This is a genomic window from Tardiphaga sp. 42S5 (assembly GCF_034044155.1).
Lineage (GTDB): Bacteria > Pseudomonadota > Alphaproteobacteria > Rhizobiales > Xanthobacteraceae > Tardiphaga > Tardiphaga robiniae.
The window spans coordinates 402,376-517,718 of the sequence record NZ_CP139027.1 but is presented as its reverse complement, the minus strand read 5'-3'; the positions used below and the strand labels follow the sequence as shown (position 1 = coordinate 517,718).

At 60.3% G+C, this 115,343-nt stretch carries 95 protein-coding genes, 1 tRNA gene and 1 pseudogene (1 of these 97 running past the window's edge); 53 read left to right on the top strand and 44 right to left on the bottom strand.

What is annotated here, in order from left to right:
• The 3 genes in view from SFY93_RS02350 to SFY93_RS02340 are tightly spaced (at most 12 nt apart) and all read right to left on the bottom strand, a layout consistent with a single transcriptional unit that may run on beyond the window.
• Nucleotides 1–2,579 carry the 5' portion of a DEAD/DEAH box helicase family protein gene (locus SFY93_RS02350; protein WP_320445933.1) on the bottom strand. Its footprint begins 841 nt before the window's first position, so only the first 2,579 of its 3,420 coding nucleotides appear in the window; its start codon is at nt 2,577–2,579; its stop codon lies off the left edge, out of view.
• 12 nt (nt 2,580–2,591) lie between these two features.
• Entirely contained in the window at nt 2,592–3,785 is a 1,194-nt protein-coding gene (locus tag SFY93_RS02345) for a restriction endonuclease subunit S (protein ID WP_320445932.1), read from the bottom strand.
• Nucleotides 3,782–5,323, bottom strand: coding sequence for a type I restriction-modification system subunit M (locus tag SFY93_RS02340; protein ID WP_320445931.1), 1,542 nt, complete (start codon nt 5,321–5,323; stop codon nt 3,782–3,784). The genes SFY93_RS02345 and SFY93_RS02340 overlap by 4 nt, the downstream gene beginning before the upstream one ends.
• Before the next feature lie 1,392 nt (nt 5,324–6,715).
• Here SFY93_RS02340 and SFY93_RS02335 point away from each other — a divergent pair.
• Nucleotides 6,716–7,057, top strand: coding sequence for a hypothetical protein (locus tag SFY93_RS02335; RefSeq protein ID WP_320445930.1), 342 nt, complete (start codon nt 6,716–6,718; stop codon nt 7,055–7,057).
• 277 nt (nt 7,058–7,334) lie between these two features.
• Here the strand turns inward: SFY93_RS02335 and SFY93_RS02330 are convergent, their stop codons facing one another.
• Together SFY93_RS02330 and SFY93_RS02325 are read right to left on the bottom strand one after the other, a co-directional pair.
• Nucleotides 7,335–7,718, bottom strand: a complete 384-nt coding sequence (locus SFY93_RS02330; RefSeq protein WP_320445929.1) for a hypothetical protein — start codon at nt 7,716–7,718, stop codon at nt 7,335–7,337.
• Between the two features lie 45 nt (nt 7,719–7,763).
• On the bottom strand, nt 7,764–8,384 hold the full coding sequence (locus SFY93_RS02325; RefSeq protein ID WP_320445928.1) for a site-specific integrase: 621 nt from the start codon (nt 8,382–8,384) through the stop codon (nt 7,764–7,766).
• A 708-nt stretch (nt 8,385–9,092) separates the two neighbouring features.
• On the opposite strand from SFY93_RS02325, the gene SFY93_RS02320 reads away from it, so the two are divergent.
• Nucleotides 9,093–11,699, top strand: a complete 2,607-nt coding sequence (locus tag SFY93_RS02320; RefSeq protein WP_320445927.1) for an NB-ARC domain-containing protein — start codon at nt 9,093–9,095, stop codon at nt 11,697–11,699.
• Nucleotides 11,700–12,107: 408 nt separating this feature from the next.
• Nucleotides 12,108–13,373 carry a hypothetical protein gene (locus SFY93_RS02315; protein WP_320445926.1) on the top strand — a complete coding sequence of 422 codons (1,266 nt, stop codon included), beginning with the start codon at nt 12,108–12,110 and terminating at the stop codon, nt 13,371–13,373.
• Nucleotides 13,374–13,652: 279 nt separating this feature from the next.
• On the opposite strand, the gene SFY93_RS02310 is transcribed toward SFY93_RS02315, so the two are convergent.
• Entirely contained in the window at nt 13,653–15,284 is a 1,632-nt protein-coding gene (locus tag SFY93_RS02310; RefSeq protein ID WP_320445925.1) for a GH25 family lysozyme, read from the bottom strand.
• Nucleotides 15,285–15,296: 12 nt separating this feature from the next.
• Between SFY93_RS02310 and SFY93_RS02305 the strand changes: the two genes are divergently transcribed.
• Nucleotides 15,297–15,497 (top strand): hypothetical protein, encoded by a 201-nt coding sequence (locus tag SFY93_RS02305; protein ID WP_320445924.1) that lies wholly within the window; start codon nt 15,297–15,299, stop codon nt 15,495–15,497.
• A 54-nt stretch (nt 15,498–15,551) separates the two neighbouring features.
• On the opposite strand, the gene SFY93_RS02300 is transcribed toward SFY93_RS02305, so the two are convergent.
• Nucleotides 15,552–16,520, bottom strand: a complete 969-nt coding sequence (locus SFY93_RS02300) for a GH25 family lysozyme (RefSeq protein ID WP_320445923.1) — start codon at nt 16,518–16,520, stop codon at nt 15,552–15,554.
• Between the two features lie 1,015 nt (nt 16,521–17,535).
• Between SFY93_RS02300 and SFY93_RS02295 the strand changes: the two genes are divergently transcribed.
• The 3 genes from SFY93_RS02295 to SFY93_RS02285 all read left to right on the top strand — a co-directional run bounded on the left by SFY93_RS02295 (nt 17,536) and on the right by SFY93_RS02285 (nt 20,700).
• Nucleotides 17,536–18,348, top strand: a complete 813-nt coding sequence (locus SFY93_RS02295; protein ID WP_320445922.1) for a class I SAM-dependent methyltransferase — start codon at nt 17,536–17,538, stop codon at nt 18,346–18,348.
• Nucleotides 18,349–18,533: 185 nt separating this feature from the next.
• Nucleotides 18,534–19,499, top strand: coding sequence for an amidohydrolase family protein (locus tag SFY93_RS02290; RefSeq protein ID WP_320445921.1), 966 nt, complete (start codon nt 18,534–18,536; stop codon nt 19,497–19,499).
• A 112-nt stretch (nt 19,500–19,611) separates the two neighbouring features.
• On the top strand, nt 19,612–20,700 hold the full coding sequence (locus tag SFY93_RS02285) for an acyltransferase family protein (protein WP_320445920.1): 1,089 nt from the start codon (nt 19,612–19,614) through the stop codon (nt 20,698–20,700).
• Nucleotides 20,701–20,708: 8 nt separating this feature from the next.
• Here the strand turns inward: SFY93_RS02285 and SFY93_RS02280 are convergent, their stop codons facing one another.
• From SFY93_RS02280 to SFY93_RS02260, 5 genes are all read right to left on the bottom strand, one after another.
• Nucleotides 20,709–21,209 carry a hypothetical protein gene (locus SFY93_RS02280; protein WP_120287524.1) on the bottom strand — a complete coding sequence of 167 codons (501 nt, stop codon included), beginning with the start codon at nt 21,207–21,209 and terminating at the stop codon, nt 20,709–20,711.
• 46 nt (nt 21,210–21,255) lie between these two features.
• Nucleotides 21,256–21,432 carry a hypothetical protein gene (locus SFY93_RS02275; RefSeq protein ID WP_320445919.1) on the bottom strand — a complete coding sequence of 59 codons (177 nt, stop codon included), beginning with the start codon at nt 21,430–21,432 and terminating at the stop codon, nt 21,256–21,258.
• 208 nt (nt 21,433–21,640) lie between these two features.
• A complete protein-coding gene (locus SFY93_RS02270; RefSeq protein WP_320445918.1) occupies nt 21,641–22,702 on the bottom strand; it encodes a polysaccharide deacetylase family protein in 1,062 nt (353 codons plus the stop codon).
• A gap of 115 nt (nt 22,703–22,817) precedes the next feature.
• On the bottom strand, nt 22,818–23,222 hold the full coding sequence (locus SFY93_RS02265; RefSeq protein ID WP_320445917.1) for a YccF domain-containing protein: 405 nt from the start codon (nt 23,220–23,222) through the stop codon (nt 22,818–22,820).
• 94 nt (nt 23,223–23,316) lie between these two features.
• Nucleotides 23,317–25,038 (bottom strand): putative bifunctional diguanylate cyclase/phosphodiesterase, encoded by a 1,722-nt coding sequence (locus SFY93_RS02260; RefSeq protein WP_320447672.1) that lies wholly within the window; start codon nt 25,036–25,038, stop codon nt 23,317–23,319.
• Nucleotides 25,039–25,650: 612 nt separating this feature from the next.
• On the opposite strand from SFY93_RS02260, the gene ssuD reads away from it, so the two are divergent.
• The 4 genes and pseudogenes from ssuD (at nt 25,651) to SFY93_RS02240 (ending at nt 29,146) form a co-directional block, all read left to right on the top strand.
• The gene (gene ssuD / locus SFY93_RS02255) at nt 25,651–26,808 is read left to right on the top strand and encodes an FMNH2-dependent alkanesulfonate monooxygenase (protein ID WP_068730429.1); all 1,158 of its coding nucleotides are present in this window, start codon (nt 25,651–25,653) and stop codon (nt 26,806–26,808) included.
• Nucleotides 26,809–26,827: 19 nt separating this feature from the next.
• Entirely contained in the window at nt 26,828–27,634 is an 807-nt protein-coding gene (locus SFY93_RS02250) for an ABC transporter permease subunit (protein ID WP_320445915.1), read from the top strand.
• A 239-nt stretch (nt 27,635–27,873) separates the two neighbouring features.
• Nucleotides 27,874–28,518: pseudogene (locus SFY93_RS02245) on the top strand (ABC transporter ATP-binding protein); the annotation flags it as partial.
• Between the two features lie 25 nt (nt 28,519–28,543).
• Nucleotides 28,544–29,146, top strand: a complete 603-nt coding sequence (locus SFY93_RS02240) for a flavin reductase family protein (RefSeq protein WP_092141501.1) — start codon at nt 28,544–28,546, stop codon at nt 29,144–29,146.
• 970 nt (nt 29,147–30,116) lie between these two features.
• Here the strand turns inward: SFY93_RS02240 and SFY93_RS02235 are convergent.
• The 4 genes from SFY93_RS02235 to SFY93_RS02220 form a co-directional block, all read right to left on the bottom strand.
• On the bottom strand, nt 30,117–32,342 hold the full coding sequence (locus SFY93_RS02235; protein ID WP_320445914.1) for a CHASE2 domain-containing protein: 2,226 nt from the start codon (nt 32,340–32,342) through the stop codon (nt 30,117–30,119).
• Nucleotides 32,343–32,352: 10 nt separating this feature from the next.
• Entirely contained in the window at nt 32,353–33,660 is a 1,308-nt protein-coding gene (locus tag SFY93_RS02230) for an HlyD family type I secretion periplasmic adaptor subunit (protein ID WP_320445913.1), read from the bottom strand.
• Nucleotides 33,657–35,414, bottom strand: coding sequence for a type I secretion system permease/ATPase (locus SFY93_RS02225; RefSeq protein WP_320447670.1), 1,758 nt, complete (start codon nt 35,412–35,414; stop codon nt 33,657–33,659). Before SFY93_RS02225 ends, SFY93_RS02230 begins: the two co-directional genes overlap by 4 nt.
• A 166-nt stretch (nt 35,415–35,580) precedes the next feature.
• Nucleotides 35,581–40,554 carry a cadherin-like domain-containing protein gene (locus SFY93_RS02220; RefSeq protein ID WP_320445912.1) on the bottom strand — a complete coding sequence of 1,658 codons (4,974 nt, stop codon included), beginning with the start codon at nt 40,552–40,554 and terminating at the stop codon, nt 35,581–35,583.
• 444 nt (nt 40,555–40,998) lie between these two features.
• Here SFY93_RS02220 and SFY93_RS02215 point away from each other — a divergent pair, with 444 nt between their 5' ends.
• Entirely contained in the window at nt 40,999–41,802 is an 804-nt protein-coding gene (locus SFY93_RS02215; protein WP_320445911.1) for a transglutaminase-like cysteine peptidase, read from the top strand.
• A gap of 45 nt (nt 41,803–41,847) precedes the next feature.
• Here the strand turns inward: SFY93_RS02215 and SFY93_RS02210 are convergent, their stop codons facing one another.
• On the bottom strand, nt 41,848–43,536 hold the full coding sequence (locus SFY93_RS02210) for a methyl-accepting chemotaxis protein (RefSeq protein WP_320445910.1): 1,689 nt from the start codon (nt 43,534–43,536) through the stop codon (nt 41,848–41,850).
• Nucleotides 43,537–43,781: 245 nt separating this feature from the next.
• Here SFY93_RS02210 and SFY93_RS02205 point away from each other — a divergent pair, with 245 nt between their 5' ends.
• Nucleotides 43,782–44,624: an SDR family NAD(P)-dependent oxidoreductase gene (locus tag SFY93_RS02205; protein ID WP_320445909.1), complete on the top strand. Its 843-nt coding sequence runs from the start codon at nt 43,782–43,784 to the stop codon at nt 44,622–44,624.
• An 18-nt stretch (nt 44,625–44,642) separates the two neighbouring features.
• On the top strand, nt 44,643–45,152 hold the full coding sequence (locus SFY93_RS02200; RefSeq protein ID WP_320445908.1) for a cupin domain-containing protein: 510 nt from the start codon (nt 44,643–44,645) through the stop codon (nt 45,150–45,152).
• On the opposite strand, the gene SFY93_RS02195 is transcribed toward SFY93_RS02200, so the two are convergent.
• Entirely contained in the window at nt 45,136–45,444 is a 309-nt protein-coding gene (locus SFY93_RS02195; RefSeq protein WP_320445907.1) for a hypothetical protein, read from the bottom strand. The two genes, SFY93_RS02200 and SFY93_RS02195, sit on opposite strands and share 17 nt — an antisense overlap.
• 111 nt (nt 45,445–45,555) lie before the next feature.
• Here SFY93_RS02195 and SFY93_RS02190 point away from each other — a divergent pair, with 111 nt between their 5' ends.
• On the top strand, nt 45,556–46,359 hold the full coding sequence (locus SFY93_RS02190; protein ID WP_320447669.1) for a DUF4886 domain-containing protein: 804 nt from the start codon (nt 45,556–45,558) through the stop codon (nt 46,357–46,359).
• A 130-nt stretch (nt 46,360–46,489) separates the two neighbouring features.
• Here the strand turns inward: SFY93_RS02190 and SFY93_RS02185 are convergent, their stop codons facing one another.
• The gene (locus SFY93_RS02185; protein ID WP_320445906.1) at nt 46,490–47,716 is read right to left on the bottom strand and encodes an LLM class flavin-dependent oxidoreductase; all 1,227 of its coding nucleotides are present in this window, start codon (nt 47,714–47,716) and stop codon (nt 46,490–46,492) included.
• Nucleotides 47,717–47,907: 191 nt separating this feature from the next.
• On the opposite strand from SFY93_RS02185, the gene htpX reads away from it, so the two are divergent.
• The 4 genes from htpX (at nt 47,908) to SFY93_RS02165 (ending at nt 51,490) form a co-directional block, all read left to right on the top strand.
• A complete protein-coding gene (htpX, locus tag SFY93_RS02180) occupies nt 47,908–48,840 on the top strand; it encodes a zinc metalloprotease HtpX (protein WP_320445905.1) in 933 nt (310 codons plus the stop codon).
• A 157-nt stretch (nt 48,841–48,997) separates the two neighbouring features.
• The gene (locus SFY93_RS02175) at nt 48,998–50,077 is read left to right on the top strand and encodes a DUF4892 domain-containing protein (protein WP_320445904.1); all 1,080 of its coding nucleotides are present in this window, start codon (nt 48,998–49,000) and stop codon (nt 50,075–50,077) included.
• A 187-nt stretch (nt 50,078–50,264) separates the two neighbouring features.
• Nucleotides 50,265–50,687 (top strand): hypothetical protein, encoded by a 423-nt coding sequence (locus tag SFY93_RS02170; RefSeq protein ID WP_089263479.1) that lies wholly within the window; start codon nt 50,265–50,267, stop codon nt 50,685–50,687.
• A 53-nt stretch (nt 50,688–50,740) separates the two neighbouring features.
• The gene (locus tag SFY93_RS02165; RefSeq protein ID WP_320445903.1) at nt 50,741–51,490 is read left to right on the top strand and encodes a cupin domain-containing protein; all 750 of its coding nucleotides are present in this window, start codon (nt 50,741–50,743) and stop codon (nt 51,488–51,490) included.
• 76 nt (nt 51,491–51,566) lie between these two features.
• On the opposite strand, the gene sthA is transcribed toward SFY93_RS02165, so the two are convergent.
• Nucleotides 51,567–52,961, bottom strand: coding sequence for a Si-specific NAD(P)(+) transhydrogenase (gene sthA / locus SFY93_RS02160; protein WP_320447668.1), 1,395 nt, complete (start codon nt 52,959–52,961; stop codon nt 51,567–51,569).
• A 276-nt stretch (nt 52,962–53,237) separates the two neighbouring features.
• On the opposite strand from sthA, the gene SFY93_RS02155 reads away from it, so the two are divergent.
• From SFY93_RS02155 to SFY93_RS02115, 9 genes are all read left to right on the top strand, one after another.
• On the top strand, nt 53,238–54,647 hold the full coding sequence (locus SFY93_RS02155) for an MFS transporter (RefSeq protein WP_320445902.1): 1,410 nt from the start codon (nt 53,238–53,240) through the stop codon (nt 54,645–54,647).
• A 144-nt stretch (nt 54,648–54,791) separates the two neighbouring features.
• The gene (locus tag SFY93_RS02150) at nt 54,792–55,610 is read left to right on the top strand and encodes a chromate resistance protein ChrB domain-containing protein (protein ID WP_320445901.1); all 819 of its coding nucleotides are present in this window, start codon (nt 54,792–54,794) and stop codon (nt 55,608–55,610) included.
• Between the two features lies 1 nt (nt 55,611).
• Nucleotides 55,612–57,009, top strand: a complete 1,398-nt coding sequence (gene chrA / locus SFY93_RS02145) for a chromate efflux transporter (RefSeq protein WP_309942014.1) — start codon at nt 55,612–55,614, stop codon at nt 57,007–57,009.
• Nucleotides 57,010–57,114: 105 nt separating this feature from the next.
• Nucleotides 57,115–57,363, top strand: coding sequence for a hypothetical protein (locus tag SFY93_RS02140; protein WP_093757628.1), 249 nt, complete (start codon nt 57,115–57,117; stop codon nt 57,361–57,363).
• Between the two features lie 212 nt (nt 57,364–57,575).
• Complete coding sequence (locus SFY93_RS02135) at nt 57,576–58,763, top strand: extracellular catalytic domain type 1 short-chain-length polyhydroxyalkanoate depolymerase (RefSeq protein ID WP_320445900.1); 1,188 nt, start codon at nt 57,576–57,578, stop codon at nt 58,761–58,763.
• A gap of 100 nt (nt 58,764–58,863) precedes the next feature.
• Nucleotides 58,864–61,353, top strand: a complete 2,490-nt coding sequence (locus SFY93_RS02130) for a PAS domain-containing hybrid sensor histidine kinase/response regulator family protein (RefSeq protein ID WP_320445899.1) — start codon at nt 58,864–58,866, stop codon at nt 61,351–61,353.
• A gap of 195 nt (nt 61,354–61,548) precedes the next feature.
• Entirely contained in the window at nt 61,549–61,968 is a 420-nt protein-coding gene (locus SFY93_RS02125; protein ID WP_068730422.1) for a DUF1236 domain-containing protein, read from the top strand.
• Between the two features lie 166 nt (nt 61,969–62,134).
• Complete coding sequence (locus tag SFY93_RS02120; RefSeq protein ID WP_320445898.1) at nt 62,135–63,106, top strand: acyl-CoA desaturase; 972 nt, start codon at nt 62,135–62,137, stop codon at nt 63,104–63,106.
• A gap of 65 nt (nt 63,107–63,171) precedes the next feature.
• The gene (locus SFY93_RS02115) at nt 63,172–63,432 is read left to right on the top strand and encodes a hypothetical protein (protein ID WP_320445897.1); all 261 of its coding nucleotides are present in this window, start codon (nt 63,172–63,174) and stop codon (nt 63,430–63,432) included.
• Here the strand turns inward: SFY93_RS02115 and SFY93_RS02110 are convergent.
• From SFY93_RS02110 to SFY93_RS02100, 3 genes are all read right to left on the bottom strand, one after another.
• Complete coding sequence (locus SFY93_RS02110; RefSeq protein ID WP_320445896.1) at nt 63,429–63,644, bottom strand: hypothetical protein; 216 nt, start codon at nt 63,642–63,644, stop codon at nt 63,429–63,431. The genes SFY93_RS02115 and SFY93_RS02110 overlap by 4 nt on opposite strands.
• A gap of 123 nt (nt 63,645–63,767) precedes the next feature.
• A complete protein-coding gene (locus tag SFY93_RS02105; RefSeq protein ID WP_320445895.1) occupies nt 63,768–64,436 on the bottom strand; it encodes an MBL fold metallo-hydrolase in 669 nt (222 codons plus the stop codon).
• A gap of 249 nt (nt 64,437–64,685) precedes the next feature.
• Nucleotides 64,686–65,810 carry a vWA domain-containing protein gene (locus SFY93_RS02100; protein ID WP_320445894.1) on the bottom strand — a complete coding sequence of 375 codons (1,125 nt, stop codon included), beginning with the start codon at nt 65,808–65,810 and terminating at the stop codon, nt 64,686–64,688.
• Between the two features lie 148 nt (nt 65,811–65,958).
• Here SFY93_RS02100 and SFY93_RS02095 point away from each other — a divergent pair, with 148 nt between their 5' ends.
• Nucleotides 65,959–66,453 carry an MmcB family DNA repair protein gene (locus tag SFY93_RS02095; protein ID WP_320445893.1) on the top strand — a complete coding sequence of 165 codons (495 nt, stop codon included), beginning with the start codon at nt 65,959–65,961 and terminating at the stop codon, nt 66,451–66,453.
• A gap of 14 nt (nt 66,454–66,467) precedes the next feature.
• Here SFY93_RS02095 and SFY93_RS02090 read toward each other — a convergent pair whose 3' ends face one another.
• Nucleotides 66,468–67,022 (bottom strand): ActR/PrrA/RegA family redox response regulator transcription factor, encoded by a 555-nt coding sequence (locus SFY93_RS02090; protein ID WP_089263491.1) that lies wholly within the window; start codon nt 67,020–67,022, stop codon nt 66,468–66,470.
• A gap of 214 nt (nt 67,023–67,236) precedes the next feature.
• Between SFY93_RS02090 and SFY93_RS02085 the strand changes: the two genes are divergently transcribed.
• Nucleotides 67,237–68,502 (top strand): MFS transporter, encoded by a 1,266-nt coding sequence (locus SFY93_RS02085; RefSeq protein WP_320445892.1) that lies wholly within the window; start codon nt 67,237–67,239, stop codon nt 68,500–68,502.
• Nucleotides 68,503–68,596: 94 nt separating this feature from the next.
• On the opposite strand, the gene SFY93_RS02080 is transcribed toward SFY93_RS02085, so the two are convergent.
• Together SFY93_RS02080 and SFY93_RS02075 are read right to left on the bottom strand one after the other, a co-directional pair.
• Complete coding sequence (locus SFY93_RS02080; protein WP_320445891.1) at nt 68,597–69,094, bottom strand: VOC family protein; 498 nt, start codon at nt 69,092–69,094, stop codon at nt 68,597–68,599.
• A 138-nt stretch (nt 69,095–69,232) separates the two neighbouring features.
• Complete coding sequence (locus SFY93_RS02075; protein ID WP_068729735.1) at nt 69,233–69,778, bottom strand: carboxymuconolactone decarboxylase family protein; 546 nt, start codon at nt 69,776–69,778, stop codon at nt 69,233–69,235.
• A gap of 172 nt (nt 69,779–69,950) precedes the next feature.
• Here SFY93_RS02075 and SFY93_RS02070 point away from each other — a divergent pair, with 172 nt between their 5' ends.
• Both SFY93_RS02070 and SFY93_RS02065 read left to right on the top strand, forming a co-directional pair.
• Complete coding sequence (locus SFY93_RS02070) at nt 69,951–71,135, top strand: acyl-CoA dehydrogenase family protein (protein ID WP_320445890.1); 1,185 nt, start codon at nt 69,951–69,953, stop codon at nt 71,133–71,135.
• 137 nt (nt 71,136–71,272) lie between these two features.
• A complete protein-coding gene (locus SFY93_RS02065) occupies nt 71,273–72,409 on the top strand; it encodes an acyl-CoA dehydrogenase family protein (RefSeq protein WP_320445889.1) in 1,137 nt (378 codons plus the stop codon).
• A gap of 155 nt (nt 72,410–72,564) precedes the next feature.
• On the opposite strand, the gene SFY93_RS02060 is transcribed toward SFY93_RS02065, so the two are convergent.
• The 9 genes from SFY93_RS02060 to SFY93_RS02020 form a co-directional block, all read right to left on the bottom strand.
• The gene (locus SFY93_RS02060) at nt 72,565–73,605 is read right to left on the bottom strand and encodes an amino acid ABC transporter substrate-binding protein (protein WP_320447667.1); all 1,041 of its coding nucleotides are present in this window, start codon (nt 73,603–73,605) and stop codon (nt 72,565–72,567) included.
• An 82-nt stretch (nt 73,606–73,687) separates the two neighbouring features.
• On the bottom strand, nt 73,688–74,290 hold the full coding sequence (locus tag SFY93_RS02055; RefSeq protein WP_068730420.1) for a L,D-transpeptidase: 603 nt from the start codon (nt 74,288–74,290) through the stop codon (nt 73,688–73,690).
• A gap of 158 nt (nt 74,291–74,448) precedes the next feature.
• Complete coding sequence (locus tag SFY93_RS02050; RefSeq protein ID WP_320445888.1) at nt 74,449–74,598, bottom strand: DUF2474 domain-containing protein; 150 nt, start codon at nt 74,596–74,598, stop codon at nt 74,449–74,451.
• The gene (gene cydB, locus SFY93_RS02045; RefSeq protein WP_320445887.1) at nt 74,598–75,599 is read right to left on the bottom strand and encodes a cytochrome d ubiquinol oxidase subunit II; all 1,002 of its coding nucleotides are present in this window, start codon (nt 75,597–75,599) and stop codon (nt 74,598–74,600) included. Before cydB ends, SFY93_RS02050 begins: the two co-directional genes overlap by 1 nt.
• Entirely contained in the window at nt 75,596–77,005 is a 1,410-nt protein-coding gene (locus SFY93_RS02040) for a cytochrome ubiquinol oxidase subunit I (RefSeq protein WP_320445886.1), read from the bottom strand. Before SFY93_RS02040 ends, cydB begins: the two co-directional genes overlap by 4 nt.
• Nucleotides 77,006–77,349: 344 nt before the next feature.
• Nucleotides 77,350–77,961: a sigma-70 family RNA polymerase sigma factor gene (locus tag SFY93_RS02035; protein ID WP_093757615.1), complete on the bottom strand. Its 612-nt coding sequence runs from the start codon at nt 77,959–77,961 to the stop codon at nt 77,350–77,352.
• Between the two features lie 194 nt (nt 77,962–78,155).
• Nucleotides 78,156–78,893: a response regulator gene (locus SFY93_RS02030; protein WP_320445885.1), complete on the bottom strand. Its 738-nt coding sequence runs from the start codon at nt 78,891–78,893 to the stop codon at nt 78,156–78,158.
• Nucleotides 78,890–80,644 carry an ATP-binding response regulator gene (locus SFY93_RS02025; protein WP_320445884.1) on the bottom strand — a complete coding sequence of 585 codons (1,755 nt, stop codon included), beginning with the start codon at nt 80,642–80,644 and terminating at the stop codon, nt 78,890–78,892. Before SFY93_RS02025 ends, SFY93_RS02030 begins: the two co-directional genes overlap by 4 nt.
• Entirely contained in the window at nt 80,614–82,641 is a 2,028-nt protein-coding gene (locus SFY93_RS02020; protein WP_231081267.1) for a sensor histidine kinase, read from the bottom strand. The genes SFY93_RS02025 and SFY93_RS02020 overlap by 31 nt, the downstream gene beginning before the upstream one ends.
• A 418-nt stretch (nt 82,642–83,059) precedes the next feature.
• Between SFY93_RS02020 and ugpB the strand changes: the two genes are divergently transcribed.
• Nucleotides 83,060–84,382, top strand: coding sequence for a sn-glycerol-3-phosphate ABC transporter substrate-binding protein UgpB (ugpB, locus tag SFY93_RS02015; protein ID WP_320445883.1), 1,323 nt, complete (start codon nt 83,060–83,062; stop codon nt 84,380–84,382).
• A gap of 40 nt (nt 84,383–84,422) precedes the next feature.
• Here ugpB and SFY93_RS02010 read toward each other — a convergent pair whose 3' ends face one another.
• From SFY93_RS02010 to SFY93_RS01995, 4 genes are all read right to left on the bottom strand, one after another.
• On the bottom strand, nt 84,423–85,274 hold the full coding sequence (locus tag SFY93_RS02010) for an energy transducer TonB family protein (RefSeq protein ID WP_320445882.1): 852 nt from the start codon (nt 85,272–85,274) through the stop codon (nt 84,423–84,425).
• Complete coding sequence (gene exbD / locus SFY93_RS02005) at nt 85,271–85,708, bottom strand: TonB system transport protein ExbD (protein WP_089263503.1); 438 nt, start codon at nt 85,706–85,708, stop codon at nt 85,271–85,273. Before exbD ends, SFY93_RS02010 begins: the two co-directional genes overlap by 4 nt.
• 3 nt (nt 85,709–85,711) lie before the next feature.
• The gene (exbB, locus tag SFY93_RS02000; protein WP_320445881.1) at nt 85,712–86,497 is read right to left on the bottom strand and encodes a tonB-system energizer ExbB; all 786 of its coding nucleotides are present in this window, start codon (nt 86,495–86,497) and stop codon (nt 85,712–85,714) included.
• A 130-nt stretch (nt 86,498–86,627) separates the two neighbouring features.
• The gene (locus tag SFY93_RS01995; RefSeq protein WP_320445880.1) at nt 86,628–88,697 is read right to left on the bottom strand and encodes a TonB-dependent receptor; all 2,070 of its coding nucleotides are present in this window, start codon (nt 88,695–88,697) and stop codon (nt 86,628–86,630) included.
• Between the two features lie 319 nt (nt 88,698–89,016).
• Between SFY93_RS01995 and SFY93_RS01990 the strand changes: the two genes are divergently transcribed.
• The 13 genes from SFY93_RS01990 (at nt 89,017) to SFY93_RS01930 (ending at nt 102,792) form a co-directional block, all read left to right on the top strand.
• The gene (locus SFY93_RS01990; protein ID WP_320445879.1) at nt 89,017–90,636 is read left to right on the top strand and encodes an ABC transporter substrate-binding protein; all 1,620 of its coding nucleotides are present in this window, start codon (nt 89,017–89,019) and stop codon (nt 90,634–90,636) included.
• A gap of 6 nt (nt 90,637–90,642) precedes the next feature.
• Entirely contained in the window at nt 90,643–91,656 is a 1,014-nt protein-coding gene (locus SFY93_RS01985) for an ABC transporter permease (protein WP_309942071.1), read from the top strand.
• Nucleotides 91,657–91,666: 10 nt separating this feature from the next.
• On the top strand, nt 91,667–92,587 hold the full coding sequence (locus SFY93_RS01980) for an ABC transporter permease (protein WP_320445878.1): 921 nt from the start codon (nt 91,667–91,669) through the stop codon (nt 92,585–92,587).
• Between the two features lie 10 nt (nt 92,588–92,597).
• The gene (locus tag SFY93_RS01975; RefSeq protein WP_320445877.1) at nt 92,598–94,400 is read left to right on the top strand and encodes a dipeptide ABC transporter ATP-binding protein; all 1,803 of its coding nucleotides are present in this window, start codon (nt 92,598–92,600) and stop codon (nt 94,398–94,400) included.
• Between the two features lie 23 nt (nt 94,401–94,423).
• The gene (locus tag SFY93_RS01970) at nt 94,424–94,603 is read left to right on the top strand and encodes a DUF4089 domain-containing protein (RefSeq protein ID WP_320445876.1); all 180 of its coding nucleotides are present in this window, start codon (nt 94,424–94,426) and stop codon (nt 94,601–94,603) included.
• Nucleotides 94,593–96,008, top strand: coding sequence for an AtzE family amidohydrolase (locus SFY93_RS01965; RefSeq protein ID WP_320445875.1), 1,416 nt, complete (start codon nt 94,593–94,595; stop codon nt 96,006–96,008). The genes SFY93_RS01970 and SFY93_RS01965 overlap by 11 nt, the downstream gene beginning before the upstream one ends.
• 1 nt (nt 96,009) lies before the next feature.
• The gene (gene hpxZ, locus SFY93_RS01960; RefSeq protein WP_089263511.1) at nt 96,010–96,408 is read left to right on the top strand and encodes an oxalurate catabolism protein HpxZ; all 399 of its coding nucleotides are present in this window, start codon (nt 96,010–96,012) and stop codon (nt 96,406–96,408) included.
• An 11-nt stretch (nt 96,409–96,419) separates the two neighbouring features.
• On the top strand, nt 96,420–97,145 hold the full coding sequence (locus SFY93_RS01955; RefSeq protein ID WP_374725624.1) for a GntR family transcriptional regulator: 726 nt from the start codon (nt 96,420–96,422) through the stop codon (nt 97,143–97,145).
• A gap of 213 nt (nt 97,146–97,358) precedes the next feature.
• Complete coding sequence (locus SFY93_RS01950) at nt 97,359–98,813, top strand: MFS transporter (protein WP_320447666.1); 1,455 nt, start codon at nt 97,359–97,361, stop codon at nt 98,811–98,813.
• 10 nt (nt 98,814–98,823) lie between these two features.
• Nucleotides 98,824–99,639, top strand: a complete 816-nt coding sequence (gene otsB / locus SFY93_RS01945) for a trehalose-phosphatase (protein ID WP_093758174.1) — start codon at nt 98,824–98,826, stop codon at nt 99,637–99,639.
• Nucleotides 99,640–99,795: 156 nt separating this feature from the next.
• Nucleotides 99,796–101,268 carry a trehalose-6-phosphate synthase gene (locus SFY93_RS01940; RefSeq protein WP_320445874.1) on the top strand — a complete coding sequence of 491 codons (1,473 nt, stop codon included), beginning with the start codon at nt 99,796–99,798 and terminating at the stop codon, nt 101,266–101,268.
• 214 nt (nt 101,269–101,482) lie between these two features.
• Nucleotides 101,483–101,572 (top strand) — tRNA-Ser (locus tag SFY93_RS01935).
• A gap of 278 nt (nt 101,573–101,850) precedes the next feature.
• Nucleotides 101,851–102,792 carry a DUF2778 domain-containing protein gene (locus tag SFY93_RS01930; protein ID WP_320445873.1) on the top strand — a complete coding sequence of 314 codons (942 nt, stop codon included), beginning with the start codon at nt 101,851–101,853 and terminating at the stop codon, nt 102,790–102,792.
• 290 nt (nt 102,793–103,082) lie between these two features.
• Here SFY93_RS01930 and SFY93_RS01925 read toward each other — a convergent pair whose 3' ends face one another.
• The 3 genes from SFY93_RS01925 to SFY93_RS01915 all read right to left on the bottom strand — a co-directional run bounded on the left by SFY93_RS01925 (nt 103,083) and on the right by SFY93_RS01915 (nt 105,957).
• Complete coding sequence (locus SFY93_RS01925) at nt 103,083–104,321, bottom strand: alpha/beta fold hydrolase (RefSeq protein ID WP_320445872.1); 1,239 nt, start codon at nt 104,319–104,321, stop codon at nt 103,083–103,085.
• Nucleotides 104,322–105,212 (bottom strand): NAD(P)-dependent oxidoreductase, encoded by an 891-nt coding sequence (locus tag SFY93_RS01920; RefSeq protein WP_320445871.1) that lies wholly within the window; start codon nt 105,210–105,212, stop codon nt 104,322–104,324.
• Nucleotides 105,213–105,273: 61 nt separating this feature from the next.
• A complete protein-coding gene (locus tag SFY93_RS01915; RefSeq protein ID WP_068729690.1) occupies nt 105,274–105,957 on the bottom strand; it encodes a GntR family transcriptional regulator in 684 nt (227 codons plus the stop codon).
• A 114-nt stretch (nt 105,958–106,071) separates the two neighbouring features.
• Between SFY93_RS01915 and SFY93_RS01910 the strand changes: the two genes are divergently transcribed.
• Genes SFY93_RS01910 through SFY93_RS01885 form a run of 6 tightly spaced genes read left to right on the top strand, consistent with a single transcriptional unit; the run spans nt 106,072 to nt 111,049 of the window.
• Entirely contained in the window at nt 106,072–107,295 is a 1,224-nt protein-coding gene (locus tag SFY93_RS01910) for an ABC transporter substrate-binding protein (RefSeq protein ID WP_320445870.1), read from the top strand.
• A gap of 20 nt (nt 107,296–107,315) precedes the next feature.
• Complete coding sequence (locus SFY93_RS01905) at nt 107,316–108,176, top strand: branched-chain amino acid ABC transporter permease (RefSeq protein WP_089263519.1); 861 nt, start codon at nt 107,316–107,318, stop codon at nt 108,174–108,176.
• Nucleotides 108,173–109,144 carry a branched-chain amino acid ABC transporter permease gene (locus SFY93_RS01900; RefSeq protein WP_320445869.1) on the top strand — a complete coding sequence of 324 codons (972 nt, stop codon included), beginning with the start codon at nt 108,173–108,175 and terminating at the stop codon, nt 109,142–109,144. Before SFY93_RS01905 ends, SFY93_RS01900 begins: the two co-directional genes overlap by 4 nt.
• Nucleotides 109,141–109,866, top strand: a complete 726-nt coding sequence (locus SFY93_RS01895; protein ID WP_320445868.1) for an ABC transporter ATP-binding protein — start codon at nt 109,141–109,143, stop codon at nt 109,864–109,866. The genes SFY93_RS01900 and SFY93_RS01895 overlap by 4 nt, the downstream gene beginning before the upstream one ends.
• Nucleotides 109,863–110,585, top strand: a complete 723-nt coding sequence (locus SFY93_RS01890) for an ABC transporter ATP-binding protein (protein WP_320445867.1) — start codon at nt 109,863–109,865, stop codon at nt 110,583–110,585. The genes SFY93_RS01895 and SFY93_RS01890 overlap by 4 nt, the downstream gene beginning before the upstream one ends.
• 59 nt (nt 110,586–110,644) lie before the next feature.
• The gene (locus tag SFY93_RS01885) at nt 110,645–111,049 is read left to right on the top strand and encodes a carboxymuconolactone decarboxylase family protein (RefSeq protein WP_068729678.1); all 405 of its coding nucleotides are present in this window, start codon (nt 110,645–110,647) and stop codon (nt 111,047–111,049) included.
• A gap of 163 nt (nt 111,050–111,212) precedes the next feature.
• Here the strand turns inward: SFY93_RS01885 and SFY93_RS01880 are convergent, their stop codons facing one another.
• Together SFY93_RS01880 and SFY93_RS01875 are read right to left on the bottom strand one after the other, a co-directional pair.
• Nucleotides 111,213–111,761 carry a DUF1269 domain-containing protein gene (locus tag SFY93_RS01880; protein WP_320445866.1) on the bottom strand — a complete coding sequence of 183 codons (549 nt, stop codon included), beginning with the start codon at nt 111,759–111,761 and terminating at the stop codon, nt 111,213–111,215.
• A gap of 70 nt (nt 111,762–111,831) precedes the next feature.
• Nucleotides 111,832–112,452, bottom strand: a complete 621-nt coding sequence (locus tag SFY93_RS01875) for an HdeD family acid-resistance protein (RefSeq protein ID WP_320445865.1) — start codon at nt 112,450–112,452, stop codon at nt 111,832–111,834.
• Between the two features lie 969 nt (nt 112,453–113,421).
• On the opposite strand from SFY93_RS01875, the gene SFY93_RS01870 reads away from it, so the two are divergent.
• Nucleotides 113,422–115,248, top strand: coding sequence for a metallophosphoesterase (locus SFY93_RS01870; protein ID WP_320445864.1), 1,827 nt, complete (start codon nt 113,422–113,424; stop codon nt 115,246–115,248).
• The last annotated feature ends 95 nt before the right edge of the window (nt 115,249–115,343 follow it).

Genomic DNA, 115,343 nt, shown 5'->3' with positions numbered 1-115,343 from the left:
AGGGGAGCGACCTCGTCGAGCAGCTCCTGCCGCGTCTCGTCGTCGATGGACTGCCAAGCTTCGGATTCGCGATATTTCTCGACGGCGCGGCGATGCTGGCGGACGACGAAATTGTCCGGATTGAGACCGGCAATTATCTCCTGCAGGGTCGTCAGCGCGTCGGCGCGAATGTCATCTTCGCTTGGGGGCTTGTCGCCCGCTTCGCTAGCCTCATAGGCTTCTTGATCGCCGGCGGAAAAGCCGTCCGCCTTCTGCTTTTTCTTGTCGAGTGCAACCACGAGATCCAGCCTCGCCGCGAACAGTCGCTCGGATAGCGATTTCGCCGTGCTGGCTTCCTTGAACTCCGGATTCGCGCCGAAAAATTCCAGGTTCTGGCAATAGTCGAAAACGCGGAAGAATTCCTTGTCCTGGCCGGGGCCGAATAGGTCGGGGCACAGCCGCGTGCCGCGGCCGATCATCTGCCAGAATTTCGTCTTCGAGCGGACCTGCTTGAAAAAGACGAGATTGACCACCTCGGGCACGTCGATGCCGGTGTCCAGCATATCGACCGAAATGGCGATGTGCGGTGCTTTGGCTTTTTTGGAGAAATCGTCAATCAGCGACTGCGCATAATTGGTCTGATGGGTGATGATCCGCGCAAAATGTCCGGCCAGCGCCGGATAGGCGGCATTGAAGCGCTTCTCGATGAATTCGGCATGGGCTTGATTCTTGGCGAAGATGATCGTCTTGCCGAGCCGGTCGCCGCCTTCGACCTTGATGCCGTTCGTCATCAGATGCGCGATGACGTGATCGACCGTATCCTCGTTGAACAGCCGCTTGTTGACCTCGGCGGCGTCGACGCTGTCAGGGACTTCGTCCTCGCCCCATTCCAGCATGTCCCACTGGTCCTTTTCCTCAGCAGTTAGGTCGTCGTAGCGCAGGCCCGAGCGCACGATCCTGAGCGGCACCGAGATCGCGCTGGGCGGCACGAGATATCCATCCGCCACTGCTTCATCGAGCGAATAGGCGTCGGTCGGCACGCCGTCCTCGAGGTCGAACAGCGAATAGGTGTTCTTGTCGATTTCGTCCTTTGGCGTCGCGGTCAGGCCGACCAGGAAGGAATCGAAATAGTCGAAAATGGCGCGGAAGCGCTGATAGACCGAGCGATGCGCCTCGTCGATCACGATCAGGTCGAAATGCCCGGGGCCGAATTTGATTTTGCCCTCCTGCTTGCCGTCGATCAGGTTCATCATCGTCGGATAGGTGGAGAGAAACACCCGGCCCTGACCGGTGCGGTCGGTAACGAGATTCACCGGCGCGGCATCGGGCAGATGTTCCTTGAAGGCCTTCCCGCCCTGGTTCACCAGCGCCACGCGGTCGGCAAGAAACAGCACGCGCTTGGCCCATCCGGCGCGCATCAATAGGTCGATCAGCGCGATCACCGTGCGGGTCTTGCCGGAGCCGGTCGCCATCACCAGCAGCGCCTTGCGTAAGCCGTCCGCCTCGAAGCTCCGCGCCACATTGCGGATCGCCCGGTGCTGATAGGGACGCTCGACGATCTTGCGGTTGATCGACTCCGCGCCGAGCGGCTTGCGGCTGGTGCGGCGCTGGATCAGCAGCTCCAGCTCGTCGCGCTTGTAGAAGCCGCCGATCTGGCGCGGCGGATAGCGGGTGTCGTCCCAGACCCAGTGCTCATAGCCGTTGGAATAGAAGATCACGGGCCGCTGGCCGAAGCGCGCTTCCAGGCAATCGGCATAAAGCTTGGCCTGCTGCTGGCCCTGCCGGGCATCCTTGCGGGTGCGCTTGGCTTCAACAAGGCCGAGCGGCTTGGCGTTCGCGCCCCACAACACGTAATCGACAAAGCCGATGCCCTCATTGTTGGGCATGCCCTCGACTCGGAATTCGATGTCTTCTGGCCGATCGAGCGCCCAGCCGGCCTCGCGCAGCAGCAGGTCGATATAGCGGTCGCGGGTCTCGGCTTCGTTGTAGTCGTGATGGTCGGGCTGTGTCTCGGCCGCCTTGCGCGCGCTCGCGACCTGGGCCCGTAGGGCTTTCAGCTCGTCGTCGAGGTTCTGCCTGTCGGCGAGCAGCCTAGCCAGCTCGCCGTTCTTCGCGTCCAGCTCGGCCTGCTGCGCCTTCACATAGGCAAAGGTCTTTTTCAGCACATCGTCGCGGCGCGAGAGCTGGGATGGATCGAAAACAAGACCGTCCGCCGGCTTGCTCTGGCGGGCATAGGTGCGGGCCAGCCAGAAGCAAACGTGAAACAGCTCCTTCACCGCGCCGGCGGCGTCGCCGGGACTGGTCTTCTTCTCCTCGTGCACCGCGCGATTGCGCAGCGAATTGATATATTTCGCCTTGGTGAACACCGCCTCGCCGGCCGCCTTGCGGAACGTCGGCTCGTGCAACAGGGCGGCGATATTGTCCTGATAAGGAAGTTTCAGATTGGGGTCAGAGCGAAACGCCCATTTCACCGCGACCTCCACCGCCTTGCCGGCGAAGAACGTCGCCGCCGTCGGCGAGACCCCGGCCTGACGCTCCGCCTCGGTGGCGGCTTCATGCACGGCAGGAAACTCGGCAGCGAGGAAGGCGAAGTTGGACATGAGGCTGCCCGGTTAGAGTTGGCCGGAGAAGGCGCGGGATTGGAGGGACGTGAATGTTTGAGACAAAGCACGTTCGGATCTATTCAAACCATCTCTTATGCGAGATGCTTTTCGGACTGCTGCAACAAAACTCGCCTGCTCATCGAGAGGCGCGATCGGGACAGCCAGCTCACGCAAACGCCCCATACTTATTCGCGACCGAGTTTGACCAAGTATCAGCCCATGAGCAAGTTTCTCCACCGAAGGCTGATTGATCAAAGATACTATATATTCGGGAAGCGCTATTTTTTCGTCGACGCGAATCTGGACGCAATCCGCTTTGTTTAGCGCTTCGTGTAGCCATGCGGGCTGGATACAGGCACGCAAATTGGGGTCGCCTAGAGTTCCGACGAGAATGTCTCCAGGCAAGCACTTGTGTTTAGACAGGCTCTTGAAGTGCTCCTTGGTAACGAACGCTTTGTCGTTATCAACAAACTTGCCAACACCGATGTTCTGAAGCCGAATAACTCTCACGCCGTGTTCGACATAGTGGTCTGACTTTAGATTGGAGCCGAATGGGCCGTCAGACATTTTTGTCGAAATGCTGCCAAATGTCCTAGAAGTATACTTCTTTGGATTAGTTGCTGGATCTCCAAACATCTCCAAAAAAATAGAGCGAGTAAAGCTGTCAAGTAGAGCAACGGCACGTTTGCGCTTGCGGCGTAGCGCATCCGCCTTGTCCAGGATCGCTGCGATCCGGCGCTGCTCGTCGAGAGTTGGCAGTGGGATTTCGATCTGACTCAAGCTAGTTGCATTAACGCCGCCCTGTGCTGCTCCCTGCGTTCTCTTCTTTATTTGCTTCCAGTAGCCCGATGACTGGAAAAAGTGCGCTAGGTAACCTGAGTCGACTGCTGAAGAGGGCTTTACCCGAATAAGGTATGAAGCAAAGACTGCTCCGTCAGGCGGGGATCTAATCAGAAAGCTCTTTCCTGTGGTTGCGCCGGTGCGAGCGAAGACAATATCACCGTCATCTAGACTCGCTGACTGCAACTTGCTCTTAGGTGCGTCGCAAAAGGGAACCTTCTCCCATTCGACAGAGCCGTCCTGAATGTCAGTGATTCTAAGAAATTTTGTGCCTGTATCGAGGTCTGACGCGGATGCCGTGACTCCGTAATCGATCTCAGTTGTAAGTTGGCTTAACTGCTTAGTTGGGAAAACAAAGCTCACAGCATCGCTTCCAATTCGTCTAAACCGTCGGCGATCTCCTGCTCCAGGGCCTTCAGCTCCCCAATGATGTCCTTCGGCGGGCGGTGTTCGGTCGATTCGTGCACCACTTCCTTGTAGCGATTGATCGACAGGTCATAACCGGCTGCGGCGATCTCGGCTTTCGGCACGCAAAAACTCTGCGCGGTGCGCGGGCGCTCGCGCTCCGAAGCACTGCGCTGTTTCCAGCGCGCCGCGATATCGGGCAAGTTGTTCTTTTCCTGCTCTTCACCATCGAGCTTCGCTCTCGGTCCGATCTTTTCGGCCGGCAGCAGCGCATTACGCTTGTCGTCGAGCGAAAAGCCGTCGGCCTGCAAATCGTAAAACCAGACCTGATCCGTTCCGCCATCATCGGTCTTGGTGAACAATACGATCGCGGTCGATACCCCCGCATAAGGCCGGAATACGCCCGACGGCAGTTTGACGATGCCATCAAGCTTGTGGTCCTCCACCAGCATGCGGCGAATTTCCTTATGCGCGGTGGAAGAGCCGAACAGCACGCCGTCCGGCACGATCACCGCCGCTCGGCCACCGGGCTTCAGCAGCTTGATGAACAGGGCCATGAACAGCAGTTCGGTCTTCTTGGTCTTGACGACTGCGAGCAGGTCCTTCGCCGTAGTCTCGTAATCCAGCGAGCCGGCAAACGGTGGATTGGCGAGGATCAGGCTATATCGACCTTCGTCGCCGGCATGCTCCTGCGCCAGCGAATCCTTGTAGCGGATGTCGGGATTGTCGACGCCGTGCAGCGTCATGTTCATCGAGCCGATCCGCAGCATGGTGCCGTCGAAATCGAAGCCGTGGAACATCTCCTCATTGAAATGGTCGCGGCTGGCGACGTCGTGAAACAGCTTCGGATGAATGTCGCGCAGATATTCACCAGCAGCGACCAGGAAGCCGCAGGTGCCGCAGGCGGGGTCGACGATGACGTCCTTCGGCCCCGGCGCCATCATCTCGACCATCAGCGCGATGATATGGCGCGGGGTGCGGAACTGGCCGTTCTGGCCGGCGCTGGCGATCTTCGACAGCATGTATTCGTAGAGATCGCCCTTGGTGTCGCGATCGTCCATGGGGATTTCGGCCAGGAGATCGACCACCTTGGCCAGCAGTGCCGGCGTCGGAATGGTGAAGCGCGCGCCCTTCATGTGGGTGGCATGGGCGGAGTTGGCGTCAGCCATATCGCGCAGGAACGGGAAGACGTGTTCGGAGACGAGTTCGAACATCGTCGCGGGGTCTTGGTTCTTCAGGCGGGACCAGCGCAGCTCCTCATAGGCAACGCCCTTGCCCTTGCCGAGACCGTCCTTGCCTTCCGGGAAGATACGGCGCGCCATCGGCTTCTTGAGCCGGTTCGCCTTGTTCTCCTCGCGGGTATGCGCCTCATCCAGGCCCCGCATGAACAGCAGATAGGTAATTTGCTCGATCACCTCGAGCGGATTGGCGATGCCGCCCGCCCAGAACGCATTCCATACCCCATCGATCTTCGATCGAAGCTCACCCGTCAGCATACCGTCGCCGTCTCCCCAAATCAGATGGCGAATTTAGAGGGCCGGGGGAGGATAGGGAAGGCGGTTGTGGGTGGCAGGTTGCCGCTATTCGGGCGTGTTGTGGCAAGGCGACCGAAAGGGCGTTCCACGCTCGCCCGAACGTCGAATAGGAGGAGAGGCCAAGGGTTGCGATGCAGATTCTATCGACCGCAGTGCAATCTAGCGATGCCCAGGATCGTCCTGAGTGGCTCGCCAAGATTCGCGGGGCCTCGTGCATGAGCGTTCCGGAGCAGCTCAAGAGCTCATATCAGCGATGACGACCCTCGTGTCCGAAGCTTCGAAAAGCACGAAACCGGGGAGCTCGGAAATATACATTCGACCTTTTAGAATGCTGCTTTCTCTCAATCACGAGCCTAAGCGGCGGGATCTATCCCTGAGCTATTCTCTTTGGCAGGATTTCCGGCAGCACGACACCGCTACCGGTCAAAATTTGCTGCTTGAGCCGGGTGCGAGTGCATTCTGCCGAACGAAGAAGTTCGGTGATTTCTGATTTTGACCAACACAAAACCAACAGCAAATGAACAGATAATCCCTGAATTTACTGTCATTAGACGGGGCATTTAAGGGCAAAAGGCACACACAACTGTTCGTTTCGAACAGTTGTGACGGGGAGAACTGTTCGAAATGAACAGTAGGCTGGCGCTTCGGTGTCTTGATGGCGTTGCACAACCGCCGCTTCTCTTCGAGAGCATCTCGCTGTCGACACTGCCCTGTGTCGCCATTAAAGCCATGGCGATTGATGCATAACGCCTTCTACTTCTAATACATGCGGAGGATGGAAGAGGACATAGCTTCGCCCTTTGCAGGGCGAAGCTATCCATGCGTCTGGACGTTTAGAGTATACCGATCTAACCCAACCTACTGTCTTCAGCAGGGTCGGCGGGGGTTATCCTGTCCGCCTTTACGGGCCGCTTCTGCTCTTTCGAGCAACAACGCCAGAAACGGCAACGAGATCGGTCGTTGGTCCATTTCTGCGCAGGTTCGCGCGAGCGAGAGCCTGCTCCTACCAACAACGCCTTGCGGTGTAGTCGGCTTTTGTCGCTTGCCATGCGACGTTTTCGTTCTCGCCTTGTCCCGCAACGACCCTGGTTAGGCCCGCGGAAGGTGAAGCTGGCTATTTGAATTGAGAGTTCGATCCACGAGTGGGTTGCCCCACGACTGAACCATTCATGAGCCTAACAAGTCAGGCGCATTGATACATTATAGTAAGCGACGGTAGGTTTGCGCGCACTTTCTTCAAAAAAATCGTCCAAATACTTTAATCGACTCTCGTCGTGCTCACTATATTCGCTGACAAGGGAGCCCGCTGACTCCAGGGCTCGATCAGTCTTTCGCGATCAGATGGAGAATTCGATGAAAAGTGAGCTCAATCCAAGTTCGGTTAGCGCGTCGGCGTTATCAGCCGGCGGGTCCTGCGATAAATCTTTCTGCGGCGTTGCGAAGGCTGAGCCAATCGAGCGGGCCGCTATCAAAACTGAAAGTTTCGACGAGATTTGCGATGGCTTCGATCACCTAGGCGTCGGCTCGGATGACGGTGAGTGCACGACCGAGGAAGTGCTTCAAGCTCTCGGGAATATTGAGCAAGCTGAAGAAAAAGCTCAGGCGGCCCGCACGAGAATGGTCAATCGAATGACGAGGCAGTATCCAAACTTATTCCGAGACTGGAATTCGCGATTGTCTGACAGAACTTCATGACAACGGCGCGCAGTTCAATCGTGCAGTAATTTCAAAAAAGACAAAATTGGGGCAAATAGTGTTGGAATTCGGGCTAAAGATGTCCTTCGTGGCCTAATTGTGTTGTTGAGGCGGCGCTCTATGATCCGATGAAGGAATTAGCAAACAAGGTGGGCAACGAACGGAAAGGCCAAGGCTTGCTGAAAAAATTGCTCACGACCCAATGCTCAAAGGAGTAAAGCTGCGCGAAATTCCCTAGGACTTCGATGTCCCAGGGAATGCGCAGCGATCTTGCGAGCTAGAACGTGTAACCAAAAGCCCGACAGATCTCATTCGTTGCGTCAGCGATGATTGCATCATCGCGGCTACCGGCGACGTAGCCATAACCGACGACCACTCCGTTACGACGCGTCACTTTGCCTGCGATGGTGCGGAAACCTGTATAACCGCCGAAGGAATTTCGCCCGTTAATCTGAAAGCAGTAAGCGAGTTCGTTGCCTTTGACAGGTTGGTCGGTAACGAGTGGTGCCCACCGATACTGAGCTGAGGCTGGATCCTTGAGGGATGCGCCGTAGGTGCTCATGATAATCCGCTTTTCAATGTCGGTCAGGGGCCGAGCCTCGGATTGACCGCTGACGGTAACGATGGCGGTGATTGCGACGGCGGCGGTGGTTTTTAACAAGCGCAATTCTCCAGGTGTTAGGGTGGTGGGTAGATGGCATCGGCGCTAGTCGAGACGGGCAACCAAGTCGGCGGCCCGCAAGTGGGTGTATCGCTGCAGCATCTTGAGCTCGCGATGGCCCGAAATGGCGCTGACCTCGGCGATGTTGAGCCCCTTCTCGAAGAGCCGGGAGATCGCCTCGTGGCGCAGATCGTGGAAATGGAAGTCAGGCATCCCAGCGCGCACGCGTAGGTGCTCGAAGGCGAGGCGGACGCTGTTTCCGGTGACCGGAAAGACCCGTTCGCTCCTTTGTCCTTCGCTCTGAAGCGACTGCAATATCTGGACCGCCCGGCGCGACAACGGAACGTCGCGGCTATCGCCATTCTTGGTCAGTGGCAGATGAGCGACTCGAAGCTTTAGGTCGACGTGCTCCCAGCGCAAGTCCAGGAGCTCACCGCGGCGCATCCCAGTCTCAATGGCGAGCACGATAAGAGGCTTAAGCAGCGGTGTGCGGCCCCGGTCGCAAGCAGAGAGCAAGAGCTCTTCCTCGCCCTCTTTGAAGCGCCGAGTCCGGCCGCGTGGGACTGGCGGTCGGCGCACGAGCTTGACTGGATTGCGGGGAAGCCAGAAACCCCATTCGCGGCTACCGATCTCGATCGCGTGTGAAATCGTGTTCAGCTCGCGCACGATTGTCGCCGGAGCGATAGATTTGAGAGGCTCGTCACGATACGTCGCGATGTCGGAGCTAGTCAGTTTGGCGAGTGTTCGGTGAACGATGGGGCAACGCACAATCGAGTTGATCCGTGACTTCTCGGACACGGCCCCACGCTTGGTAGGTGTCACCTCATTGGCGTATCTGAGCAGGAGCTCCTTGAGCGTCGTTTTCTCTGCAGCGCGTGTGTCAGCGACCCAGCCTGAGCGATTGGCTTCTGATTCAAGATCGTGAGCCCAGCGTAGGGCCTCTTGCTTTGTGTCGAATGACTTGGCCCGAGGGGCAACACCTCTACGTCGGACTTGCGCCTGCCATCGGCCCCGTAACTTCCTGATTGTCGCCATCGCAGCCGCTCGGATCACCTTGTTTCCTCGATAAAAGGATGCCGGTGACTCGGTGCCAAGGACTATCCCGAATCGGTTCAGGAAATCTGGGTGTGCCGCTTATGTGCCGCTTCTAAGCCCCGGCCTGAGCGTCGATGCGGAAAAGCCTATCGGATCAATAGGGAGCGAGAGCGCTCAAGTGTGATGACGTGCGGCACGCGCTGCTGTGCAGAGGCAAGGCTCTATGAAGTCAAGGCGGTCTTGGCTGTCTCTGTGCTTAGTTCAGCCGGGTTTGACATTCGTTTCCAAATATCTACCCTTAGATGTAAATTGGATAGCCTACCCCGAGGGGGCGGAAGCTTGATCATAAGCCAGCAGCGTCTAACGCTTTTTGCAATAATTTCCGCCATTGAAGCCGATGCGCGTCAACTCATTGCCGGCGCGATTTTGCCGAATATGGAATTTTCTGCCGCGTTTCCCGTCGATCTGCTCGAAGAGTGCAGACAACGAATGAAGAAGGTCGCGCATCTGGTTGCCGATGCGGACAGTGATGTCGAGCTTTTAGAGTTCATGAATCTCGGCGACCACTTCCAGGCGATGAATCGCTGGAAAGCCTTTTTGTCTGCCCCGCTTGTAAGGGTCTTGGCTAAGTCGAAGACTGTAGAAACAGTAGTGGCTATCCGAAATCGAGTAATGCATGGGCGGCCGCTAGATTTTGATGACCTTCCCTTCATCAAGGGCGTTAGTGAAGAATTGGTGCGCGCAGATCACTTGGGATTTGCCGGGACGGCAGCCTTAATCAAGACTCTACGAAGGAATCCAGGTCATGTCTTCGAGTTTGAAGGTGAGTTCGAGCTCGAAGCAAAAGACACCGTATTACACAACTTACCGTCACCTGATTTCGACGACACAGGTTTTGTGGGGCGCAGTGACCAGCTTGCTCGATTGAAGAGTGCAATCAAAGGCAGCTTTCCAATCATAACAATTCTGGGCGATGGCGGTCTCGGAAAGACATCTCTTGCGCTAAAGGCGCTCTACGACTTACTCGACGAACCCGAGAATCAGTTTGATGCAATAATCTGGACGACCGCTAAAACTACGGTGCTAACGGCAGACGCTATTGTGGAGATTGAAGATTCGATCAAGGATTCTATTGGAATTTTTGCTGCTGCCAGCGCGGTGCTTGAACCAGTTAGCAATCAAGATCCTATGGGCAATCTTCGTCGATGGCTCGCCGCCTTTAAAATACTTCTCGTCATTGACAATCTTGAGACCATTCTCGACGAGCGTATAAGACGGTTTGCGGCCGAGATCCCTCCTGGGAGCAAGATTCTATTTACGACCCGCGTTGGTCTTGGAGCTTACGATTTCCCAATAGAAATCCATCAGCTCAGTGAAAGAGAGGGTGTCGATTACTATCGCCGCATCTGCGACGTCTACGGACTTCCGGAGCTCCAAGAGAAGAAGCGTGAATTCGTGCTGGACACCTGCACGCGTCTTAACTTTAGCCCACTAGCCATAAAATGGTTCGCGCAAGCGATTCGTGCTGGAGGATCACCATCGGCACTGTTGGCGGATCCGAAACTGGTGTTGCGATTCTGTGTCGCCAATGTTGTAGATGGGTTGTCCGCGGGCTCTCGGGGAGTCTTAGATGCGCTAATAATAACAGGACGGCCCCAAACGCTCTCGTCGTTGCACTATATTCTCTCAGAAGAGCTGATCGTTCTGTCCAATTCGCTAAGAGAGCTGCGCGCGGCCAACCTCATCACGATTACTCCCAGTCAATTGTTGGGCGGCGATGACTTCTATCTTGTGAAGCCGCTGGCGAACTTTTACATGCGGAATTATTTCTCGCCCTCGCTCGAGCGGCAGAAATTGCTACGACAGAAGCAGAGTCAGCTTTCGCTAGCAAAAGACAAACTTATTGCTATGCGTAAAGGAAAGCCAAATCAGTTCGATCCAAACTACATTCACATCAGGGAAGAGCATGCAGGGAGTGACTTTGTAGTTGCTGATTATCTCAGCTCTGCTTTAACGGAATTGCGGAAAGATAATGCGGACCGGGCAGAGGAGCACCTTGCGAAGGCGCACAATATGTCGCCGAATTACTTCGAAGTTCATCGCGTAGAAGCCTTCATGGCCTTCGTCGGTGAGAATACACTTCGCGCCGAAGGCGCTTATGAGCGTGCCATCTCATTATGCGGAGATTATGCGCCTCTCCGATACTTATATGCTGGTTTTCTTCTCCGTATCGACGAAGCCGAGCGTGCGGTTGCTCAACTAGAGGCGGCAGTTCTGATCGATGATAATGACCCCAGTATAAAAGTTCATCTCGCAAGGGCATACATTCGATGTCGTAATTTTGAAGCGGGTGAAAAGCAGCTCCGGAAGCTGAAGCTTGAAGAGCTATCGTTTAAAACAAGAAAGATTCTTATAGAAAATTGGTTTCAGTTCTACTTGCGGAGACTGGAGTCGACGGTCGGTCAGCACGATTTTGACGGTGCATACGAAACGGTGAAGGAACTTAAGGCGTATATCACTCATCTGGATGCGTCACTGCTGGATGGAAAGCATCGGAATGCGATCTCGCGTATTCCGCCTCTGATTAATAGATTCATAGTTGAGGACAGAGGTAGTGCGAGATCCTTGGTAGGAAACGAAGCTTTGGCGCTGGTTGCCGGCTTGCTCGGCGTTGGCTCTGAGGTAAGGCCGTTGCCTAAGGAGCGGCCGATTGTTGAGCCGACTTTAGCTGCGAGGCAGAGAGTGGGAACTGTGAAGAATACGTTTCCTGAGAAGCGATTTGGCTTTATCCGCGAGGACAACGGCTCAGAATGGTTCTTTCATAAAAATCATCTTCGTGAGCCCAGCCAATTTGAGGACTATGAGTCAGGCCTGAGAGTGCTCTTTGATGTTGGTAAGAACGAGCAGGGTCCATGTGCCGTATCGATTCAAGCTGTTTCGCAATAGCGTCTGATCGCCACATTCGATTGTGCCGATATTGTGCCTCTCTTCAAATTCGGAGAGATTGGAGATAGGGAGAGCATTATAAATGCAGGGCATTTCCGCTTGTAGAGCGCTGCTCTGCCAGAGCCGCGGTCCGTTTAAGTTAATTGCTCTGGTGGAGATGATCTCTTCTATAACTTGATATCGACCAAACAGACGTCGTGTGGCCGCTCATCTCGTCATATGGCTAGATCGGCTACAACAAAAAGTTTCATCTAGCCGTCCGCGAGCGAGAACGTCCACGCTAGGATAGTGAGCCCCAACTGAAGCAGGCATCGTGTGATAAGCGTTGATCTAAAATAGCAACCTGAGATTGACAGGGGCGGGGATACAAGTAGGCTGTGGCTTTGGTCAATAAATTTGAGGTTGGCTATGAAGCGAGCATATTACGCCGCGTTGATCGCTGTGCTTTGCGCCAATAATGCGCTTGCGCAGAGCCCGATCCAAACGATGGAGAGCAGAAATCCAACTGGCACATACGATGAAAACTGGCACTACGGAAATGTCAATTTTAGACTTCTGAGCTTTAGTAGCAATCAGAAGGCTGCTCAAGTCGAATGGTATGAAACTCTATTTCGCAAGTTTCTTTTTGATAAGAAGAAGTATGGGACGTTTTCGCTCGTGCTTGATCTTTGCGGCAAGGACGGCTGCACGCCAAAACCACTCGTAAGAAAGCCGATCGCTGTCTTTACAAAAAATCCAAAACAAGAAGTAAAGCAGGACATCTTTAAAGATGCTGCCGATTTCATTTTTGGAGCCTCAGTGGATACAACCGAAAAGGCTACGGCGGTTGCCGAGTCGACCTATATAAATACGGGCGCGCCGCTTCTATCCTATAAACGAATAGCCAGTTTTGACACTGACAACGTTTTCACCGTCAGACTTGCGCTAATATCGCTAGACAAAACACTAATCGAAAAAGGAGTCTTTTCCGATCTTTTGACGATATACAATTCTGCGGCGGCTAACCCTTTGATAAAGGCCGGCATTGGAGCTATACCCGGCGCCGCATCGGCTGGCGAGATCGCGAATATTGCATACAGCATGGCAGAAAAATTGGTGATGGATCCAAATCTGCTTACTGCCGTAACCCAAGACAACGCGATGCAATTTATATTTACAAGCAGTCCAATCACATACCCGCGCTATCAGCGATTTGCGATGTCCATCGACGGCGGCCCACCGGATTGCAAGAAAGAACTTCGAGCGCGCAGGAATTGCGTAATAATCGAGGTGGACTTTAGCACTGTAAGATCCGTCACGAAACTTTATGACATTTCCAAAAAAACCTTCGTAAAGCCTGTCGACCCTCAAGCAATTTGGACAAATGCAGCATCCGCGATGAAGGTGTCGACGATGGATGAATATCTGAGTGCATCAGATCCGCTAAAAACCTTCTTTGTTGATGTTAAGGCGGGGCCTTATAGCAAACAAAATCTGGCAGAGATGTGCGTTGCCCTTAAGAATAAGCTAAACGCCACTTTCACATATTGGGATTCCAAAGCCATATGGTGGTCGTTCGCGAAGCAGCACTGGTTTAATCTCGTTACAAATGCGAATTTTCATCAGTGTATTGGGGACGACGCCGACAGAAAGGAAATGGCCGATATGGGACTGGAGTTTGCTCGAATTCCTTGAATGAAGGAGGACTGCGAAGGCTTGGCGGTCGGGCGATTAAGGGAGTGCGGCCTGAATTGTCCTTTTTTGGAGCTCGGGCAGTTTTTGCCGTCGTCTAACGTTTTGAACGCGAAAGCGCTTTAGTGAAAAGCGCTATTAAGACGACTAGGACTGTCTACTGTTTTCGCGGTGCCTCATCTTCCGAGCTTCCTAGAACCTGCCGATAAATGGCCGGCCGCGAGCAACGGTGAATGCCGTGCAGAAAGCCAAAATATCAAGGTCGTAGGATCGCAAAACGGATTATCGAACCGGACGAGGTGCAGCCACATTCTTTCCAGACGCTGAAAACACGCTAAACTGCCGTTTCGTCCCGTAGAAAGCATTCAACCCGACCTTACTCTTTATGCCAGGCACTACGGCCTCTGACGAAAACTGCCAGATGCTCCAGGCGTTCTTCCCCTGCAGAGAAGGGCCGTCTGCTCCCGTCTTTTTATAGTCTTGAAGCCAAACAGAATTGGAAAGAAAGCTATCATCGATAATATCTTTAAAGGTCTGCGAGAACCCGTGAAGGAGAGGTTTCTTACCATATTCTAGTGATATCAATTTTTCTAAGTCGGCTACGGCATCTTTGATCGCTTTTACGTCATTGCATCTAGCTTGACCAACCAACTTTGGAGCCCCAACCCATTGCACGTCGATCGCAATCGGCAGGGCGTCTCGGTCCTTAGGTATTACGGCTTTGATGTTCTCGAACTGCTCCTTCGCCGATTTGCAAAAATTAAAGACGTGATATCCACCGCGCACAATCCCGCTTTGCTTACTTTCCTTCCAATTGCGGTCAAACGTCTCGTCCACGAAATTCGCGCCTTCGGTCGCTTTCATGTAGGCGAAGGCTATTCTGCTTTTTGAAACTCTCTTCCAGTCGATTGAGCCGTTGTAATGACTGACGTCTACGCCTTGGATCGAATAAGTGTCCGGCGCCCGGAAGATCTTTATCTCTGGGTGATTCTTTAGAGATGGCGTCGCCGCTGTAGTGCTTATCGAAAGAGAAACGAGTTTTGGTGCCCCAGTCGAAGTCCTCTCGCTTACAGTTATAGTGTTGCGCTTATCCGGCCCTAAGAAGAAGAATGCGCCTCCGAAATCAGCGTCATTGCGTAGACGCCCAGACAATAACTGCGGGAAGGGCGTTGGCGTGCCGTCCATGAGACCAAGTTTCTCGATCTCCCCAGATACATAGGCATTCAACGCACCAAGCCTTACGATCCCGCCCCCAACCAGATGGAGACTGCCCGTTGCGTCCTGAGCCCAGTTGGAATAATCGCGGTCGGCATTTCCTGTGACCACACCTTTAACAAGGCGAGTAAAGAAAATACTGCCGGCTTCGTTCTTAAAGGCATACGCCAATTGATCCGGCCGAGTCGCCGACACGGCGTGAGCGCCGGGTGCGCGAGGATAGAAAATATTGTCTCCCCCGCTACCTACGGCAGAAAAGATCCCACCCGAGAAACAAGAGCCTAGAAGGGCGATGAAATGATAGCTTTTATTGCCCACGGTTCTCAGAAGGGGGGCGAGCTCGTCGAGTTTATAGACATGTTCGAAGTCGTTTGCTCCACTCGCAGGGCCTAGCACGAGTTTCCCAGCTGCTGCCTGGGAGGTGTCATCTGCCGCACCATGTCCCGAAAAGGCGAACAGCACGCGTGAGCGCATCTTGTAAAGATCGAGCTGCTTGTTGAGGTAGACTTCCAGGAAATATCGAAGATTGTCTTTCGTCGCATCACTGTTTTGCAAAACTATTATTTCGTCGAATTTCTGATCGTCGATGAAGGTTCTTAGGAGCGCTATATCTTCTGCTGCTGGCGGAAGTTCGCGGTCCTTCGGGTCCGGAAAATTAGGGTAAGAACTGACCCCGACGAGAAGTGCAAAGCTGCGCACTGGAGGATCCAGATGCGTCTTCGCTGGGATCCGGCTGCTGATGCGCTCATCTACAACCGTGCTTCCCGGATCAGTTCGCTTGTAAAAAAATCTGCATTTACCGACGTCTCTGACTTCAGCGCCATTTGGACAAGTCACGTCCGCAATCGCAAAACTCGGCGAGATTCCGATAAGCAGGCCGCCGAATGCAATGGCTCGGACTATCTTAAATAGCTCACATCGCACGGTAATAGCTGTTAGAGCTATACTTAAAAGCATCTATAAGCCTCAGTTCGCTAAATCAAACGCTGCCTTAAACTGCTCGAAGGTGCCGTAGAATATATTAGCGTCCACCGTTCCAGACGGGTAACCGGTGCTCAGCTTTGCGTTGTCGGCGAACTGCCAAATGTCTTGAGTTCTCGTGCCAATCAAAGCTGGCTTTTCAGACGCCTTATGAGATTTAGAGTAGTCTGCCAGCCAAATCGTATAATCTTTAAAGAGCTCTATTTTCTCGACGGGGATTCCTCGATCGCGCCACCAGCTCAATGCAGTATAAATCATGGGCTTCCGGCCCGTTCTGCGCTTTACTTCCTTCAACCATTCTAGTGCATTTTGGACTATTTCTTCAGGTGCGTGACCGATCCACCGATCGGGATTGGACGAGGTCTTGTCCCATTCAAGGTCTACGCAAGGAGGCATGTCATTCGGCTTCAGGCCGCCATGCAATTCAAGATAGTCTAAGAAACTTTTAGCTTGAGCGTTGCCTGGGGAATCAGCTGTGAGAAAATGATAGGCGCCGCGATATACCTTTTGATTTTCGGGCAATGATGCAAGCTGGTTCCAATATGTCCCAAACATCCTATCCTTAAAGCCTGTGCCTTGCGTTGCCTTGGCATAGACATACAGGACTCGTTGGAGACGTAGATTTGTGAATTTTATATTGGGGCCAGTGTGATGGCTAATATCAATTCCAAAAATAGAATTTTCTCGTTCCTTTAAGAGAACCCTATCGTATCGCGCGTCGTCCGGAAAAACGAAGTCTTTGGGAATAGCCAGGCTAGTTGTGTTGTCGGCCGGTTGATTAGCATCCTCCCGTAGTTTCGCAGGAATAATATTTTCATCGAAGAGTTCCTGTCTCGAATAGTCGTCGTTGATTACTTCCCATGTTGTCTCTGTAAGAGTTTGCCCGGAGCAAGTTGCAATACCGGCTATCGTAAGCATCACGGCAGCTATAGTCAGAAGTGGAGAGAGCTTCATTTCGACCTCCAGGAAGGGATAAGCAATCATAGATTGCATTAAACGAACATGTAAACTCCAAAAAATTGGCCAGTCAGGCTGTAGTTGCAGGCCGATTTCGAAAAGAAGTTTGATCGGGAGGCGGTTTTGGTCCGAACTTGTCCTGGAGATCCGGCCGATGCATCCGGTCCGACATCCAACACACAGCGCGTCTATCGCTTCGAAGAGTTTTGGGTAACGACCGTCAAGGGCTACCAAAGAGTGGACGGTGCCCCCGATACGGTTTGCGAGCTATTGATACCTTCTTCAAAAAAAGTGACGGGTCACGCGCCCCGCTCGGAAGGAGAGACGGGGATGGCTGCGCCAAAGTATGGCCACCTCGTCAAAGGCGCAGACTACCTCTCCGGCATTTGCTCGAATAACGCGACGCGGAAATCCGCCGCTTGATATCTCCCGTTAACCGCGCAATGGCGGCTGCCTGTAGTCGAGCATGGTCTGTTGACGATTTAAAATATGCTCAAGCCCCGTGAAACGTGGCCCGGCTGTGCCGTAACCGCGCAACGGTCGCTCAAAATGCTTAGTTTTAAAGAGAATGCGAAGGCACCGGTCCAGCTTCGGAGGGCAACGCTCTATCCAGCTGAGCTACGGGTGCTTCGAGGGTCCATTTAGCCGATTGGCCGGGCGGCGGCAACGGCTGGCCGGGGCGGTTTTGGGCGAAAACGGCCCGGTTGGAGGGGCGCTGCCTTCTTTCAGGCGACGGTGACAGGTTCGAAGCGTGCCGGGATGCGCAGAAGCGCTCGCGCCGCGGGAGCAGGGGTATTTCGCGCAGGCGAGGGGACCGGGTTGCGCCCCCGTGATTGTCCTGGAACCTCGCCCATTTGCTCAATCACGCGGTGTTTGGCAACGGGGCGCGGTCAGATCGTGAATGCTGAACCTAGAACAGGGGCCGAGTGACATAACTGCGGCTACCCCGGCGCCGTTCTGCGAACCGACCCAGGCGCCGGCCGTTCCCATGTCGAACATTGGAGGATGCCCTATGAATCCCAACCAGGCTCTTTGGGAGAAAGGCGATTTCACCCGTATCGCGGAGACGATGCGTGCCAGCGGCGAAGCGCTTGTCGGGTCGATAGGGATCACGCGCGGAAGTGATGTGCTCGATCTTGGATGCGGAGATGGCACGACAGCGCTTCCAGCAGCAAAAGCCGGGGCAAATGTCACGGGCGTCGATATTGCACGCAATCTGGTGGAGGCTGGCAACAGGCGCGCGATGGCGGAAGGGCTTACGTGTCGTTTTCAGGAAGGCGATGCGTCGAATCTGAAAGATATCAAGGACGACAGTTTCGATCTCGTTGTCAGCATCTTCGGCGCGATGTTCGCGCCCAGGCCATCGGATGTTGCCAGGGAAATGGTTCGCGTCACGCGGCCAGGTGGCCGGATTGTGATGGGAAACTGGATCCCGAACGATCCCACTCTGGTGGCGCAGATCCTCAAGATCAGCTCGTCCTATTCGCCTCCTCCGCCGGAAGGCTTCGTAAGTCCCATGACCTGGGGTCTCGAAGACAATGTCGTCGAGCGCTTCACGTCGGCCGGTATTCCGAAGCCAAATATCTCGTTCGCTCGTGACTCCTACGAATTTAATTTTGCAGGAACGCCGGCAAAGTTCGTCGACCAGTTCAAAGCCTATTACGGTCCGACCATGAATGCCTTCGATGCGGCTGAAAAAGACGGTCGCGCCGACGCCCTGAAGGGAGAGCTTGTAAAGCTGTTCGAGAGTCAGAACAGCAGCTCCGATCCTGCGACGACATCGGTGAAGGCGACGTTCCTGCGCGTGACCGTCCGCAAACCGTGACATGACTGCGAGCGAGCTGCTGCACGGCCCATTTGACATGGGGCCGTGCAGCAGGGGGGCGATCCCGCCGGATTCGCTTTGCAGCATGTGGAAGCACGCTTGACATGGATCGCGAAGCGATCACGTTGGCCTCAATCAAGTGAACGCCGGCCCAAAAATGGCGTCACGACATCAGGGAGGAACCAATGGTCACAAGACGCGGTGTTCTGCTCTCTTCAATCGCGGGGGCTGTCGTGCTCAGCAACAGATTTGCGGTTGGCAAGGCCGCGCAGCCGGCGACGCCGGTGAATTTCCAGATGCCTGCGGACGCCTGCGACTGTCACACCCATATTCATGGCGATCCCGAAAAATTCCCGTTCTTTGCGGGCCGCGTCTACACGCCGGAACTGGCGTCGCCGGAGGAAATGGCGGCGCTGCACAAGGCACTCGGCGTCAAGCGTGTGGTGATTGTCACGCCCAGCATCTACGGCACCGATAATTCGGCAACCCTGTTCGGCATGAAGGCGCGCGGCAACGATGCGCGCGGCGTTGCGGTCATCGACGACAAGACACCGGAGAGCGAGCTCGACGCCATGAAGGCCGCCGGCATTCGCGGCATGCGGATCAATCTTGCGACCAGCGGCGTGAGCGATCCCGCCATCGGCAAGCAGCGTCTCCAGGGCGCGATCGAGCGCATGAAGACGCGAGGCTGGCACATCCAGATGTTCACCAATCTGCCATTGGTATCCGCGATCAAGGAGGTCGTTGCCAGTGCGCCGATGTCGCTGGTGTTCGATCATTTCGGCGGCGCGGAAGCCAGGCTCGGGCTGGATCAGCCGGGCTTTGCGGACCTGCTCGACCTCGTCAAAACCGGCAAGGCCTATGTGAAGATTTCCGGCGCCTATCGCGCTTCGACACAAGGGCCAGATTATCCCGACGTCGCACCGCTGGCGAAGGCGCTGATCGCCGCCAATCCGGAGCGGATCATCTGGGGCACCGACTGGCCGCATCCGGATTCGGTGACGCCGGCCGGCAGGAAGCCGACCGAGGTCACGCCGCTCTTTCAGATTGACGACGGCCGCCTGCTGAACCAGCTCGCGGTGTGGGCGCCCGACGCGGCACTTCGCAAGACAATCCTGGTGGACAACCCGGCGCGGCTTTACGGCTTCTGACCGCCGGCGTCACCTCGCCGCCTTCTTTGTCCCACAAGAGTTCCAGATCGGCGGAACTCTCGTCTCTGCCAGAGGTTTGCCCCCGACCGCGACGGGCGGTCGGGGGAGCCCCATGCTGTCAAATCTGCAGGTGTTGCGCGGCATAGCTGCCCTTGGCGTGGTGTTCTTCCACACCGGCTACAAGTTCGCGAGTGACTGGCACACCGAATTCTTCGGGGTCTCCACCTTCTTCGTCATCTCCGGCTTCATCATGTGTTTCATCACCCGGAAGGGTGATGACGATTTTCTGGCCAAGCGCCTGGAGCGGATCGCACCGCTCTATTGGCTGTGCACAGCCGTGCTTCTTGTCGTGATGTTCGGATCTGCGCTGCTTGAGGCAGCGACATGGGCAAAGCCGCTGGATGGCCGTTCGTCCGAGCCGCTCTGGGCCTATGTCGGCCGCAGCCTGATGTTCGCGCCGATCGGTGACAAATATCCGATCCTGAATGTCGGTTGGTCGCTGAACTACGAGGTGTATTTTTATCTGATCTTCGCAGCCGCGCTTGTGATCAGCCCCCGTCTGGCGCCGCTGATCGTTGTCGGATGCCTGGTGGCGTTGAACTATGCCGCGGCCGCCGTCTGCACGGCGGCTGCCTGCCACTATCTGTCCTTCGACTATACGAAGTTCTTCATCGCCGGGATCGCGATCTTCTATGCGTTGCAGGTTTTTGCTCCCGCTGCACCACAACGCTCCATTGTCTGGATCGGCGCCGCACTCGTCACACTCTGCTATGGGTCGCAATTCGTGGGACCGCTATGGGCAAACAGCGTCACGCCGTCGGTCTATATGGCGCTCGCCGCAGCCGCGCCGGTCGTGATTGTCGCCAGTGCGCTGTTTGTCGAATATGCCGGCGGTGCCATAACCTGGCAGCCGCTTATTCTGATCGGCAATGCGTCCTACGCGATCTATCTCACGCATCCGATCGTTTTCGACGTCATGAAAACAGGTAATGAGCGATGGCTTCAGCTGCCGACGCCCGAAGCATCGACAATGATGATGCTGTGTTATGTCGCCATAGCCGGCGGCGCGGGCATCATCGTGCGTCTCACAATTGAAAACCCACTGCTTCGCGTGATCAGGCGCAGGCGGCAACCGGGCATCAAAACACTCGTATCAGGCAGTGGGCTTGATGCTGTGGGTCGAGGGCATCAAGCCGCATAGGTTATGCGTCAGCTCCGAATCATATTGATCGAGACGTCGCGGATCTGACCCTTGGAGCTGATCGAAACCAGCTGCTTGTTGCCCTTGGTGGTCAGCGTCAGGTTGGCGGCGAAGCCGGCAGCCTCGACGAAGACATCGATCTGGCCACCGCCGGCGCTGCCCTGCAGATTGCCGAAGATATTACGGCTGGCTTCACCCCAGGTGCCGGTCACCTGATTGCCCTGGCTCTTTACGTCGCTGCTGAGCTCGAACTTGTAGCTGTCGCTGGCGCAGCGCAGGGACTGCTTCAGCGCGGTCCCGCCAACGACATTGTAAGTGGCGCGGCAACGGATCTGCTCCGAGGAGCCATCCGACAGCGACACGGTGCCGCTGCCGCTCCACGATCCGTCAAAGCCGGCAAAAGGGCTCGCCGACTGGGCCTGGCTCGCCGTCGCCGACAGCATCAGGATTGCGCCGACAGTGGCGGCCTTGAGGGTGTGTCCGATCAGATTTGCGCTGAATGAGGTCATGGTGATGGCTTTCTGTATCTGGGGATGTCGGAGGGGAGGGGTGCGATCAGGCGCGACGCGTGAGCGTCAGATAAACGAATTTCGCTGTCGCCGTATCAGAGGCGATCTGCGCGCCGTTATAGGAAAAGGTGCCGATGCCCGGCAGGTCGTTCATCGCGGTGCCGGAGAATGACGGGCCGGCAAAGGCGAACGAGAAGGCAAAAATGAAACCGATGATGCGCATCTGACTGTCCCTGTTGGGCGGCGCTGTGTGCCGCTTCGTTGAACAGATGGATAACCATGCCCGGTTTCAGGCGGTCTGCGTCGAGGTGGATAATGGTTTCGTCGGGGGATCGTTTTGTTTCGCCGCGCGCCTTGCCACGAAACACAAAAAGGCCGGGGCAGCGGTGCCGCCCCGGCCTCGATTGGGTTCAACCCGAGTGGATCAGGTGTTAGTCGACCGTCTGGATCACGTTGGAGATCGGGCGCGCATTGCTGGTTTTCACCGGCTGCAGTTCGGCGGCGATGGCGGCGTCGTAGCTTGCGATTGTCGGCAGCGTATCCTTGGCGCGAATGTGCACGACCTTGTAGCCGCCGGCCTTGAGCTGGGCGAGCAGGTCCGGGACGGCAGCCGCAGACCACTTGTGCAGGTCGTGCATCAGGATGATGCCCTTGCCCTTCTTCTTCAGCTTTTCCATCACCGAGGCAACCAGCTTGCCGGCATTGTGGATGCGGAAGTCCTCGGAATCGATGTCGATGGAGAAGGCGGCGATGTTGCGCTCGGCGAGATAGGCCTTCAGCTCCGCATTCTGGCGCAATTGCGGGAAACGGAAGAACGGCGACAGCGGCTGGCCGGCCATCAGGGTGATGGCGCTGATACCGCGTTCGATCTCGTCCTTGGCTTCCTGCGGGGTCTTGCTCGCCAGGTTCTGGTGCGACCAGGTATGGGTGCCGACCGAATGGCCGGCCGCGATCACCTGCTTCAACACCGCGGGATGCCAGGTGGCATGCTTGCCGATCGGGAAGAACACGGCCTGCACGCATTGCGCGCTGAGCGCAGCCAGCACGGCGGGCGTCGTCACCGGCCACGGGCCGTCGTCGAAGGTCAGCACGACTTCGCCGGGCTGCAGGAAGTCATAGTCGCGATATTGCGACATGCCGAGGCCGGGGCCACCGGTGGTGTCGATCTGTACGGTGCGTGACACGCCGAGCGCGTTCGGATTGTTGCAGACGGGCTTGGCGATGGCCGGGCGTTTTTCAACGGCTGGAGCGGCGGGCATCGGCGCGGCAGCCGGTGCAGCTGCGACGGCCTGCACACGCGGCGGCGGTTCGATTGGTGCGGTCGAGTTCGACTTCGGCGCGCGCGTGTCGATCGAGGCGGTGGTGAGCTCGCCTTTATCGGCTTTGGCGCTGGTCTGAGCGCCGGTGGGCCCGAAGAAATGCCAGGCGCCAGTGCCCGCGGCGACAACCGCCGTGAAAGAACCTGCAACGATCAAAAAAGGAAGCTTACGCATAATCACTCCGGCGCCCGAGGCCCACCTCGTTTCACCATTGAGCGAAATAGTTAATCACGCGTATGCGCGGCGCACTCTCAACGAGAAAATTTGAAGTTGTTCAACGCAATGCGCGTCAGGCCGGTACGATGACCTTGCCGATCGGCCATAGCGCGATGCCGGCGAGCTTCAGATGTGCCCACGCAAAGGGAATGCCGACGATGGTGATGGCGAGGGCGAGCGCCGCGAGAAGATGGCCGATCGCCAGCCACCAGCCGGCCAGCACCAGCCAGATGATGTTGCCGATCAGGCCGAATACGCCGGTGCCGATATCACTGCGCCCGGTCACGGTTTCACGGTCGACGGCGCGCTGGCCGAAAGGCAGCAGCGTATAGGCGGCGATATTGAAGGCGGCGCGGGCCCAGGGCAGGCCGATGATGGTGATGGCCATCACAACGGCCGCGATTAGCCAGCCGACTGCCATTCCCAATCCGCCGAACACGATCCAGAGGATATTCAGAAACAGCGGGACGACGGGCATGGGGGCTCTCTGGTGATGCGTAGCGCGTGGTTTTCAGTCCCTTAACAGATGGGATGTGGTTACGGGATGACAATGACGGGGAGAGGGCGGTGCCTCAATAACCCCGGCCGCCGGAGCGGGAATAGGCGGGGCGGGCATCTGCTGCCGGGCGAGCCGATGGTGCGCTGCGCAGGTCGCTACTGATGCGCGCCTGGGGCTGCAGTTCTTCCAGAAAGATCGGCTTGGAGAAATAATAGCCCTGCGCATAGCGGATCTTGGTCGCGGCCTGAAGATAGGCCAGTTCCTCGAAGGTCTCGACGCCTTCGGCGATCACAGTCATGCCCAGCGCCTCGCTGAGCGACTCGATGGCGCGGAGGATGCCTTGGCTGCGTGGGCGCTTGTGGATGTCCGTAATGAAGGATCGGTCGATCTTGATCTCGTCGGCGGTGATATCCGCCAGCGCCGACAACGACGAATAGCCGACGCCGAAATCGTCGATGGAGATGCCGACGCCGAGCGCTCGGAACATCGGCAGGATGTCGTCCTGGAAATGTGTCTTGGCGACGAATGCGTCTTCGGTCACTTCGACCATGAAGCGCATCGGGCAGCCGGTCTCCTCGATGGCCCTGGCAAAGGCGCGCATGAATTCCGGGTTGCCGGCCTGTTTGGCGGCGACGTTGATGCTGATACTGGCGGTGGCGCCGAAGGTCTCGTCGATCAGGTCGATCGACTTCATGATCTCGGCGAGCACCAGATGGGTGAGCTCGTCAATCAGGCCGAGTTCGACTGCCAGATTGATGAAGGTGCTGGGAGCCTGGATCACGCCATCGTCGTTACGCAAGCGCACAAGGGCCTCGATACCCTTGATCTCCAGGCTGCGGATATCGACCTTCGGCTGAAACGCGCAGCAGAACCGCTTGTCGAGAATCGCCAGCCGCAATGACTGTTCGGTGGCCATGCGGGTCAGCGCCTCGCTCTCCATGCTGGAGTCGAAGAACACCGCAGCGCCCTTGGTCTCATTCTTCACGCGATACATCGCGATATCGGCGTTCTGATGCAGCGCGTCGTAGTTGCGGCCGTGTTCGGGATAGAGGCTGACACCGATCGATGCGGAGGCGAATACTTCGGAGCCGTCGATGAAAAACGGAGCGCGCAGCCGCTGCACCAGCAGCTCCAGATATTCGGCGACCTCCTGCTGGCTCTGGATCGGGTTCAGCAGCAGCAGGAATTCGTCACCGGAAATCCGCGACAGCATGTCGGTGCCGCGCAGGTCGAGCGCCAGTCGCTTGGCGAACTGCACCAGCAGCGCATCACCGACGCTGTGACCGTAATAGTCGTTGATGTGCTTGAAATTGTCGATGTCGAGGAAGGCCAGCGCGAAATGTGATGTCTCGCCGGAATGGCCAATGATGTCGCCGACATGTTTCTCGATCACACGCCGCGTCGGCAGATCGGTCAGCTCGTCGTAATAGGCGCGACGAAACAGCTCTTCTTCCATCTCTTTCTGCCGGCTCACATCGGTGGCGCTGGACAGCAGCACGCTACGATCACCGATACGCGCCGGACGATGCGTGGTCAGGAACACGCGCCTGTCGCGTTCAGAATTGACGCGTTCCTCGAACACCGCGGAGCGGCCGGACTGCAGCAGGTCGAGTGCAGTCGTGCGTCGATGCGTCAGTGCCTGCACCAGAAAATGCGATTGCGGATCGGGTCTGTTGAATTGGTCTGCCGATGCATTGAACTGGATTGCCGCGGCGTCATTTACCAGCAGAAAGTCGCCCTGATCGTCTTGCACAGTGACGGAGGCCGGCAGCATGCGCACGATCTCGCGCAGCATCTCCAATTCGCGTGCGGCATCGCTATCCACGAATCCGGTAGCAGCCTCGGTGGAAGAGGTTGCGGTCGGGCGGTCGCTGTCCCTTGGAGAGGCCGACGAGCCTGGGGTGGATGCGTTCTGCATGATGGCCGAGCCTCGCAAAACGCCTTGTCGATTTGGTTAAATCGGTTCGCAAAACGCGGGTAGTTGTGTAAACGCCGCGCGATTTGGAGCGGTAGCGGTGCTGACGTCATTAACAAAGCGTCAATGCCGCCGGCGAAAGCGCCAGATTGCTCAATGACGGCCTGCACGATCATTCTCATGACGAGCCTTTGAGCAAAACAATCTGAGTGTCACACGCCGCGATCTCAGCATGAAATTCCCCACTCAGTCGCGCTGATCGCCGGGCGAGCCCTTGCATTCCGACCCACGCGGTTGTGATCGCCGCGGGATGCAAGATTGGCGGAGAAAAATGCGCTGCATATGCCCGGAAGTTTGAAAGGAACGCCTCGTCATCGACCTAAGTCACAGTGCGCACGTCGCTATTTTTCCGGGCCACTCGACAGACTTATGTCATGACACCATCCTCTCGCGATGCCGCAATGGTCGCCCGATGCGAGAGAGATGTCGCCGATGAGCAATCCATCCAAAGCCAATGTTCTCTGGTTCCTGCCGACCCACGGCGATGGACGGTATTTGGCATCGACCCATGGGGCGCGAGACATCGACTTCAAATATCTCCGTCAGATCGCGCAGGCTGCCGATCAGCTGGGCTATTTCGGCGTGCTGCTGCCGACCGGGCGCAGCTGTGAGGATTCATGGGTGGTTGCATCTGCCGTGGCCCCATGGACCGAACAGCTTCGTTATCTCGTGGCCGTTCGGCCGGGCCTGCAATCGCCGAGCGTCGCCGCGCGCATGACCGCAACGCTGGACCGGGTCACCAACGGTCGCCTCCTGATCAATGTCGTGACTGGCGGCGATCCCGTCGAGAACAAGGGAGACGGTATTTTCCTGCCGCATGACGAGCGCTATGCCGTCACACGTGAATTCCTCAACGTCTATAACGACCTGCTGGCCGGCAAGACCGTCAATGTGCAGGGCAAGCATATCCAGATTGAAGACGGTCGTCTGATCTTCCCGCCGGTGCAGTCGCCGCGCCCGCCGCTGTATTTCGGCGGCTCGTCGGATGCCGGCATTGATGTCGCGGTGGACACCGTCGACAAGTATCTCACCTGGGGCGAGCCGCCGGCGCTGGTCGCCGAGAAGGTTGCGCGCGTCAAGGCTGCTGCCGAAAAACGCGGCCGCAAGCTGTCCTTTGGCATCCGTCTTCATGTGGTCGTGCGCGAGACCAACGAGGCGGCATGGAAGGCCGCCGACGAACTCATTCAATATGTCACCGACGATGTCATCGCCAATGCACAGAAGACATTGGCCCGGCAGGACTCGGTCGGCCAGCAGCGCATGATGCAGCTGCATGGCGGACGTCGCGACAAGCTTGAGATCAGCCCGAACCTCTGGGCGGGTGTCGGCCTCGTGCGTGGTGGTGCCGGTACGGCGCTGGTCGGCGATGCGCAGACGGTGGCGGCGCGCATCAAGGAATATCAGGACGTCGGCGTCGATACCTTCATCATGTCCGGCTATCCGCATCTCGAGGAAGCCTATCGCTTCGCCGAGCTCGTCTTCCCGCTGCTGTCGCTGCAACAGCACGACAACGTCACATCGCTACGGACGCGCACCGGCCCGGTCGGTGAAATCGTTGCCAATGAGCACCGCGCGCAGAGCGCCTCGTAATTCCAACAGGCACCCCATCATGAGCATTGTTGAAATCCTTCCCCGCGTTCGCAGCTTTCGCTTGCCGCGCATCGATGGCCTGACCCAATGGATCGTGCCACTGGTCATCCTCCTCGTCTGGCAGGCCGCTTGCGTGACCGGTTACGTGCCGGCGCGGGTAATGCCGGCGCCGACCGATGTTGCCTTGGCTGGCTGGAAGCTGCTGCTCTCGGGCGAACTCGCCCAGAATATCTGGGTGTCGTTCTGGCGTGCGTCCGTCGGCTTCCTGATCGGTGGCAGCATCGGCTTTGCCTTCGGTCTGGCCAACGGTCTGTCGCAGCTCAGTAGCAAGCTCACCGACACGACGCTGCAGATGGTGCGCAACGTGCCCCATCTGGCGCTGATCCCGCTGGTCATCCTGTGGTTCGGCATCGATGAATCGGCCAAGCTATTCCTGGTCGCGCTTGGCGTATTCTTCCCGATCTATCTCAACACGCTGCACGGCATTCGCACCGTCGATCCGCAGCTGATCGAGATGGGCCGCATCTATGGCATGCGCAATAGCGAGCTGTTCCGCCGCGTGATCTTCCCGGGCGCGCTGCCGTCGATCTTCGTCGGCGTGCGCTTTGCGCTCGGCATCATGTGGCTGACGCTGATCGTGGCGGAAACGATCGCGGCCTCGTCGGGCCTTGGCTACATGGCGATGCAGGCGCGTGAATTCATGCAGATCGACGTCGTGGTGCTCAGCATCCTGATCTATGCGCTGCTGGGCAAGGTCGCCGACAGCGCCTCGCGCGCGTTGGAACGGCTGACATTGTCCTGGCACCCGGCTTTTCAGAAACATTGAGCGAAATTCGGAAGCGAGAATTTGAAATGACCGTGCAACAGTCTCTTCGCCTCAGCCATGCCGATGCTCAGGTCATCGATGCGCCCGTCGATTTCGAACAGGCCCTCGCCACGCAGGCGCGGCGTCCGTCCGAGCAGAAGTCCCGTGGACTGTCGCTGACCATTCGTGGTCTCCGCAAATCCTTCGGCAGCAATGAAGTGCTGCGCGGCGTCGATCTGCATATTCCTGCCGGCCAGTTCGTCGCCATTGTCGGCCAGAGTGGCTGCGGCAAGAGCACGCTGCTCCGCTTGATCGCAGGCCTCGACGAGCCGACTGCTGGCACGATCAGCTTTGGCGAGGAAACCCGCGCGGAGGACATCCGTGTGATGTTCCAGGAACCGCGCCTGTTGCCATGGGCCAGCGTGCTCTCGAATGTGGAAGTTGGCCTGGGGACCGACCGGACATCGGCCGATGCCAAGGCGCGCGCTGAAAGCGCATTGACGGAAGTCGGCCTCGCCGAGAAGCGCGATCAATGGCCGTCCGTGTTATCTGGCGGCCAGAAGCAGCGTGTGGCGCTGGCGCGGGCACTGGTCAGCCATCCGCGCGTGCTGGCGCTTGACGAGCCGCTCGGTGCGCTCGACGCGCTGACACGTATTTCGATGCAACAGCTGCTCGGCCGCGTGTGGCACGACCAGACCTTCACCTCGATTCTGGTAACGCATGACGTGTCCGAGGCCGTGGCGCTGGCAGATCGCGTGCTGGTGATTGAAGATGGCCGTATCGCACACGATATCAATGTCGATATCGCCCGGCCGCGCCAGCGCGGCTCGGCAGATCTTGCGGCGCTGGAAGGTTCGATCCTGCGCAATCTGCTCGGCCCGGGAGCCGACGCCACTGGCTTGTGAGACTATTGTGACCTGCGAGGCTGCCATGAATTCCGTCGTTCGTAACATCGTTGTCGATCGCGAGGTTTCCTCTGGTCGCGAGGTCTCTTCGCAGGAATTCCGTGGCGCCATGCGAGTGCTGGCCGGCGGTGTCAGCGTGATCACCGTCGGGCGCGGCAAGGACATCACCGGCATGACAGTGACATCGGTCTCGTCGCTGTCGGTCGATCCACCGACGCTGATCGTCAGCGTCAACAGGGAGTCGTCGTCCTGGCCGCTGCTACAACGCTACGGCGCCTTCGGCGTCAACATTCTGTCGGCTGATCAGCTCGACGTGGCTGAGCGGTTCTCGGGCAAGGGTGGATTGAAGGGCGCAGAGCGTTTCGCCGGAGCGCAGTGGGTGACCCGGGCAACCGGCGTGCCGCTGCTGGCGGGCAGCCTTGCGGCGATCGATTGCGACGTCGAGGAAGTCATCGAACGCCACTCCCACGCCATCGTCATCGGCCGCGTCCGTGATGTCATCACCTCCGTCCCGCACACCGCGCTGACCTACTGGGACGGGCAATATGTGGCGATCGACCAGAACGAGGACAATCTGAAACTCGCCGAAGTCAGCGTGCCCAGTATGCGGGCGCTCAGGGAGATTTGAGGCTCGGGCCTCTCTCTTCTTTCGGTCCAGCCACGTCACCATTGTCATTCCCCGGCAAACCAATTGGTCTGCCTGAGGGCGTGCGTCACCGGCGAAGCCGCCGCAATGCGAACCTCAGGCATTTCACCTGGAGTGGCTGTGAATCTCGATCCTGGCTCGTCATTCCGGGGTGCACCCCCGAGCTCGTCATTCCGGGGCGCGCGTCGCCGGTGAAGCCGGCAGAGCGCGAACCCGGAATCCCGGAGTGTTTTGCGCTGAACATGTCGAGATTCCGGGTTCGCGTGCGCAAAGGTGCGCACGCGCCCCGGAATGACAGTTTGGGGTGGCAGGACATAACCAAACATTTTTTTCCTATCCTCCGTTGACAACATCCCTACCTTGATTATATTCCCCTCCGTCCTGCCCCACCGAGAGGGGCGATCGCGATCGTCACGTTCGCGGGGTGGGATGCGGTGGACGCCGGAGATGCGGCGTTACGCGGTTCATGGGGGACGTCTGTCTTCGGGCAGGACGGATCTGCGCCAGCACTGCCACTGGCAAGGAGACGGCCGGCCTTGGGATGGAAAGATCCCTGGACAGTGTGACGGACGACCAAATCAAACGCGTCCGGCTTTCTCGCTTGAGGCTCCCTGTCCCTCCGCCGTGGGACCATAGTTTTGGTGATCGGATCGTTCGCTGAGGCAAAGCGCAAGCAGGCTGAAAAAACACCGTAGGCGGAACGCTGGGCAATCGCTCGGCGCCTCCGAAAGTCCTGATGCACTCTAAATTGCGGAAGACCGCATCGCATCAGGCCCAAGGGTGCAAAGGGCACCTGGCGTTCCGCACGCCCTCTCACAAGAGGGTGGGAATGCAAAGGACGACGGCGCCCCCGCGCCGCAAATAATGGGGGCGATGACGCATGTCTGGAGAGCAGTGGCTGTTTGCAATTCAAGCCATCACTGAGCCAGCAGTCGCGTCCCGAAATGACGGCTCACTTCGTCAGCAATGCAAACGAGCCGTTCCAGTCCGCTGGCGGCGGGTTGTCCTGATAGGCGCGGATGCGCTTCTCGTAGAGGTCGTAGAGCTTCTCGAGCGCATTTGCGACATCGGAATTGCGGCCGCGCTCGACGGCGTACAATGCGCCGTCCCAGTCGCGACTACGATAGCAAGCCAGCATTTCGATGGTCAGGTTGCGCAGCGTCTGGAAGCGCTCCGAATGCGTCACGTCCTCACGTCCGGCGATGGCGTAGATCACTTCCGGTTCTTTCTTGCCCTTCACCATGATGAAGTCGAGTTCGAGAATGGCGAACTTGTCCTTGACGGCGAGCGCGGTCTTCGAGCCGACGATGATCGGAAAGCCGTATTCCTTTGACTGGCCTTCGAGACGCGAGGCCAGATTGACGCTGTCGCCGAGCACCGAATAGTCGAAGCGCAGATCCGATCCCATATTGCCGACGACGCAGATGCCGGTATTGAGGCCGATGCCGACATTGATCGGGATATAGACGTGGCCGCCGTTCTCGGCCTCGGTCTGGCGCAGTCTGTTCAGTGCGTCGATGCGATCCAGCATGTCGAGCGCGGCGTGGCAGGCATTGATCTGGTGCTGGTCGTCGTCGAGCGGTGCATTCCAGAACGCCATGATGGCGTCGCCCATATATTTGTCGATGGTGCCCTTGCGATCGAGGATTGCATTGGTCAGCGGCGTCAGAAAGCGGTTCATCAGCGTGGTCAGGCCATGCGGATCGTGCTTGTAGGATTCCGAGATCGTGGTGAAGCCGCGCACATCGGAGAACATGATGGTCATCTCGCGCTCCTCGCCGCCGAGCACCAGTTTCTCCGGCGACTGCGCGAGCTGAGCCACCAGCGCCGGCGACAGATACTGGCTGAAGGCCGAGCGGATGCGGCGGCGCTGCGCCTGCTCACGCACGAAGTTGCTGAAGATCAGCGTGAGATAGATCAGCGTGGTCGAAAGGAGCGGATAGGTGAAGTCAATCAGCAGGCGATGCTGCGTGTAGAAGTACCAGGATGTACCGGCGAGCAGCGCCGCAAACACGGCGCCCATGACAATGAGGGTGACGGGACCGAACATCGGGGCGAGCCAGATCACGATGATGCCGAGAATGATCGCAATGCACAGTTCCGCGCCACGCGTATAGGCGGGCTGCGATAGAACGGTTTTCGTCAGCGCACTCTCCAACACCTGCGCATGGACCTCGACGCCGGGAATCACCGCATCGAGCGGTGTCGTCTTGGTATCCAGGAGGCCGACCGCCGAAGTGCCGATCAGCACCAGATGCCGCGCGATCATGCCGGGCTGCACCGTGCCATCGAGCACGTCGGATGCCGAGACATAGATGCTCGGATCGCGCTTGGCGAAATGCACCCAGATCCGTCCTTCGCTGTCGGTTGGAATCTCCAGACCCTTGACCGCAATGCTCTTGATGCCGGCGCGGTCGGATTTGATCAGGATGGTGTCGGTACCGGTGATGGCGCGCAGCATCTCGAAGCTCAGCGACGGCATGACTATGCCCTGTGCCTGCATCATCACGGGCACACGGCGCACGAGACCGTCGCGCTCCTGACTGATGGTGAACAGGCCGCGTCCCATGGCGGCCTTTTCCAGCAGGTCGATATTCCGGATCAGTCCGGGAAATGCCAGCATGAACGGCTGCGGATCGCCACCGAGCATGGCCAATCCCGTCAGCGGTAGAGACTTGTCGAGTTCCGAAACGACATAGGGCAGACCGGATTCGCCGAGAACCACGCGCGAGCGCCGGATGGCGTCGGCAAGAACCTGATCGTTGCTGGGCAATGCCTTCAGTCGGGCGCGCGTCTCGTCGTCGATTCCAAAAAAGCTTTCGGCTGCGAGAGCGGGATTCAGCCGGTCCGGTTCGGGAAACACGATGTCGAAAGCAGTGACGACCGCACCAAGCTGGTTCAGTTTGGTGACCAGATCAGCGATGCGCGTGCGCGGCCACGGCCACTGGCCGTATTTCGCAAGGCTCTTCTCGTCGATATCGACGATCGTGACGGGCTTCGCCGTTTTCACCCGCGGCTGGATTACTTGATAGGTATCAAAGACCCGCAGCCGCAATTCCTCGATTGGAGGCGGATCAGCGATGCGCAGCAATGCGAGGCCCAGCAGCAAGACAAGACAGAACGCGCGTGCCCAACCGAACCGCTGCGCCAGCCGTCTCACTCGCCGCATGCGCTTCATGGGTGCAGGGTCATTTCTCGCGGAAGGCGCGCATCAACTGATCGCTTAGCGGCTTGGCGAGATAGGACAGCATGGTGCGGTCGCCGGTCTGCACGAAGGCTTCGACGGGCATGCCGGGGATCAGGCGCACATCGCCGAGCTTGGCGACTTCCGATGCGGGCATCGAAATCCGGATCGTGTAATAGCTCTGCCCGGTGCGCTGATCCGTCGTCGTATCCGGGGAGACGCGGCTGACGGCGCCGTTGAGCTCGGGCGTGGTGCGCTGGTTGAAGGCGGAGAGTCGCAGCAGCGTCTTCTGGCCGATCTGCAGCTTGTCGATGTCCTGCGGATTGACCCGGGCTTCCACCGACAGATTGTCGGTCTGCGGCACAATCAGCATGATGGCATCGCCGGCGGTGATGACCCCGCCGATCGTGTGTACGGTGGACTGCAGCACCATGCCGTCCTGCGGCGCGCGGATGTCGATGCGGCGCAGCTGGTCCTCGGCGGTGACCTTGCGTTCGACGAATTCGCCGATCTTGTCATTGGTCTCGCGCAGGTCCTTGGAGACCTCGCTGACGAGATCCTTGTCGATCTGGAAAATCTGCAGCTCGATCTCGGTGATTTTGCCCTTGGCCTGGGCGCGGGCGGCGATGAACTGTGCGCGTTCGCCGGCGAGGCGCGCGGCGTCGCGTTCCAGCACGGTCAGGCGCGAGATCTGCACCAGCTGTTGATCGAACAATCCGCGGACGCCGACCAATTCCTTTTCCACGAGCGCGATTTCGCGGGTCTTGGCAGTCTCCTGCGCGGTGAGGCCGGCGATCTCCTCGTTGAGCTGCGCGATGCGTTCGCGGAGCTGCTGCTTCTGGCCGACGCGGCCGGTCGAGCGCACATTGAACAGTTTAGTTTCGCTGGCGATGACATTCTTCACGTCGTCATCTGCGATCTGCTCGATAAGCTGCGGTGGAAACGTAATACGATCGACGCCGCGCTGCTCGGCTTCCAGCCGCGCCGCGCGTGCCCACAATCCGTTGAGGTTCTTGGTGACGATAGCAAGGCCGGCTTTGGTGACGGTATCGTCCAGGCGCACGACGACATCGCCGGCCTTTACCAGGTCGCCGTCGCGGGCGCGCACTTCGCCGACGACGCCGCCGGTCGGGTGCTGGACTTTCTTGACGTTGGAATCGACGACCACCGAGCCGGGCGCGATCAGGGCGCCGGAGATCTGCGCGGTCGATGCCCAGCCGCCCAAACCGCCTGCGAGCACGAGCACAACGACGAGGCCGATAATGAGGTGGATTCGGATCGAGCGGCGCGGTCCTGTCAGCGGCGTAGTCATGGCTTGGCTACTCCGCCGTCGGCGACGATCTTGATCGGCTGCGCTGCCGGGCGCTGCAGCACCTGACCCAGCACGGTCTCCTTCGACCCAAAGGCCTGCATGCGGCCGTCCTTCAGCACCAGCAGCATGTCGACGCCTTCGATGCCGATCGGCCGGTGTGCAACCACGATGACGATGGCGCCGCGCGTGCGGGCCGCGCGCACGGCCTTGGTCAGCGCTTCGTCGCCCTCGGTGTCGAGATTGGAATTCGGCTCATCGAGGACGATCAGGAACGGATCGCCATACAGCGCGCGCGCCAGTGCGATGCGCTGCGCCTGGCCGGCGGACAGGACGCCGCCGTGATCGCCGACCTGCGTGTCATAGCCCTCGCGCATGCCGACGATGAGGTCATGGACGCCGGCCTGCCTTGCCGCGGTGATGATGTCGTCATCCTTCGCATCTGGATCGAAACGGCAGATATTGTCGGCGATGGAGCCTGCGAACAGTTCGACATCCTGTGGCAGGTAGCCGATATGGCGGCCGAGATCGTCCGGCGCCCATTGGTCGAGCGCCGCGGCATCGAGCCGGACATGACCGCGCACCGGCTTCCAGACGCCGACCAGCGCGCGCAGCAGCGATGATTTGCCGGAGCCCGACGGTCCGATGATGCCGAGACCGTTGCCGGCCGCGAGCGCAAACGTGATGTCGCTGACCGTGACCTTCTGCTCACCCGGCGGTGCGATGCTGACGCCTTCGATGGTCAGTTTCTGCGACGGGTTCTGCAGCTGAGTAACAGCTGCCTGATCCGGCAGAGCGTATAGCAGCCCGTTGAGCCGATGCCAGCTTTGCCGGGCGGTGACAAAACCCTTCCAGTGCGCGATCGCCAGATCGACCGGCGCCAACGCGCGGGCGCTGAGGATCGAGCCGGCGATGATGATGCCGGCGGTGGCTTCCTGATTGATCACGAGATAGGCACCGACGCCGAGCACCGCCGATTGCAGGATCATGCGCATGACCTTGGCGATGGCACCGAGACCGCCGGCCACATCGCTGGTGCGCTGATTGCCGGCCAGATAGGTCTCGTTGGCCTCGCGCCAGCGTTGCGTCAGACGCCCGGCCATGCCCATCGCGACGACGACTTCGGCATTGCGCCGGCTGGCCGAAGCAATCCCGCTGCGACGTGCCGCAAGACCGTTGGCCTCGCGCGCTGGTTCGCGGGTCATGATTTCTGTGAGGATCGTCAGGCCTACCAGCAGAACTGCGCCGACCAGCGCGGTGACGCCGATCATCGGATGGAAGGCAAAGCAGATCGCCAGATAGAGCGGCAGCCAGGGCAGGTCGAACAGTGCGCTCGGCCCCATGCCGGAGAGGAACGAGCGAACATTGTCGAGGTCGCGCAGCGGCTGCAGGCCTTCGTTGTGTCCGCCGGCGAGGAGCGGTAGTCGCACCACGGTCTGGAACACGCGAGGGCTCAGCACCTCGTCGAGCGAACTACCGATCCGCACCAGAATGCGGCCGCGCAGCAGGTCGAGAATACCCTGAGCCACGTAGAGGCCGCCGGCCAGGATGATGAGACCGACGAGGGTCGGCACGCTGCGGCTCGGCAGCACGCGGTCATAGACCTCGAGCATGAAGAACGAGCCGGTCAGATACAGGATATTGATCATGCAGCTCATCAGCCCGACGCCCAGAAAGGCGCCGCGGCAGGCCCGCAAGGCATCGCCGAGCTCGGTCCGCGCCGGCAGGCTGGAGGTACGTGACAGGCCACGCTGCATCGTCAAACCTTTACGGATCGCATGGATCGATGGTCGTCAGGTGCTGCATACCACCCGAGCCCTGATCTAACGGCTATTATGCCATCACCGGGACGATTTGTGCAGGTGGTCCATTAGGGACAGTTAATGGACCAGTCGGCCAGTGCCGAAATCCCTCCGCACGGGATCAGGCATGCAGAATGAAGTCGTTTGCAGTGAGATGGCTTATGACCACGTCCTGAAGCAGAATCGTGTTGGTCTGCACCACCGCGTCGGGCGCATCGAGATGGATCAGCGTATCGTAACCGACCTGGGTGGCGTGCGCATCGAGCCAGGCCGTCAGAGTGCTGCCAGTCGTCGGCGCATTCGGCATGTGGAGATCGATCCGGTCTTCGCCCGGCTTGAAATCCGTGATCGTATGCTGGCCCTGATTATTCGCGAAGACAAACTGATCCTTGCCAGCGCCTCCGGTCAACGTGTCCTTCAGGTAAGTCGCGAGAATGACGTCCTTGCCGCTGGTTCCCTCGAGAACAATCGAAGCCGAGTCTGACAACGCAACGATGAAATTCACCGAGTCTGATGCGCCATCGCTATCGGTGACCGTAACCGACACCTTCTCCGTGGTCGGGGGGACAGAATTGCCGGGCGCATAGGTGATACCTTGTGCGAGACTCGCATTGATGGCGGCAAAGCTCTCGGAGTTGCCTCCGACGGGTGTCGCATGGCCCCAGCCTGTTGCGGTGGTGACGGTGAAATTCCCGTTTGAAGAGTCCGCATCTGCGACCGAAATCCCCATCAGTGTGATCTGGCCGGACTGGCTTTGCGAAAAAGACAGGTTTTCCGTCGAGATCATCGGCGCGTCATTGACCGGTGCAACGTCGAAGCTGACGGTACCCGTTGATGTCGCCGTGCCGTCGAACAGCGTGTATGTGAAGCTGTCGGCGCCATTGTAGTTCGCAGATGGATGATAGGTGATAATATTGTCGGCGAGCGTCACCGATCCGCCGTGGACGCTCGTTGTACTCACTGCGGTTATAGAGAGCGAGCTCTGGTTCAGGCCAGTGTCGTTTTGCAGCAACTGCTGTGCCGTCAGCGTCGTGCCGGTGTCTTCCCGGAAAGCGATCTGTCCCGGCAATCCACCTACTTCCTCGATGAAGACACGTCCGTTATCAAAACCCGGTTCGTCGTTCCATCCAAGATTTTGGGAGTCGGTGACGCCCTCGATGTGAATGTATTGTGTATTCGCGCCACCACCGCCATTCGGCTCGAGCGGAGCCCAGTGTGCATAGTTCAAGGGCGTGCCTGCCTCGGGGCCGGTCGCCCAGAAAAAATGTCCCGAGCCATTCGCATCGTCATGGCTCACGCCTCCGAGCCAGGCGCGATAGCCGGTGGCAAGCGGCCCGACAAAGTCCTGTTCGGATTGGCTTGTAATCGTTGCGAGATAAGCACCGTCCGCTTGAGCCGTCGCTTTTGCGATGCTCCAGCTCGATGCGGTTGTAACCAATCGATAATAGTGGCCGTTATCGATGTTCAGTAGCCAGCCGTCACCAAGCGAGGGCGCCGCTGCGTTGAGGATGTGATCTTCATTTGCGATCGGCGTCGGATGCGTTAGTGTGCTGCCGCCACTGAACGCATCGCTCGTGCTGTTGAACAACGAGCCGTCATTAGCTTTGATCGAAAAAGTCGGCGTTTTGTTGCTGCCGTCCTGCACAAAACGGACGTGGTCAGCATTCAGCTCCGCTGTGGTGAAGCTCGTATCGGTCGTCCACGACCACTGCCCGTGGCTATAGTTGTAAGTTTCAAAATGACCGCCCTTCACATTGGAGACGGTGAATTTGAAACTGCTGCTGTCTGGATCGCAGATGCCGAAATTCGATGCGTGAAGCAGGACGCTGCCGCCCTGGTCCACGCTGAAGTGAGCGTTCACGATCTTCGGCGCGTCGTTGACCGGGATGAAGACCACGGTGCTGTCGACCGGATTGCTCAGGTGATTGGGTGTATCGGTGTGGTTGTCGTCGGCCGTGACGGTATATGACGGCGGAATCTCACCGCCATCATGCGTGAAGATAACCCGGCCGGCCTTCAGGTCTGCGGTGGTGAAGTGATCGGTCTCGACCCAGCTGTTTCCCTGCTTGATCTTGAACACGCCGTGTTCGATGTCGGAGACCGTGAAGGTGAAGCTGTTGTCGTCGGGATCGTTTACAAGGAAGTTCAGGACGGTCAGGACGACCGTGGCGCCTTCGGCGATCAGCAGCGGCGCCGCAAACATCTGCGGCGCGTCGTTGACGTGCTCGATCTCGATGGTGCTGCGGAACGTGTTGCTGACGTTATGCTCGCTCTGGCCGTCATCGGCCCGGATCGAGAAGGTCGCGTCGGACTCGCTGCCGTCATGCACGAATCGGACATGGCCGGCGTCGAGGTCGTCCGATGTAAATGTGGTGGTGTCGCACCAGCCGCCGTTCGCAGTCTCGATCTGAAACTTGCCGTGACGGACCTGTGAGACGGTGAAGGTGAAGTCATGGCTGTCAGGGTCGACGACGCCGATGCTGTCGGCGGAGAGAACAGTGGTGCCACCCTCGCTCAGGGCAAACGAAGCAGATTTGATCGCCGGCCGGTCATTGGTGCCGGTGACGGTGATGGTTTCAGTCTGCGTGGTCTTGCCGCCCTGGCCATCGAAGATATCGTAACTGACGGTGATGATCATCTTCTCGCCGGCAGCGAGATGATCAAATGCTTTATTTGCAGGATCGTAGGTCAGCGACGTGCCGTTAAGCGACAGCCCTGCCGGAAGATCTGTTGATGAATCGTCGTCGCCGATCGTATAGCGCACGTTGCCGATCGACAGCGTGCCGCCGTCCGGGTCGTTAACGCCTGTCAGGAGATCGACCGTGACGGCACAGTCGCCCTCGTTTGCCGCTGACGTGAGCGGCTTGTCGACGACAGGTGCAAGGTCCGAGAATTTGACAGTCTGAGTCGCTGTCGGGCTTTGGCTGTTCGGAGCTCCACTGCGGTCATCGACCTGGAGGTCGAATGATGGCGGGCCTCTGCCGTCGCTGATGAAGTGAACCCGTCCGTGCTGAAGGTCGGCCATGGTGAAGGTGATCGCCTGGCTCTCGGAGAGCGCTCGGAATCCGGCGAAGCGAAGAAGCTGGCCAGGCGGCGGATCGACGACGAAATAGCCGCCGCTCACATTGGTGACGGTAAATGTGAAGTCTGAGCCGACATCCGGGTCACTGATGGTGAAGCTCGTGGCGCCGAGCGTGACTTCTCCGCCCTGAGGCACTGTGAAGTTCGTCGATACGATCGTCGGCTGATCGTTCACGCCCGTAACCGTAATCGTCTCGGTCTGCGCGACGCTCGCCCCATGGGCGTCGATAACGTTGTAGGTGACGGTGATGGTCGCGGTCTGGCCTTCGCCGAGATAGGCAAAGGCGCTCGGATCGACATGCAGCGTCGTGCCGGTCAGTGTCACGCCGGTCGGTGCGGCCTGTTGTGCGGTGCCGCCATTCAGCGCGAACTTGACGTTGCCGACAGTCAATGTCGCCGTTTCGCCGAGATCGGCGTCGGATGCGCCGGCTAGCAGGTTGAAACTCTGCGCGCCGTCATCCTGGCTCGCTGCGGCGGTCAGTGCCGACAGCACGACAGGCGCATCATTGGAGCCATCGACCGTGAAGGTCAGCGTCTCATGGGTTGTGTCCGGCCCGGACTGGCTGTCGAAGCCGATGGTGTAGACGGCCTGCTGCCCTGCGCCAAGGAACGTGAAAGCGGCGGGATTATAGGAGACATGGCCGGTTGCCGGATCGACCACGATGAGCGTCTTGAGATCGAGTGCGGCCGGCGTGCCGCTTGGCCCGCTCGCCGAAATGATGCGCGCGGTGCCCGCCACATAGGGCGTTGCCACGTCACCAATGTCTGGATCGTTGATCTGGACCTGGTCTCTGATATCGAAACTGTTCTGGTTGACCGGCAGCGTGACGACGACGGGCGTCACCGTGATGATCGGTGCGGTGTTGAAGCGCGTGAAGGTGACGTCGATCGGCGACGTGCTGGAGCCGTCGCCCTGCAGCTTGATCGGGACGGTGTAGGGCTGGTTCGGCAGAAAATCCGGAATAATGAATTTCAAGGGATCCGGACTGGTGCCGGAATTAGGATCGCCCGGAGATGAACCGCCGCCGGGTCCGCTGCGCGGATTGGCGTTCGGAACGTAGTTCGGGAAATAGGTCTGCAGCGTTTGCTCAATGATCGCCCGTGCGATCGGCGTCAGCGGATCGGCGATGCCTGTGGATGTATCGCCATTGCCGAGCACGCTGGTGACCTGACCGGCCGCATTGACGGTGCCGATCGCCTGGCCGCTGGTCTTGCTATACAGCACATAAGAGCCGGTCACGCCGTTGGGCTCGACCAGAACCTGGAATTTCACCGGCGGTGCGCCGCCCTGTCCGGGCACCTCGAAACCGATTTCGACCAGCACGGCGGTGCCGCGAATGCCCATGGTGGCAACGGGCGTATCGACGCGCATGTTGCCATGCTTGGCAGTTTCGCCGGCAACGAAAGTGATCGTGCCCTGCACGAGGCTGAGCAAGGATGAGTTCGCCGATCCCTGGGGATCGTAGACCATCTCGTTCAGCACCATGCGTGCATTGGCCGAGAGGCCAAACACGGTGCCGTCAATGAAAGTCATGGTCAGCGATGAGTCTGCGCCAGCCTGGACCACGTCGCCCTTCTGCACGGGATCGCCGACATTGAGCGTCACAGAGACGCCATTGCGGATCGCAGTCGCGCTGCCGGCTAGCTTGCTGACGGTGCCAATGACTTGCGCGGCGGCATTGGCGCCGCCGCCGAGCTGTGCGACCTGCACTTCGCCGACAAGGGCAGTAACGAGGTCGCCGGACAGCTGCGCGCCATCGGGCGACGACAGAGCTGCGCGCAGCGAACCCTTGAAATAGTCGGAGACGACGTGTTCGTGCCCGTCCTTGGACAGGACGAGATCCACGCCGGAGCGCTTATAGTCGCCGGAGAACAGCAGGTTGGCATCCTGCACGACAATCGCGGAACCGGCCGTATGAGCGGAAAACGTATGGCCAACACTGCCGCCGCCAGCCGTTGGTTCGGCCGGAGCATCGCCAGATTGCGAAAATTCGAATGTACCCGCGTAGTTCAATTTCTACCGCGCATGGTTATGGTTATTAATTAGCTAATTTGCGAGCCATGCATACCACCGCGGGGTGCAATGCGATAGTGGACGTCTGCGCATCACTTTTTCAAGCTATCGCCCGCTTTGTGAAATTATCCGGATACCACTGATCCATATAGTGAATTTTCGTTAACGATGTTCCGAGTTCAGGCTGTGTTCCCGGTTCCGGAAATCGACGTCGCTGGAACGAATGCGTGAGGTAATATAATCCCTCCCGTACGAGTCTTTCGGCCATTTCGATAAAATTGTCGTCAAGCCCGTTAGCCCTTCTTCAGCCTGTCCGCGAACTTCGCCGACACGGCTAACCCCTTTTAATCTCGTCGAAAATTAGCCGCCTCAAGATGGCCCCACAAATGATCCGGTCACGTGCGAGCAGCCCTGCTTGCCGATGCCCGGACAGACGGGGCGTCTATGATGTGGACTTCTGCTTTTGCGCGGGTGCGCTGCGCGTCTGTGCTGGCCTTGGGGCTGGCGATTTTCGCGGCACCCACGGATCTCCTGGCCGGAACGGCCTTTCCTGACCAGGCGATCGACGCAGTCGAGCGGCCTGCGGAGCCGTTTGGCCTCGCCACATCGGCGCTGCCGGAAGGCGAGCTCAAAGCCAAGTGGCGCGGGGTGGAACGCGAGCAGGACGACGAGCAGCTTGCCGTCGAGCTCTGTGCCGAGACACCCGTCCGCTGCTCGCCTGAGGCCGCGAAGTTTCTGGATATCGTCGGCGATGCCAGTGCTCGCGACGGTCGCGCCCGTATGGGTGAGGTCAATCGCGCTATCAATCTGGCGGTTCGGCCCGGTGATGATCTTGTGCTCTATGGCGCAACGGATGTCTGGCGCTCGCCGCTGGCACTGTTCGCCACTGGTGCCGGCGATTGCGAGGACTATGCCATCGCCAAGTTCACCGCATTACGTGCCGCCGGCGTTGCGGCCGAGGATCTGCGCGTTGTGATCCTGCGCGATACGCTGCGCCAGGAAGACCACGCTGTTGCGGCCGCCCGTCTCGATGGCCGCTGGTTCATGCTCGACAACCGCCGGATGGCGATGGTCGAGGACGTCAACATGAAGAACACCCGGCCGCTCTTCGTGATGGATCGCAACGGTATCCGGCAATATGTCGATGCGCCGCTGCTGGCAGCTACGCAGCGTCCCGTTGCGGATGAAGCAGCTCTGACCGCGCTGGCATCCAGCGCCAAAAAGACATCGGGCCGCCCCGCGCTGTAAGCGGAACGGCCCGTATCCGATCGAAGCTTCGGTCCGTCGCCTGATTTAGGCAGCGCGAACCTTGGTCAGGAAGTCCGTCACCGCCGATTGCAGCATGCTGGCATGCCCGTCGAGCTCGCGCGCGCCGCTGAGAACCTGGTCGGCTGCTTGTCCCGTGGCGGAGGCTGCGGCGTTGACGCTGCCGATATTGGTGGCGATTTCGCTGGAGCCGGTCGCTGCTGCCTGAATGTTGCGGGCGATTTCGCGGGTCGCGGCCCCTTGTTCCTCGACGGCCGATGAGATCGCCATCGAAATCTCGCTCATCTTCTCGATGGTCGCACTGATATTGCCGATCGCCGAGACGGCATCGCCGGTCGTTGATTGCATGCTGGCGACCTGCGCCGAGATTTCCTCCGTCGCCTTGGCTGTCTGGGTTGCCAGGGCTTTCACTTCCGAGGCGACAACGGCGAAACCACGTCCCGCTTCGCCCGCACGGGCGGCCTCGATGGTGGCATTGAGCGCCAGGAGGTTGGTCTGTGCTGCAATCGTGTCGATCAACTGTACCACAACGCCGATCTTCTCGGCTGCGCCGGACAGGAGCTGAACCGTTGCGTTGGTTCGGTCTGCTTCGCCGACGGCCTGCCGCGCGATCTCGGTCGATTGCGCAACCTGCCGCGAGATTTCCTCGACGGAGGCGGTCAGTTCTTCCGCTGCGGCGGCAACGGTCTGTACGTTGTTCAGCGCCTTCTCGGACGCCATGCTGACGCTGGCGACGCGATCGGTGGTTTCGCTTGCGGTGTTGGTCATGGACGATGCGGTGGCCTGCATTCCGGCCGCGGAGGTCGCAACCGATTTCACGACGCCATTGACGCTTTGCTCGAAACCATCGGCAAGGCTGTTCATCGCCGACTTGCGTTCGGCGGCGACGCGCTGCTGGACGGCGACCTCTTCCTGCTCGAGGCCGTGCATGCGGATCGCGTTGTCCTTGAACACCTGCACCGTCGTAGCCATCGCACCGATCTCGTCGCGACGGCCGGCGCCGGGGATCTCGGCTTCCAGCTTGCCGTCAGCAAGATCCCGCATGCGGGTGCCGAGCTGGCTCAGCGGCCTCGTGATACTGCGGGCGATGAACCAGGCGATCAGACCGGCAACAACAGCGATACCGAGGATCGCTGTCGCCAGTGACCAGATGATCGGCGTCAGTTTCGCATCGAGGTCGTCGAGATAGGCGCCGGTGCCGACAAACAGATTCCAGTCGGGCACGGCAACCGCATAGGAGAACTTGCGGATCAATTCGGTCGTGCCCGGCTTCATGTATTCGTAATACAGCGTGACATCGCCCTTGGCGGCGACGCCGTCGCGCAACTCGCGGGTCAGCGCACGGCCGTTGGTCGGGACGTCCAGCCGGTTGGTGCCGAACTGTTTCGGATCCGGCGTCACCAGCGCGATGCCGTTCATGTCATAGGAGAAGACGTAGCCGTTGCCCTTGTCATAAGTCATCGTGCGGGCGCGCTTGACGAATTCCTGGATTGCAGCATCCTTTGTCAACTCGCCGGCTGTCACCTGCTTCTGCAGACCGAGCGCCATGTTACGAGCCGTTTCGACGATGGCGAGAACCTGCTCCATGCGAGAGCTGCGCATCTCGGCGCTGACGAGGCGCGTCGCCTGCACGCCGGCGAGGCAGAGACCGATCAGAGTGACGGTGACGAGAAGCCCGAGCTTGGCGGAAATCGGAAGGTTATTGAGCAGCTTCACGGAAAAGGTCTCCAGCAATCGCGAGCCATGCTTGGATGGCGGTACAATGCTGCACGATACGCAGATGCGTCTTAGAACTTCCTTAATCGTAATTCTCAGGACTCTCCGACGGTTGTGGCTTGGAAAGTTCGCCGCTTTACCTGCAAATTCAGCGGGCTGCGAGTCGCACTGACTCAAAATACGCCTTGCGCGGGCGCGGATTCGGGGCGTCAAATGCCGACCATAAAAACAAATGGGGAAACGATATGGGGCGTCTCGACAACAAGGTCGCAGTCATCACCGGTGCAACGAGCGGCATCGGATACCGTACGGCGGAAATCTTCATCGCGCAGGGCGCGAAAGTTGTGATTGCCGGGCGTCGTGCGCCGGAAGGCAATGCGCTTGCTTTGAAGCTCGGCGCAAATTGCAGTTTCCGTCAGACCGACGTTACCGATGAAGCGCAGATGAGTGCACTGATCGGTCACGCGGTCGAGAAATTCGGCCGCATCGATTGCCTGTTCAACAATGCCGGCGGTCCGGCGCAAACCGGTGGTATCGAAGGCCTCGACGTCGATCGTTTCGATACGGCGATGGCGACACTCGTACGCAGCGTCATGCTCGGCATGAAACATGCCGCCCCGCATATGAAGAAGCAGGGCTCGGGCAGCATCATCAACAATGGCAGTATTGCCGGCCGGCTCGCCGGCTACTCGTCCTCGGTGGTCTACGGCGCCGCCAAGGCCGCGGTCATCCATCTGACCAAATGCGTGGCGATGGAGCTCGGTGAGAGCGGCGTGCGCGTCAACAGCATCTCGCCAGGCGCCATCGCGACCGGAATCTTCGGCAAGGCGCTGGGGCTATCGGTGGAAGCAGCCGAGCAGACGCCGGCGCAAATGCGTGAGGTGTTCAAGGCTGCACAGCCGATCCCGCGCGCTGGTCTGCCGGACGACATCGCCCATGCCGCCGTGTTTCTCGCGAGCGACGAGTCGTCTTTCGTCAATGGCAACGATCTGGTGGTCGATGGCGGTGTCACGGGTGGTCGTAACTGGAGCCAGCAGCAGCAAGGCTATGTCGCGATGCGCAAGGCGTTCGGCCAGGACAATGGCTGACGGGCAGGGGAGCGAAGAATGTCCATCACATGCGATACGATCGTGCCGAGGCTGCCTGAAGCCCGCTATGTGTCTGTTGCCGTTGCCGCAGGACTGATGTGTGCGATTGCCCTTGGCAAGGCACTTCCGACGACAATGGACGCCTTGTCGATTGTTCTGGCGCCGCTTTGCGCCGTCAACGCTGGCTCCAGCGCCAATCCCGGCGATGCGGTGGAACTGATCACGTCGCATGCGCTGCCGAATGTGCCGGGAAAGCGCGTGACCATTGTGCGCGTGTCCTATGGCCCCGGCGGCTTCAGCGCGCCGCATCGTCATTCCGGCACGGTAGCAGCCTATATAACCAAAGGCGAAATCCACTCGCAGCTCGGCGGCGGGCCGGTCGAAACTTTCAAGGTTGGGCAGTCATTCTTCGAGCCGCCGGGCTCGACGCATCTCGTCTCGGCCAATGCGAGCACTACGGAGCCGGCCGAGCTGATCGCAGTGTTTGTAGCTGATGAAGGCGCGCAGCTTACTATGCCGCTGGACTAGTTGCGGTGGTCAAGGCTGACCTCTTTGGCGTGACGCGGCCATGCTGTTGCAGGAAGGACAAACCTGCGGTCGTCACTTGAACGACGGAGCCATGCCCGGCGACGTGCATGCGCGTGGCAAATCCACGGTCGATGCAGTCTTCCCACACCGTCAGTCGCGGGCACGACGTCCGCCATGCATCGAGCACGTCGGCATGGGATCTGGGTTCGCGCGCGATCCATTCCAGGAGATCAAGGATCAGGGGATCGAGGTCATGGGAATCGAGCTCATGGGGATCAAGGTTCTGGGGCATGGCGCTGTCTGCCTCCCGCAATCAGGGCCGGCGCAATCCGCACCGCCCTGTGCTATCGATACGCATATAATAAGAACCAGGAGACATTCCATGTCCAGAACTTTGCGAGTCATGCTCGTTGCTGTGGCGACCCTTGCTGCCATGGCCAGTGCGCCCGTTGCGGTGCAAGCGCAGACCAAACCCAAGGTCACGTCGCTGGGGCCCGATTTTCCGAAGACCGAGATCTTCATCGGCAACAGCTTCTTCTATTTCAACAACAGCATGCACAGCCACGTGCTGGGGATGGTGCGCGCTGCCGACCCCGCCAACAGGACGAGCTACCAGGCGACCTCGGTGACCATCGGCGGCTCCGGATTCGAGTGGCATGATGTCGAGAGTTATTTCCGCCCCAACGCCATCGCGTCCTATTCCTTCGATGATAATAACAACATCATCTTCAACAAGCGGGAGCGGCTGTTCGATGCTGCGATCATGATGGATTGCAGCCAGTGCCCGATCCATCCCAAGCTGAAGTCGGTCTTTACCGAATATGCGAAGAAGGATGCCGACATCGTCAGGGCGCATGGCGCGAAACCGGTCTTCTTCATGTCCTGGGCCTATGAAGACAAGCCGGAGATGACGCAGCAACTGGCCGAGGCCTATACGGTCGCCGGCAATGACAACAATGCCTTGGTGATTCCGGCAGGTCTGGCATTTGCGAGGGCGCGCGCGAAGCAGCCCGAGCTCAATCTGTACCAGCCCGACAGGCGTCATCCGAGCATGGCAGGCACATACCTTGCGTCCTGCGCGGTCTTCGCCGCGCTGACGGGCCGCTCGCCGGTAGGCAATCCGTATCTCGCGGGTCTCGATGAAGCGACTGCGAAGATGCTGCAGACGGCGGCGTGGGAAACGGTGCAGGATTATTACGGGAAGTAGGCCACCAGCTTCTCCCCGTCATTGCGAGCGCAGCGAAGCAATCCAGTCTTTCTTCGCCGAAGTGAAGAGCTGGATTGCCGCGTCGCTTCGCTCCTTCCAATGACGGAGGAAAGGCCTGAGCCGAGCGGGCTTAGCCCTTCTTCTGCAGATCCGGTGCATTGACGAGCGGGATCGCTACGCGTCCCGGCCCCGTCAGCGGCAATGCCGCCGCTGCTTTCTCGTTAGCCATGATCTTGGCCATCACGGCTTGCCCCGCGCGCTCGAACACCTCGCGATTCTCGATGACGAATTGCTGCGACTTGCGCAGTGATGCGATGTAACCATTGATCTCTGGCACCACATAGCGCGCCACCATGTCCCAGCTGCGCCGTGTGTTCTCCGGATTGGCCCAGTCATGCACGAAGCCGATGATGGTGCCGACACCGCCGGAGACCTGCATCAGGTTCTTGATGGTCTTGATGAGGTCATCCGGCGTGCCGATGGTCGAGGCCGCATTCTCGCCGCTCGCCGTCTTTTCCACTGCGTCCTCGGGCGAGGTGAAGGGTTGGAGGCCCGGCCGCTGCAGCGTGCCGACATTGTATTCGTTGTGCCAGCGCATCAGGCCGGGGCCGGCCTCGCGCGCGGCCTGTTCGCGCGTCTCGGCGATGTGCCAGGACAGCAGCACGCGCCAGTTGGCGCGATCCACCGTGGTGCCGTGCTTCTTGGCTGCGTCCTCCGCAAAGCCCCATTGCGTCGGCAGTGCCATCAATCCCTGCGTCGACATCGAGCCGAGCGAGATGATGCCGATGCCGTATTTGCCGGCCAGCGTCATCCCCGACGGCGAGATCTGCGACGCAACCACGAAGGGCATCTCCTCCTGCAGCGGCAGGATCTGCAGCGCGGCATCGTTCATGGTGAACCAGTCGCTCTTCGCGGTGACGCGTTCGCCGTTGAACAGCCGACGGATGATGGCGATGGCTTCGTCCTGGCGGTCGCGCTGGGTCATCGGGTCGATGCCAAGCGTATGCGCGTCGGAAGCGAGAGCCCCGGGGCCGGAACCGAAAATGGCGCGACCGCCGGTCATGTGGTCGAGCTGCACCATGCGTTGCGCGACATTGTAGGGATGATGATAGGGCAGCGAGATCACGCCGGTCCCCAGGCGAATGCGCTTGGTACGTTCGCCTGCCGCGGCGAGGAACATTTCCGGCGAGGCGATCATCTCCCAGCCCGACGAATGATGCTCGCCGCACCAGAATTCATCGTAGCCGAGCGCATCGAGCTGCTCGACGAGATCGAGGTCCCGTCGGAACTGCAGCATCGGATGTTCGCCGATCGGATGATGCGGTGCGAGAAAGGCGCCGAACTTCACGCGAGCCATAGTGTTTCCTCTTTGTAATGTTTTTTAATGTTTTCGTTGCGCGCAGCCTATGGCCACATGTCGCGGCATTCAATGCAGTCCGCTGCATGGCCGCGACGCGCTGCCGCACAATGCCGTCTTGCGGAACGATCGGGCGGATCACCATTTGATGCCTGCACCGCAGCGTTTTCCGCAGGCGGGCAGGAGGACCAATGAGCTACTTCAAAACCGCGATTCTGCTGGCTGGCATGACCGCCCTGTTCATGGGTGTCGGCTATCTCATGGGCGGCGCGTCGGGTGCGATGATCGCGCTGGTGGTCGCCGCCGGCATGAACATGTTCGCCTACTGGAATTCGGATCGCGCGGTGTTGTCGATGCACGGCGCCCAGCCGGTTGATGCACGTAACGCGCCGGACCTGTATCGCATGGTCGGCGAGCTCGCCCAGAATGCCGGCCTGCCGATGCCCAAGATCTACATCATGGACAATCCGCAGCCGAACGCCTTTGCGACCGGCCGGAATCCGGAGAACGCGGCCGTTGCCGTGACCACCGGCCTGATGCAGCAGTTGTCGCGCGAGGAACTCGCCGGCGTGGTGGCGCATGAGCTGGCGCATATCAAGCATCACGACACGCTGCTGATGACCATCACCGCGACCATCGCCGGTGCGATCTCGATGATAGCCCAGTTCGGCATGTTCTTCGGCGGCAACCGCAACAATAATGGCCCGGGCATGATCGGCCAGATCGCGCTGATGATCCTGGCGCCGCTCGCCGCCATGCTGGTGCAGATGGCGATCAGCCGCACGCGTGAATATGCCGCCGACGAGATGGGCGCGCGGATCTGCGGCCAACCGATGTGGCTCGCTTCGGCGCTGGCCAAGATCGACAACGCCGCGCATCAGATTCCCAACGAGGATGCGGAGCGTGCGCCAGCTACAGCGCATATGTTCATCATCAACCCGCTGTCGGGGCGTGCCATGGATAATCTGTTCACCACGCATCCCGCGACGCAAAATCGAATCGCAGCGCTGCAGCAGCTTGCGGGGCAGATGGGGGCACAGTCGCAGGTACCGACGCGATCCGCGCCTCAAGCAACTGGCCCGTGGAACGGCGGTCAGTCGCGTCCGCGCGGTCCGTGGGGCTAAAACCCATTTGGACTTAACGAGATTGGTCGCCGCGCAGCATCGTCCGGTTCAATGAAAACCGGGCATGGCTGCGCGGCTATTCGTTGCGCGTGAGTCCGCTTGTTTCCACCTCGTGAATCGTCATCGTGTGCGCTCCTGAAACGGGGACGCATGACTCATGCTCGGACGCATTCTGACGGTTGGCTTGTTTGTTCTGTTCGGTGCGTGTGCGGCACAGGCCGATGCGACGATTCCAAACAAGGATGTTCCCGGCGCGCGCGATAGCGCGTTGTTGAAGCGTTATGACGGTTCCTTCATCATCAGCTACGAGCGCCTCGCCTTCACTGACTTCACCATCCCGCTGTCGAAACTGGAAAAGACCGGCGATAGCGATCGCGATCGGATGAACAATCAGGTCTACAAGCCGAACAAGCTGCTTGAAGTGGAAGGCGCACGCACGCGCATCACCTATCTGCTGCCGGCCAACCGCTCGCCGCTCGAAGTGCTGCGGAACTATCAGGATGTGGTCAAAGCAGCCGGCGGCGAGGTGCTCTATAGCTGCAAGACCGATGACTGTGGTGGTGATCCGACGCGCTCGGCCGCGGGCGGCGGCGGCGATATGAGTCTGCTGATGTATTTCGTCGCTGAAGCGCAGTTGAAAGACGGTGATTTCTCCAATGGCAAATGCGCCATGGCGTCTCATCTCGACGATCAGCGCTTCTTCGCTGCCAAGATCCCGCAGGCTGGCGGCGAAGCCTATGTCACCGTGCAGACCTATCTCGTGAAGGACGATCTGTACTGCAAGGCCTTCAACGAACGCACCGTGGCCGTCGTGCATATCGTCGAGCCGAAGCCGCGTGAGCAGAAGATGGTGGTGGTGAAGGCCGACGAGATGGCGAAGACCATCGGCTCCACCGGCCGCGTTGCCCTCTACGGAATATTCTTCGATACCGGCAAGGCCGACCTGAAGCCGGAATCGTCGCCGACCCTGCAGGAGATTGCAGGGCTTCTGTCATCCGATCCGAAGCTTGCCGTGCTGATCGTTGGCCATACCGATAATCAGGGCGCCTATGACTACAATCTCGATCTGTCGCGCCGCCGCGCCGAGTCGGTGGTCGCAGCGCTCACTACGAGCTTTCGTGCAGACGGCAAGCGCCTGCGCGCAGCCGGTGTCGGCATGCTCGCACCTGCAGCATCGAATGACCAAGATGACGGCCGCGCCAAGAACCGGCGTGTGGAAGTCGTGAAGCTGAACTGATCGCAACGGATGTTGGGGGTGGGTGGGCTCGCCGGTGTCAGGTCCTTCGGATAGGCGCTGTTCTATTGGAGAAGAGATATCTCTCCAGATTCGACCAAAGCCCAATAGTGTCGAAGAGGCCCACGGGGATATTGGTATCGGAAGTTGATGGAAAGGTTGTTGCCCGGACAGATAGAAGGGTAATTGCATGACGCCCGATGCCGTCGCCTTGGCCTCTATGGTCCTTCTGATTTTCTCGATGGGCTTCTTTCTGCTGTCGTCACCGGCCTTTCTGCTGGTGAGGCTGGATATCCCGGAAGTGACTCAGTTACTGCGGGGCCTGTTCCGCTCTTATTTTCTGATGGTCGCTATCGCCGGTGTCATCGCGACAACGGCCTTTGCACTGGCTGGTCGACTGGTTTTCACCATCGGCATTGGCTTGATCGCGGCTTTTGCGATCTGGGCGCGGGGGTGGTTCTTGCGGCGGATGGATAGTCAGATGAGCGCACGAGACGCCGGTGATGCCGAGGCCGTGCGCCGGCTCCGACGGATGCATTGGGGCGGCATGCTGTCGAACGCATTCCAGCTTGCCGCCATTATCGGCAGCATCCCCTACGTCATGTCGGCCTGATCAGCCTCGCGGCACAGCGATGTGCTGACGATAAAGCGCGATGGAGAATGCAGATGAGCAAGTTCTCATGGCGGTGGTTGTCACGTCAGAAGCCTAAGCCTTCGAATGCTGGGTCTCTGGATGCCGCGCAGGGTACCGAACGATTTGCAGGCAGCGATCGGCGTCAACTGCTTCAGACGCTTTCGGTCATCGTCGGTGGCGGCGCTTTGGCTGCGCTGCCACAAAGCTCGGATGCGAAAGATGCGAGCGAGCTGCCACCGCCCAAGCGGGTCGTGACCGGCCGCGATGGCGCCGGCAAGTCGGTGTTCAAATCGTTCGATGTCACGTCCAAGGTTGTCGAGATCGATGCCAATCCCGGGCTGACATTCTACGAACTCTATATGACCGAGGGCGTGCCGCAGCTCACCGGCCTGGAGCCGGACCCGATGCTCAAGGGAACGCGCGCTTTTCCCGGCCCGGGAGGAACGATGTTTCGTCTGATTTCGTATCCGCCCAAGCGGCCCGAAGGCTGGAAGCCGCCGCCCGGCGTCACAATGGAAAGCGGGCTGCGCGAGTTGTCGGACAAGGTCCCGGGCATGGGGGATCATTTCGAGCGCGATGCACCAGGCATGCACACGTCGGATACGATCGATTACGGAGTCGTGGTTCGCGGCGAGATGACGCTGGAATTGGACGATGGTCAGAAAGTCCATTTGCGTCAGGGCGACTGCGTCGTGCAGAACGGGACACGCCATCGCTGGCGCAACCCGTTGCTGGAGCCCTGTCTCATGGCGTTCATCTCGATTGGTGGCAAGCGCAGCTAGGAGAGTGGGGCTGCCTCAGTCATTCCCGGCTCGTGCTCTCGGCTGCGCCGAGACTGTGCTCCGGAATGACAAAGAGTTACCTTGCCGTCATCCTGTTCCACGCATCCAGCCCGGCGATCTTGTAGGCCTCCGCCAGAGTCGGATAGTTGAACGTGTTCTGGATGAAATAGTCGATCGTGCCTTTGAGGTTGAGCACGGCCTGGCCGATATGGATCAGCTCGGTGGCGCCTTCGCCTAGAATATGCACGCCGAGCAGGCGGCGGGTCTTGGTCGAGAAGATCATCTTCATCATGCCGCTATCCAGGCCCATGATATGGCCGCGCGAGGTCTCGCGAAAGCGCGCGACGCCGACCTCATAGGGAATGCCCTTCTGGCGGACTTCCTCTTCGGTGAGGCCGGTCGTGGAAATCTCCGGCACCGAATAGATGCCGTAGGGAAAGAACTCCGGGGGCGCCAGCGGCTCCATCCCGAGCGCGTGGCAGGCGGCAACGCGGCCTTGCTCCATCGATGTGGAGGCCAGTGAAGGAAAGCCGATGACATCGCCCGCCGCATAGATATGCGGCACGCTGGTCTGCAGCGTTACGGGATCGACGGCAATGCGGCCGCGGTGATCGACCGCGATACCAGCGGCTTCGAGATTGAGCTGGTCGGTGGCGCCGACGCGGCCGGCGGCGAACAGCAACATCTCGGACGTGACGTTGCGGCCGTCAGCGAGCCGGGTGACGATCTGGCCATGTGCGTTCTGCTCGATCGCATTGACCTTGGAGCCGAGCCGTAGCGCGACATTGCGGTCGCGCAGCTCATGCATGAATTCGTCGATCAGCTCCTTGTCGATGAAATCGAGAAAGGTCGGCCGCGGTTCGATCAGGGTCACGGCGACATCGAGCGCGCTGAAGATGGTGGCATATTCGACGCCGATCACGCCGGCGCCGATCACCGCGAGGCTGCGCGGCAGTTTCGGCAGGTCGATGATCTCGTCGCTGTCGAACACTGTCTTGTTGTCGAACGGGACATAATCCGGCCGGAACGGGCGGGTGCCGCAGGCAATCAGGATATGGCCGGCGGAGACATTCTTGATCTCGTTCTTCTCGTTGGCGATCTCGATCTGGTGCGGTCCGGTGAAACGTGCCTCGCCGAGCGCCGTCTTCACGGCATTGCGACTGAACTGATGCTCCAGCACCTCGACTTCGTGGTCGAGTGTCTTCTGCAGCCGCACAATCAGGTCGTGGGCGTCGATGTCCTGTTTCACCCGATAGGAACGGCCGTAGAAGCCGCGCTCGCGCCAGCCGGACAGGTTGAGCACGGTCTCACGCAGGGTCTTCGATGGAATGGTGCCGGTATGGACCGAGACGCCGCCGACTCGTCGGCCCTTCTCCACCACCAGCACCGATTTACCGAGCTTGGCGAACTGGACGGCAGCGCGCCGGCCAGAGGGGCCGGAGCCGATCACGATCATGTCGTAGTCATACATCGAAGAGGCCTCGAAACCGGAAGGGCCGGCATATGCAATCGCTTCGCCATGCAGCAATCGGGCCACAGGCGGTATCTTCCTGCACGAGGAATGCAAATTCGGTGTGACTTGGACCGGGAGATCGACCTGCGAAGCCGGGCCTGCGGTCAGCGCCACCAATTCCGACGGGAGAGTTCAATTGAATAAAGCTACCTCCGAGGTAATCGACGCGATGACTGGAAGCTGGGATCAAAGTGGGCGGCTGCTTCAGGCCGAACCGTTGAGCGAGGCGCTTTCATGCACCAGATCGTTGCCAATCCTGTCGACTCCACGCGCCGCTGGTGGGTGCTGGCGATCGTCGTTGCGGCGCAGTTCATGTTTGGGGTCGATGCCTTCATCGTTAATGTCGCGATCCCGACCATCGCGGTCGAGCTTCGTGCCAGCGCGGCGCAGATCGAGGCCGTGATTGCGGTCTATCTGATCGGATACGCGACGCTGGTGATCACCGGCGGCCGGCTCGGTGACATCCACGGCACCAGGAACACCTTTCTCGCCGGCGTGCTCGGCTTCACCCTGACGTCACTGTGGTGCGGGCTCGCGCAATCCGGACCGGAGCTGATTCTGGCGCGGCTGGCGCAGGGCGCCACTGCAGCGCTGATGGTGCCGCAGGTGCTGGCCACCATCCATGTGCTGTTTGTGGATGAAGCCCGCGCCCGCGCCTTCGCTGTTTACGGCATCGTGCTTGGCCTTGCCGGCGCTGCGGGCTTTCTGCTCGGTGGTCTGCTGGTGACGATGGACCTTGCAGGCCTCGGCTGGCGTGCGGTGTTCTTCGTTAATGTACCGGTGGGGCTTGTCATCATCGCGGCGGCGTGGCGGCTGATGCCATCCGTTCCTCGCCGTCCAGGCACGTGGCTGGATATACCGGGCGCGCTGGTGCTGTTCGCCGGATTGCTCTGTCTGATCGGCCCGCTGCTGTTCGGGCACGAATTGCACTGGGCGCCGTCTGTGTGGCTGGCGATGGCTACGGGTGCGACAGTGATCGCCGGCTTCGTCAGGTTGGAGCGCCGCGTCGCGCTGCGCGGTGGCATGCCGCTGATCGATCTGGCGTTGCTCGCGGATGCTGCTTTCATGCGCGGGCTGTGCGCGGTGTTCTTTTTCTTCTTCGCCAATCTGTCATTCTACCTCGTGATGACGTTGTTCATGCAGAACGCGTTGCACATGCCGCCGCTGCGGGCCGGTTTTATTTTCGTACCGCTGGCGCTGGCTTTCGTTGTCGCATCGCGTCACAGCGGCATGCGGTCACGCCATCGTGGCACGCTGGTGCTGATCGAGGGCTGCGTGGTGCAGGTCATCGGTCTCACCGCGCTGGCTGTAACGGTGCTGGCCGTGAATGCGTCGTCTGCATCGCTGCTGGCGGTGCCGCTTGCCGTGTTCGGTTACGGCCAGGGTCTGGTCATGGCGCCGCTGTCCAGTGCCGTGCTGTCGACCGTACAAACGTCGAGCGCGGGAGCTGGCTCGGGCATGTACGGCACCACGACGCAAATCGCCAACGCAGCCGGCGTTGCTGCGATCGGCGCGGTCTATTTCGTGGTGCAATCCGCGGCATCGGCGGTCATCGCGCTGCTCGCAAGCTTCGCATTGTGCGTGTTATCGGTCACCGCCAGTGCGGGCTTTCTGCTATGGATGCGCCGCGCGGGCAACGTATAGAATTCCAGCACGGCGTTTGATCGTCCAGCACGCGCCTTGACAGGTCAATCGCGATGGCTTGATATTGGGGCATGGGGACAAAGCGATCTCCCCACGAGGCGACATGCCCAAGTATCGCGTCCCGCATTCCTGCAAGGACGCGCCATGTCATCGATTAACAGCATTTCCGTTGAAAAACTCGTTCGCCTGATCGGGACGCCGAAATGTCCCGCGCTCGTCGATGTTCGCACCGACGAGGATTTCGCCCTGTCGCCGTTTCTCCTGCCAGGTTCGGTCCGGCGGCCATTTGGCGACGTGAATGGCTGGGCCGCGGCGCTGCGCGGTCGGTCCGCCATGGTGATCTGCCAGAAAGGTCTCACGCTCAGTCACGGCGTTGCCGCGCTGCTGCGCGAGGCCGGTATCCCGGCAGAGGTTCTGGAAGGCGGATATCTCGCATGGGAGAGTGCAGGCCTGCCGCGCGTTCCCGCCGGCAAGTTGCCGCCGCAAAACCCGCAGGGCCGCACCGTGTGGGTGACGCGGGAGCGCCCAAAGATCGACCGCATTGCCTGTCCCTGGCTGATCCGGCGTTTCATCGATCCGGCGGCGCTGTTCATGTTCGTTGCGCCGTCGGAAGTCTCGGCCGTCGGCGAGAAATTTGATGCTGCACCCTTCGATATCGAAGGCGTGTTCTGGAGCCATCGCGGCGAGCTCTGTACCTTCGATGTGATGATCGAGGAATTCGGCCTCGCCACGCCGCCGTTGCTGCGGCTGGCTACCATTGTCCGCGCGGCGGATACAGCGCGGCTCGATCTCGCCCCGGAAGCGCCGGGCCTGCTGGCGGCGTCACTCGGCCTGTCGCGGATGTATGCCGACGATCTCGAGCAGCTTGAGGCTGGACTGAATCTGTACGATGCGTTCTATCGTTGGTGCCGCGATGCCAGCACCGAAACCCACAACTGGCCGACAGCAAAGACGAAAGCTTGAGATGGCGGAAGCAACTTCGGTCACACCACCAGCCATTCCCGAGCCGCAGACCCACGGCGTTTCCTTCTCGGAGGCATTTTCGGTGTGGCTGCGGATCGCGTTGCTTTCCTTCGGCGGTCCGGCCGGGCAGATCGCGGTGATGCATCGCATCCTCGTCGATGAGAAGCGCTGGGTGTCGGAGAGCCGGTTTCTGCATGCGCTGAACTATTGCATGCTGTTGCCGGGCCCGGAGGCGCAGCAGCTTGCGACCTATATCGGCTGGCTGATGCACCGGACCGCTGGCGGGCTGATGGCCGGCGGGCTGTTCATCCTTCCCGGTGCGATCTGCATCATGGTGCTGAGCTGGATTTATGCTGCATTCGGCAATGTCGGCTTCGTCGCGGCGCTGTTCTTCGGCTTGAAGGCCGCGGTGCTCGCGATCGTGCTGCAGGCGGTGGTGCGGGTCGGTAGCCGTGCACTGAAGAACGATGTGATGCGCGTGCTGGCAGCCATCGCCTTCCTCGCGATCTTCTTTCTCGATGTGCCGTTCCCGGTGATCGTTTTCGGTGCGGCAGTGATTGGCTTTCTCGGAGGTCGGGCCGGTCTGTCGGCCTTCACGGTGAGTGCGGGCCACGGGTCATCAGGCGGCGGCGACGCTGATAGTTTGCTCGGAGATCAACTTCCTCTCCATGCCCGGCCGAGCGTACGGCAGTCGCTCATCGTTGCGGTCGTCTGGCTGGTGCTGTGGCTTACGCCCGTCGCTGTGCTGCTCGTGGCATTCGGCAGCAATGACGTGTTCAGCCAGATTGCCGTTTTCTTCTCCAAGATGGCGATGGTCACCTTTGGGGGTGCCTATGCGGTTCTCGCTTATGTCGCGCAGCAGGCCGTCGATCACTACGCATGGCTGAAGCCGGGCGAGATGCTCGATGGTCTTGGCATGGCCGAAACCACGCCTGGTCCGTTGATCATGGTGCTGCAATTCGTGGGCTTCATGGCCGCCTTCCGCGCACCGGGGATGTTGCCGCCGCTGCTGGCGGGCACGCTTGGTGGATTGCTCGCGACCTGGGTGACCTTTGCGCCATGCTTTCTCTGGATTTTCCTCGGGGCGCCGTTCGTCGAAGCTCTTCGTGGCAACCGCGCGCTGAGCGCCGCGCTGGCGGCGATTACCGCCGCAGTGGTCGGCGTCATCCTCAACCTGGCGATATGGTTCGCCATCCACACGATGTTTCGGGAGGTGAAACCTGTTCGCACGCTCGGACTCAGCTTCGACATGCCGGTTCTGCAGAGCGTCAATGGATGGGCTGTCGCGCTGTCGGTCGCGGCGCTGCTTGGGGTCTTCTATCTGAGGATTGGTTTGCTGCAGATCCTGTTGGCTTGTGCAGGCGCGGGTGTGCTTTTGCACATCGTCGGTCTGGTGTGACGTCAATCGCGAAACCGTGTGCGGAACCGGTAATTGACGGCCGACGGAACAGGAACGTTTCGAACCACGTCGCGTTGAAGGCCGTTCACTCAACAGGAGCTGACCATGCGGAAAACCATTCTTGTTGCGATCTGCGCCACGGCCATCGGCGCTACTCCGTTCGCAGCCTTTGCCCAGGCGACCGGCCCGTCCGGCCAGGATTCGACCAAGATGGGCACCGGCACGACGGCGAAGGAAGGCGAGACCAAGGCCACGGGCACCCAGGGAATGTCGAAAAATAGCGCGAAGAAGGATTCCATGCACAAGGACGGCATGAAGAAAGACAAGATGATGAAGAACGAGATGAAACAATAACGCGTCATCTCTCCCCGACTCGCCCCGTATGGCGTGGCCATGTTATGGCCGGCCCTGCGGGGCTTCCTTTGCAATATAGGTAATTTCGGAAGCGTCCGTGGCGCCTCTCGTTTCGTTGATAGGTATATTGAAACCGTATTTGTTTTATTTTGCAGTGCAGCAACCATATGTCGTCGGTACTGTTGTATAAGCCTGACGACCTAGGAGCTGCCGTGTCTCTTGCCGATAATATCGATTTCCTCCGCAATCTCCCGAAACCGCCCGGAATCAATACGTTGCAGGGGTTGGCGCGCGGCCGTGCGTCGGCAGGTTTGAGTCCGATCAGCGAATCAACGGGTTTCGGCAGCAATCCCGGCGACCTCCGTATGTTCAGTTACGTGCCCGCCACGCTGGCAGCAAATCCGGCATTGGTCGTCGTGCTGCACGGATGCACCCAGAACGCTGCGGGCTATGACAACGGCACCGGCTGGTCTGCTCTGGCCGAGCGCTATGGTTTCGCGCTGCTGATGCCCGAACAGAAGTCGTCCAATAACGGCAACACCTGCTTCAACTGGTTCAATGCCGATGACATCGCGCGCGATAGCGGCGAGGCGCTCTCGATCCGGGAGATGATCGAGCAGATGGCTGTGGACCACGATGTGGACCGCAAGCGTATCTTCGTTACGGGTCTGTCGGCCGGCGGCGCGATGACCTCGGTGATGCTCGCGACCTATCCTGATGTCTTTGCTGCTGGTGCCATCATCGCAGGCCTGCCTTACGGTATCGCCACCACCATGCAGGAGGCGCTGAGCGGTATGTATCGCGCGGCGCCGCGTGCCGCGAACGATCTCGGCAATCTCGTGCGCAAGGCATCGCCGCATACCGGTGAGTGGCCGAAAGTATCCGTCTGGCATGGTAGTGCCGATCGCACCGTCAATCCGGCCAATGCCGGCGAGATCGTCAAGCAATGGCTCGACCTTCACGGCCTGCCGCCCGCACCGATGTCCGCCGTGGATGTCGATGGCTATCCGCGTGAGGTGTGGTGGAACAAGGACGGTGAAACCGTCGTGGAATCCTTCACGATCACCGACATGGCGCATGGCACGCCGCTGGCGATTGCCGGACAGGACGAGCCCTATGGTGCCGCCGGTGCCTTCCTGCTCGAAGCCGGCATCTCATCCTCCTATCATATCGCGCAGTTCTTCGGCCTTACCCGGCAGCTTGCACCCCGCAATGTCGAAGCTGCAGCCGTGGAACGGGCGGCTCCGGCGGATGCCACTGTCTCATCGGTGACGCAAAAGCCGCGCACGTCAGGCGATCGACGCGCCGCGCGCCGCGATCCCGCAGGACGGCGGTCTATCGATATCAACGGTGCCATTACTCGTGCCCTCACGGCTGCCGGTCTCATCAAGTCACCCTGACAAGTAACAGGGCGTGATCGGCGCCGATTTGCGCCAGGTCTGACAGGGCGCTAAGTTCTCAAGATACGTCAGATTGGTCTTGCGTACCGATTGCCCGCGCATGTTGGATGCCCATCGACCGAATTCGCCCGACTTTCTCGCCGGTGGAGGCGAGATGGGGGCGTTGATGCGTGCTTACGATTGGGCATCGCATCCGATCGGAGCACCGGACACCTGGCCGCAGAGTCTGCGCACCGCGATCCGGATCGTTCTGAATACCAACCACCCGATGTTCATCTGGTGGGGACCGGACCTCATCCAGTTCTATAATGACGCCTATGCCCTGACCATGGATGCACAACAGCATCACGCAGGGCTGGGCGCGCGTGGCCGTGAATTCTGGCACGAGATCTGGCCCATCATCGGCCCGCAGATCGCGCAGGTGATGAGTGGCGGCGGTGCCACCTGGCACGAAAACCAGCTGATCCCCATGACGCGCAATGGCAAGCTCGAACACAGCTATTGGACCTACAGCTACAGTCCGCTCGATCTGGATGACGGCGTCGGCGGTGTGCTGGTGGTTTGCCGCGATGTCACTCGGGATCATGAAGCGACCATTGTCTTGCGCGAGCGAGAAGCAGAGCTCGCGCGCGTGCAGCAGATCGGCCAGATCGGCGGTCTCGAAGTCGATCTGCGTACCGGCTTCCGCAATCGTCGATCGCCCGAATATCTGATCGTTCATGGTTTGCCGCCGGAAGCGGCCAACGAGTCGCACGAAGATTGGGTGCGTCGCATCCACCCCGAGGATCGCGAGGCGACGGAGCAGAAATTTCGCAACGCGGTGAAAAGCGGCGTGCGCGACTATACTGTGCAGTATCGCATCATTCGCCCGAGCGATGGCCAGACCCGCTGGATTTCGGTGCGGTCCTATATCGAGCGCGACGATGCGGGAAAGCCGCTGCGGCTGGTCGGTGCGCATACCGACGTCACCGATCAGGTGCTGGCAGAGCAGGCGCTGCGCAAGAGCGAGGATGAGGCGCGTCGGCTCGCGGCAAAACTTGCAGACCTCAATGAGACGCTGGAACAGCGCGTGCGTGACAAGACGCGTGAGCGCGACCGGATCTGGAGCGTGTCGCAAGATCTCCTGATGGTCGCCGACCATGATGGCGTCTGGCGCACCGTCAATCCGGCCTGGACGCGCACGCTCGGCTGGAGCGAGGCCGAGCTGCTCAACAAGACCTCGCGCTGGCTCGAGCATCCCGAGGATCAGGCCAGGACGATGGCCGAGGTCGATAAGCTTGCTGCCGGCGAGCCGACGATCCGCTTCGAGAATCGCCTTCGCCACAAGGATGGCTCCTATCGCTGGCTGTCCTGGACGGCGGTGCCGGATCAGAACCAGATCTATTGCGTGGCGCGCGATGTCACGGCCGAGAAGGCTGCCGCCGAGCGCCTTAAAAACACTGAAGAGGCGCTGCGGCAGTCGCAGAAGATGGAGGCTGTCGGTCAGCTGACCGGCGGTATCGCGCATGACTTCAACAACCTGCTCACCGGCATCGTCGGCTCGCTCGACCTGATGCAGACACGGCTCGGTCAGGGTCGCACCGACAATATCGCGCGCTATATCGACGCTGCGATGACCTCGGCCAATCGTGCGGCTGCGCTGACGCACCGGTTGCTGGCCTTCGCGCGGCGGCAACCGCTGATTCCGAAAAGCGTCGATGCCAATATGCTGATCGTCTCGCTGGAGGATCTGTTGCGCCGGACCATTGGCGAGACGCTGGATCTCGATATCGTGGCGGCGTCTGATCTATGGTGCACGCTGTGCGATCCAAACCAGTTGGAGAGCGCGTTGCTCAATCTGGCGATCAATGCGCGCGACGCGATGCCTGATGGCGGGCACTTGAAGATCGCGACACAGAATGTGCGCGTCGATGCCATCAATGCCAATGCGCCGGCTCTGACGCTTGGCGACTATATCTGCATCAGCGTCAGCGACAGCGGAACCGGCATGAGCCCGGAGGTCGTGGCGCGCGCCTTCGATCCGTTCTTCACGACAAAGCCGATCGGGCAGGGCACGGGCCTCGGCCTATCGATGATCTACGGCTTCGCGCGTCAGTCCAACGGACATGTCAGCATCGACAGCAGGCTCGATATCGGGACGACAGTGAAACTGTATCTGCCGCGCCATGAGGGAGACGCTGCCGCACAGGATGCGCCCCCGCTGAAGGGCGATCAGCATGTGGCCGCAGGCGAAACCCTGCTGGTGGTCGAGGATGAGCCGGTGGTGCGCTCTGTCATCGTCGATATGTTGCGGGACGAAGGCTATCGCGTGCTCGAGGCGGTTGATGGCCCGTCGGGCTTGCGGGTCCTGCGCGAGACGCCGAATATCGATCTGCTGGTCACCGATATCGGGCTGCCCGGCATGAACGGCCGTCAGCTTGCCGATCAAGCGCGCGAGGCGCGGCCGGACTTGAAGATCCTGTTCATCACCGGTTATTCCGAAAGCGTCGTTATGGCGAAGGGCTTTCTGCTGCCTGGGATGGAGATGATCACCAAGCCGTTCGACCTCGATCATTTCCTGCGACGCATCCGCGCTATGGTCACGAGCTAAAGCGTTTTAAAGCGAAGTGGATACCGGTTCGCTTCTAGAAAACGCGTCAGAATAAAAGGCGTAGCCCTCCGGTTCCATATCTCTCCAGATATTTCAACCTCGGTGCGCAGGTTCTAACAGTTCAATCGCCGGAACCATTGTGCGGCCGCGAGCTTGTATCGGCGCAATACCGATCAATCAAAACTGGAGATCATCATGATCCGCCGTCTTCTTGGAACCGCTGCCATCGTCGCCATGATGGCTCTTCCCGCTGTTGCTCAGGCTCAGGGTGTCCCCGGAGGCATTGAGCGTGGTGCGCGCGATGGCGAGCGCGCAGCTGGTCCTGTGGGCGCTATCGTAGGCGGCACCATCGGTGGTGTTGTCGGCGGCGTAGCCGGCGTGCTCGGTGTCGACGATCGTCCGCGGTTCCGCAGCTATGTCGTGGAACAGCGTCGCCCATCCTACACCTATAGCAACGAAGTTCGTGTCGGTGCCGTGCTGCCTGAGAGCGGCGTGACCTATTACGAGGTTCCGGCAGAATACAATTCCGCCCGTGAATACCGCTACACCGTGGTCAATGGTCGCACGGTTCTCGTCGAGCCGCGCACCCATCGCATCGTGGAAGTGATCGATTAAGCCGATCAATAAATGACTTTTCGAACGGGCCGCCTTCAGGCGGCCCGTTTTGTTCCATCTATGGCCTGCGGCGTATCTGTAGTCAGCGCCGATGTTCTCGCGTAGAGAAGTGCCGGGGAATCACACGAGCACCACGCGGCGATCAATCGCCCGGATGCGGAGAACGATGGCCACCAGCAATCGCGATCAGATCGCCCCTGCCATCGCACTGGACATTCCCCTTGCCGATCGTACCGAGACAGGTCTCGCTTTGCCGGACGGCGTGCAGCCCTATCGCATCGACTGGCTCAACACGCTCACCATCGCCACCTTTCACGCACTCGCACTGCTCGCGCTGATGCCGATGTTCTTCAACTGGACAGCGGTGATCGTGGCGGTCATCGCAGCGCGGCTGTTCGGCCTCATTGGCATCAATATCGGTTATCACCGGCTGCTGACGCATCGCGGTTTCAAGTGCCCGAAGTGGCTGGAGCACGCTTTCGTCGTCGTGGCGATCTGCTGTGTCGAAGATACGCCGGCGCGCTGGGTGGCCATCCATCGCCGTCATCACGAGAAGTCCGACGAGCAGCCGGATCCACACAGCCCGCTTGCGGGCTTCTTCTGGGGTCATATCGGCTGGCTGCTGGTGAAGAATCCGGATCTGTCCCGTCTCGGTATTTATGACCGATATGCCAAGGACGTCCTGCGCGATCCGTTCTATATCGCGCTGGAACGTAATTTCTGGCAGCTGAAGATCCTGCTCATCCAGATCAACGTCTTCTTCTTTGCGGGCCTGGCCGGCAAACTGCTGTGGGGTGGGTCGTGGGCCGAGGCCGTGCAGTTCGCTCTCAGCATCGTCGTCTGGGGGGTCTTCGTGCGAACCGTCTTCGTCTGGCATCAGACCTGGGCGGTCAATTCGGTCACCCACATCTGGGGCTATCGCAACTACGCGACCGATGAGGACAGCCGCAACAATCTGTTCATTGGCTACCTCGCCCATGGCGAGGGCTGGCATAACAACCATCACGCCGATCAGCGCTCAGCACGCCATGGCCATCGCTGGTGGGAGTTCGACACCACCTATCTGACGATCCGCCTGCTGGAGAAACTCGGCCTGGTATCGGATGTCGTCCAGCCGCGGCATGTGACCAAGCGCTAAGCAAAATTTGCGCCGCACATGCCACAAGAGATGCAACTTTTCGTCACAATTCGCGTTACTACACCATGATGACGAAGCCCGATATCTGGTACGTGGCGTTTGGCCCCGACAAATCAGTGAAGTCCGACACCCGAGCGACAAACGGCGTGCGTACGACCAGGACCTTCAAATCCGAAATCGATGCAAAACTGTTCGCCCGGGAAATCTTGGCCAAAGGCTGGACCGCAACAGCCGGTACCCTGAATCCGTATCAGCCCAAGCGAACCATTGCGGCGTCGCAGATCGAGGATTGGGCCGATCCGGGTCAAGCTGCCCAATCCGGCTAAATGACTTCGTAGGCGAAAAACAGGATGATGATCGTGATCGCGACAAGGCCTCCCAGAAAGCACTGATCGGCAATCGACTCGCAGCGCTCGCTGAGTTGGCGGTTTTGCGACTTCCGCATCGATGTGTAGGACGCGACCGCGCTGGCGAGGAAGAACAGCGAGGCGATGGCCGAATATTCATCGACCCGGCTGGGGCCGATCTGCGGTTCCATGATCTTGACCAGTCCGATCAGCGTCGCGCAGACGCCGATTCATCGTTCCGGAGCTCGGCAGGATGGATGTGCTTGGAAAGCGCTCCTTGCTCCCCGGAGGCCCTGTCGTCACTCATGGCGGGATTACGCCTCGCCGGTGAGGAACGGGTTTGTCATGCGCTCCTGGCCGATGCTGGAGCCGGGGCCATGACCGCAGATGAACCCGACATCGTCGCCGAGCGGGATCAGCTTGGTCGTAATCGAATTGATCAATGTCTCATGGCTACCACCGGGGAAATCGGTCCGCCCGATCGAGCCTGCGAACAGCACGTCGCCGACATGGGCGAATTTCATCGCCTTGCTGTAATACACGACGCTCCCGGGCGAATGACCGGGGCAGTGCAATACGTCGAATGTCAGGCCGCCGATACTGACGGTGTCGCCTTCATTGAGCCAGCGATCGGGCATGAAATTACGGGTGCCCGTCATGCCGTACTTCGCGCCGCTGTCCTCGACATGTTCGAGCAGGAACGTATCGGCGACATGCGGGCCAATGATCTCGACCTTCAGCGTTTCGCGCAGTTCGTCGGCGCCGCCGACATGGTCGATATGGCCGTGGGTCAGCCAGATCTGTTCGACCTTCACATTGGCCTTGGCAATGGCGTCCAGGATCAGCGGCACGTCGCCGCCGGGATCGATCACCACGGCCTGCCGCGTGGCCTCATCCCACAGCAACATGCAGTTCTGCTGAAACAGGGTCACCGGAATGATGGTGCCCCCGGCCTGGGCTTTATGTTCGGTTTCATCTGTCATCGCGCCACAATGCTGATTTTTGCGGGCGAGAAAAGGGGGAATTTGGGCGGCTTTCTTTCTTCCCCTCTCCCCGGGCGCGGCGCAGCCGCGACGGGTGGGGGAGGGTGGATCGAACCGCAGAGCGGTTCGAGACGGGAGAGGGGGCGCTTGCTCAAGGCCCTCACCCGCCTTCGCTTCGCTCAGGCACCCTCTCCCGCGGCGCGCAGCCTCGCTGCGCTGGGGGAGAGGGGAGGAAGGACAGCCGCGCTATCACTTCTTCAGTTGCACCTTCAACGTCGCCTCCACCTCGCGGTCGAAGGACGACGCCTTGGCCGGCGCCTTGTCGCGCTGGGTCATGAGGTATGCATCGCGCTTGGCCACCAGCGCCGTGAGCTTGTCGTTCAGCGCCTTGCGATCCTTCATCTGCTTGCCGAGTTCATCGGCGCGCTGCTGCGGCGACAATTTGCGAATGGCCTCCGGCAATTCATCCTCCTTCACGCTGTCGAGCTTCTGCTTGCCGGCGGACACGTCGCTGACAAGATCGCCGCCGCCGGTGACGGCGTCCGACGACACTTTCGCGCGCTTATTGATGTAGCTCGCCATATCCGTCGCCGAGGCCGGCGCCGCCGCTGCGACTTCCGAGAGCTGCCGGGTCTTGTTCTCGGTGTGCTTCTGCAGCGCGCGCGGGCCGTAGGGGATCACCGTCTTGTTGATGTCGTTCTGCAGGATGATGATCTCTTCGTCATAGGGCGTCTCGATGATGACGATCTGGCCGCCATCCTGCGGGATTGCGATGAAACGGCCGTCGCCGCGCTGGGCAACGTCGCGCCAGACCTTCTCCGTATCGCGGGCGGCGCCTGCGAGAACAGCGTTGACGATGATGTCCTTCTGCTTCGCGACTTCGAGTGTGGTCGTGTATTTCGTGTCCTGCTGATAATCCATATGCGGCGGTGCGTCGCCGACCAGGAAGACGATACGCCTGACATCGTTGCCCTTGGTCCATTGCAGCTTGTTGACGGCGACATCGAGCGCCTCGTTGACGCTTTCCGGCCAGTCGCCGCCACCCTGCGCCCGGACCTGCAGCAGGTTGCCATAGAGATCCTGGATGTCGGTGGTGAGGTCGAAGGTCTTGGTAACGTAGTCGTCGCCGATGTCGCGATAGGCGACGAGACCCATGCGGATGTCGGCGTCGGGATTGCTGTCGAGGATCGTAGTTGCGATCGACCAGATTTTACGTTTGGCGCCTTCGATCAGCCCGCTCATGGAACCAGTTGTGTCGAGCACGAAGGCGACTTCGACGGTCGGCTTTGCCTGCGCGGAACCGGCGAAAATCGCTTGCGGCAAAGTTGCGGCAGCGGCGATCAGGATGACGCGGCCGATATGGGCTAAGTTCATGGGATGTCTCCATAATCCGGGCTGCAGCGATGAAAGAACTCGCCCGCCGCCGCTCGCGGAAAACTTGCGTCCGGCTTGCGACGTGCGTGCGGCAGACCGGCGGGAGACATGATGGGCGGCCCCGCCGAAATCGGCTAAGTTTGTCGCCATGGAATCCAATGCCGTTCACACCCCAGCGCTGATTTTCGATCGCCGCCAGTCGGAGACGGCGTTGGCCATTGCGCGCGGAACCACAAGGCTGCTGCGGTCGCTGGGATTCTCATGCGTCAGCGAACTGTCATTGCCGTCCGGGCGGCGGGCGGACCTGGTCGCGCTGAACGAGCGCGGGGATGTCTGGATCGTCGAGATCAAATCGTCATTGGAGGATTTGCGGGCGGATCAGAAATGGCCGGACTACCGCGCGCATTGCGACCGGCTGTTCTTCGCCTTCACGCAGGATCTGCCCTGCGAGATTTTTCCCGGCGATACAGGCCTGATCGTGGCGGATGCCTATGGCGCGCATGTTCATTGCGATGCGCCGGAGCATCGTCTGCCGGCGCCGACGCGCAAGGGCATGATGCTGCGCTTCGCGATGACCGCGGCGCACAGACTGAACAGGCTGCACGACCCTCAAGGTCATGCAGCCTATCCAAACGAGGTTTAGCTTTTAAAGAAGGTTCAGCGCGGCGCGCGCTTGGCGAGAATGCGCTGCAGCGTACGGCGATGCATGTTCAGACGACGTGCGGTTTCCGAGACGTTGCGGTTGCACATCTCATAGATGCGCTGGATGTGTTCCCAGCGCACGCGGTCGGCCGACATCGGGTTGTTCGGCAGTTCGGACTTGTCATTGTCGATCGCAAGCAGCGCTGCAACGACATCGTCGGCGTCGGCCGGCTTCGACAGATAGTCGACAGCGCCCATCTTCACCGCGGTCACGGCGGTGGCGATGTTGCCATAGCCGGTGAGCACGATGGCGCGCGCATCGGGGCGCTGCTGCTTCAGCGCCGACACGACATCGAGGCCGTTGCCGTCACCGAGACGAAGATCGACTACGGCAAAAGCGGGCGCTGATTTGCTGATCTGGGCGAGACCTTCGGAAACGGAGTCGCAGGACGTGACCGTGAAGCCACGCGTTTCCATCGCACGCGAAAGACGCTCCAGAAACGGCTTGTCGTCCTCCACGATCAGGAGCGAACGGTCGGTCTGTTCAGTCACTTCGGCGAGCGCATTCACGGTTCAAAATCCTCCATATCCAATACGATACCATATGGCGCTGCCGAATGCAGCTGCCAAGGGTGTGAAGATTTGAATGGCTTGATTGTGAAGTTAATCCAGAAGCGTTTTGGTCCGTAAAACGGGTGGTTAATTCTAATCACGGTGGTACATCAGCGCGGCGTGTTGTCGCAGAGCAGCATGATGGACGAAACGTAATGAAAGTAGATCCGGAATGGACGCGACTCCGACTGGGCCGAAGAAGCCCGAGGTAAATGACGAGACATCGGCTCGTTACGACGGCTGGCGTATCGTCGGTGTTTGTTTCCTGCTCGCGACATTCGGCTGGGCGCTCGGTTTCTATGGCCAGAGCGTGCATCTCGCGGAACTTCAGCGCGTGCATGGCTGGCCAGCCTCGACCATCGCGACGGCGACCACGTTTTTCTATCTCGTTGGCGCGTTGCTCGTCGCATTCGTGAGTGAAGCAATGCGCGCGCTCGGGCCGCGCAACTGTTTGCTGGCCGGTGTCGGCGTGATGGCTTTCGCCACCATCCTGCTCGGACAGATCACGTCGCCCTGGCAGCTTTATGCGGTGAATGTGCTGCTCGCGTTCGGGTGGGCCGGCACCAGCCTCGGCGCCATCACCAACACGCTTGGTCTGTGGTTCGACAAGAAGCGCGGCATGGCCATCAGCCTTGCGCTGAATGGCGCGAGCTTCGGCGGCATCGTCGGCGTGCCCTTACTGGTGACGGCAAGCAATGCATTCGGCTTTGGCGGCGCGACTATCGCAGCAGCGATCGCGATGCTTGTGCTGCTCGTCCCGGTGATCATCATCTTCGTCGGCCATCCGCCGCATCGCGCAGCGTCCGCCACACCGGACGGTGTTGCCGCTACGGCCAGCGCGCCATCGTCGACACGGATTCGCGCGGAGGCGATGCGCGACGTGGCGTTCCTGACGCTCACCATTGCTTTTGCGTTCGGATTATTTGCGCAGGTCGGCTTCATCGTGCACCTGATCTCGTTTCTCGATCCGGTGATCGGCCGCGAGCGCGCGGCAGCCGCGGTATCGCTGCTGACGCTGATGGCGGTGGTTGGTCGCGTGCTGTTCTCGACAGTGATCGACCGGCTCAATCAGCGACTGGCATCGGCGCTATCGTTTCTCAGCCAGGCAACGGCGCTTGCGATAATTATCAATTCGCGCAACGAAGCGCTGGTGTTCTTCGCCTGCGCGTTGTTCGGCTTTTCTGTTGGCAATCTGATCACGCTGCCGGCGCTGATCGTGCAGCGCGAATTTGCTGCGCGGTCGTTCGGGGTGCTGGTTAGCCTGATCACGGCGGCGACGCAGGTCACTTATGCTTTCGGTCCGGGCATTGTCGGCTGGCTGCGCGATCTTTCGGGCAGTTACGCCGTGCCGTTTTATGTCTGCATGGCGTTGCAGGTGGCCGCGGCAGTGTTGATCATGGTGCGGGGGCGGAAGAGCAAAGCTCTAACCTCATGGTGAGGAGGCGCGTAGCGCCGTCTCGAACCATGAGCCGCTTGGCACATCCTTCGAGACGCCGCGCGAAGGGCGCGGCTCCTCAGGATGAGGACTGAGTTTATGTCTGCCGCTGCTTCAGCAGCTCCTCAACATCCAGCCGCTTCGTAAACATCGCAATCCCGCCATCGCCGTTCCGTGGCCACTCCGCCTCCGGCCGATCCCAATACAGCTCGACGCCGTTCTGGTCGGGGTCGCGCAGATACAGCGCCTCGCTGACGCCGTGGTCGCTGGCGCCGTCAAGCTGTATGCCGGCCGAGAGCACGCGGTGTAGCGCGTCGGCCAATGCGGCGCGGGTGGGATACAGGATCGCGGTATGGAAAAGACCTGTGGTGCCGGCCGCCGGTGGCTGGCCGCCTTTGCTCTCCCAGGTATTCAGGCCGATGTGGTGATGGTAATCGCCGGCGGCGATGAAAACGGCCTGATCGCCATAGCGCTGCTTGACCTGAAAGCCGAGGACGTCGCGGTAAAAGCCGAGCGCGCGATCAAGATCGGCAACCTTAAGATGAACATGCCCGATCCGTGTGCCTGCGGGGATCGGCGGGGTTGGGTCGGGCATGTGGGAGCTCCTGATTTTCTGATGCTCAAGACGATCTAGTCACGGGATCGCAGGATCGGTAGAGCACCTTCGCGAAACCCATCGTTTCCGGGAATTGGATTGATGGGTCTCGCGGCGCTTTACCCATAGGGGCATCGCCTACGCAAGTTCCGAGACTAGCCCGTCCGGCAGGCCGAACTCGTAGGTGTTCAGCGTCATCGATACCATGGTGTAGTAGCCGCACAGGCCGATGATCTCGACGAGGCCCTGTGCACCCAAGGTCTCGGTGGCCTCGTCATAGAGCGGCTTGGACAAACCCTGCGCCTCGTGCAGCGACTTAGCGACGTCATAGATCACCCGCGCCTTCTTCTCGCTGAAGCTCGGCGTACGGCGGTTCTTGATGTCTTCGATGATGGCGGGATCGAGGCCGCCATCGAGCGCCATCTTCTTGTGCGCATACCATTCGAAATGCGCGGTCCAGTGCCTTGCGGTGACGAGGATCGCCAGCTCGGCATGCGCGGGTGTCAGCGTGGTGTCGTAACGCAGAAACGCGCCGAGGCGGGTCGCGTGCCGGGCCATGTTCGGGCTGGCGAGCCAGGCCATCATCGGCTCCGGCGGGCGTCCGCGCTTGCTGGCGATCGACTCGTCATAGATGGATTTCTGGTCGGGAGACATTTCGCCAGGCGAAAGCCACTTGAGACGCATGTTGTTTCCTCGCGTGTTTTTGCTCGTTGTTCTCTGGCGATACACCGGAATGGCGAGCCTGACTACTTCCGCTTTGCAGCAGGCCATTGAATTCCACGAAGTGGCGAGTAAGCTTCGCCCAACAACATTGCGGATGCTCGGCATCCCGCGCACAAAATGGATGGAAACGCTGATGTCGGATCTCGATCAATTTCGCAGCGAGACGCGCGCCTGGCTTGAGGCCAATTGCCCGCCGGAAATGCGCAAGCCGATGAGTTCGGATGAAGATACATTCTGGGGCGGCCGCAATGCGAAGTATTCATCCGAGCCGCAGCGTCTCTGGTTCGAGCGGATGCGCGACAAGGGCTGGACCGTGCCGCATTGGCCAAAGGAATATGGCGGCGGCGGACTCGACGGCGAACAAACCAAAATCCTGCGCCAGGAAATGGCGGCGATCTCCGCGCGTTTGCCGCTGGTGTCGTTCGGCATTTCCATGCTCGGGCCGGCGCTGTTGAAATATGGCACCGATGCGCAGAAGAAAGAGCATCTTCCGAAGATCGCTGCGGGTCTGATCCGCTGGTGCCAGGGCTATTCCGAACCCAATGCCGGCTCCGATCTGGCCTCGCTGCAGACGCGTGCCGAGAGCGACGGCGATGACTATCTCATCACCGGCCAGAAGATCTGGACGTCCTACGCGAACTACGCCGACTGGATATTCTGCCTGGTGCGCACCGATGCGTCCGGCAAGAAGCATGACGGCATCTCCTTCATCCTGTTCGACATGGCGTCGAAGGGCGTCTCGACCAAGCCGATCCTGCTGATCTCCGGCAAGTCGCCGTTCTGCGAAACCTTCTTCGACAGCGTCCGCGTGCCGAAGTCGCATGTGCTCGGCACCGTCGATCGCGGCTGGGACGTCGCGAAATACCTGCTGCAGCATGAGCGTGCGATGATCTCTGGCATGGGCGAGCGCGGCGCTGGCCGACCGCTTGGCCAGGTGGCTGCCGACTCCATCGGGGCTGATGCGCAGGGCCGTCTCGATGACGCGATGCTACGCGGACAGATCGCAAGTTTCGAAGTCGATGAAGCTGCATTGGCCTGTGCGGCAGAGCGCGCGATTGATCTGGCGAAAGCCGGGCAGGCGCATCCGGCGTTTTCGTCGGCGATGAAATATTACGGTACCGAACTCAACAAGCGCCGCCATGAAATCCTGATGTCATCGGGCGGCATCGATGCACTGGAATGGGAAAGCCAGCGCTCGCATGAAGGCGCAGGTCCGCGTGCGTGGCTGCGTACCAAGGCGAATTCGATCGAAGGCGGCACCAGCGAGGTGATGCTGGGGATTGTCGCCAAACGCATTCTGGATTTGCCGGGGGCGTAGGATCCGCCCGCCGTCATGCCCGGCCTTGTGCCGGGCATCCACGTCTTGAGGCAAAGACGGACGTGGATGGCCGGGACAGGCCCGGCCATGACGAGTTTCACTCTTATGCAACGTCATTCCGAATATTGGACATCAAAATGCCTCTCCTCCTCAACGAAGAACAGACCATGCTGCGCGATAGCGCCCGCGGCTTTATCGGCGACAAGGCGCCGGTCAGTCATTTCCGGCAGCTGCGCGATAGCAAGGATGCGACCGGGTTCTCGCGCGACTACTGGCGCGCGTTTTCCGAAATGGGATTTGCCGGATTGCTGGTGCCGGAACCGTTCGGCGGCAGCGGGCTCGGCGCCGTCGAAGCCGGCGTCGTGATGGAAGAGATTGGCCGCACACTGATGCCGTCGCCATTCTTCGCCACGGCTGTGCTGGGCGTCTCGGCGCTGAATCGGGGCAGCGACGCGCAGAAGTCGGAATATCTGCCGAAGATCGCCAGTGGCGCGCTGCTGGCGGCACTGGCCATCGATGAAGGCGCGAAGCATCGCCCGCTGCAGACGGCGATGAAGGCCGCACGCTCCGGCAATGGCTTCAAGCTGAATGGCGCGAAGGCATTTGTCGTCGATGGCCACACCGCCGATCTCCTGATCGTCGCGGCGCGCAGCGCAGGTGCGCCGGGTGAGCGGGACGGCCTTACGCTGTTTCTGGTCGATCCGAAAGCCAAGGGCGTCGCGCTCGAGCGTACAGCGATGGTGGATTCGCACAATGCGGCGCGGATCACGTTCGACAATGTCGAGGTCACGGCCGACAGCGTGCTCGGCGATGTCGATCAGGGCGGGGCATTGTTGGACAGCGTGCTGAATATCGGCCGCGGTGCCGCCGCCGCCGAAATGGTCGGCCTGTCAGACGAAGTGTTCGGCCGCACCGTGACCTATCTCAAGGAGCGCAAGCAGTTCGGCAAGCTGATCGGTGAATTCCAGGCCCTTCAACATCGTGCCGCACATCTCTATACGGAGATCGAGGTGACTCGTGCGGCCGTGCTGAAGGCGCTGCAGCTGATCGACGACGGCACACCGACGGCGCCGGCCGCGATTGCCGTCGCCAAGGCCAAGGCCGGCACCACGGCGACGCTGGCTGTGCAGGAAGGCGTGCAGATGCATGGCGGCATGGGCATGACCGATCAGTTCGACATCGGCTTCTTCATGAAGCGCGCGCGGGTCTGCCAGGAATTGCTGGGGGACAGCAATTATCACGCGGACCAACTGGCGCGGCTGAAGAATTATTGAGTGCGGGCGACGAGAGCTCGGACGAACTAGCTGAAACTCGTCATGCCCGGGCTTGTCCCGGGTATCCACGTCTTGGGGTCTTGCTAGGGAAGACGTGGATGGCCGGGACAAGCCCGGCCATGACGGCGTTTAGCTATGACGGAGGGTCGTTAGCCCTACCTGATCGGCGGGGCATATTGAATCCCGCCGGCGCTCCAGATCTGGTTCAACCCGCGCGGGATCTTCAGTTTCGAGGCTTCGCCGATATTGCGGTCATAGACTTCGCCGTAATTGCCGACATGGCGGATGATGCGGGCGGCCCAGTCCTTGGAGAGACTGAGGTCTTCGCCATAGGCGCCTTCGGTGCCGACCAGCCGCATCACGTCGGGCTTCTTGGACTTCAGCGCTTCGTCGATGTTCTTCGAGGTGATGCCGAGCTCTTCGGCATTGATCATGGCATAGAGCGTCCACTTCACGATCATCATCCAGTCGTCGTCACGCTGGCGCACCACGGGGGCCAGCGGCTCCTTGGAGATGACGTCGGGCAGGATCAGATGATCGTCAGGCTTGCTCATGGTCAGGCGCAGCGCATAGAGCTGCGAGGCGTCCGCCGTAAAAGTGTCGCACTGGCCGGAATTATAGGCCTTGAGGACTTCGTCGAGCTTCGGAAACTTCACTTCGGTGTATTTGATGTTGTTGCTGCGGAAGTAGTCGGCGAGATTCAGCACGGTCGTGGTGCCGTCCTGGACGCAGACCTTGCTGCCATCGAGTTCCAGCGCGGAATCGATCTTGCGGGACTTCGGCACCATGAAGCCCTGGCCGTCATAATAGGATACGGCCGGGAAATAGAGATCGTAATTGGTTTCGCGCGACATGCTCCATGTGGAGTTGCGCGACAGGATGTCGACCTTGCGGCTCTGCAGCTCCTTGAAGCGATCGGAGGCGTCGAGCGGGACGAAGGTCACCTTCTTCGGATCGTTGAAGATCGCGGCGGCAACGGCGCGGCAGAAGTCGACGTCGAAGCCGGTCCAGGTGCCCTGCGCATCCGGCGACGAGAAGCCGGGCAGGCCAGTGTTCACGCCGCACAATACGGTGTCGCGCTTGACAGTGCGCTTCAGCGTCTTGGTGTCGTAGCGCTCATAGGTGATCGCAGCCGCAGCCACTGCAGTGGCAACCACCAGGCCGATGGCCAGCCCGGTCGTGAAAGTCCGCTTCATCCCCATGCGAAGTCCGCTCCGTCGTCAGAGAAAAATATGTCAGAGAAAAACTGGATCGAAGAGCTGCACGGCGAGGCGCAGATCAGATTTCAGGCTTCTGGCGCACGATGACCTTGGTGCCCACCGGGATCCGGTCATAGAGATCGGCGACATCCGCATTGACCAGCCGGAAGCAGCCGGACGATACGGCAGTGCCGATGGTGTCGGGCCGGTTGGTGCCGTGGATGCGATAGACGGTGGCGCCGAGATAGAGCGCGCGGGCGCCGAGCGGATTGCCGGGGCCGCCAGCCATAAAGCGCGGCAGATAGGGCTGACGCGCGATCATTTCCGGCGGCGGCGTCCAGTCCGGCCATTCCGCCTTGCGCGAGATTTTCAAGAGGCCTTGCCACTGGAAACCGTCGCGGCCGACGCCGATGCCGTAACGCAGCGCGCGGCCATTGCCCTGCACCACGTAGAGATGGCGTTCGGAGGTGGCGATGATGATGGTGCCCGGCGCCTCGGTGGTGCGGTACAGCACCATCTGCTTCTGGAACTCCGGTTCAAGCTGAACGGAATCGTCGGCAATGAGACCGGGCTCGTCGCCGACATCCGGACGCGGCTGCTGGGCGAGGCCTTGCGTGATCGACAACATCAGGCTGGCTGCGGCGACGAGCTGAAAGCCAAGCAGGCGGCGGATGTTGATCATCGCAGGCATCTCCGGTTTTGCGTCCGATATTCTGTATCATCCCAGCCAAATCACGGGAACCATGAAATCAGCGGGCACGGCGACTGTCCGCGCGGACGTCGTGAGTCGCCGGCATATTTGCCGTCTGCGGGTGACGATTTGATTAAAGGTCACCGCGTCTATTTCGGTGCAATCCACAGTCGCAGCACGTAGCTGACGAGGGTCACACTGGCGACGCCGCCCAGCCACAGCGCAACAAACCACAACAGGCGCTGTATCAGCGGGCGCTTGTCTGAAGGGACGGCCTTTTGCTGCGACGCAGGTGTCATCAGTGATAGCCCGCGCCAGCGCGAACCTTGCCGCGAAACACGTAATAGGCCCAGGCGGTGTAACCGAGGATGATGGGAACCAGCACGGCGACGCCGTAGCTCATGAAATGCAGGCTATTGTCGGGCGACGCGGCCTGCCAGATGGTGATGCTGCGCGGCACGATATAGGGCCACATGCTGATGCCCAATCCGGCATAGGACAATGCGAACAGCGCCAGCGACAGGAAGAACGGCCGGTAATCCTGTTTGGCCGCGAGGCTTCGCATCAAGAGCGCCGTGATGGCAGCAACTGCAATCGGCACCGGCGCCGTCAGGATGATGTTGGGCCAGGCGAACCAGCGCCGCGCATATTCGGCATCCAGAAATGGCGTCGCGATGCTGACGAGACCGATGGCGGCGAGCATGGCGAATAGCAGCCACCAACTCAGCCGATAGGCCTGATCGCGCAACGCGCCTTCGGTCTTCAGCACGAGCCAAGTGGCTCCGAGCAGGCCGTAGCCGGCCAACAGTGCGAGTCCGGTCAGGACGCTGAACGGTGTCAGCCAGTCCCACCAGCCGCCGCCATAGTGGCGACCATTGACGACGATGCCTTGCAGGATCGCGCCGAGCGCCACGCCCTGCGCCAGCGTGGCCATCAGCGAGCCGCCGGCAAAGGCGATGTCCCACAGATTGCGCTCGCGCGTGGTGCGCCAGCGGAATTCGAAGGCGACGCCGCGAAACACCAGCCCCAGCAGCATCACGATCATCGGCGTATAGAGCGCCGGCATCAGCACCGCATAGGCCAGCGGAAACGCCGCCATCAGCCCTCCGCCGCCGAGCACCAGCCAGGTCTCGTTGCCGTCCCAGACCGGGGCGACCGAGTTCATCATGACGTCACGGTCTTCTTTCTTCGGGAAGAGTGGAAACAGCATGCCGAGGCCGAGATCGAAGCCGTCCATCACGACATAGACGAACACGGCAAAGGCGATGATGAAGGCCCAGACGACCGCTATATCGATCATGACGCGTGCCCCGATGCGGTTGCGCCCACAGCCGGGGTAATGCCCGCCGCACGGCTCGGCACGTTGCCGGCCGGGCCTTGCTCATCATGATGCGGCGGCGCGGCCATGAGCCGGAGCAGATAAATCGTGCCCGCGGCGAACACCAGGAAATAGACGATGGCGAAGGCGATCAGCGACGACGCAACGGCTGGCGCCGCCAGCGGCGAGACCGAGTCGCTGGTGCGCAGCAGGCCGAACACCGTGAAGGGTTGCCGCCCGGTTTCGGTGGTGACCCAGCCGGCCAGCACGGCGATGAATCCGGCCGGTCCCATCGCCAGCGCAAAGCTGTGAAGCAAACGCGACTCATAGAACTTGCCGCGGAAGCGCATGAAGAGGCTCAGCAGTCCCAGCCCCAGCATCAGAAAGCCGATGCCGACCATGATGCGGAACGACCAGAAGGTCACCGGCACCGGCGGCCAGTTCTCGCGCGGGACGGTGTCGAGGCCGGCCATCGGCGCATTGAGATCATGCTTCAGGATCAGCGATCCCAACTTGGGCACCTCGATGGCATAGTTTACTCTGCCTTCGGCCTGGCTCGGGATGCCGAACAGGATCAACGGCGCGCCATGGGGATGGCTCTCGAAATGGCCTTCCATGGCCATGATCTTGGTCGGCTGATGCTCCAGCGTGTTGAGGCCGTGCTGATCGCCGGCAAGAATCTGCAGCGGCGCGACCAGCGTCGCCATCCACATCGCCATGGAGAACATCACGCGCGGGCCGGGCAGGCGCGTATCCTTGAGCAGATGCCAGGCGCCGACTGCGCCCACCACGAAAGCCGTGGTGAGATAGGCCGCGAGCACCATATGCACGAGCCGATACGGGAAGGACGGATTGAAAATCACCTTCCACCAGTCGGCCGCAACGAACTGGCCGGCAGCGTTGATAGTGTAGCCGGTCGGCGTCTGCATCCAGGAATTCGCGGAGAGAATCCAGAAGGCCGAAAACAGCGTGCCAATCGCGACCATCAGCGTGGCGAAGAAATGTAGTCTGGGTCCGACGCGTTGAAGCCCGAACAGCATGACGCCGAGAAAGCCCGCTTCGAGGAAGAAGGCGGTGAGGACTTCATAGGCCATCAGCGGGCCGATGATCGGTCCTGCCTTGTCGGAGAAGGCCGACCAATTGGTGCCGAACTGGTAGGACATCACGATGCCCGAGACCACGCCCATACCGAAGGCCACGGCGAAGATCTTGAGCCAGTAATTGAACAGGTTGAGGAAGACGTCGCGCCCGGTCCACAACCAGAGCGCTTCGAGCACGGCGAGATAGCTCGCTAGCCCGATGGAGAACGCGGGAAAGATGATGTGAAATGACATCGTGAACGCAAATTGCGCTCGGGCTAGTATGACAGGGTCAAAGCCTTCGAACATCTGCATCCGTCCATGTGTAGTCTGGACGTGTTCTATCATGCAGAGCGCGCGGGCGAAACTGCGCGAGGTCTTTGTTAGTTGGCCGCCCGCATTCGGCAACGTCTTGAAAAGGCTGTCCATCTGCCCACATTGGCATTCGCCGTTGGACTCGTAGACAATTTGTCCAATTTTGTCAGATGTATTGCGCAGGTCGATGCGGAAGTTCGTGCGTCCGCCGACGATGACAAGGCCGTAGCTCCAAACAGAATACGACCCGGAAGGGGGCATCCCGTCCGGGTCGCTGGAGGTGAGGAGGTTTACGCGAACTGACGTCTGGAACGTTGGAGCAAAAGGAACGCGGCAGATTACGCTGCGATGCTGTCGATGCCGGCGGTCTTCAGGAGATCGGCGAGCTGCTTGCGGGCGTAGAACATGCGGGTCTTCACCGTCGACGCGGGGATGCCGATCAGGCCGGCGACCTCCTCCACTGACTTCTCATGATAGTAGACGAGGTTGACGATCTCGCGATGCGCCGGCGACAGCTTGGCGACACAGGCGCGAAGAATGGCGCTGGTGCGGCTGCGATCGAGCGATGCCTCAGGTGTATCGGCCTGGTCGGCGATTTCCATGACATCGTCCTGGTCGATGTCTTCATATTTACGCTGGCGCAGCGCAGTCAGCGCCTTGAAGCGCGCGATCGACAACAACCAGGTGGAGACCTGCGAGCGACCTTCGAACTGGCTGGCGGTTCGCCACACGTCGAGGAATACCTGACTGACCAGATCTTCCGCCGCCGACGTGTCGCGCAGCATGCGGAGAACGAAGCGATAGACCCGCACATTGTGTCGGGCATAAAGCGTGTGCATCGCCGTCCGGTCGCCGCTGGCGATATTCTCCAGCAGCATCTCATCCGAGGTGGCGCGGGCCGTAATGATACCCTGCTGACCGGCGGCATTGAGGGCGATGACGTTCTGCATGACTAACTCCCGTAAGAGACCGCGTTGCGGCTTCGTTGGGAGGATTGTTAAGGAGCCCCGGTTTCAGGGCGTCTGCTTCAAAAGCGGAAAATGGTTTCATGGAACCGGAGAATTGTTTCGTCGCAGGGTTATCGACGAAACATTCAGGGGTGAAATGCGTGTAAATTGAATGAGATAGATTCCAAAAGAGGTGCTCAGGCCTTGTCGCCCGCGGGGGAGAACAAATAGCCCCCGCCGCGAATTGTACGGATCACGGAGGGTTTCGTCGGATCAGGCTCGATTTTGCGGCGGATTCGCATGATACGCAGGTCAACCGCCCGGTCGAAAGCCTCTGCGTCGCGGGCATTGGCCAGTTCGAGCAGGCGTTCGCGAGAGAGTACGCGCTTCGGATTTGCGGCGAATACCTTGAGGAGGCCGAATTCAGAGGCCGTCAGCGGATGTTCATTGCCTTCATCATCACGCAAGGCCTGCGCTTCCAGATCGAGCCATTTCGTGCCGAAGCGCACGAGATGGTCCCTGTTCTCCTTGGCAGGCGTTGCATCTGCTGCTGCGCCTTTCACCGGCGTGCTTCGGCGCAAGACCGAGCGGATGCGCGCCATCAATTCGCGGAGTTCGCAGGGCTTGGCGATGTAATCGTCGGCGCCGAGTTCGAGGCCGACGACACGGTCGATCGGGCTCGCGGTGGCGGTGAGCATGATCACCGGCACATTGATGCGGCTCTTGAGGTCACGGATGATCGAGAGCCCGTCTTCCTCCGGCATGTTGAGGTCGAGCACCACGAGATCCGGCACCTTGGTCTCGATCTCGCTGCGCAGGCTCTTGCCGCCGTCGCACAGGGTCACGGCAAAGCCGTGCATCTTGAGATAGTCGCCCACCATCTCGCGGGCGGGCGCTTCATCGTCGACGACGACGATATGCGGGCTCTGGCTCATGACAGGCCCTCACTGGTGGCTGGCAGCAGGATGGTGAAGGTGGCGCCCTGGCCGGGGCCGGGGCTATGTGCGTTCACTTCGCCGCCATGCATGTCGATGATGCGTTTGACGATCGACAGGCCGAGGCCGGTCGAGCTTTCGCCGCCGGTCGGCTTGGCTGACAGCCTCTGGAAACGGCCAAACAGGCGGTCGAGATCCTCCGGCGACAGGCCAGGACCTTCGTCGCTGATGCTGATGCGGACATAATCGGCGTCGCCCATAATCAGTAGCGCGATCTTGCCGCCGATCGGGCTGTATTTGATGGCGTTGCTGACGAGGTTGTCGATGGCTTCGCGCATCCGGTCGGCGTCGCACATGGTGAGATCGTGGTGAGCCGGCGCGGAGACGGAGAGATCCTGCTGCTTGTTCACCGCAGACGGCCGGTTCGCTTCCGCGACGTCCCGGACCAGCGTCGCCAGATCGACAGGCTCGCGGCGGATGGTGATATCGAAGGCGTCCGCCATGGCGTCGGAGATCAGGTGATCGACCATCGAGGTCAGTCGCTTGGTGGCGTCACGAATGTGATCGACCTGCGCGGAGATGTTTTCCTTCGGCGATCCCGCGGATATCAGCTCGGTCAGCATCTCGGTGCGGCCGAGGATCACGCCGAGTGGATTCTTCAGGTCATGGGCGACGGTGCCCAGAATCTCGTTCTTGAAGCCGTTGGCGCGCTGCAGCCGCAGCCACTGTGCAGAGAGCCGGCGGTTGGCCTGCATGAGGGCGCGGGTGCGTTGCGCCACGCGGTCTTCCAACTGCGTATTGGCCTCGTGCAGTTGCTGGTAGAGGATCACGTTGTCGAAGGCGATCGACAGCCGGCTGCCGAAGATCTCCACCAGCGAACGATCGGTCTCCGACAATTGCCGCTCTGCCTGCAGCAGCACGACAACCTCACGGCCGCTGCCGGTGCGGATATAGAGCGCCGTCCGATGGTCCGCGAAATCATGCTTGCGGCGCTTGAAGGCCTCCTCGACCATCTGGCGCAGGTCCGGATCGAGCGACTGCGAGGTCGCGGTACCCATGAAGCGGCTGTAGCAGCCTGATCCGGCGAGGACGGCATAGTCGTCGCCGACAACGCCGCCGTCGCGCAGCACCAGAATGCCGGCGCAATCCACATTCAGCAGCGAGGCGATCTGGGTCAGCACGCCTTCGGCAAGCCGCTGCATGGATTTGAAATCATAGAGCGTCGAGGCCGCGTCGATGATGATTTCGAGGCCGCGCCGGGTCTGCACCATGCGTTCGAGCTGCTGATAGCTGCGCAGTGCCGCGGTCAGCGAGGTGAACAGCTTGTCGGCGGTCAGTTCGGTCTTCGCCTTGTAATCGTTGATGTCGTAATCGACGATGACGCGGCGCTCCGGCGCCTGGCCGGGTTGGCCGGTGCGCAGGATGATGCGGACGGTTTCGTTGTGCAGTTCGTTGCGGATGAACTCGACCAGTTCGAGGCCGGCCGCGTCCGTCTCCATGATGACGTCGAGCAGCACGGCCGCGATATCCGTATGCTCGCGCATCAGGGCCTGGCCTTCCGCGGCGGAATAGGCCGACAGGATCTCCAGTGACTGGCCGTTCAGGGTGTAATCGCTCAGCGCGAAGCGTGTGCCCTCATGCACGGCCTGGTCATCGTCGATGACCGCGATCTTCCATTTTCGGTTATTGGATTCTTCCGGGACATCACCGGAGTCTTCAATCAGGTAGAGGACATCGTCCTGGTCGGCCATTGCGTAGTCCCGTCAAATGATCCGGCGGCGCCAGTGGCGGCCCGCGGCATGATAATGCGAAATGTCGTGCCTTGTCCCAGTCTTGACTCCAGCATCATCCGGCCACCCAGCTGTTGGGTCACCAGATTGTACACGATGTGGAGGCCAAGGCCGGTGCCGCCTTCGTTGCGGCGCGTGGTGAAAAACGGGTCGAAAGCCTGTCGCTGGACGTCCGGGCTCATGCCGGCGCCGTTGTCGGAGAAGCTGATCTCGATGTCGTCGGTGCCGCGCGGCTTGGCGGTGATAGCGATGGCGCCCGGTTTGCCGTCCGGAAATGCGTGATTGGCCGCATTCAGGAACAGATTGGTCAGGATCTGGCCGTAGGACCCGGGATAGCCATCGATCATCAGCCCGTCCGGCACGTCGACCGTCAGTGTGATCGGAGCCTTCTTCAGGACGGGGCGCAGACTGGCGATGATCTGATCGGTGGCCTCGGAGAGGCTGAATTGCCGCCGTTCGGCGTGGGACCGATCGACGGCGACCTGTTTGAAGGACTGAATAAGCTCGCCGGCGCGATGCAGGTTGGCGACCAGTTGCTGCGCCGCATCGCGTGACGTCTTGACGAATTCTTCCAGTTGCGAGCGCCGCAGCGGGGCATTGGAGCGCAGTTCGGCCTCGAACATTTCCGAGCGTCGCGCGAAGCTTGATGCCACGGTCAGGCTGATGCCGATCGGATTATTGACCTCGTGGGCCACGCCGGCGACCAGACCGCCAAGTGCGGCCAGCCGTTCGGCGTCGATCAAATTCTGCTGTGCGGCATTTAGTTCGAGCAAGGCGCTCTCGGCCTTCTCCTTCGACGCGCGCAGCTCGTTCTCGGCTTCGCGCTTGGCGACGGCGTTCTCACGGAACACTTCGACCGCGCGGGCCATGGCGCCAACCTCGTCCTTGGCGGCGGTGCCCTGAACCTTGCGATCATAGTCGCCGGAGGTGATTGCGCGCATCGAGGCCATGATCTGCTGCAGCGGCAGGCGGATGCTCAGCGCGATGATGATGCCTGCGGTGATGATCAGCCCAAGAAAGGCCGCGGCGATGACCATGACATTGCGGGAGATCGCCGTCAGTGTGCGGTCGAAAGTGGCCTGCGCGGACTGCTCGCGCTGCCGCATCTTGACGGACAGGCCATCGATCGCAGCAATCGTGTCGGCCTGGCTGGCATCGATTGAATTGCGCAGCAGGTCCGTGCGGCTGGAGAGTTGTTCGGACAGTTTTGCGAGCCCCTGGCGGAGTGCAACTGAGCGGCCCTTGAGCCGCTGCAGCGCAATACGCTGCAGATCATTGTCGGCGAGGTCGGTCATGACCGGGATAGTACGCTCGATCGTCTCTGTGTTGCGGCGTGCATCCTCGGCCGAGGCGGATGCCAGCGACAGATAATAGGCATTGGCGGCGACCAGCATCGCGGTGAATGCCTCACGCGACTTGCCGAGTGCCGGCCAGATCAGCGCGTCGCGCTGGCCGGTGGCGCCCTCGATGATGGAGTACAGTCCCGCCATGTCCTTGGCAGGCCCAAGCACCTGTTCTTCGTAGGTCTTGGCAATGGTGGTTTGAAGCGTCCGCAATTCACCGAAGCCGCTAAGGAAGCGCTCGGTGACGCGTTCTAGCTCGGCGACCGAGCCAGACAGCATGGGGTCGGTCGAGGCACGGGTATTCAGTGTCCCAAGCACAGCCTCGCGCAATAGCAGGATTTCGGCGAACAGTTCGGGGCTGGGCTGATTGATATAGCGATGGATCAGGTTCTGCAGCCGGCCGGTCTCGCTCTCGAGCAGGGCCAGAACCTGATCGGACTGCCGGACTTGGCGCACGTCGTCCCAGGCGGAGGACAACACCCGCGAGCCACTCCAGATCAAGCCCGCCAGGACGAGGACGACCGCCGAGTTCAGGGCTGCGATGGACAAAATGCGCCAGCGGATCGGAATCGCACGGACAGCCGCGACGAGGCCGGTCCGGCCTCGCGCCGCCAGCTCGTCCTGTCCTTCAGAAACTCCGTTGTGCGGGCTCGTCACCACAGGTGTGTCATTCGGCCTTGCGAAAGGTTCAATCGGTGAGACAGCCGTGCGTCACAACCCGGCAACTCGATCTTTATAGTCTGAAAGAGTTTCGTTGAGGTTGCGAGACAGTTCAATGTAGCAAATACAGGCGGTGCTGGCTATTAACCTGCAACAACTGGTTGAATTGGCGCAGTCCCGATTGAACCGAACGCCGTGAAGTCGCAACAGAGTGCTGCGGCAGATCGTGTCCGGTGAACGCCATCGTGCGGGGCAATTTCGATCAAAACTATAATGGAATCATTATTTTATTGGGCGGCGGAAGCTTTGGCCCCCCAACAAGAATGATAGCACAGCAGGCCGGCAGCCGACGGCGTCGTAAGGGCAGAATGAAATGAAGTTGAAGGCGGCGCTCGGATATCTCGCGCTCGTGGTGACGGTCAGCCAGACGGCGACGCCCGCACGCGCCACGGACATTCAGTGGTGGCATGCGATGTCCGGAGAACTCGGCCGGCACGTTGAAAAGCTGGCCGCGGATTTCAACGCCACACAGACGGGCTATCGCATCGTTCCGGTCTACAAGGGCAACTATACCGAAACCGTCACGGCGGCGATCTTTGCCTTCCGGTCCCGGAGCCAGCCGGCCATCGTCCAGGTCAACGAAATCGCGACGGCCACCATGATGGCCGCCAAAGGCGCAACCTATCCCGTCTACGAACTGATGCGCGACCAAGCGGAGGCGTTCAATCCGTCAGCCTATCTGCCAGCCATTACGGGCTACTACACTGACATGGCCGGCAACATGCTGTCCTTCCCGTTCAATGCGTCGACGCCGATCCTTTACTACAACAAGGATCTGTTCCGTGCCGCCGGGCTCAATCCGGACGAGCCGCCACGGACTTGGCCCGAACTCGGCGCAGCTGCCAAGCGATTGCGGACGGCAGGTGCGGTTTGCGGCTTCACCACGGCCTGGCCGTCATGGATCAATGTCGAGAACTTCTCGGCATTCCACAACATTCCGGTGGCGACCAAGTCCAATGGCCTTGGCGGGTTGGATGCGGTGCTCACCTTCAACAATCCGCTGATGGTGAGGCATATTACGCAACTCGCCGAATGGCAGAAGACCAAGGTCTTCGACTACAGCGGCCGTGCGATAGCAGCTGAGCCACGCTTTCAGAAGAGCGAATGCGGGATTTTTCTGGGCTCGTCAGGCACCCGCGCCGACATTCTCGCCAATGCGAAATTCGAGGTCGGCTATGGCCTGATGCCCTACTGGCCGGATGTCACGGCAGCGCCGCAGAATTCGATCATTGGGGGCGCCACGCTCTGGGTACTGCGCGATCGGCCGCGCGAAGAATATAAGGGCGTCGCGAAGTTCTTTGCGTTTCTTTCGCAGCCCGAAGTGCAGGCGACCTGGCATCAGAAGACGGGTTATCTGCCGATCACGCGCGCCGCCTATGAGCTCACGCGCCAGCAGGGCTTCTACGACCGCAACCCCGGCACCGTGAAATCCATCGAGCAGATCACGCTCAAAGCGCCGACGGAAAATTCGAAGGGATTGCGCCTCGGCTCGTTCACGCTGATCCGTGACGCCATCGAGGATGAGCTGGAGCAGGCCTTCAGCGGCAAGAAGCCTGCGCAGGAGGCCCTCGACGCTGCAGCAGAGCGCGGCAACAAATTGCTGCGCCAGTTCGAGCGCGCCAATCCGGTGCAGTGATATCTGCCCGGTCGCGGCGCATCATGATCTTCGTTAGTCGCTAGCGAAGATCATATCTCAATGGAACATTGAACGCCTCCGTACCACCGGTCTTCTCCGGCGGAAATGCCGGGAATGGCTGCGCGCGACGAACCATAGCGAGCGTTTCGGCATCGAGCGCCGAATTTCCCGACGATCCCAGGAGCCGGGAAGACAGCACGCGACCGCTGCGATCGAGTGTAAAGGCGATCCTGACGACTGCTGTGCCTGACTGACCGGTGCGTGCACTCTGGGGAAATTGCTTGAAGCGCTGCAAGTGTGATTGAACGAGCTGATTGTAAGACGCTGACGCTGCCCTCGAGGCACCGGCGGCGGCCGCCGATGCCGCAGGTGCGATGCGTTCTGCGCGCGGTGCTGCAGTGGTCTGCGGCGCTGCCGGCGTATTGTTCGGCTTCTTCTTGACCTCGGCGCGTATCGGCTTCGGCTTGGGCTTTTCCGGCACCGGCTTTGGCGGATCGGGAATGATCTTGGCGGGCTCGGGCGGGGGAGGCGTCGGCTCGGTCTTTTGCTCGGGCGGCGCTTCGACGACCGGCTTCTCCATCAGCGGCGTCGGCGGGATCTGTTCTTCGACCTGCTTCTGCTGAACCGGTTCGGGCGGCGGCTCGGACGGCGCTTCCGCTTGCTGCATCTCGGGGCCGGGCGCGATATCCAGCGGCTGCGTTTCGGGCGCAGCGGTGGCCGGCGCCATATCGATCATGATGGTCGGCATCGTAACGCCCGGCGGGTTCGGCTGATGGTACCACCAGATTCCTGCGGCGATCAGGCCGGCATGGATCGCGACGATAGCAATCGCCGACCCGGTCCAGCGAAGACCGACGCTGTCGGTCGGCGCATGTAGCGCAAAGACGTTCATGGCGCAGAGGTTCGTCCGTCGAGGCCGACCAGCGCGATCTTGAGATAGCCTGCATTGCGCAGCAGGTTCATCACTTCCATCAGATCGCCATAGCTCACGACCTTGTCCGCGCGCAGGAAGATGCGCTCGTCCTTGTTGTTCTTGGTCGCAGCATCCAGCGTGCCGCTCAGCGTATCGCGCGGGATGATGTCTTCGCCCACGGCGATCGTCAGGTCCGGCTTGACGGTGACGAAGACCGGCTTGTCGGGACGCGGCTGCGGTTCTACGGCGCTTGCCGGCAGATCGACACCGAGATCGACCGTTGCAAGCGGCGCCGCCACCATGAAGATGATCAGCAGAACCAGCATCACGTCGATGAAAGGCGTCACATTGATTTCGTGGTTGACCTCGAGGTCGTCACCGCCGCCTGAGCGTCCACCTAATCTTGCAGCCATGATCTATTCCGCCGCCCGCGAGATCGGCATTCCGCGACGGCCGTGATCGCGGCTCATCAGCAGCATGACCTGTGCGGAGGCATCGCCGAGCAGCGCTCGGTAGGTCGTGATGTTACGAACGAGCTGGTTATAGATCACCACGGCCGGAATGGCTGCGACAAGACCGAGTGCTGTCGCGAGCAAGGCTTCGGCGATGCCCGGCGCGACGACGGCGAGGTTGGTGGTCTTGGTTTCCGAAATACCGATGAAGGCGTTCATGATGCCCCAGACGGTTCCGAACAGGCCGACAAAGGGCGCAGTCGCACCGATCGTTGCGACCACGCCGATGCCACGGGAGATCCGGCGCGACATTGCCTGTTCGACGCGCTCAAGCCGGAGCGCAATGCGCTCCTTGAAGCCGTCGTCGAACAGTCCATGGGAGAGGGCCGTCTCGCGCACGGCCGAATGAATGAGCTGGGCCACGGGATCGCGGGCGTTGGCACTATCGCGCTCGACCTGAGCCAGCGTCGTGTCGCTTTCCAGTATGTCGAGCCGCCGTTTGGCGGAGCGCGTTTCGCGGTTGAGTTCGATGGTCTTTGCGAGCCAGACTGTCCAGGTCACCAGCGAGGCGATGGCAAGACCGATCATCACGGCCTTCACCACGATGTCGGCGTTCATGAACATGCCCCATGGGGACAAATTATGCGGCAGCAACGCTTCCGTGGTCGCAGCTACGGCAAACTGCGGAACCGCCGCCGTTCCGCTAACCGCCACCAATACAGTCGTGATGGGAGACCAGGATCTTGTCATAGGGGCTGCATTCCGTCGGTCGAAGTTTGCAATGGGAGATGATGGCGAAGAATACCTTCGCATGTGAACGATGTCGCCCTCTGGAGGCCGAGTTGAGGCCCAAACTGGAGCGATTCCAAGGTCATTGGGCTCAAAATCTCATACTCGTGAAGAGCCGCACGCCGCGTCCGGGCTGCAACACCTCCGCCTTCTTGAAGGAGATGTGGTTGCGGACCTGTTCATCGAGCAGATTGTCTCCGGTGACGCCGAAGGTGATGTCGCGCAGGCCGCCGTCGACCTTCGCGAATGTGTGGGTATAGCTTACCTCGGCCTTCAGCAGATTGTAGCCGGCCGTCGACGTTTCATTGAGTGCAATATCGTTCTGTGTGAACGCGTGGAGCACGCCCAGGCGTGCATACCATTCGGCGCTGCGCCACCAGACGCCGCCGCCCACGCGCATCGGTGCGATGCGCGGAACATTGCTGCCATCGGCGAAGGTTGCGCGAACCACGTCGAATTGGGTGTCGATTCCGAGCATGCCGTCGCTGAGCGGAGTCACGTCGAGTTGTGCCATCAGCTCGGCGCCGCGGAAATTCGCATCGCGTTGGCCATAGGCCACTTGCAGCAGTGGGCCGGTCGCGCCGCAGCTTGCGAAAGTATCGGTGCAGAAGTTGCCGGTCACCTGCTTGAAGATGAAATCAAGATAGCGCGTGTAGTAGAGGCTGGCCTCGAAACGAAGCTGGCCGCTGCTGCGCTTGAGGCCGACTTCGATCGATTCTGCGGTTTCGATTTTCAGATCCGGATTGCCGATGACGAAGGTGCCCGATGCGCCATCAGAGCCGCGCGAATAAAGTTCCGGCGCAGCAGGCGCGCGCTGTGCACGCTGTACGCTCAGATTGGCGACCATGTCCCAGGGCAGTGATTTCAGCAGTCCGAAGCTAAAGCTCTTCGGGGTGAAATCGCGCGTCGCTGCGGTCTCGGAGAATGTGTCGGGCGGTGGCAGGAAATTGCTGGGGAAGATCGGCGCCATGCCGGATACTGACAGGCTCTCGATGCGGCCGGCGGCCTGGAATTTGAGTGTGTCCGAGAGCTGCAATTGCTCGAACACGAAGCCCGCGACTGTGTCCGTATTGGTGGGAGCGAGCAGCCCGCCGAGCAGGCCCGCGGTGCCGAGCTTGCGGTTGCTGGCCTGTACGCCCCAGCTTCCGGTCAATGCGCCGAGCGGTGTTGCGACCGCGGCGTGGTCCAGTTCGAAGCGGCCTTCGATTTCCTTGTTGGTGATGGTGTTCTGCAGGCCGTCGACGCCATTGCCGCCGATGCCGAGCTCGCCATGCTTGTAGTCGCTGACACCGAACGTATAGCGGATCGCGGCGATGCCGTCGGTGGGCGCGCGCCATTCGCCCTTGCTGGTCACCTTGGTCTGTTCGAGATCGATGCGAGTCCGCGACGCGGATTCGGCGATGCCGGGGATATGATACAGGCTGGTGATGTGCTGGATCGCGGTGCCGATATAGCCGCCATCGAAGATGTAGGAGCCGCCGACCGACTGGCCTTCCGAGCGTAGCCTCGTATTGGCCTGCACGCCGCCGCCGGGAATTCTGTAATCGCCGGCGCTGCGGCCGAAGGCGTCGACGTGAATGGCGACATTGTTGCCTGACGCATCGATGCTGGCCGCGCCGTCGATGCTGCTATCCACCGAGGAGCCGCCGCCCTTGATGCGTGCGCTGAAATTGTCCGGCACCAGATTCTCCGGAATGCGGTTGTTGCTGGCATTGACGACGCCGCCGATGGCCTGATTGCCATAGCGTAGCGTTGCGGGACCGCGGATGACCTCGATCTTGTCGGCGGAGAGCGGATCGACCGGGACCTGATGATCCTGGCTGAAATCCGACGCGTCCTGGCTGCCGATGCCGTTCTCCTGAATGCGGACGCGATAGTCGTCGAGGCCGCGGATATTCGGTCTGCTCGCGCCCGGCGCAAAAGTCGATGCGGCAATGCCCGGCTGGGTGGCCAGCAAGTCGGCGATGGAGGCGGAGGTCGTGCGCTGCAGGGCGTCACCCGTGAGCAGGGTGGTGGACTGGAAGCCGTCTGCTTCCTTCTGCCGCTCGGCACTGACCACGATTTCCGACAGCGTTTGCCCCTCCTGGGCCTTTGCTTCTCCAATCCAGATTGATGAGAGGCACGCTGCTCCCGTGATCGACGCCCACAACCTCAAACTCACGCCATTCCCCAAGGTTACTGATCTGATGCGAATGCTAATGCGAACTATTCGCAATAAGAAGCGGGAGCCGATATATGTCAAGCCAGAAACAGGCGACCAATGACCGAGCATGGCTGCACAGCAGTCTAAATTATGTGCATATAAATATCTTTGTATGCAATGTAGTAGGGTCTCTGGCTACGTCGGCCGCCGGGCTCGTTGCGGAAATGCAAGATTTATCAGTCCCCTAGACGGTCATTAGGGGTTCGTTAAGCTCTGGCACGAAGTTTGCGATGTCTGTTCCCAAGCCGATCCACTCGCGCCCTTGGGGAGAGCCAGAATGAAGCGTCGTGATTTTCTGAAAACCGCCACAGGCGCCGCCGCTGGCGCCATGGTCTCCGGTCCGGCGATCTTCTCGCCCGCCAAGGCAGATGCCCGATCTGAAACCTTGCTGATCGTCTCCGAAAGCGGCCCCAACAATCTCGACATTCACGGCGTCGGCACCAATGTGCCCGGCTATGAAGTGTCCTGGAATTGCTACGACCGCCTGATCGGCCACGAGATGAAGGCCGGCCCCGGCGGCGTGCCCTATTACGACCGCGACAAGTTCAAGCCCGAACTCGCGGAGGACATGACCATCAGCGACATGTCGGCGACCTTCAAGCTGCGCAAGAACGCGAAGTTTCACGACGGCACGCCGGTGACGGCGAAGGACGTCAAGTGGTCGCTGGATCGTTCGGTCAGCGTCGGCGGTTTTCCGACCTTCCAGATGAGCGCCGGATCGCTGAAGAAGCCCGAGCAGTTCGTCATTGTCGACGATCACACCGTGCGCGTCGATTTCGCCACCAAGGATCGCCTGACGATTCCGGATCTCGCGGTGATCGTGCCCTGCGTGATCAATTCCGAACTGGTGAAGAAGAACGCCACCGAGAAGGATCCGTGGGGGCTCGAATACACCAAGATGCAGACTGCCGGTGGCGGAGCCTACAAGGTGACCAAGTGGACCGCGGGCACCGAAGTTGTGCTCGAACGCAATGACGACTGGGTCTCCGGCCCGATGCCGAAGATCAAGCGCGTGATCTGGCGCATGGTGCCGCAGGCCGGCAACCGGCGTGCGCTGCTCGAGCGCGGCGATGCCGATATGTCCTATGAACTGCCGTACAAGGATTTCCAGGAGATCAAGGCCAACGGCAAGCTCGACGTGGTGTCGCTGCCGTTCAGCAACGGCATCCAGTATATCGGCATGAATGTCACCAAGCCGCCCTTCGACAATCCGAAGGTGCGTCAGGCCGTGGCCTATGCGCTGCCCTATCAGAAGATCGTCGATGCCGTGTTGTTCGGTCTCGCCAATCCGATGTACGGCGCGTCAGCCGACAAGCCGACCGAAGTCGCGTGGCCGCAGCCGCATAAATACAATACCGACATGGCCAAGGCGAAGGCGCTGCTGGCCGAGGCCGGCTATCCCAACGGCTTCGAGACCACGATCTCATTCGATCTCGGCTTCGCCGTCGTCAACGAGCCGCTGTGTGTGCTGGTGCAGGAGAGCCTCGGCCAGATCGGCATCAAGACGACCATCAACAAGATCCCCGGCGCCAACTGGCGCACCGAGCTGAATAAGAAAGAGATGCCGCTCTACACCAACGTGTTCTCCGGCTGGCTCGATTACCCCGAATACTTCTTCTATTGGTGCTATCACGGCGACAATTCGGTGTTTAACACCATGAGCTACAAATCGTCCGAGATGGACAAGCTCATCAACGGCGCGCGCACCGCAGCTGCAACCGGCGATAAGGCCGCCTATGATGCCGATGTGAAGGGCTTCGTCGATCTCGCTTTCACTGATGTGCCGCGGATCCCGCTGTATCAGCCCTATGTCAACGTGGCGATGCAGAAGAACATCTCGGGCTATCAGTACTGGTTCCACCGTCGGCTCGACTATCGCGCGCTCGTGAAGGCGTGATGTGTCATGCTCAGCCTGATCGGCAAACGACTGATGTTCGCGATCCCCTCCCTGATCGGGGTCGTGATCGTCACATTCCTGCTGACGCGCGCGCTGCCAGGCGATCCCGCGGCCTATTTCGCGGGACCATCGGCGGACAAGCAGGCGATCGAGGAAATCCGCAAGAAGCTCGGTCTCGACAAGCCGCTGATCGAGCAGTTCTTCCGCTATACGGCGGATCTGGCCAAGGGCGATTTCGGCAACTCGCTGACGACCGGGCAACCGGTGGCGACCGAAATTCGCAATCGCCTGCCGGCCTCGGCGGAGCTGACGCTGCTGGGTCTGTTGGTCTCGGTCATGATCGCCATCCCGCTCGGCATTCTCGCGGCCACGCGGCCGGGCTCGTGGATCGATCACCTCTGCCGGGTAACGACGACGGCCGGCGTGTCATTGCCGGTGTTCTTCACCGGCCTGGTACTGGTCTATGTCTTCTATTTCAGGCTGGGCTGGTCCCCGGCGCCGCTCGGGCGTCTCGACGTGTTCGCGTCGACGCCGCCCAACGTGACCGGCTTCTATCTGATCGACAGTCTCATCGCCCGTGACTGGGAAGCCTTCAGGTCCGCCTTCAACCAATTGATCCTGCCGACGGCGACGCTGGCGATCTTTTCGCTGGCGCCGATCGCGCGCATGACGCGCGCGTCGATGCTCGCGATCCTGTCATCGGACTTCGTGCGCACGGCCCGCGCCAGCGGACTGTCGCCGCGCGCCGTGATCGTCACTTACGCCTTCCGCAACGCCATGCTGCCGGTCATCACCACACTGTCGATGACATTCTCGTTTCTGCTCGGCGCCAATGTGCTGGTCGAGAAAGTCTTCGCCTGGCCGGGCATCGGCTCCTACGCGGTCGAAGCTCTGATCTCGTCGGATTTCGCACCGGTGCAGGGCTTCGTTCTGACCATGGCCGTCATGTATGTGCTGATCAATCTGATCATCGACATTCTTTACGGCGTGATCGATCCGCGCGTGCGGCTGGAAGGGTGAGGTGTAAACCATGAACGCTGTCACGCCTGTCGATTCCGAAGCCGTTCCCGCGCCGAAACCTGAGCCCGCAAAGCGTACGTCCGGCTTTGCCGCGACGCTGTCGCACACCCGCTACATCCTGGGCGAGAACCGCGTCACGGCCTTTGCTTTCGGCCTGCTGGTGCTGATCGTGTTTGCAGCGCTGTTCGGTCCATATATCGTGCCTTACGATCCGCTCGCCAGCGACACGGCGCAGGCGCTGAAGGCGCCGTCGGCGGCGCACTGGTTCGGTACTGATCAGCTCGGGCGCGATATTTTCAGCCGCGTCATCGTCGCGACCCGACTCGATTTCTTTATCGCCATCGCCTCGGTGGCGCTCGTCTTCGCCATGGGCGGCCTCGCCGGCATTGCCTCGGGCTATTTCGGCGGCTGGACCGATCGCATCGTCGGCCGTATCGCCGATACGATCATGGCGTTTCCGCTGTTCGTGCTGGCCATGGGTATCGTCGCAGCACTCGGTAACACCGTGCAGAACATCATCATTGCCACGGCTATTGTAAACTTCCCGCTCTATGCGCGCGTCGCGCGCGCCGAGGCGAACGTCCGCCGCGAAGCGGGCTTCGTGCAGGCGGCGCGGCTGTCGGGCAATAGCGAGATGCGCATCCTGCTGGTGCATATCCTGCCCAACATCATGCCGATCATGATCGTCCAGATGTCGCTGACCATGGGTTACGCGATCCTCAATGCCGCTGGCCTCTCCTTCATCGGTCTTGGTGTCCGCCCGCCGACCGCGGAATGGGGCATCATGGTCGCCGAAGGCGCATCCTTCATGGTGTCGGGCGAATGGTGGATCGCACTGTTTCCCGGTCTGGCGCTGATGATCGCGGTGTTCTGCTTCAACCTGCTGGGCGACGGTCTGCGCGACATCGTTGATCCGCAGCGACGCACGTGAGGGCCCGGACATGACCGCTCAACCGCTTCTCGATGTCAGCGATCTCACTGTCGAATTCGCCACACGACGCGGCATCGTCAAGGCCGTGCAGCACGTCAATATCTCCGTCGCCAAGGGCGAAACTCTGGGCATCGTCGGCGAGTCCGGCTCGGGCAAGTCGGTGACGTCCTATGCGGTGATGCGCATTCTCGACCGGGCCGGCAAGATCGCCGAAGGCTCGGTGATGTTCTCCGGCGTCGACATCAAGGGCGCAACCGAGAACCAGATGCGCGACCTGCGCGGCCGCGAAATCTCGATGATCTTTCAGAATCCGCGGGCGGCGCTCAACCCAATCCGCAAGGTCGGCGATCAGATCGAGGACGTGCTGCGCCAGCATGCGCTGGCCGGCAGCGCAGACCGTGCGGAGAAAGCCATCGAGGCGCTGGAGCAGGTCAAGATCGCACGTCCGCGCGAGCGCTATCATGCCTATCCGTTCGAACTCTCGGGCGGCATGTGCCAGCGCGTGGTGATCGCACTGGCGCTGGCCTGCAATCCGCAGCTCCTGATCGCCGACGAGCCGACCACAGGCCTCGATGTTACGACGCAGAAAGCCGTGATGGATCTGGTCGTCGAGCTCACCAAGAGCCGCGGCATGTCGACGATCCTGATCACCCATGATCTCGGCCTGGCCGCTGCCTATTGCGACCGTGTCGTGGTGATGGAAAAGGGCAGGGTGGTCGAGACGGCGCTGTCGGCCGATATCTTCGCCAATCCGAAACACGCCTATACGAAGAAGCTGATGCAGGCGACGCCCCGGCTCGGTGTCTCGCTGCGCGATCTGCTGCCGGCCGAAGAACGCGCGGCAATGCCGGTGCAGGCTCTTCTTACCTCTCCCCGCCTGCGGGGAGAGGTCGACGCGCGCAGCGAGTTGGGGGAGGGGGAGCCGGCGAGTGAATCTCTGACTCCCCCTCTCCCCGCGAGCGGGGAGAGGGGGCAGAGGCCCATTCTCACCGTCGAAAATCTGGTCAAGGAATATGCCCGCCAGGGCGCGACGGCCTCACTCGCCAAACTGTTCTCGCGCAAGCCGCCGACCGAGCCGGACAAGTTCCGTGCCGTCGATGGCATCAGCTTTACGGTCGACCAGGGCGAGAGCGTCGGCCTTGTCGGCGAATCCGGCTGCGGCAAGTCCACGACGTCGATGATGGTGATGCGGCTGATCGACAAGACCTCGGGCCGCATCTCGTTCGATGGCGACGAGATCGGCGAGATGGCGCCGAATGCCTTTGCGCGGCTGCCGCTGCGCAAGAGCATCCAGATGGTGTTTCAGGATCCCACCGACAGTCTCAACCCGCGCTTCACGGCGGCACGGGCCATTGCCGATCCGATCATGCAGCTTGGCGACATCAAGGGCGGCGATGCATTACGTGCAAAATGCGAGGACCTCGCGCGACAGGTGGGGCTGCCGCTCGAATTGCTCGATCGCTTTCCGCACCAGATGTCCGGCGGCCAGAAGGCGCGTGTCGGCATTGCGCGGGCCATCGCGCTGCAGCCGAAGCTGATCATCCTCGATGAACCGACTGCGGCGCTCGACGTCTCTGTGCAGGCGGTGGTGTTAAACCTGTTGCAGGATCTGAAACAGTCTATGGGGATGAGCTATTTGTTCGTATCGCACGATTTGAATGTGGTGCGTTTGCTGTGCGATCGTGTCATCGTGATGCGCACGGGGCGGATCGTCGAGCAGGGCCTGACAGAGACTGTGCTGGATGCGCCGCAAGATGCTTATACGAAGGAACTGCTGTCGGCGATTCCGCATCCGCCGCTGCCGGTTCATTGAGATGAACGATCGAGAGAGGGACCGTGGCCGAACCGCTTGATGACTATATCGACGCCATCGCCAAGGCGCTGGAATTGCCAATCGAAGACGCGTGGAAGCCGTCCGTCCGTGCCAATCTCGCGGTGACGCTGAAGATGGCTAAAATGGTCGACGAATTTTCGCTGCCCGATGAAATCGAACCGGCGAGCATCTATGCAGCTTGATCCCGTTATCACCCCCGAAGGCGATTGGCGTCCGGCCTCCGACATCGCGCAGGCGGTTGCCGCAAAGAAAATCTCGGCGCTCGCTGTCACTGAAGCAGCGCTGGCGCGCATCGCCCAGCACAATCCGGTCCTGAACGCATTCACGGATGTCACTGCCGACCGCGCACGCGCGACGGCGAAGGCGCTGGATGCCGCGATTGCCGCCGGTCAAGGCGTCGGCCCGCTGGCAGGCGTGCCGTTTGCGGTGAAGAACCTGTTCGATGTCACCGGCCTGCCGACCCGCGCCGGTTCCAAGATCAATCGCGATCGTTCGACCTCGACCCGCGATGCGACACTGGTCGAACGCATGGAAGCGGCCGGCGCCGTATTGGTCGGCGCGCTCAACATGGGCGAATACGCCTATGATTTTACGGGCGAGAATATTCATGACGGGCCGTCGCGGAATCCGCATGACGTGACCCGGATGACCGGCGGCTCATCGGGCGGTTCCGGCGGCGCCGTCGGCGGCAGTCTCGTGCCGCTTGCCTTGGGGTCGGACACCAACGGATCGATCCGCGTGCCGTCGTCGTTTTGCGGTATCTTCGGCCTGAAGCCGACTTATGGCCGGCTGTCGCGGGCGCGCTCGTTTCCGTTTGTCGCGAGCTTCGATCATCTCGGCCCGTTCGCACGATCGGTCGAGGACCTCGCGCTGGCCTACGACGCCATGCAGGGACCCGATGCCGAGGATGCCGCGTGTTCAACCCGCGCCATCGAGTCGGTGACGGCGCTGCTCGGACAGGATATCGGCTCTCTCCGCATCGCTGCGGCCGGCGGATACTTCCGCAAGAACCTGTTTCCGGAGGCCCAGGAGGCCGTTGCGCGTGTCACCAAGGCGCTCGGCGTCACACGCGACATCGAGCTGCCCGAGGTCGCCCGCGCGCGTTCGGCGGCCTATGTCATCTCGACCGTCGAAGGTGCCTCACTGCATCTGGATCGCTTGCGCACGCGTCCCAATGATTTCGATCCGGCAGTGCGTGACCGCTTGCTGGCCGGCGCCATGGTGCCGGCGCCGCTGATCGATCGGGCGCAGAAATTCCGTCGCTGGTACCGCGCGAAGGTGCTCGAACTGTTCAAGGACGTCGATGTGATCATCGCGCCGGCGACGCCTTGCATCGCGCCCAAATTGGGGCAGGCGACTTTCGTGCTCGACGGCGTCGAACTGCCCGTGCGCGCCAATATCGGCATCCATACCCAGCCGATTTCGTTCATCGGTCTGCCCGTGGTCGCCGTCCCCGTGCCGCTCGATCCGATTCCGATCGGTGTGCAGATCATTGCGGCGCCGTGGCGGGAAGACATCGCGCTGCGCGTCGCTTATGCTTTGGAGCGGGCCGGCGTCGTTGCCGCGCCCCGCGCAAAAGGGTTCTAACATGGACATTGATCTGCCGGACGTCATCGCCGAAGTGGGCGCCGCCTTCGCACGTTATGAGAAGGCACTGACGACCAACGACACGGCGGTGCTCGGCGAGTTGTTTCGCAACGATCCGCGGACGCTGCGTTACGGCATGGGCGAAAACCTCTACGGTTATGACGAGATCCAGGCCTTTCGCGGTGCACGCTCGCCGGTCGGATTGATGCGCCGCACTGCGCGCACGGTGATTTCCGCCTATGGCCGCGACACTGCGGTCGCCTCGACGCTATTTTATCGCGACACGGCTCCGGGTAAGGTCGGTCGACAGATGCAGACGTGGATCCGCTTTCCGGAAGGCTGGCGAATCGTGGCGGCGTCTGTCAGCCTGATCGACGAACCGCAGGGCGCCAAGGGATGAGTTTCGACGACATGCTGATCCAGCCGGGGAAGCCGCGCCGCAAGGCGGGCATCGCCGGGCCGGTCAGCCGGGTTGACCGTGCCGGGACTATCACCGGCAAGATGACGCGCGCCGAAGAACTCCGCCTGCAACTGGCCGACGAGATCGTGCGCGGCGTGCTGCCCCCCGGTACCTCACTCGACGAAACCGATCTGGCACAGCGTTTCAATGTTTCGCGCACGCCCGTTCGTGAAGCGTTGCGTCAGCTCACGGCAAGCGGCCTTGTCGACTCGCGCGCGCATCGCGGTGCCGTCGTGGCGCAGCCGTCGATCGATCGTCTCACCGGCATGTTCGAGGCGATGGCCGAGCTCGAAGCGATATGTGCGGGTCTCGCCGCCGAACGGATGCCGGCCGTGCAACGTCACGCGCTGGAGGCCATCCACGAAGAGCTGCGGGTGCTGAGCTACGACGGCAATCCGGATCGCTTCCACGAAGTGAACGAGCGTTTTCACAACGCGATCTATGCGGGCTCGCAGAACGAATATATCGCCGAGATCACGCTGGCGACCCGGGTTCGGGTGCAGCCGTTCCGGCGCGCACAATTTCGCAATCTCGGCCGTCTTGCCAAGTCGCAGGCTGAGCACGACCGCGTCGTCGTCGCCATCATGCGCGGCGATCGCAATGGCGCCGCGGCGGCGATGCGCGCCCATATCGAGCTGGTACGCGGCGAATACGAGCATTATGCCGTTTCGCTCTAGGTCCCAATTCCCCGCATAAAATGGGAACCAACGCGCTCTTCGTGGGTTGTTTCACGGAGAATGTAACCCTCTGGCGCTGAATCACCCGTCACCGCAAGGTTTCGGGCTTTTCGCGTTGATGTCGATTTCCGCTTGTCCGTGGGGTAGCGAGCAAATGCTCAGGAGCAAGGCGGCATGGCTGATCTGAGCAGCGCGGATATCGCGGCTTCGCCGATGCCGAGCCAGACGTCAGCTTCCGACTCGGATCGTATCATCGAAACCGATATTCCCGCGCGTCTGGATGCGCTGCGCTGGAGTGGCTTTCACACACGGGTTGTCCTGGCGCTCGGTATCACATGGATACTCGACGGCCTTGAGGTGACCCTGGCGGGGGCGCTATCCGGCGCGCTGAAGGAAGATCCTGCGTTGAAGTTTTCGAACCTCGATGTCGGCTTTGCCAACAGCGCTTATCTTGCAGGCGCTGTGATCGGCGCGCTGGGCTTCGGCTGGCTGACGGACCGCATCGGCCGGAAGAAACTGTTCTTCATTACGCTAGCGCTTTATCTCACCGCGACTGCCGCGACAGCGCTGTCATGGAATCTTGCCAGCTATGCCGTGTTTCGATTCCTGACGGGTGCCGGCATTGGCGGGGAATATACCGCGATCAATTCGACGATTCAGGAGCTGGTGCCGGCGCGCTATCGCGGCTGGACCGATCTGGTGATCAACGGCAGCTTCTGGCTGGGCGCCGCAATGGGCGCCGTTTGTGCCATTGTCCTGCTGGACCCCGCAGTGATTTCGCAAGCCTATGGCTGGCGGCTGGCCTATTTCACCGGTGCTATTCTGGGTCTCATCGTGCTGTTCATGCGGATGTGGATTCCGGAAAGCCCGCGATGGCTGATGATCCACGGTCAGCCGCAGCGCGCCGAAGAGATCGTGGGTGAGATCGAAATCTCCGCGCATCAGAAGGCCAAGCCGTCGGTTCTGGCCGCGCTGCCGAAGATCAGGCTGACGATGCGCGATCATACGCCGCTGAAGGAAGTCGCGCAGACACTGTTCGTGTTGTATCGGCAACGGTCGCTGGTCGGACTCGTGCTGATGGCGTCGCAGGCGTTTTTCTACAACGCGATCTTCTTCACCTATGCGCTGGTACTGACGGATTTCTTCGGTATCCCGTCCAATCATGTCGGCTGGTATATCCTGCCGTTTGCCGCAGGTAATTTTCTTGGGCCGCTGCTGCTCGGTCGGCTGTTCGATACGCTCGGGCGTCGCGTCATGATTGCGGTTACCTATGGCATGTCGGGCATCTTGCTTGCGATCTCCGGCTATCTGTTCTCGATCGATGTGTTGAGTGCACAGACCCAGACCATCGCCTGGATGATCATCTTCTTCTTTGCGTCGCCGGCGGCGAGTGCGGCCTATCTCACCGTCAGTGAGACGTTCCCGATCGAGGTGCGCGCATTGGCGATCGCTGTCTTCTACGCGATCGGCACCGGGATCGGCGGCGTTGCCGGCCCGGCGCTGTTTGGCGTGCTGATCGATACCGGGTCGCGCAATAGCGTGTTTGCCGGCTACCTGTTTGGCGCTGTTCTGATGATCGTGGCTGCGATTGTCGGCTGGCGCTATGCCGTCGCGGCGGAACGCCAGCCGCTTGAATCAGTTGCACGGCCGCTGGCCGTGGTGGAGTAACTTGATGAACATGTCTCAGAAAATTATCGAAATTCATGTCGACGATGCGCCGCACTCCGAAGAGGTGCTGTATCCGGGTGCGGAATTGCCGCGGCTTAGCGAATGTGCGCTGCTGCTCGATATCGACGGTACGCTGCTCGATCTGGCGCCGACGCCGCGTGAAGTATGGGTGCCGCCGGATCTGGCGACGTCCATGGGCAAGCTGCTGCAGCGCACGAATGGCGCCATGGCGCTCGTTTCGGGCCGCTCGATCAACGATATCGATCTGATCTTTGCGCCGATGCAGTTTCCTGCCGTCGGCGGTCATGGCGCCGAAATGCGATTGTCAGGCGATAATGAATCGGTAGCGTCAGGCGCGCCGCCGATGGACAAGGAATTGAAGCGTCGCCTTGCTGCCATTGCGAAGTTGAGCCCGGGCATTCTGCTCGAGGACAAGGGCTATGCGCTCGCGCTGCATTATCGCCTCGCGCCGCATGCGGAGAAGGCGATCTATGATGCGGTCTCCGCGATCCGTGCCGATCTGCCGAATGCGCCGATCGAAGTGCTGCCCGGCAAGGCTGTCTGCGAGATCAAGCCGGCTGGTGTGACCAAGGCGACGGGCGTGATCGAATTGATGACGCATGAGCCATTCAGCGGGCGCCGTCCGATCTTCATCGGCGATGATGTCACCGATGAATCGGTATTTGCGATCATGCCCGGCATGAATGGTCTCGCATTCTCCGTCGGTCGCCGTGCGCAAGGCGTATCGGGTCACTTCGACGAGCCGCGCGATGTGCGCGCATGGCTCGCGCGCTTGCTGATCGACGATGCAGCGAAATCGAAGTGATTCATCTCATGTCTTGATACCGATGCAGATGGAACTCACTGAAAGTTGAGTTCCATCGTCGCGTGCCCGAATTTGGTTTCAATTGGGTCGAATGGTGACGAGGAACCATATTGATGAACGGACGTTTATCAGTGTGTGCAATCAGGAGGGGACCCTGTGAATCTCGTCGTAGTCTCAAACCGAGTATCGCGCGCTTCGGCGAATGAGCCGATGACCGGCGGTCTGGCAGCAGCCTTGCTGCCCGTGGTGGAGAAATCTGGCGCGATTTGGGTGGGTTCCAGCGGCCGCGTGCGCGACGGCGCGCAGAAGGAACCGTTTGCCGAAATTGAGGCGCTGGGCGCCGGTGCGCTGGCCATGCTCGATCTGCCTGCCGCGCATTACGGTGGCTATTACGAAGGCTTCGCCAATTCAGCACTTTGGCCTGCGCTGCATTCCCGTACCGACCTGATCTGCACGTCGCACGATGATTATGAGTCGTATCGCGAAGTGAATTCGTTCTTCGCGCGCGCGCTGCTGCGGTTCCGCAAGCCCGATACCGCGTTCTGGATTCAGGATTACCATTTCCTTGCGCTCGGCGCAGAATTGCGCGCGCTTGGTGTGACGCATCCGCTCGGCTTTTTCCTGCATACGCCGTGGCCGGCACGCGATATTTTTGGCGGCGTGCCGCATCATCGCGAATTGGTCGAGGCAATGCTTGCTTACGATCTGATCGGCTTCCAGACCGAAGGTGATCGCGACAACTTCCTGTCTTATGTCGATGGCGAGCTCGGCTTGGACACGACGGGTGGTGTGGTGATGTCGCGTTACGGCGTGTCGCGCTGTGCGGTATTTCCGATCGGCATCGATCCCGCGAAGTTTGCTGCGCATGCTGCCAAGGCGGCGTCGCATCCGGATGTGTCGCGGCTGCGCCGCAGCCTGAACGGCGAGAAACTCGCCATCGGCGTCGATCGCGTCGATTACTCCAAGGGGCTCGTCAATCGTCTCGATGCGTTCGATCGCATGCTGACGCGGCAGCCGCAGCTCAAGCGCTCGGTCTCGCTGTTGCAGATCGCGACGCTGTCGCGCGGCACGATCGAGGCCTATGGCGATCTGCAGAACCAGCTTGCGAAGCTGGTGAGCGATATTAACGGGCGTCACGGCGAAGTTGACTGGACGCCGATCCGCTATCTCAACAAGGGCTTCAGCCAGACCGTGCTCGCTGGCCTCTATCGCACCGCGCAGGTCGGCCTCGTTACGCCGCTGCATGACGGCATGAATCTGGTCGCCAAGGAATATGTCGCTGCGCAGAACCCGGTCGATCCCGGTGTGCTGGTGCTGTCGAAATATGCCGGCGCCGCCAACGAGCTCGATACGGCCCTGCTGGTCAATCCGCATGATGTGGACGGCATGGCGCGCACCATCGCGACCGCATTTTCGATGCCGTTGCTGGAGCGCCGGATGCGCTGGGAAGCCATGATGGCGAAGCTGCGCGCCGGCACCATTCAGGACTGGTTCGCCGATTTCGTCGAGGCGCTTCAGCAAGCCCATGTCGCAAATGACAAGACGCCGGTGGAAACGCTGCCGGTTGAGCCGGCCGTACTCTGGCCGGTCCAATCGCTGGGCGCTGGGGTCGGTAGCCGGTTCCACTGAGCCGCGGCGCCGCCCAGGCGAAATGGGGAGGTTCCCCGCTGGCGCGGGGGCAGTGCCGACGCATCGCAAGCCGATTCGCCGCTCGCCAGGGCCAGCAGGTGGCGCCAAGGCTCCCCCGAATTCCCTATATCCTTCAATAATTTGAGAAAAACCGCCGGGCCGGGCCGGCGGTCCCTTGCAAATCTCGCTCCGGCCCGTCATGAGAAGGCGCGCCGGAGAGATGGCCGAGTGGCTTAAGGCGCACGCTTGGAAAGCGTGTGTGCGGGAAACCGTACCGTGGGTTCGAATCCCACTCTCTCCGCCAGCACCCCTCCTAACCAGCTGATCTATTTGCGAGCCGGCCGTCGTCCTTCCGCGCCCCGCGCGCGGTAACAGGATGACGTCTGCGTCGATGGCTGGGTTTTTAGCGAGCCTGTATCGGCGGGCTGGGATTGGAAAAGGAACCTCACGCGCTGGAAGGCGGCCCATTCTTGAATGGCGCAAAGTCTGGCAAGGCCAAGATGGCCTAATACGTCAGGCTCGTTGGCTTGATTTAAGCTTGAATTATTGGGTAGCCTTTTTGCGTCGCGTCCGGGGCATCAATTGCGTAGATCTCGAATTGTTATCGCTGCTGCGTCTGTCGGAGCCCTCGCTGCGGCCCTGACGTTATGCGCGTATGTTCGAGAGCCTCAAAATGTACTGAGCTTCTTTAAGGCCAAAAATCCAAGTCGTCCCCAGCTCGACGACATCTCGTTCATTCAGCGTTTTCCGCAAGCGTTTGATTTTGAAGTGTCGGCTTCTAATGTCGAATTAGAAGTTCAGCGGGCTAAGTCGCAGCTCGCGCAAGCAATGCGATCGCAGCCAGTGCTTCCCGCCGACAGCTCGCTCGGAATCTCGGCGGCGAATGGAAAAGTGCCGCTACCGAGAGTCCGGCCGTCGGCGGCCAATTTGATTGCTGTGTCTCTGCCCGATCAAGCGTCAACACCGTCTGATCCTTTGTCCAACGTAAGCGCAGCACTTAAAAAAGTCTTTGCGATGCTACAGCCGTCTGAAACTGTTTTGGCATCTGCGTCACCCGAGGGTGGAATCTCCGGCGATGGAAAGGACAGTGCACCTCCAACGTTGGCGGAAACGCGGACGGCGCTTTACGACATTTCCGCGCGCACCGTTTACATGCCCGACGGAACGCGGCTCGAGGCTCACTCCGGACTTGGCGAACTGATGGACGATCCAACGCAAGTCCACGTCCATGATCGAGGCGCGACGCCACCGCAGATATATGAACTGAGCAAGCGAGAGAAGCCGTTTCACGGCGTTGAAGCATTGAGAATGAAGCCGGTGGGTCAAGGTGATCTGTTTGGCCGCGCCGGATTGCTTACGCACAGCTACCTGATGGGACCAAAGGGAGATTCGAACGGTTGCGTATCGTTCAAGGACTACGCAACGTTCTTGCAGGCTTACAAAGCAGGCGCCGTGAAGAGATTGATCGTCGTACCGAGCCTGGCCGATCCGACCGTTATGGTGGCACAAAAAACGTCGATGTAGCCGTATCTGTGAATACTCAGATATCGCACCGGCTTGAGATTGATCTTCAGAACTAATTTTCGCCCAGATTTGGATTGGTAGTATGTCAACGCCGAATCGGGGGATTCGCATATGACACCCAGTGACTACGCGCGAATGGCGAAAAATTGCGCTGAGCGAGCTGACGCCTTGGAGCCCGGCCCGAAGAGAGACGAGTTGCTTAAGAAAGCACAGCAGTTTCGGTTTTACGCGAAGGTCGAAAATTGGGTGGCGTCACCGGGGCTGCAACCCCCGGATTGATTTCCGCGCAGTCAAAGCGGCAAACTCCGCAGTGCCTGGAAGACGGGACGCAGATAGTCCAGCATTTTTGGCGGATTCTCGGTCATCGGAAAATGCCCGAGCTCCGGCATCTCTGTCACCATGGCACCCTCGATCCATTCGGCGAGCGCGTAGGCATCGCTCACGGTGGCGGAGAAGTCGTAGTGACCGATCAGAAGATGTACGGGGATCTTGTGGCCATCGATGAGCTTGGCGGTCTGCTCGCCGTCGAACTCGTCCGAATAGAAAGCCAGATCGCCGTCATAGATGCCCGGCGCACCCTGCGAATAGATCCATGCAGCGCGTCGGCGATCCTCAGTGGGGCTGGATGGGCTCATCAATCCGCGCACATAGGCTGCCGAATGCCAGCCGCCATTGACGCGTGCATGCGTGAGATACTCGTTCCGACGGCCGCGTGGGCGCACAGGCGCTTCGAGCGCGATCACGGCTCTCACGAGATCAGGTCGCTCTGCGGCGAGCGCCATGGCGATGCCGGCGCCCATCGAGCAGCCCATCACCACAACGGGTTCGCCGATCGCTTGTTCGATGAAGCTCGCGCACCAGTCCAGATAGGTTGGCTGATCGAGCTGATAGATGCTGCCGTCCCAACCGATAGGTGGCATGGAGCGGCCATGATGCGGCATGTCGAAGCCGATCAGGCGCCACTCGCGCCCGAGTTCGGGATCGCACATCACGCCGTGAAATTGCCGCGTATCCGCTCCGGCTGTGTGGAGGCACAACACTGGCCTGCCGGTACCCGTGGCCTCTGAATAGATCTCGGCAATCTGCCCGCCGGCGCTGTGCACGCGGTGATAGCGGCCCTCAAGGCGTGTGAGATCGACTTCGACTGCATGCGCGGCCGGCGTCGTGAGATTCGCGAACACGGCCTCGAGAAATGCGCGGGCCTGCGCAATGACCAGCGCATTGCCGGTCACGGTGAAGCTGGTATTGCGCAGCTGGATCGATGAAAACGAATGATAGGTCGGCGGCGGGCAGGGCGCCAGCACCTTCAGCCATGCTGTGGCTGGCCCGGATAGCGCGATATCCGGCGCATTGCTGGGTATACTGACAACCGGCTGGTTGTTGCGACAAGCGATCGCGACGGCGGCCTCATCGATCCCAAACTGAATTTCAAGATCCAGTCCGCGCGCAAAAGACTGCACCTCCGGCGCGGCAATCGCGACCGCAAGTCGATTGCGAAGCTCGTCGATCAGGCCCATGCCCAACGTCACCTACTTCCTGGCAGTGAGATAGCGGCCAATTTCGACATGGTCGGCCGACGGTCCGAGTTTCTCCAGCGCGGCATCCCACAGTGCAGCGACTTCATCTGCCAGTGGCGCGCTGACGCCGATCTGGTGGGCGAGCTCGTCGGCGGTGCGGATATCTTTCGCCATCAGGGCCAGCCCAAATCCCGAAGTGTATTTCTCGGGAATGATAAACTGCTTGAGCTTGTTCTCGGTCGAGTTGTTGCGCCCGGTGGAGGCGTTCAGCACGTCGACGAGGACATTCGGGTCGATGCCGAACTTACCGCCGATGGCAACGGCTTCGGCGGCAGCGGCGAGGCCTGCTGCCGAGACATAGTTGTTCAGCGCTTTGGCGGCGTGACCGGATCCGAGCGGGCCGGTGCGGAATACCGACTTGCCCATGGCATTCAGCACGGGATCGGCGCGATCGATGGTCTTGCCGTCGCCGCCGGCCATGATCGCCAGCGTGCCGTCGACGGCGCGTTTCACGCCGCCCGACACCGGTGCGTCGATGAAAGCAAGGCCTGCCGCGATCAGTTCTTCGCCGAGTGCACGCGTGCCCATCGGAGCGGAGGAACTCATATCGATCACCACCGTGCTCGGCGCGAGCTTCGCCTTGAAGCCTTCCACGGCCGCGCGCACGATCTTGCCATCGGGCAGCAGCGTGATGACGGCGGCTGCATCCTTGACGGCTTCATCGACGGTCGCCGCTGACGTGCCGCCGGCTTCGGCATATTTGGCGCGGGCTTCCGCAAACGTATCGAAGCCAACCACCTGATAGCCCGCGCGCGCAATACATGCGGCCATGGGGCGTCCCATATTGCCGAGGCCGATGACGGCGATCTTGGCGGGCGGATTGATGGCGGCTGAATTCGACACGGGCGTTCCTCTTCAAGTTCTTATTTTAGTCGATATCTGGCGCGGCAGGTGATTGCGCTTGTCAGGGATTATCGCGCCGCAGCGCTTCCAGCGCTATCGCGGCGGCATTCTTGATGTGCTGGACACAAGCCTGCTCGGCACCATCTTCGTCGCCGGCCTCGATCGCGACAAGGATGGTCTCGATTTCGGCAAGACTGCGGCCGATGCGATTGGACTGGGTCATCGACGTCATGCGCAGCACCGTGACGCGGTTCAGCAGCATTTTCAGAAAGCGTTCGACGAAAACATTGCCACACCCTTCGAGCAGCGCGGCATAGAATTCAGTCTTGGCGGCCAACAGGTCGCTGCGGTCTTCCTGACCGGCTACCGCGCCCATCTGGACGAACTGTTTGCGCAATCGTTCGATGATCACCGGGTCGCGCAGCCGCGCACATTCGCGGCCGGCATAGCCCTCCAGCAGCGCGCGCAAATCATAGAGCTGCTCGGCTTCCTCGACGCTGATGGTGCTGACGATCGGGCCGCGATGCGGGATCGTGGTGACGAGGCCCTCTGCCTCAAGCTGCCGCAACGCCTCGCGGATCGAGGTGCGGCCGACGCCGACCTGCTCGCACAGTTCACGCTCGATCAGCCGCTGGCCGGGCTTGAACAGCCCGCTACCGATTGCAGAGCGCAGTCTATTTTCAACCAGCAGTCGCAGGCTGGTCGATTCCCGCGAGACATTCAGGTCCGATTCGATCTTTGCCATGCGTCAAGTTGACCGCCTATCAGACAATCTGTCAAGCAGCTTGACCGCTCGTCTGTTTTATGTCGAATTGGCGACGAAGCCGCAAAGGCCGTTCTGCATTCGGAGAAAACGCCCATGTCCAAGACAACCTCCCATCGTGGTGGCCTGAGCCGCCGTACGCTGCTTGCCGGAACAGCGTCGCTGCTGGCCAGCCCGATGATTGTTTCGTCGGCACGCGCGCAGGCGAAGCCGGTCAATATCGGCGTGATCATGCCGCTGTCGGGCGCCAACGCGCAGTTCGGCATCAATTCGCGCAACGGCATCGAACTGGTGGCCGACGAGATCAACGCAGCCGGCGGCATCAAGGCGCTCGGCGGCGCCAAGATCAATCTGATCGTGGCGGACGCGACCTCGACACCGACCACCGCGGGCACCGTCGCGCAGCGCCTCATCACCCAGAACGAAGTGACGGCGATCCTCGGCGCATTCGCATCATCGCTGACCATCGCGATTTCGGAAGTTACAGAGCGCCGCGACATTCCGCTGCTCACCATGTCCTTCGCCGACCAGATCACCGGTCGCGGCTTCAAGAACATCTTCCAGATCGTCGCCAAGGCTTCCGCACTCGGAAAAGCGCAGCTCGACTACACGCTTGCGATTGCGCAGGCATCCGGCGCCAAGATCGACAAGATCGCGATCATGTATGAAGACACCGCCTATGGCACTGCGCAGGCGGCCGGCCTTCGTGCCGCTGCCAAGGCAGCCAATATCGACATAGCGATGGACGATGCCTATCCGCTGGGGATCACCGACACCACGCCGTTGATCAACAAACTGCGTGCGTCCGGTGCCCAGGCCGTCTTCCCGGTGTCCTATCTCAATGACAGCCTGCTGCTGATCCGCACCATGCGCCAGCAGCGCATCACGATTCCGGCCATCGGTGGCGCGGCAGGTTATGTCATTCCGGATTTCGAGAAGGGTCTCGGCGAATTCGCCGAGAACGTGCTCTCGATCGCGCCCGCCAATTACGATCTCGCGCCGGATCTCACCGAACGTTTCCGCAAGCGCTTCGGCTACTTCATGGTGCATGAAGCGCTGGAACACGCCGTCGCGCTCGACGTGCTGGTGCAGGCGATCGAGAAGGCGAAGTCGACCAAGGCAGAGGACGTCACCATGGCGCTGCGCGGTGCGAAGTTCACCGGTGGCTGGACCAAGGCGATGACCGGCGGCGCCGTCGAATTCGACAGCACCGGCCTCAATACCCTGTCCGTTCCCGTCATGGCGCAATGGCGCAACAAGGAGCTCGTCACGGTCTGGCCGAAGGACGTCGCCAAGGGCACTGCGGTCTGGAAATCCTGACGAACTGAAGAAAGATCGCAGTGTCATTTCTACAAGCAATAATCGACGGGCTGCTGGTGGGCGGCGTCTACGCCGTCATCTCCATCGGCCTGACGCTGGTCTATGGCGTCATGGGCATCGTGAATTTCGCGCAGGCGGAATTCCTGATGATCGGCATGTTCGTGTCCTGGTTCGCCTGGGCCTATCTCGGCCTTGATCCGGTGCTGGCCGCGCCGCTGTCCTTTGCGGTCGCATTCGGCATTGGCTGGCTGGTGCAGGGGCAGTTGATCGCACGCGTGCTGAAGGCGCCCTCGGTGGCCCAGATCTTCCTCACCGTTGGTCTGTTGATCGTCATCGAAAACGGCTCACTGCTGCTGTTCGGCTCGCAGTTTCGTTCGGTGACCACGTCCTATCAGACCATGTCGCTGTCGCTCGGCGCGCTGTTCATCAGCGTGCCGTATCTGATCGCCTTTGGCATGTCGCTGGCCTGTGGTCTGGCCCTGTGGTGGTTCATGCGCACGAGCTGGTTCGGTCGGGCGATGCGCGCGACTGCGCAGAACCCGATGGCCGCACAGCTGATGGGGATCGACACAGCGCTGATGTACAAGATCGCCTTCGCGCTCGGCGTCGGCCTCACGGCCTTCGGCGGCGCAGTGATCCTGCCTTATGTCACGGTATTCCCCGGGGTCGGTGGCCAGTTCGTCGTGCTGATGTTCACCGTCGTTGTGCTCGGCGGTCTCGGCAGCGTTGCGGGTGCCGTCGTCGGTGGGCTCGCGGTGGGCGTCATTCAGGCATTGTCCTCGCTGTTCTTTCCGATCCAGTTGCAGAACCTCATTCTGTTCATCGTCTTTATCTTTGTGCTCGCGGTGAGGCCGCAAGGCCTCGTAGGAGCATCCCGATGAAACGCTGGATCGCAATTCTGGCTGTGATCGCCATTGCGGCTGTATTGCCGCTGCTGCTCAGCCCGACCGGATACTGGATCCGCGTGCTCACCTTTACGCTGCTATTCGCGGCGATGGCGCAGGTCTGGAATATCATCGGTGGCCTGGCCAATCAGACGTCGCTCGGCCACGCCGCCTTCTTCGGCATCGGCGCCTATACGTCCACCATCCTGGTGCTGAAATTCGGCATCAGCCCGTGGATCGGCATGTTCGCCGGTGGCTTTCTCGGCGGCGTCGCGGCACTAATCATTGCCGTTCCGACCATGCGTCTGCAGGGCCACTACTTCGCCTTGGCGACGCTGGCCTTCGGCGAAGTGATGCGCGTCATCGCCAATGTCTGGTCGTCGCTCACCGGCGGGCCGGTCGGCCTCTCGGTGCCGTTCGTGCCGCCCAGCATCGCGGCCTATTCGTTCAAGCAGCTGCTGCCGCATGCCTATATCGCGCTCATCGCCTTGATCATCGTGACGGTCATCTTCGAGGCGATCCGGCGCAGCGCGATGGGCTATCGGCTACGCGCCATCAAGGAAAACCCGGCCGCAGCGGAAGTGATCGGCATCGACACCACCAAGGTGAAGCTGCAGACCGCTGTTATCTCGGGCGTGCTGATGGCCATGCTGGGCACGCTCTATGCGCAGGTCGCGGTGTTCTTCGATCCGGATACGGTGTTCAGCGCCGCCTCCATCTCCATTCGCGTCGCGTTGATCGCCATTCTGGGCGGCGTCGGTACGGCGATCGGTCCGATCCTCGGCGCATTGTTCATCATCCCCGTGGAGGAGCTGATGAACGATCTATTCTCGTCGGGCGCGGCGGGCCTGTCGCAACTGATCTTTGGCGTCATCCTGATCGCCGTCATTCTGTGGCGTCCACGGGGCTTTATCACGGTGTTCGACTCGTTGATGGCACGCTTCTCGAAGAAGGCACGCTCATGACCATTCTCGATGTGCGTGGCATCTCGCGTCGTTTCGGCGGCCTTCAGGCGCTGTCCGACGTGACGTTCTCGGTGCCGAAAGGCCAGATCGTCGGCCTGATCGGCCCGAATGGCGCCGGCAAGACGACGTTCTTCAGCACGCTGGTTGGCCTCATTCGCCCCGACAGCGGCACCATTCAACTCGACGGCACCAGTGTGGTCGGCCAGAAGCCGCATAGGGTTGCGGCGCTTGGCATGACCAAGACGTTCCAGAACGTGGCGCTGTTTGCCGAAAGTTCGGTGCTCGACAACGTGCTCACCGCAGGCCTGTTGCGCCACGATGTGGAGACTGCGCGCAAGGAGGCGTTGATCTGCCTCGACCGCGTCGGGCTCAAATCCGTTGCTCACAAGCTTGCCGGCAATCTCTCGTTTCCCGAGCGTGCGCGCGTCGAACTGGCACGCGCATTGTGCACCGGCCCCAAAGTACTGCTGCTCGACGAAGTGATGGCCGCGCTCAATCCGGTCGAGATGCAGGAGATCATGGACCTGATCCGCTCGCTGCGCGACGACGGCATCACGCTGCTGGTCGTCGAGCATCACATGCGCGCGATCATGACGATCTGTGATCGCATCCTGGTGCTGAATTTCGGTCGGCTCCTGGCCGATGGCACGCCGGAGCAGGTGGCGAACGATCCGGTGGTGGTGGAAGCCTATCTCGGCCGTTCGATGGAGGCCCATAAATGAGTGCGTCTCAGCCATTGCTCGAGATCAAGGGCCTCAATGCCGGTTACGGCGAGATCGAAGTCCTGCACGGCATCGATCTACAGATGTTCGAAGGCGAGTTCGTCTGCATCATCGGCGCCAATACCGCCGGCAAGAGCACGATCCTGCGCGCGATCTCGCGCCTCGTGCCGCATGTCACCGGCACGTTGCGGTTTGCAGGCAATGATCTGTCGAACCGAGCCTCGCATGACATCCCCACGCTGGGCATCGCGCATGTTCCCGAAGGACGCCACGTGTTTTCGGATATGATGGTGGAAGAAAACCTGATGCTCGGTGCCTTCACCGCGCGGCATGCCAAGGATCTGTCGTCGCGTATGGAAGGCATCTTCGAACTTTTCCCGCGTTTGCGCGAGCGACGGGGTCAACTGGCAGGCACGCTCTCGGGCGGTGAGCAGCAGATGGTCGCTGTCGGGCGCGCGCTCATGCTGCAGCCGAAGCTGTTGCTGCTCGATGAGCCGAGCCACGGTCTGGCGCCGAAGGTCGTCGAAGAGATGCACGATGCCTTCACCAAGATCCACAGCCGTGGAACGTCGATCCTGCTGGTGGAGCAGAATGTCGGACTGGCGCTCGATGTCGCGACGCGCGGCTATGTGCTGGAAAGCGGTCGCATCGCACTGCAGGGCACGTCTGCAGAATTGAATGAAAATCCTGCCGTTCGCGCGGCCTATCTCGGCATATGATCGAGGCAGACGGGCGAACGACGTCAAACCCTGGCAATCGCAAATAGAAGGAAGAAAATATGAGCTACGATCAGACGATCACCCTTGGCGGAATGTTCGACATCGGTCTTGCCGCACGGCGCGAAGTGCTGGGCGCCGCCTATGTCGACAAGTCGATGCAGTCGACCAATGACTTCATGATGTCGTTCCAGCACATCACCACCGAATGGTGCTGGGGCTACGCCTGGAATCGTCCGGGCCTCGATCGCAAGACCCGCAGCATGCTGAACCTCGCAATGCTGACGGCGCTGAACCGCGCGCCGGAAATCAAGCTGCACACGCGCGGCGCAATCACCAATGGCGTCACGGTTGACGAGATCAAGGAAGTGTTGCTGCACGCCACGGTCTATTGCGGTATCCCGGCCGGCCTCGATGCGTTCAAGGCCGCGAATGAAGTGCTCAAAGAGATGGGTAAGGTGGAGTAGGTCGCCGGCCTGACAACGACACCTCAAACGCAAATTCAACAGTCCGCTTGATCTGCGCAAGATCAGGCGGACTTCGTTATTCGCGGCGATGATACGCACAAGAGCAATTGGCGCAGATATCTACGCCGGACGCTTCTGTTGTACCCATGCCAGTCCCGCAAACTCAGGCAGCGGGCTTGGATGCCGTGGTCGTGGATGCCGCTGGTGCTTGAGCCTGGGGCTCGGTTGTGGCCTTGGCGAGCGCGTTCCTGAGCGCCTGCTCCTTGGCATCGTCCAGGGACGTCTTCAGCACAGTGCCGCCGGCGTCCTGGATTTCCTTGAGCACCTTGTCTGCAGTGATGCTCTTGATGAGAACGAACAGCGCCGCATTTCCCGGCTGAAGGCTTGCCGATAGCTCCTTCATGAAGTCGTCGTTGATGCCGTAATCCGTCAATGCGCCGCCCAATGCACCGGATGCGGCGCCCAGTGCTACGCCGAGAAGGGGATTCAGGAACAGCACGCCGATCAATAATCCCCAGAAGCTGCCGGAGGCCGCGCCGGCCATGGTGGTATTCATCAGCTGGTTCAGCTTCACGGGGCCGGCTTCCGTTTTCACTGCGATAACGGCATCGCTGATCGTGATCAGATATTCCTTCTGCAGCTTGAACAGACGCTGCCGCACCTCTTCGGCTTTTGCCTCGGATGGATAGATGATCGCAACGAGATCTGACATTTCTATTCCTCCTGACTGAGAGATTTCTATGGTGCCACGTGGCCTTCGTCGTTGATGGTTCCTTCTGCCGCTATGCTGCCTTGGTTCTCAGTTGCCATGCGTAAGCGAGCCACGCCAAACCGTGAGAGATCATGTCGACGGCCAGCAGGGAGCCGAGTACCCACAGGCCTGTCCTGGGAAAACCTGTCAGAATAACCAGACCTGCCAGAACGCCGAACAGTCCTGAAGCCAGCATGATCCAGCCCCCTTTGCTCCAGCGGCTAAATCCGAGCAGCGCGCGAATGACGCCGGAAACCAGCAGCAATATACCGAGGACATAGGTGAGGATGATTGCGCTGGCGACGGGCTGTTGCACCAGAACGATGCCGAATGCGATGTAGAGAATGGCGAGGAGAATTTGCCACAGAAATCCTCCCCATCCCTTGGTCCAGAACGCATGGATCATTTCGAACACGCCAGCGGCAATGGCCGTCCAGCCGATGAACAGCGTGCTGATGACAGTGGCGAGAACGACGTCGCCGAGGATCAGGAGTCCGGCCAAAATCAGAACGATGCCAAGCAGTACGCATATCCAGAACGGCGGTGAAGACAAGCCGGTGACGCTTACCGAGGAACTATTACCATACGTCGTCATCTTGTCCTCCCGCTCCTGCGCTGCTTTTGCGCTATGATTTGAGGCCGCCCGTGTCACCGCGCATGCGCTTCACACCATCAGCGCCAAGCGCAGACGCGGCGACCATGGCGCCACCAGCACACACGGCGACGACGTCGCCACGATCGATGCGGGTGGTGAAGGACCCTGCGTGGCGGCCGGCCTGCCACAACCACCTGGGCGTTTTCGGTGAGCGGCTCCAACTTGTTGGCAAGGTCTTTCTGCAGCGGGATTGGCGCGGCCTTGGCAGTCGTCAGAAAGACGCTCGTGCCAAGGCCCGTGGCGACCGCGCTGAACAGAAGGCCCTGCAAGAGGTTTCGCCGATCCATCGCTTCCATAGAACTTCTCCTTTCAAGAATAGAAAAGGAACGTCAGGGATATAAGGAGGCACCGGAATTGCACGGCAGAGCCGATAATCGTAGCGACGCCGAATGGCGACGGCATCGCAAGATCAACGGTGAGGCGCGGACGTGCATGGGCGCGCAAATGGCGGTCGCGAATGATAGTTCACCCATGAAAGCTGTTGTGAAGCGGCGATGGGTTTCAGGCGCCAGCCCTTGAACAGTCTCCGACCAGGTCGATTGCCTAGTCGGGACATCAGGCCGTTCAGCCTGTGTTGCGATCGATTGCGAGTCCATGGGACTCCGTTCCGGCTTTTTATCAGCCTGATTTTTGATATCGCACGGGGCGAATGGATATTACCAAAGGCGCAGTCCGTCAATCAGAACGGGAAGATGCGCTCGATATGGGTATGCCTCGCTGTCTCAATTTTCAGAAGTCTTAAACCGCCTAATCAGATCTGCATGCCGCAACATGTTCGAGAAATTGAGTGATATTTTCAGTGACCTGTCTCTATTTGCCGCGCTCATCTCTCGCCATGCTTCGGTAATTACACCATGCGAGCGGTGATGTTGCATCGGGTCAAACCCTGACGCGTGCGGATGTCGTCGAAGATATGATAGCGTTACTCTCGTGACAGGATTGTGCCTGTTCACAAGAGGCGATGCCATGAAGAGAGGGGATGCGGGAGACGACGAGCCAACGAAGGAGCGGAACGCAGAAACAATCGACCCGCGCCGGGGCGATATCGAGGACGATGCCGCCAGCCCTGAACAGCGAACTCTGCTCTCGATGGCCGGGAGCCTGCTTGTTGAAGTCAGTCTGCCGAAGCTCCTGTTTGCCTGGACAGTATCGTTGTTACTGCCGGCGGTGTCGTTGGGTCTCGCGGCATTGGTTGCTTCTGCCTGGCTCTCAACTCTGTCGGACAAGGTTCTCGTATTGACGGAGATCGGCGCGCTGCTGGTGGCAATCGGGATTGTCGCGCTGGGGTGGATCGGCTGGAAGCCTCTGTTTCGGTTCGCCGAGATCAATTTCTGGTCTCTTAACGCGCTTGCCATCCAGCCGGGATATGTCTTCGGCCGTGAAGGGCTACAGCATCTGACGGAGAAGGTGCTGGGAAGACATCTGACCGTGCATGGAAGGGCGCGGCTCCGCGCGGTGAATTCGGCCGCGGCAGGAATCGTCATCTCCATCTGCGCTGTGGCGGTCGCGATGTGGGCGTGGCCAGCCTCGCGCTGGACAGGAAGCCTGGAAGATCTTGGTGTTCCCCATCGTTTGATCATTCCGACGCTGGCAAATGCCGCAGTCTTGATATGCGGTTACCTTGCCGGCGCATCGCTTGTCTGGGGCCTGGCCGATGCCCGTATGGCGCAGCCGGTGGATATTGTCGCGTTCGATGCAGCGCCGGCGCATGCCAGGATCTGGCGCGTGGCTCATTTGTCGGATCTCCATGTGGTCGGCGAACGATACGGTTTCCGCATTGAAAGCGGGCGCGCCGGGCCGCAGGGGAATGAGCGTCTTGAGCAAGTACTGGCGCGGCTGGCCGCCATTCACGCCGTTGATCCGCTCGACCATGTACTGATCAGCGGCGACATGACCGATGCCGGACGGGCGACCGAATGGGCGGAGTTTCTGGACGTCCTGTCGCACTATCCGGATCTCGTGGCGCGCACCTTCGTGCTGCCCGGAAATCACGACATCAACATCGTGGACCGGGCGAATCCGGCGCGACTGGATCTCCCGTTCAGTCCGGGCAAACGGTTGCGACAGGTCCGCACGCTTTCGGCCATCGCTGCCATTCAGGGCGATCGTGCTTTTGTTGTGAAAGACGCGAAAGGTCATACAACGACACTTAACGACGCGTTGGCGCCGTATCGCCGTCAGATGGCCGACTTCGCGGACCTCGGTGGCCTGCAGCGCGCAGCCCGGTTGCGTGGGGTCTTCGATGACTTGTATCCGATGGTGGTTCCGCCTCTGGAGGAGAATGGACTCGGCATAGCGCTGCTCAATTCCAATGCTGAAACACATTTCTCCTTCACCAATGCACTTGGCCTCGTCTCGATCGAGCAGACTCGCCGGCTGGAGGCTTTTATCGCTCAGTTCCCGAAAGCGCGCTGGATAATCGCATTGCATCATCACCTGATGGAGTATCCGATGCCAGTGACCGCGTTCGCGGAACGCATCGGAACGGCCGTGATCAACGGCAGCTGGTTTGTACGTCGGTTGGAGGCGTTTGCCGATCGGGCCGTCGTCATGCACGGACATCGCCATATCGACTGGATCGGCACCTTTGGCGCGTTGAAGGTCATTTCGGCGCCGTCACCGATCATGGCCGCTGCTGATGCGACGAGTACGCACTTCTATATTCACAGGCTTGCGGCAGGGACGGATGAGCAGCTTTGCTTGCTTGAGCCGGAGCGGATCGACGTGCTGGCGGGCGCGAGTGACCCTGCGGATGCGGCGGAGGATATGACCGCAAGGCCATCGATCGGGTAATGCGGCTACTCGCAATCGTCTGCGGAAATGTATCGACCAGAAGAACCGCGTCGAGCGGCATCGCATCGTAACTATTCGAATCGAAATCGAGTCAG

Bases quoted from the DNA above. Each gene is read 5' to 3' on its own strand.
- SFY93_RS02250 (WP_320445915.1), top strand. From the start codon at position 26,828: ATGAGCATTGTTGAAATCCTTCCCCGCGTTCGCAGCTTTCGCTTGCCG.
- SFY93_RS02200 (WP_320445908.1), top strand. From the start codon at position 44,643: ATGTCCATCACATGCGATACGATCGTGCCGAGGCTGCCTGAAGCCCGC.
- SFY93_RS02080 (WP_320445891.1), bottom strand. From the start codon at position 69,094: ATGCCCGACCCAACCCCGCCGATCCCCGCAGGCACACGGATCGGGCAT.
- SFY93_RS01950 (WP_320447666.1), top strand. From the start codon at position 97,359: ATGCCGAGCCAGACGTCAGCTTCCGACTCGGATCGTATCATCGAAACC.
- SFY93_RS02185 (WP_320445906.1), bottom strand. From the start codon at position 47,716: ATGGCTCGCGTGAAGTTCGGCGCCTTTCTCGCACCGCATCATCCGATC.
- SFY93_RS02260 (WP_320447672.1), bottom strand. From the start codon at position 25,038: ATGCTGCGCGAGATCGTGCGCATGCTGCCGGCCTCCGTCACTGTGCAA.
- SFY93_RS02205 (WP_320445909.1), top strand. From the start codon at position 43,782: ATGGGGCGTCTCGACAACAAGGTCGCAGTCATCACCGGTGCAACGAGC.
- SFY93_RS02060 (WP_320447667.1), bottom strand. From the start codon at position 73,605: ATGAAGCGGACTTTCACGACCGGGCTGGCCATCGGCCTGGTGGTTGCC.
- SFY93_RS02235 (WP_320445914.1), bottom strand. From the start codon at position 32,342: ATGAAGCGCATGCGGCGAGTGAGACGGCTGGCGCAGCGGTTCGGTTGG.
- SFY93_RS01885 (WP_068729678.1), top strand. From the start codon at position 110,645: ATGAGCTACGATCAGACGATCACCCTTGGCGGAATGTTCGACATCGGT.
- SFY93_RS02075 (WP_068729735.1), bottom strand. From the start codon at position 69,778: ATGCGTCTCAAGTGGCTTTCGCCTGGCGAAATGTCTCCCGACCAGAAA.
- SFY93_RS02240 (WP_092141501.1), top strand. From the start codon at position 28,544: ATGAATTCCGTCGTTCGTAACATCGTTGTCGATCGCGAGGTTTCCTCT.
- SFY93_RS01990 (WP_320445879.1), top strand. From the start codon at position 89,017: ATGAAGCGTCGTGATTTTCTGAAAACCGCCACAGGCGCCGCCGCTGGC.
- SFY93_RS02055 (WP_068730420.1), bottom strand. From the start codon at position 74,290: ATGATCAACATCCGCCGCCTGCTTGGCTTTCAGCTCGTCGCCGCAGCC.
- SFY93_RS02140 (WP_093757628.1), top strand. From the start codon at position 57,115: ATGCGGAAAACCATTCTTGTTGCGATCTGCGCCACGGCCATCGGCGCT.
- SFY93_RS02285 (WP_320445920.1), top strand. From the start codon at position 19,612: ATGCTGTCAAATCTGCAGGTGTTGCGCGGCATAGCTGCCCTTGGCGTG.
- SFY93_RS02280 (WP_120287524.1), bottom strand. From the start codon at position 21,209: ATGACCTCATTCAGCGCAAATCTGATCGGACACACCCTCAAGGCCGCC.
- SFY93_RS02115 (WP_320445897.1), top strand. From the start codon at position 63,172: ATGATGACGAAGCCCGATATCTGGTACGTGGCGTTTGGCCCCGACAAA.
- SFY93_RS02335 (WP_320445930.1), top strand. From the start codon at position 6,716: ATGAAAAGTGAGCTCAATCCAAGTTCGGTTAGCGCGTCGGCGTTATCA.
- SFY93_RS02315 (WP_320445926.1), top strand. From the start codon at position 12,108: ATGAAGCGAGCATATTACGCCGCGTTGATCGCTGTGCTTTGCGCCAAT.
- SFY93_RS02025 (WP_320445884.1), bottom strand. From the start codon at position 80,644: ATGGCCGACCAGGACGATGTCCTCTACCTGATTGAAGACTCCGGTGAT.
- SFY93_RS02215 (WP_320445911.1), top strand. From the start codon at position 40,999: ATGATGTGGACTTCTGCTTTTGCGCGGGTGCGCTGCGCGTCTGTGCTG.
- SFY93_RS02195 (WP_320445907.1), bottom strand. From the start codon at position 45,444: ATGCCCCAGAACCTTGATCCCCATGAGCTCGATTCCCATGACCTCGAT.
- SFY93_RS01965 (WP_320445875.1), top strand. From the start codon at position 94,593: ATGCAGCTTGATCCCGTTATCACCCCCGAAGGCGATTGGCGTCCGGCC.
- SFY93_RS01955 (WP_374725624.1), top strand. From the start codon at position 96,420: ATGCTGATCCAGCCGGGGAAGCCGCGCCGCAAGGCGGGCATCGCCGGG.
- SFY93_RS02300 (WP_320445923.1), bottom strand. From the start codon at position 16,520: ATGAAGCTCTCTCCACTTCTGACTATAGCTGCCGTGATGCTTACGATA.
- hpxZ (WP_089263511.1), top strand. From the start codon at position 96,010: ATGGACATTGATCTGCCGGACGTCATCGCCGAAGTGGGCGCCGCCTTC.
- SFY93_RS01870 (WP_320445864.1), top strand. From the start codon at position 113,422: ATGAAGAGAGGGGATGCGGGAGACGACGAGCCAACGAAGGAGCGGAAC.
- SFY93_RS02065 (WP_320445889.1), top strand. From the start codon at position 71,273: ATGCCTCTCCTCCTCAACGAAGAACAGACCATGCTGCGCGATAGCGCC.
- SFY93_RS02305 (WP_320445924.1), top strand. From the start codon at position 15,297: ATGCGTCTTCGCTGGGATCCGGCTGCTGATGCGCTCATCTACAACCGT.
- SFY93_RS02230 (WP_320445913.1), bottom strand. From the start codon at position 33,660: ATGACTACGCCGCTGACAGGACCGCGCCGCTCGATCCGAATCCACCTC.
- SFY93_RS02340 (WP_320445931.1), bottom strand. From the start codon at position 5,323: ATGCTGACGGGTGAGCTTCGATCGAAGATCGATGGGGTATGGAATGCG.
- SFY93_RS02035 (WP_093757615.1), bottom strand. From the start codon at position 77,961: ATGCAGAACGTCATCGCCCTCAATGCCGCCGGTCAGCAGGGTATCATT.
- SFY93_RS02010 (WP_320445882.1), bottom strand. From the start codon at position 85,274: ATGAACGTCTTTGCGCTACATGCGCCGACCGACAGCGTCGGTCTTCGC.
- SFY93_RS02105 (WP_320445895.1), bottom strand. From the start codon at position 64,436: ATGACAGATGAAACCGAACATAAAGCCCAGGCCGGGGGCACCATCATT.
- SFY93_RS02165 (WP_320445903.1), top strand. From the start codon at position 50,741: ATGAGCAAGTTCTCATGGCGGTGGTTGTCACGTCAGAAGCCTAAGCCT.
- cydB (WP_320445887.1), bottom strand. From the start codon at position 75,599: ATGATCGATATAGCGGTCGTCTGGGCCTTCATCATCGCCTTTGCCGTG.
- SFY93_RS01975 (WP_320445877.1), top strand. From the start codon at position 92,598: ATGACCGCTCAACCGCTTCTCGATGTCAGCGATCTCACTGTCGAATTC.
- SFY93_RS01915 (WP_068729690.1), bottom strand. From the start codon at position 105,957: ATGGCAAAGATCGAATCGGACCTGAATGTCTCGCGGGAATCGACCAGC.
- htpX (WP_320445905.1), top strand. From the start codon at position 47,908: ATGAGCTACTTCAAAACCGCGATTCTGCTGGCTGGCATGACCGCCCTG.
- SFY93_RS02040 (WP_320445886.1), bottom strand. From the start codon at position 77,005: ATGTTCGAAGGCTTTGACCCTGTCATACTAGCCCGAGCGCAATTTGCG.
- SFY93_RS01910 (WP_320445870.1), top strand. From the start codon at position 106,072: ATGTCCAAGACAACCTCCCATCGTGGTGGCCTGAGCCGCCGTACGCTG.
- SFY93_RS02070 (WP_320445890.1), top strand. From the start codon at position 69,951: ATGTCGGATCTCGATCAATTTCGCAGCGAGACGCGCGCCTGGCTTGAG.
- SFY93_RS02170 (WP_089263479.1), top strand. From the start codon at position 50,265: ATGACGCCCGATGCCGTCGCCTTGGCCTCTATGGTCCTTCTGATTTTC.
- exbB (WP_320445881.1), bottom strand. From the start codon at position 86,497: ATGACAAGATCCTGGTCTCCCATCACGACTGTATTGGTGGCGGTTAGC.
- SFY93_RS02175 (WP_320445904.1), top strand. From the start codon at position 48,998: ATGCTCGGACGCATTCTGACGGTTGGCTTGTTTGTTCTGTTCGGTGCG.
- SFY93_RS01895 (WP_320445868.1), top strand. From the start codon at position 109,141: ATGACCATTCTCGATGTGCGTGGCATCTCGCGTCGTTTCGGCGGCCTT.
- SFY93_RS02190 (WP_320447669.1), top strand. From the start codon at position 45,556: ATGCTCGTTGCTGTGGCGACCCTTGCTGCCATGGCCAGTGCGCCCGTT.
- SFY93_RS01880 (WP_320445866.1), bottom strand. From the start codon at position 111,761: ATGTCAGATCTCGTTGCGATCATCTATCCATCCGAGGCAAAAGCCGAA.
- SFY93_RS01980 (WP_320445878.1), top strand. From the start codon at position 91,667: ATGAACGCTGTCACGCCTGTCGATTCCGAAGCCGTTCCCGCGCCGAAA.
- chrA (WP_309942014.1), top strand. From the start codon at position 55,612: ATGGCGGAAGCAACTTCGGTCACACCACCAGCCATTCCCGAGCCGCAG.
- SFY93_RS02150 (WP_320445901.1), top strand. From the start codon at position 54,792: ATGTCATCGATTAACAGCATTTCCGTTGAAAAACTCGTTCGCCTGATC.
- otsB (WP_093758174.1), top strand. From the start codon at position 98,824: ATGTCTCAGAAAATTATCGAAATTCATGTCGACGATGCGCCGCACTCC.
- SFY93_RS02125 (WP_068730422.1), top strand. From the start codon at position 61,549: ATGATCCGCCGTCTTCTTGGAACCGCTGCCATCGTCGCCATGATGGCT.
- sthA (WP_320447668.1), bottom strand. From the start codon at position 52,961: ATGTATGACTACGACATGATCGTGATCGGCTCCGGCCCCTCTGGCCGG.
- SFY93_RS02095 (WP_320445893.1), top strand. From the start codon at position 65,959: ATGGAATCCAATGCCGTTCACACCCCAGCGCTGATTTTCGATCGCCGC.
- SFY93_RS02030 (WP_320445885.1), bottom strand. From the start codon at position 78,893: ATGAGCCAGAGCCCGCATATCGTCGTCGTCGACGATGAAGCGCCCGCC.
- SFY93_RS02130 (WP_320445899.1), top strand. From the start codon at position 58,864: ATGTTGGATGCCCATCGACCGAATTCGCCCGACTTTCTCGCCGGTGGA.
- SFY93_RS02085 (WP_320445892.1), top strand. From the start codon at position 67,237: ATGGACGCGACTCCGACTGGGCCGAAGAAGCCCGAGGTAAATGACGAG.
- SFY93_RS02275 (WP_320445919.1), bottom strand. From the start codon at position 21,432: ATGCGCATCATCGGTTTCATTTTTGCCTTCTCGTTCGCCTTTGCCGGC.
- ssuD (WP_068730429.1), top strand. From the start codon at position 25,651: ATGAGCAATCCATCCAAAGCCAATGTTCTCTGGTTCCTGCCGACCCAC.
- SFY93_RS02290 (WP_320445921.1), top strand. From the start codon at position 18,534: ATGGTCACAAGACGCGGTGTTCTGCTCTCTTCAATCGCGGGGGCTGTC.
- SFY93_RS02100 (WP_320445894.1), bottom strand. From the start codon at position 65,810: ATGAACTTAGCCCATATCGGCCGCGTCATCCTGATCGCCGCTGCCGCA.
- SFY93_RS02110 (WP_320445896.1), bottom strand. From the start codon at position 63,644: ATGGAACCGCAGATCGGCCCCAGCCGGGTCGATGAATATTCGGCCATC.
- SFY93_RS01900 (WP_320445869.1), top strand. From the start codon at position 108,173: ATGAAACGCTGGATCGCAATTCTGGCTGTGATCGCCATTGCGGCTGTA.
- SFY93_RS02225 (WP_320447670.1), bottom strand. From the start codon at position 35,414: ATGCAGCGTGGCCTGTCACGTACCTCCAGCCTGCCGGCGCGGACCGAG.
- SFY93_RS02050 (WP_320445888.1), bottom strand. From the start codon at position 74,598: ATGACACCTGCGTCGCAGCAAAAGGCCGTCCCTTCAGACAAGCGCCCG.
- SFY93_RS01890 (WP_320445867.1), top strand. From the start codon at position 109,863: ATGAGTGCGTCTCAGCCATTGCTCGAGATCAAGGGCCTCAATGCCGGT.
- SFY93_RS02120 (WP_320445898.1), top strand. From the start codon at position 62,135: ATGGCCACCAGCAATCGCGATCAGATCGCCCCTGCCATCGCACTGGAC.
- exbD (WP_089263503.1), bottom strand. From the start codon at position 85,708: ATGGCTGCAAGATTAGGTGGACGCTCAGGCGGCGGTGACGACCTCGAG.
- SFY93_RS02155 (WP_320445902.1), top strand. From the start codon at position 53,238: ATGCACCAGATCGTTGCCAATCCTGTCGACTCCACGCGCCGCTGGTGG.
- ugpB (WP_320445883.1), top strand. From the start codon at position 83,060: ATGAAGTTGAAGGCGGCGCTCGGATATCTCGCGCTCGTGGTGACGGTC.
- SFY93_RS02265 (WP_320445917.1), bottom strand. From the start codon at position 23,222: ATGCCCGTCGTCCCGCTGTTTCTGAATATCCTCTGGATCGTGTTCGGC.
- SFY93_RS02295 (WP_320445922.1), top strand. From the start codon at position 17,536: ATGAATCCCAACCAGGCTCTTTGGGAGAAAGGCGATTTCACCCGTATC.
- SFY93_RS02270 (WP_320445918.1), bottom strand. From the start codon at position 22,702: ATGCGTAAGCTTCCTTTTTTGATCGTTGCAGGTTCTTTCACGGCGGTT.
- SFY93_RS01985 (WP_309942071.1), top strand. From the start codon at position 90,643: ATGCTCAGCCTGATCGGCAAACGACTGATGTTCGCGATCCCCTCCCTG.